The sequence below is a fragment of the Klebsiella sp. D-Nf1 genome, assembly GCF_002810515.1.
GTDB classification, from domain to species: Bacteria; Pseudomonadota; Gammaproteobacteria; order Enterobacterales; family Enterobacteriaceae; genus Klebsiella; species Klebsiella variicola.
This window is the reverse complement of the sequence record NZ_PIOK01000012.1, coordinates 1-89,809: the sequence shown is the minus strand read 5'-3', so window position 1 is coordinate 89,809 and position 89,809 is coordinate 1. Positions and strand designations below refer to the sequence as shown.

Annotated in this window: 84 protein-coding genes, 3 pseudogenes and 1 other annotated feature; of the genes and pseudogenes, 56 read left to right on the top strand and 31 right to left on the bottom strand. The window is 55.9% G+C overall.

The window, feature by feature from the left end; genetic code table 11:
* Positions 1–293: 293 nt before the first annotated feature.
* Both CWM54_RS26490 and mdtD read left to right on the top strand, forming a co-directional pair.
* On the top strand, positions 294–995 hold the full coding sequence (locus tag CWM54_RS26490; protein ID WP_100682097.1) for a FadR/GntR family transcriptional regulator: 702 nt from the start codon (positions 294–296) through the stop codon (positions 993–995).
* Between the two features lie 12 nt (positions 996–1,007).
* Complete coding sequence (mdtD, locus tag CWM54_RS26485; RefSeq protein ID WP_100682098.1) at positions 1,008–2,405, top strand: multidrug transporter subunit MdtD; 1,398 nt, start codon at positions 1,008–1,010, stop codon at positions 2,403–2,405.
* Here the strand turns inward: mdtD and rbsR are convergent.
* From rbsR to kup, 7 genes are all read right to left on the bottom strand, one after another.
* Positions 2,402–3,394 (bottom strand): ribose operon transcriptional repressor RbsR, encoded by a 993-nt coding sequence (rbsR, locus tag CWM54_RS26480; RefSeq protein WP_077274715.1) that lies wholly within the window; start codon positions 3,392–3,394, stop codon positions 2,402–2,404. The two genes, mdtD and rbsR, sit on opposite strands and share 4 nt — an antisense overlap.
* Before the next feature lie 3 nt (positions 3,395–3,397).
* A complete protein-coding gene (gene rbsK / locus CWM54_RS26475; protein ID WP_162678220.1) occupies positions 3,398–4,330 on the bottom strand; it encodes a ribokinase in 933 nt (310 codons plus the stop codon).
* Between the two features lie 100 nt (positions 4,331–4,430).
* Entirely contained in the window at positions 4,431–5,321 is an 891-nt protein-coding gene (gene rbsB / locus CWM54_RS26470; protein ID WP_100699092.1) for a ribose ABC transporter substrate-binding protein RbsB, read from the bottom strand.
* A 27-nt stretch (positions 5,322–5,348) separates the two neighbouring features.
* On the bottom strand, positions 5,349–6,314 hold the full coding sequence (rbsC, locus tag CWM54_RS26465) for a ribose ABC transporter permease (RefSeq protein ID WP_008806709.1): 966 nt from the start codon (positions 6,312–6,314) through the stop codon (positions 5,349–5,351).
* Between the two features lie 5 nt (positions 6,315–6,319).
* Positions 6,320–7,825 carry a ribose ABC transporter ATP-binding protein RbsA gene (gene rbsA / locus CWM54_RS26460; protein WP_100682099.1) on the bottom strand — a complete coding sequence of 502 codons (1,506 nt, stop codon included), beginning with the start codon at positions 7,823–7,825 and terminating at the stop codon, positions 6,320–6,322.
* A 10-nt stretch (positions 7,826–7,835) separates the two neighbouring features.
* A complete protein-coding gene (gene rbsD, locus CWM54_RS26455) occupies positions 7,836–8,255 on the bottom strand; it encodes a D-ribose pyranase (protein WP_002882527.1) in 420 nt (139 codons plus the stop codon).
* Between the two features lie 185 nt (positions 8,256–8,440).
* Positions 8,441–10,309 (bottom strand): low affinity potassium transporter Kup, encoded by a 1,869-nt coding sequence (kup, locus tag CWM54_RS26450; RefSeq protein ID WP_061156284.1) that lies wholly within the window; start codon positions 10,307–10,309, stop codon positions 8,441–8,443.
* Positions 10,310–10,526: 217 nt separating this feature from the next.
* On the opposite strand from kup, the gene ravA reads away from it, so the two are divergent.
* Both ravA and viaA read left to right on the top strand, forming a co-directional pair.
* The gene (ravA, locus tag CWM54_RS26445) at positions 10,527–12,026 is read left to right on the top strand and encodes an ATPase RavA (RefSeq protein WP_100699090.1); all 1,500 of its coding nucleotides are present in this window, start codon (positions 10,527–10,529) and stop codon (positions 12,024–12,026) included.
* Complete coding sequence (viaA, locus tag CWM54_RS26440) at positions 12,023–13,471, top strand: ATPase RavA stimulator ViaA (RefSeq protein ID WP_100699088.1); 1,449 nt, start codon at positions 12,023–12,025, stop codon at positions 13,469–13,471. Before ravA ends, viaA begins: the two co-directional genes overlap by 4 nt.
* 4 nt (positions 13,472–13,475) lie before the next feature.
* Here the strand turns inward: viaA and asnA are convergent, their stop codons facing one another.
* The gene (gene asnA / locus CWM54_RS26435; RefSeq protein WP_032733977.1) at positions 13,476–14,468 is read right to left on the bottom strand and encodes an aspartate--ammonia ligase; all 993 of its coding nucleotides are present in this window, start codon (positions 14,466–14,468) and stop codon (positions 13,476–13,478) included.
* Between the two features lie 152 nt (positions 14,469–14,620).
* Between asnA and asnC the strand changes: the two genes are divergently transcribed.
* The 23 genes from asnC to CWM54_RS26305 all read left to right on the top strand — a co-directional run bounded on the left by asnC (position 14,621) and on the right by CWM54_RS26305 (position 39,244).
* Positions 14,621–15,079, top strand: coding sequence for a transcriptional regulator AsnC (gene asnC / locus CWM54_RS26430; RefSeq protein ID WP_002882510.1), 459 nt, complete (start codon positions 14,621–14,623; stop codon positions 15,077–15,079).
* A 98-nt stretch (positions 15,080–15,177) separates the two neighbouring features.
* A complete protein-coding gene (gene mioC, locus CWM54_RS26425) occupies positions 15,178–15,618 on the top strand; it encodes an FMN-binding protein MioC (protein WP_008806716.1) in 441 nt (146 codons plus the stop codon).
* Positions 15,619–15,999: 381 nt separating this feature from the next.
* Complete coding sequence (mnmG, locus tag CWM54_RS26420; RefSeq protein ID WP_061156287.1) at positions 16,000–17,889, top strand: tRNA uridine-5-carboxymethylaminomethyl(34) synthesis enzyme MnmG; 1,890 nt, start codon at positions 16,000–16,002, stop codon at positions 17,887–17,889.
* A 116-nt stretch (positions 17,890–18,005) separates the two neighbouring features.
* Positions 18,006–18,629, top strand: coding sequence for a 16S rRNA (guanine(527)-N(7))-methyltransferase RsmG (rsmG, locus tag CWM54_RS26415; RefSeq protein WP_100682100.1), 624 nt, complete (start codon positions 18,006–18,008; stop codon positions 18,627–18,629).
* A gap of 616 nt (positions 18,630–19,245) precedes the next feature.
* On the top strand, positions 19,246–19,626 hold the full coding sequence (atpI, locus tag CWM54_RS26410) for a F0F1 ATP synthase subunit I (RefSeq protein ID WP_100699086.1): 381 nt from the start codon (positions 19,246–19,248) through the stop codon (positions 19,624–19,626).
* A gap of 7 nt (positions 19,627–19,633) precedes the next feature.
* Positions 19,634–20,449, top strand: a complete 816-nt coding sequence (gene atpB / locus CWM54_RS26405; RefSeq protein WP_016162026.1) for a F0F1 ATP synthase subunit A — start codon at positions 19,634–19,636, stop codon at positions 20,447–20,449.
* A gap of 48 nt (positions 20,450–20,497) precedes the next feature.
* Entirely contained in the window at positions 20,498–20,737 is a 240-nt protein-coding gene (atpE, locus tag CWM54_RS26400) for a F0F1 ATP synthase subunit C (RefSeq protein WP_000429386.1), read from the top strand.
* A gap of 50 nt (positions 20,738–20,787) precedes the next feature.
* A complete protein-coding gene (atpF, locus tag CWM54_RS26395; protein ID WP_004107293.1) occupies positions 20,788–21,258 on the top strand; it encodes a F0F1 ATP synthase subunit B in 471 nt (156 codons plus the stop codon).
* Positions 21,259–21,272: 14 nt separating this feature from the next.
* The gene (atpH, locus tag CWM54_RS26390; protein ID WP_004202307.1) at positions 21,273–21,806 is read left to right on the top strand and encodes a F0F1 ATP synthase subunit delta; all 534 of its coding nucleotides are present in this window, start codon (positions 21,273–21,275) and stop codon (positions 21,804–21,806) included.
* Between the two features lie 12 nt (positions 21,807–21,818).
* Positions 21,819–23,360, top strand: a complete 1,542-nt coding sequence (gene atpA / locus CWM54_RS26385; protein ID WP_012543303.1) for a F0F1 ATP synthase subunit alpha — start codon at positions 21,819–21,821, stop codon at positions 23,358–23,360.
* Between the two features lie 50 nt (positions 23,361–23,410).
* The gene (gene atpG / locus CWM54_RS26380) at positions 23,411–24,274 is read left to right on the top strand and encodes a F0F1 ATP synthase subunit gamma (RefSeq protein WP_008806722.1); all 864 of its coding nucleotides are present in this window, start codon (positions 23,411–23,413) and stop codon (positions 24,272–24,274) included.
* Between the two features lie 26 nt (positions 24,275–24,300).
* Complete coding sequence (gene atpD, locus CWM54_RS26375; protein WP_008806723.1) at positions 24,301–25,683, top strand: F0F1 ATP synthase subunit beta; 1,383 nt, start codon at positions 24,301–24,303, stop codon at positions 25,681–25,683.
* Positions 25,684–25,703: 20 nt separating this feature from the next.
* Positions 25,704–26,123: a F0F1 ATP synthase subunit epsilon gene (locus CWM54_RS26370; protein WP_008806724.1), complete on the top strand. Its 420-nt coding sequence runs from the start codon at positions 25,704–25,706 to the stop codon at positions 26,121–26,123.
* A 694-nt stretch (positions 26,124–26,817) separates the two neighbouring features.
* Positions 26,818–28,188 (top strand): bifunctional UDP-N-acetylglucosamine diphosphorylase/glucosamine-1-phosphate N-acetyltransferase GlmU, encoded by a 1,371-nt coding sequence (gene glmU, locus CWM54_RS26355; protein ID WP_100682102.1) that lies wholly within the window; start codon positions 26,818–26,820, stop codon positions 28,186–28,188.
* A gap of 183 nt (positions 28,189–28,371) precedes the next feature.
* Positions 28,372–30,201, top strand: coding sequence for a glutamine--fructose-6-phosphate transaminase (isomerizing) (gene glmS / locus CWM54_RS26350; protein WP_100682103.1), 1,830 nt, complete (start codon positions 28,372–28,374; stop codon positions 30,199–30,201).
* Between the two features lie 336 nt (positions 30,202–30,537).
* The gene (gene pstS, locus CWM54_RS26345) at positions 30,538–31,578 is read left to right on the top strand and encodes a phosphate ABC transporter substrate-binding protein PstS (RefSeq protein WP_061156292.1); all 1,041 of its coding nucleotides are present in this window, start codon (positions 30,538–30,540) and stop codon (positions 31,576–31,578) included.
* A gap of 128 nt (positions 31,579–31,706) precedes the next feature.
* A complete protein-coding gene (gene pstC, locus CWM54_RS26340) occupies positions 31,707–32,666 on the top strand; it encodes a phosphate ABC transporter permease PstC (protein ID WP_061156293.1) in 960 nt (319 codons plus the stop codon).
* A complete protein-coding gene (gene pstA / locus CWM54_RS26335; protein ID WP_061156294.1) occupies positions 32,666–33,556 on the top strand; it encodes a phosphate ABC transporter permease PstA in 891 nt (296 codons plus the stop codon). Before pstC ends, pstA begins: the two co-directional genes overlap by 1 nt.
* Positions 33,557–33,603: 47 nt before the next feature.
* Complete coding sequence (gene pstB / locus CWM54_RS26330) at positions 33,604–34,377, top strand: phosphate ABC transporter ATP-binding protein PstB (protein WP_004145006.1); 774 nt, start codon at positions 33,604–33,606, stop codon at positions 34,375–34,377.
* A gap of 50 nt (positions 34,378–34,427) precedes the next feature.
* Positions 34,428–35,153, top strand: coding sequence for a phosphate signaling complex protein PhoU (gene phoU, locus CWM54_RS26325; RefSeq protein ID WP_004145007.1), 726 nt, complete (start codon positions 34,428–34,430; stop codon positions 35,151–35,153).
* Between the two features lie 482 nt (positions 35,154–35,635).
* Positions 35,636–37,270, top strand: a complete 1,635-nt coding sequence (locus CWM54_RS26315) for a carbohydrate porin (RefSeq protein WP_100699084.1) — start codon at positions 35,636–35,638, stop codon at positions 37,268–37,270.
* Positions 37,271–37,308: 38 nt separating this feature from the next.
* The gene (locus tag CWM54_RS26310; protein ID WP_100699082.1) at positions 37,309–38,475 is read left to right on the top strand and encodes an alpha/beta hydrolase-fold protein; all 1,167 of its coding nucleotides are present in this window, start codon (positions 37,309–37,311) and stop codon (positions 38,473–38,475) included.
* Positions 38,476–38,524: 49 nt separating this feature from the next.
* A complete protein-coding gene (locus tag CWM54_RS26305) occupies positions 38,525–39,244 on the top strand; it encodes a glucosamine-6-phosphate deaminase (RefSeq protein WP_100699080.1) in 720 nt (239 codons plus the stop codon).
* Positions 39,245–39,324: 80 nt separating this feature from the next.
* On the opposite strand, the gene yieH is transcribed toward CWM54_RS26305, so the two are convergent.
* The gene (gene yieH, locus CWM54_RS26300) at positions 39,325–39,990 is read right to left on the bottom strand and encodes a 6-phosphogluconate phosphatase (RefSeq protein ID WP_008806734.1); all 666 of its coding nucleotides are present in this window, start codon (positions 39,988–39,990) and stop codon (positions 39,325–39,327) included.
* Positions 39,991–40,160: 170 nt separating this feature from the next.
* On the opposite strand from yieH, the gene CWM54_RS26290 reads away from it, so the two are divergent.
* Positions 40,161–41,498: an NCS2 family permease gene (locus CWM54_RS26290; RefSeq protein WP_074385295.1), complete on the top strand. Its 1,338-nt coding sequence runs from the start codon at positions 40,161–40,163 to the stop codon at positions 41,496–41,498.
* 45 nt (positions 41,499–41,543) lie between these two features.
* Here the strand turns inward: CWM54_RS26290 and CWM54_RS26285 are convergent, their stop codons facing one another.
* The 10 genes from CWM54_RS26285 to rpmH all read right to left on the bottom strand — a co-directional run bounded on the left by CWM54_RS26285 (position 41,544) and on the right by rpmH (position 49,726).
* Positions 41,544–42,110, bottom strand: coding sequence for an NADPH-dependent FMN reductase (locus CWM54_RS26285; RefSeq protein WP_100699078.1), 567 nt, complete (start codon positions 42,108–42,110; stop codon positions 41,544–41,546).
* Positions 42,111–42,146: 36 nt separating this feature from the next.
* Positions 42,147–42,722: a 4'-phosphopantetheinyl transferase family protein gene (locus CWM54_RS26280; RefSeq protein ID WP_162678357.1), complete on the bottom strand. Its 576-nt coding sequence runs from the start codon at positions 42,720–42,722 to the stop codon at positions 42,147–42,149.
* A gap of 308 nt (positions 42,723–43,030) precedes the next feature.
* On the bottom strand, positions 43,031–43,990 hold the full coding sequence (yidZ, locus tag CWM54_RS26275) for an HTH-type transcriptional regulator YidZ (protein WP_100699076.1): 960 nt from the start codon (positions 43,988–43,990) through the stop codon (positions 43,031–43,033).
* Positions 43,965–45,143, bottom strand: a complete 1,179-nt coding sequence (locus tag CWM54_RS26270) for an MFS transporter (protein ID WP_100699074.1) — start codon at positions 45,141–45,143, stop codon at positions 43,965–43,967. Before CWM54_RS26270 ends, yidZ begins: the two co-directional genes overlap by 26 nt.
* Positions 45,144–45,242: 99 nt before the next feature.
* Positions 45,243–45,662 (bottom strand): GNAT family N-acetyltransferase, encoded by a 420-nt coding sequence (locus CWM54_RS26265; protein ID WP_100682108.1) that lies wholly within the window; start codon positions 45,660–45,662, stop codon positions 45,243–45,245.
* A gap of 119 nt (positions 45,663–45,781) precedes the next feature.
* On the bottom strand, positions 45,782–47,146 hold the full coding sequence (gene mnmE, locus CWM54_RS26260; protein WP_044614064.1) for a tRNA uridine-5-carboxymethylaminomethyl(34) synthesis GTPase MnmE: 1,365 nt from the start codon (positions 47,144–47,146) through the stop codon (positions 45,782–45,784).
* Positions 47,147–47,340: 194 nt separating this feature from the next.
* Positions 47,341–48,987: a membrane protein insertase YidC gene (yidC, locus tag CWM54_RS26250; RefSeq protein WP_061156305.1), complete on the bottom strand. Its 1,647-nt coding sequence runs from the start codon at positions 48,985–48,987 to the stop codon at positions 47,341–47,343.
* Between the two features lie 2 nt (positions 48,988–48,989).
* The gene (gene yidD, locus CWM54_RS26245; RefSeq protein WP_004151536.1) at positions 48,990–49,247 is read right to left on the bottom strand and encodes a membrane protein insertion efficiency factor YidD; all 258 of its coding nucleotides are present in this window, start codon (positions 49,245–49,247) and stop codon (positions 48,990–48,992) included.
* A complete protein-coding gene (gene rnpA / locus CWM54_RS26240; RefSeq protein ID WP_004151535.1) occupies positions 49,211–49,570 on the bottom strand; it encodes a ribonuclease P protein component in 360 nt (119 codons plus the stop codon). Before rnpA ends, yidD begins: the two co-directional genes overlap by 37 nt.
* Before the next feature lie 15 nt (positions 49,571–49,585).
* The gene (rpmH, locus tag CWM54_RS26235; protein WP_000831330.1) at positions 49,586–49,726 is read right to left on the bottom strand and encodes a 50S ribosomal protein L34; all 141 of its coding nucleotides are present in this window, start codon (positions 49,724–49,726) and stop codon (positions 49,586–49,588) included.
* Between the two features lie 621 nt (positions 49,727–50,347).
* On the opposite strand from rpmH, the gene dnaA reads away from it, so the two are divergent.
* The 8 genes from dnaA (at position 50,348) to CWM54_RS26195 (ending at position 61,198) form a co-directional block, all read left to right on the top strand.
* On the top strand, positions 50,348–51,751 hold the full coding sequence (gene dnaA, locus CWM54_RS26230; RefSeq protein ID WP_012540254.1) for a chromosomal replication initiator protein DnaA: 1,404 nt from the start codon (positions 50,348–50,350) through the stop codon (positions 51,749–51,751).
* 4 nt (positions 51,752–51,755) lie between these two features.
* The gene (dnaN, locus tag CWM54_RS26225; protein ID WP_008806743.1) at positions 51,756–52,856 is read left to right on the top strand and encodes a DNA polymerase III subunit beta; all 1,101 of its coding nucleotides are present in this window, start codon (positions 51,756–51,758) and stop codon (positions 52,854–52,856) included.
* A 146-nt stretch (positions 52,857–53,002) separates the two neighbouring features.
* Positions 53,003–54,076, top strand: a complete 1,074-nt coding sequence (gene recF / locus CWM54_RS26220; protein WP_061152881.1) for a DNA replication/repair protein RecF — start codon at positions 53,003–53,005, stop codon at positions 54,074–54,076.
* A gap of 28 nt (positions 54,077–54,104) precedes the next feature.
* Positions 54,105–56,519 carry a DNA topoisomerase (ATP-hydrolyzing) subunit B gene (gene gyrB / locus CWM54_RS26215; RefSeq protein ID WP_100699072.1) on the top strand — a complete coding sequence of 805 codons (2,415 nt, stop codon included), beginning with the start codon at positions 54,105–54,107 and terminating at the stop codon, positions 56,517–56,519.
* 200 nt (positions 56,520–56,719) lie between these two features.
* On the top strand, positions 56,720–57,532 hold the full coding sequence (gene yidA, locus CWM54_RS26210) for a sugar-phosphatase (RefSeq protein ID WP_008806746.1): 813 nt from the start codon (positions 56,720–56,722) through the stop codon (positions 57,530–57,532).
* 149 nt (positions 57,533–57,681) lie between these two features.
* Entirely contained in the window at positions 57,682–58,764 is a 1,083-nt protein-coding gene (locus CWM54_RS26205) for a hypothetical protein (protein ID WP_100699070.1), read from the top strand.
* The gene (locus tag CWM54_RS26200; protein ID WP_100699068.1) at positions 58,761–59,894 is read left to right on the top strand and encodes a BamA/TamA family outer membrane protein; all 1,134 of its coding nucleotides are present in this window, start codon (positions 58,761–58,763) and stop codon (positions 59,892–59,894) included. Before CWM54_RS26205 ends, CWM54_RS26200 begins: the two co-directional genes overlap by 4 nt.
* Positions 59,895–59,971: 77 nt before the next feature.
* Complete coding sequence (locus CWM54_RS26195) at positions 59,972–61,198, top strand: DUF3748 domain-containing protein (RefSeq protein WP_100699066.1); 1,227 nt, start codon at positions 59,972–59,974, stop codon at positions 61,196–61,198.
* Between the two features lies 1 nt (position 61,199).
* Here CWM54_RS26195 and CWM54_RS26190 read toward each other — a convergent pair whose 3' ends face one another.
* Positions 61,200–61,532, bottom strand: coding sequence for a YceK/YidQ family lipoprotein (locus CWM54_RS26190; RefSeq protein ID WP_061152886.1), 333 nt, complete (start codon positions 61,530–61,532; stop codon positions 61,200–61,202).
* Between the two features lie 245 nt (positions 61,533–61,777).
* Positions 61,778–61,853 (top strand) — a sequence feature (ROSE (Repression Of Heat Shock gene Expression) occurs in the 5'-region of heat shock genes and acts as an RNA thermometer to modulate expression.).
* Here CWM54_RS26190 and ibpA point away from each other — a divergent pair.
* The 4 genes from ibpA to CWM54_RS26170 all read left to right on the top strand — a co-directional run bounded on the left by ibpA (position 61,847) and on the right by CWM54_RS26170 (position 65,529).
* Positions 61,847–62,260: a small heat shock chaperone IbpA gene (gene ibpA / locus CWM54_RS26185; RefSeq protein ID WP_004151523.1), complete on the top strand. Its 414-nt coding sequence runs from the start codon at positions 61,847–61,849 to the stop codon at positions 62,258–62,260. (Overlaps the previous feature by 7 nt.)
* Positions 62,261–62,376: 116 nt before the next feature.
* On the top strand, positions 62,377–62,805 hold the full coding sequence (gene ibpB / locus CWM54_RS26180) for a small heat shock chaperone IbpB (protein WP_100699064.1): 429 nt from the start codon (positions 62,377–62,379) through the stop codon (positions 62,803–62,805).
* Positions 62,806–62,941: 136 nt separating this feature from the next.
* On the top strand, positions 62,942–63,766 hold the full coding sequence (dinD, locus tag CWM54_RS26175) for a DNA damage-inducible protein D (RefSeq protein ID WP_100699062.1): 825 nt from the start codon (positions 62,942–62,944) through the stop codon (positions 63,764–63,766).
* A 101-nt stretch (positions 63,767–63,867) separates the two neighbouring features.
* On the top strand, positions 63,868–65,529 hold the full coding sequence (locus CWM54_RS26170; RefSeq protein WP_100699060.1) for a putative transporter: 1,662 nt from the start codon (positions 63,868–63,870) through the stop codon (positions 65,527–65,529).
* Here CWM54_RS26170 and CWM54_RS26165 read toward each other — a convergent pair.
* Complete coding sequence (locus tag CWM54_RS26165; RefSeq protein WP_008806752.1) at positions 65,497–66,243, bottom strand: GntR family transcriptional regulator; 747 nt, start codon at positions 66,241–66,243, stop codon at positions 65,497–65,499. The two genes, CWM54_RS26170 and CWM54_RS26165, sit on opposite strands and share 33 nt — an antisense overlap.
* Before the next feature lie 298 nt (positions 66,244–66,541).
* Between CWM54_RS26165 and CWM54_RS26160 the strand changes: the two genes are divergently transcribed.
* From CWM54_RS26160 to CWM54_RS26140, 5 genes are all read left to right on the top strand, one after another.
* Entirely contained in the window at positions 66,542–68,164 is a 1,623-nt protein-coding gene (locus tag CWM54_RS26160) for an alpha-glucoside-specific PTS transporter subunit IIBC (RefSeq protein WP_008806753.1), read from the top strand.
* Positions 68,161–69,483, top strand: a complete 1,323-nt coding sequence (locus tag CWM54_RS26155) for a 6-phospho-alpha-glucosidase (protein WP_025711345.1) — start codon at positions 68,161–68,163, stop codon at positions 69,481–69,483. Before CWM54_RS26160 ends, CWM54_RS26155 begins: the two co-directional genes overlap by 4 nt.
* Before the next feature lie 101 nt (positions 69,484–69,584).
* On the top strand, positions 69,585–69,932 hold the full coding sequence (locus CWM54_RS26150) for a YidH family protein (protein ID WP_002923305.1): 348 nt from the start codon (positions 69,585–69,587) through the stop codon (positions 69,930–69,932).
* Positions 69,922–70,284 (top strand): DUF202 domain-containing protein, encoded by a 363-nt coding sequence (locus CWM54_RS26145; RefSeq protein WP_012967012.1) that lies wholly within the window; start codon positions 69,922–69,924, stop codon positions 70,282–70,284. The genes CWM54_RS26150 and CWM54_RS26145 overlap by 11 nt, the downstream gene beginning before the upstream one ends.
* A 74-nt stretch (positions 70,285–70,358) precedes the next feature.
* Entirely contained in the window at positions 70,359–70,781 is a 423-nt protein-coding gene (locus tag CWM54_RS26140) for a hypothetical protein (RefSeq protein ID WP_061152891.1), read from the top strand.
* Positions 70,782–70,784: 3 nt separating this feature from the next.
* On the opposite strand, the gene dsdA is transcribed toward CWM54_RS26140, so the two are convergent.
* Positions 70,785–72,113 (bottom strand): D-serine ammonia-lyase, encoded by a 1,329-nt coding sequence (gene dsdA, locus CWM54_RS26135; protein WP_100699058.1) that lies wholly within the window; start codon positions 72,111–72,113, stop codon positions 70,785–70,787.
* A 16-nt stretch (positions 72,114–72,129) separates the two neighbouring features.
* Positions 72,130–73,467 carry a D-serine transporter DsdX gene (gene dsdX, locus CWM54_RS26130; RefSeq protein ID WP_061152893.1) on the bottom strand — a complete coding sequence of 446 codons (1,338 nt, stop codon included), beginning with the start codon at positions 73,465–73,467 and terminating at the stop codon, positions 72,130–72,132.
* Positions 73,468–73,558: 91 nt separating this feature from the next.
* Here dsdX and CWM54_RS29010 point away from each other — a divergent pair.
* Positions 73,559–73,675, top strand: a pseudogene (locus CWM54_RS29010) (hypothetical protein); the annotation flags it as partial.
* A 16-nt stretch (positions 73,676–73,691) separates the two neighbouring features.
* A complete protein-coding gene (dsdC, locus tag CWM54_RS26120) occupies positions 73,692–74,615 on the top strand; it encodes a DNA-binding transcriptional regulator DsdC (RefSeq protein WP_100699055.1) in 924 nt (307 codons plus the stop codon).
* A gap of 115 nt (positions 74,616–74,730) precedes the next feature.
* On the opposite strand, the gene emrD is transcribed toward dsdC, so the two are convergent.
* The 5 genes and pseudogenes from emrD to CWM54_RS29005 all read right to left on the bottom strand — a co-directional run bounded on the left by emrD (position 74,731) and on the right by CWM54_RS29005 (position 78,270).
* Positions 74,731–75,915: a multidrug efflux MFS transporter EmrD gene (gene emrD, locus CWM54_RS26115; protein ID WP_074385316.1), complete on the bottom strand. Its 1,185-nt coding sequence runs from the start codon at positions 75,913–75,915 to the stop codon at positions 74,731–74,733.
* 175 nt (positions 75,916–76,090) lie between these two features.
* The gene (locus CWM54_RS26110) at positions 76,091–76,924 is read right to left on the bottom strand and encodes a DMT family transporter (protein WP_100699053.1); all 834 of its coding nucleotides are present in this window, start codon (positions 76,922–76,924) and stop codon (positions 76,091–76,093) included.
* Positions 76,925–76,991: 67 nt separating this feature from the next.
* Positions 76,992–77,438: a GNAT family N-acetyltransferase gene (locus tag CWM54_RS26105; RefSeq protein ID WP_061152896.1), complete on the bottom strand. Its 447-nt coding sequence runs from the start codon at positions 77,436–77,438 to the stop codon at positions 76,992–76,994.
* A 90-nt stretch (positions 77,439–77,528) separates the two neighbouring features.
* Entirely contained in the window at positions 77,529–77,648 is a 120-nt protein-coding gene (gene tisB, locus CWM54_RS26100) for a type I toxin-antitoxin system toxin TisB (protein WP_004145059.1), read from the bottom strand.
* Between the two features lie 453 nt (positions 77,649–78,101).
* A pseudogene (locus tag CWM54_RS29005) lies at positions 78,102–78,270 on the bottom strand (hypothetical protein).
* 12 nt (positions 78,271–78,282) lie between these two features.
* Between CWM54_RS29005 and ivbL the strand changes: the two are divergent.
* The 7 genes from ivbL to uhpT all read left to right on the top strand — a co-directional run bounded on the left by ivbL (position 78,283) and on the right by uhpT (position 85,551).
* Entirely contained in the window at positions 78,283–78,378 is a 96-nt protein-coding gene (ivbL, locus tag CWM54_RS26095) for an ilvB operon leader peptide IvbL (RefSeq protein ID WP_002923286.1), read from the top strand.
* 104 nt (positions 78,379–78,482) lie between these two features.
* Positions 78,483–80,171, top strand: coding sequence for an acetolactate synthase large subunit (ilvB, locus tag CWM54_RS26090; RefSeq protein ID WP_074385318.1), 1,689 nt, complete (start codon positions 78,483–78,485; stop codon positions 80,169–80,171).
* Between the two features lie 3 nt (positions 80,172–80,174).
* Positions 80,175–80,462, top strand: a complete 288-nt coding sequence (gene ilvN / locus CWM54_RS26085; RefSeq protein WP_061152898.1) for an acetolactate synthase small subunit — start codon at positions 80,175–80,177, stop codon at positions 80,460–80,462.
* Positions 80,463–80,583: 121 nt separating this feature from the next.
* Complete coding sequence (gene uhpA / locus CWM54_RS26080; RefSeq protein ID WP_100699051.1) at positions 80,584–81,177, top strand: transcriptional regulator UhpA; 594 nt, start codon at positions 80,584–80,586, stop codon at positions 81,175–81,177.
* A gap of 17 nt (positions 81,178–81,194) precedes the next feature.
* Entirely contained in the window at positions 81,195–82,676 is a 1,482-nt protein-coding gene (gene uhpB / locus CWM54_RS26075) for a signal transduction histidine-protein kinase/phosphatase UhpB (RefSeq protein WP_165785976.1), read from the top strand.
* An 11-nt stretch (positions 82,677–82,687) separates the two neighbouring features.
* Positions 82,688–84,016, top strand: coding sequence for an MFS transporter (locus CWM54_RS26070; RefSeq protein ID WP_061152900.1), 1,329 nt, complete (start codon positions 82,688–82,690; stop codon positions 84,014–84,016).
* Between the two features lie 143 nt (positions 84,017–84,159).
* On the top strand, positions 84,160–85,551 hold the full coding sequence (uhpT, locus tag CWM54_RS26065; RefSeq protein ID WP_100682121.1) for a hexose-6-phosphate:phosphate antiporter: 1,392 nt from the start codon (positions 84,160–84,162) through the stop codon (positions 85,549–85,551).
* Positions 85,552–85,631: 80 nt separating this feature from the next.
* Here uhpT and CWM54_RS28215 read toward each other — a convergent pair whose 3' ends face one another.
* Together CWM54_RS28215 and CWM54_RS26055 are read right to left on the bottom strand one after the other, a co-directional pair.
* Positions 85,632–86,498 (bottom strand): DUF6708 domain-containing protein, encoded by an 867-nt coding sequence (locus tag CWM54_RS28215; protein ID WP_133123777.1) that lies wholly within the window; start codon positions 86,496–86,498, stop codon positions 85,632–85,634.
* 21 nt (positions 86,499–86,519) lie between these two features.
* On the bottom strand, positions 86,520–87,377 hold the full coding sequence (locus CWM54_RS26055; RefSeq protein WP_100699047.1) for a DUF6708 domain-containing protein: 858 nt from the start codon (positions 87,375–87,377) through the stop codon (positions 86,520–86,522).
* A 270-nt stretch (positions 87,378–87,647) separates the two neighbouring features.
* On the opposite strand from CWM54_RS26055, the gene CWM54_RS26050 reads away from it, so the two are divergent.
* Together CWM54_RS26050 and nepI are read left to right on the top strand one after the other, a co-directional pair.
* Positions 87,648–88,100: a DUF1198 family protein gene (locus tag CWM54_RS26050; RefSeq protein WP_100699045.1), complete on the top strand. Its 453-nt coding sequence runs from the start codon at positions 87,648–87,650 to the stop codon at positions 88,098–88,100.
* A 211-nt stretch (positions 88,101–88,311) separates the two neighbouring features.
* Positions 88,312–89,505, top strand: coding sequence for a purine ribonucleoside efflux pump NepI (gene nepI / locus CWM54_RS26045; protein ID WP_100699044.1), 1,194 nt, complete (start codon positions 88,312–88,314; stop codon positions 89,503–89,505).
* Between the two features lie 186 nt (positions 89,506–89,691).
* On the opposite strand, the pseudogene CWM54_RS29375 reads toward nepI, so the two are convergent.
* A pseudogene (locus CWM54_RS29375) lies at positions 89,692–89,809 on the bottom strand (hypothetical protein); the annotation flags it as partial.

Genomic DNA, 89,809 nt, shown 5'->3' with positions numbered 1-89,809 from the left:
GCAGAGTCAAGCGCTTATTTTGCTTTTCTCTGTCGGTTTTCAGCGTTGAACTTCACCGCCGAAACCCTGCTGACCCGGCGGCTTGCTTGCCGTTGTTCCGTGTCAGTGGAGGCGCATTATAGGGAGTAATTCTGAGGTGACAAGAGGAAATTCAAAAAAACTTTTCAACCGTCTCTTTTTTCAACAAAGCGGCGAGGAATGTCGCAAAAAACCGCCGTTTTGCTGTTTTAACCGACGAAACGGGGCGCCTGGTGGCATACTGTTAGAGTAAAGAAAAGAAAGGAACGGCATTTATGTCTTTAAGCGCACAGCAACTGGCGGCACAAAAGAACATCTCCTGGGTACTGGCCGAGAAGCTCGCCCAAAAAATACTGACTGGCGAATATCAGCCGGAAAGCATTCTTCCCGGCGAGATGGAGTTGGGGGAGCAGTTCGGTGTGAGCCGTACCGCCGTCCGTGAAGCGGTGAAGACGCTAACGGCAAAAGGCATGTTGCTGCCTCGCCCTCGCATTGGCACCCGGGTGATGCCGCGCAGCAGCTGGAACTTCCTGGATAAGGAACTGCTGTCCTGGTGGCTAACAGAAGATAACTTCGAAGAAGTGGTGAGCCACTTTCTCGTCATGCGCAGCAGCCTGGAGCCCCAGGCCTGTTTTCTCGCTGCCGCTAACGGCACCGCAGAGCAAAAAGCGCAGCTCAATACCTTAATGGAAGAGATGATTGCCTTGAAACGTCATTTTCAGCGCGATCGCTGGATAGATGTCGATATGGCCTGGCATGAACACATCTATGAAATGAGCGGTAATCCTTTCCTCAGCTCATTCGCTTCTTTATTTCATTCGGTCTACCACACCTACTTCACGTCGATTACGCAAAATGAAGTGGTGAAGCTCGATCTCCACCAGGCGATTGTCGATGCCATTCTCAACAGTGATGCGCCAGGTGCCTTGCTCGCCTGTCAGGCGTTGTTGAACGCCCCTCACCACGTAAATCAATAACAAGGAATTGGCATGAGCAGAAAAAAAGGGCGCAGCATGGCCGGCCTGCCGTGGATCGCGGCGATGGCCTTCTTTATGCAGGCACTGGATGCCACCATTCTTAACACTGCCCTCCCGGCTATTGCCCACAGTCTTAATCGTTCCCCCTTAGCAATGCAGTCGGCCATTATCAGCTATACGCTGACGGTGGCGATGCTGATCCCGGTCAGCGGCTGGCTGGCCGATCGCTTCGGCACGCGCCGGGTCTTTATCATCGCTGTTAGCTTGTTCACTTTGGGGTCCCTCGCCTGCGCGCTCTCCAGCTCATTAATGGAGCTGGTCATTTTTCGGGTGATTCAGGGGATCGGCGGGGCGATGATGATGCCGGTGGCGAGACTGGCGCTGCTGCGCGCCTATCCCCGCAGCGAGCTGCTTCCGGTACTCAACTTTGTGACCATGCCAGGTCTGGTGGGGCCGATACTGGGCCCCGTGCTCGGCGGGGTGTTTGTCACCTGGGCCAGCTGGCATTGGATTTTCCTGATAAACATTCCCATCGGCATCATCGGTATTCTCTATGCCCGCAAATTCATGCCAAATTTCACGACGCCGCGCAGGCGCTTCGATATAACCGGTTTTCTGTTATTTGGCTTAAGCCTGGTACTGTTTTCCAGCGGTATTGAACTGTTTGGAGAAAAAATCGTGGCGACATGGCTGGCGCTGGCCGTGATTGCCGTCAGTCTGTTACTGCTCGTGGCCTATGTTCGCCACGCGCGCCGCCATCCTGCGCCGCTTATCTCGCTCTCTTTATTTAAGACGCATACTTTCTCAGTCGGCATTGCTGGCAACCTTGCCACGCGTTTAGGTACCGGCTGTGTGCCGTTTCTGATGCCGCTGATGCTGCAGGTTGGCTTCGGCTATCCGGCCATTATCGCCGGCTGTATGATTGCCCCTACCGCTATCGGCTCCATTATTGCGAAATCTACCGTTACCCAGGTGCTGCGCTGGTTTGGCTATCGTAAGACCCTGGTGGGGATCACGGTATTTATTGGCCTCATGATTGCCCAGTTCTCGCTGCAGTCGCCAGAGATGCCGCTGTGGATGCTTCTTCTGCCACTGTTTGTGCTGGGGATGGCGATGTCCACGCAGTTCACCTCGATGAATACCATTACGCTGGCCGACCTGACGGATGACAATGCCAGCAGCGGTAACAGCCTGCTGGCGGTGACCCAGCAGCTTTCAATCAGTCTCGGGGTGGCCATCAGCGCTGCGGTGCTGCGCTTCTATGAAGGTTTTGACAATGCCAGCACGGTACAGCAGTTTCACTATACCTTTATAACCATGGGCGTGATCACCATCGTGTCGGCGTTGATGTTTATGCTGTTAAGAGCGAAGGATGGCCGTAATCTGATTAGCGAGCGGCACAAACGCTAAGCGGAGCCGCGAACCACCAGCTCCGGCGTTAACTGAACGCGCTGCTGTTTTTGCTGCGGATCGGCCATTCGATGGATCAGCACATCGATGGCCAGTTCTCCCAGCTCATCTTTTGGCTGGTGAATGGTGGTCAACGGCGGCGTCATATAGCGTGCCAGCTCAATATCATCGTAGCCCACCAGCGCCATGTCCTGCGGGATCTGCAAACCGGCCTGGTACAAGGCCTGATAAGCGCCAACCGCCATGGCATCGTTGCCGACAAATACCGCCTGCGGCCGCTGCGGCAAAACCAGCAGCTGCTGCATCGCGCTAAACCCGCCGCCAAACTCAAAATCACTGGTCACCACGTATCCGTCGGCAACCGGCAGGCCGCAGCGCGCCATCGCAGCATGGTAACCTTCAAGACGCAGACGCGCCGGGGTTTTATCCAGCGGGCCGGCAATACAGGCAATGCGCGAATGCCCCTGGTCAATCAGATACTGGGTCGCCATATCGCCGCCAAGCAGCGAGTTATCCTGAATCAGATCGCTATCGCCATCAAAGGGAGCCCAGTCCATCATGACCGTCGGTACCGACGGATAGCGCTGCATAATTTCCGGAGAAGGCTGATGGGTCTCCGTGCACAGCAGCAGTAGTCCATCGACGCGTTTTTGCATTAGCGTCTCCAGATTACGATTCATTCGCTGCTCATCACCTTCCGTATTACAGAGTACGAGGCTATAACCCCGCTCAAAACAGCTGCGCTCCACGCCCCTCACCAGCTCCGAATAAAACGGATTGGTACTGGCGGTGATGAGCATGCCGATGGTGCGGGTTTGATTAAGCTTGAGGCTACGCGCCAGCGCAGAGGGCGCGTAGTTGAGGCTTTTGATCGCAGCGTCTACTTTGGCGGTAATCGCCTCGCTGACAAAACGGTCCTTATTGATGACGTGTGACACCGTCGATGTGGAAACGCCCGCGATGCGGGCCACATCTTTCATCGTAGCCAAGCATTACCCCTGTTGCGCTAAAAATTCATCAATCTCTGTGCGCCACGGCACGGACGGCTGTGCGCCTTTGCGGGTCACGGCGATCGCCGCCGCGGCATGCGCAAAGCGGATCGCTTCTGGCAGGGAAGTCCCTTCCAGCAACGCGGTTACCAGCGCACCGTTAAAGGTATCACCGGCCGCGATAGTATCAATGGCCTGCACACGAAAGCCCGGGATCCGACGACTTTCGCCTTCGGCACTGAGCCAGACGCCGCGGCTGCCGAGGGTGATCATCACCGTACCAATGCCTTTGGCATGCAGCACGTCGGCGGCTTTTGCCGCATCCTCGTCGCTCTCAACGCGAATACCCGTCAGCTTTTCCGCTTCGGTTTCGTTGGGGGTAATGATATCCACCAGCGCCAGCAACTCATCTGAGAGCTCACGCGCTGGCGCGGGGTTCAGCACCACGGTAGTCTGATGGTGATGAGCGATTCTCGCCGCCGCCAGCACGCTCTCCAGCGGCGTCTCCAGCTGCATTAACAGTGCCTGTGCGCTGGCGATACGTTCTTTTTCGGCCTCAACCTGGGAGACGGAAAGCGCCGCATTGGCGCCGGCATGAATACCGATGACATTCTCACCTTCGGCGTTAACGAAGATTAACGCCACGCCGGTCGCTTCCCCGGCGACCGCGCGCACGGGCGCCACGTCGATTTTGTCGCTCGCCAACTGACGACGGATGCGTTCACCGATATCGTCATCGCCGGTGCAGGCGATAAACGCTATATCCGCTCCGCTGCGCCCGGCGGCCACCGCCTGGTTAGCCCCTTTACCACCGAACGCCACCTGATAGTGGTTGCCGGTGACGGTCTCACCCGGCGTCGGGAAAGTGTCAAGGTTAAGAATGTGATCGGCATTGATGCTGCCAAGGACGACAAGTTTGCCTGCAGTTTTCATCATTTCTGTTCCCGGGAAAGCGCGCCACCGGGATCCGGTGGCGCATGCCCTGCTTTTCTTTTTTTATATTGTCCCTCGGACCGTTGCCAGTCCGAATCGCATATTACTGCTTAACGACCAGCTTCAGCTCAACCGGGTAGTTAGCTTCCACTTTTTCGCCCTTCAGTACCTTATCAGCCGTCTCAACGCCTTTCGCGCCGATCTGCTCCGGCAACTGTGCGACGGTCGCCGCCAGTTTGCCACTGTTTACTGCTTTTTCGCCATCCGGAGTGCCGTCAAATCCAACCACCATCACATCGGATTTGCCTGCAGTCTGCAGCGCACGCAGAGCGCCGAGCGCCATTTCATCATTTTGCGCGAACACCGCCTGAACGTCAGGGTGTGCGGTCAGCAGGTTCTGCATCACGTTCAGCCCTTTGGTACGGTCAAAATCAGCCGGCTGGCTGGCCAGGACATTGAACTTGTGCGCCACCACGGCTTGTTTAAAGCCTTCGCCGCGCTCGCGCGCCGCAGAAGTCCCGGCAATGCCCTGCAGCTCAATGACTTTCGCACTTTCACCCACTTTTTTCGCGATGTAATCGCCAGCCATTTTTCCGCCCTGCACGTTGTCAGACGCAATGTGGCTCACGACATCACCTTTTGTGGCCTGACGGTCAAGGGTGATGACCGGGATTTTCGCCTGGTTTGCCATCTTCACGGCGTTGCCGACGGCATCAGAGTCGGTGGGGTTGATCAGCAGCAGCTTGGCGCCGCGCACCGTCAAATCCTGGACGTTCGCCAGCTCTTTCGCCGGGTTGTTCTGGGAGTCCAGCACCACCAGGTTGTAGCCCAGCTTGTCAGCTTCTTTTTGCGCGCCGTCTTTCAGCGACACGAAGAACGGGTTATTCAGGGTAGAGATAACCAGAGCGATGGTGTCTTTGGCCATCGCGTTCGCGCTGACGGTCGCACTTAGCGCAACAGCAGAGACCAGGGTCGCCAGTTTTTTCATATTCATAGTTAAGATGTCCTGTAGAGTTCTCAGTTACTGCTTTTTGTTATCTACCAGTACCGCCAGCAAAATCACCACCGCTTTAACGATCATCTGGTAATAGGAAGAAACGCCTAAAAGATTAAGACCATTATTCAGGAAGCCAAGGATCAGCGCGCCAATCAGCGTGCCGACAATGCGTCCTTTACCGCCCGCGAGGCTGGTGCCGCCGAGCACCACCGCCGCAATGGCGTCCAGCTCATAGCCCGTCCCCGCCGTCGGCTGCGCGGAGGAGAGACGCGCCACTTCGATGATCCCAGCCAGCGACGCCAACATCCCGCACAAGGCGTAGACGATAATTTTGACTTTATTGACGCTAATCCCGGACAAACGCGTCGCCGCTTCATTACCGCCCAGAGCGTAAATATAACGGCCCAGGCGAGTATGGTGCAGCATGTACCAGGCCGCCAGGAAGACAATCGCCATGATCCATACCGGCGTCGGGATCCCCAGCGGACGCCCGATGCCAAACCAGCCGAACAGATCGGCGTTATCGCTAAAGCCGGTATTGATCGGGCTGCCGTTGGTATACACCATGGTCACACCGCGCAGCAGCAGCATCATCACCAGGGTGGCGATGAAGGCCTGCACGCGGCCTTTCGCCACAATCACCCCGGTGACTGCGCCGATCGCGGCACCTAATGCGAGGGCGGCAGCGACCGCCACCAGCGCATTAACCTCAATGCCAACAATCGACGCCGCCACCGCACCGGTGAGCGCCAGAAGGGAGCCGACGGACAGGTCGATCCCCGAGGTCAGTATGACCAGCGTCATCCCTACCGCCATGATGGCGTTAACGGAGGTCTGTTGCAGGATATTGAACAGGTTATTGACGGTAAAAAAGTTGGGGCTCATGGTCGATACCACCGCGATCAGCACCAGCAGGGCAATCAGCGATTTTTGCTCCATCAGCCACGCTTTCGTGAAATAACGGCGACCAGTAACAGCCTGGGTTGTCATCTTTCTTACTCCTGATTCACACGGTTAAGCTTGCCCACAGCGGCAGCCATCAATACTTCCTGGGTGGCCTGCTCGCGTGTGAATTCACCGCCGAGATGCCCTTCATGCATCACAATGATGCGATCGCTCATGCCCAACACCTCCGGCATCTCAGAGGAGACCAGAATGATGCTCAGACCATCGGCTTTGAACTGATTGATTAGCTGGTAGATCTCTTTCTTCGCTCCGACGTCGACGCCGCGGGTCGGTTCATCAAGGATCAGCACCTTCGGCCGGGTCATCAGCCCGCGGGCAATGGCGACCTTTTGCTGGTTGCCGCCGGAAAGCAGGCCGATTGCCTGCTCCATGGACGGCGTTTTTACGTTAAACAGCCGAATGAAATCACTGACCGCCTGCTGTTCATCTTTATGTTTGAGGCTGCCACCCGCCCGGCTGAAGTAGCGCAACGCAGTCAGGGACATGTTTTCTTTTACCGACATCCCGAGAACCAGGCCATCGCGCTTACGATCTTCGGAGATATAGACAATGCCGTTCGCCAGACCGTCCTGCGGCGAACGAGTCACCACTTCATGGCCATCCAGCGTCACGGAGCCGCTGCTGCGCGGCAGCGCGCCGTACAGCACTTTCATCAGTTCGGTCCGTCCGGCGCCCATCAGCCCGGCAACACCCAGGATTTCTCCCTGGCGCAGGGTAAAGGTCACATTTTCCACGCCCGGGCCGCAGAGATTGTCGACTTTCAAGCGTACCGCACCCGGCGTTTTATCAAGATGCGGGTACTGTTCCTCCAGCTTGCGGCCAACCATCATCTCGATCAGACGGTCTTCATCCAGAGAAGCCACTTCGCGCTCGGCGATAAACTGCCCGTCGCGAAAGACGGTGACATCGTCGCAAATCTCGAAGATCTCTTTCATACGGTGGGAGATATAGACAATGCCGCGCCCCTGTGACTTCAGTTCGCGGATGACGCGGAACAGCGATTCGGTTTCGGTATCGGTCAGCGCATCGGTCGGTTCATCCATAATGATGACCTTTGACTCGAAGCTCAGCACTTTGGCGATCTCCACCATTTGCTGATCGCCAATCGACAGATCGCCCACCAGCTTCTGGCTGTTAAAGCGGAGATTCAGCTTTGCCAGCAGCTTGTCGGCTTCGGTATACATCTGCTTCCAGTCGATTTTGCCGAAGCGGTTAACGAACTCGCGGCCAAGGAAGATGTTCTCGGCAATCGTTAATTGCGGGATCAGGTTCAGTTCCTGGTGGATGATGCCGATCCCGGCTTCCTGGGAGGATTTTGGGCCGTTAAAGGTCGTCTCTTTGCCTAACCACAGCAAAGAGCCGGCATCACGGGTGTAGATCCCGGTCAGCACCTTCATCATAGTGGACTTGCCGGCGCCATTTTCCCCTACCAGCGCCATCACCCGACCGGCATAGACATTCAGCGCCGCGCCGGAGAGCGCCTTGACGCCAGGGAACGCTTTATCGATCCCTTTCAGTTGCAATAAGGCTTCCATGACGGCGACCTCAGAACGTGACGCCGGCACAGAGAATGATATTCGCAAACGGGGAACACTCCCCGCTGCGAATTACCGCCTGACTGTCTGCGGTTTGTTTTTTGAACTGCTCATGACTGGTGTAACGAATTTCAATGGTATTTCCCTGGTGCTGCTGCAGCTGCTCAAGGTGAGTGAGCAACGTCGCGTGGAGCTGCGGATTATGGGTTTTAATCTCTTCCGCGATAACAGCCGCTTCAACCTGCATTTCCGTCGTCACCACTTCCAGCACCTGCATAAATGAAGGTACGCCCTGCGTCAGCGCCATATCAATGCGCGTGCTGCTGCGGGGAACCGGTAATCCGGCATCGCAGACCACCAGCGTATCGGTGTGGCCCAGGCGGGAAATGACCGCGGAAATATCAGCGTTAAGTACGGTGCCTTTTTTCATTTTTTCTCTTTTGCTCCACTAGCGAAACGTTTCGCTAAAATAATTATTATCAATGTGTGAGCAGAAAACCATCATCAGAGAAGAGAAATGTGATCGCCATCGAAACGTTTCGCGAAGCATAGACAGGACGTTACAGCCGGAGTGAGAAACAAAAAGCCCTTCGCAATGGAAGGGCTTTTTTTACATCATATTTCGACCTGGGTACCGAGCTCGATAACCCGGTTTGGCGGGATTTCAAACTGATCCGGCGCGCGCAGGGCGTTACGCTGCAGCAGCAGATAAAGCTTGCCGCGCAGACGCAGATACCACGGTCGTTTGCCGATAATCAGCGACTCATGCGACATAAAGAACGAGGTCTCCATCATCCGGCAGCTGAGTCCTTCCAGGCCACAGCGATGGAATACTTCTTCAACGTTTGGCGTTTCCCGCCAGCCGTAGCTGGCCACCACCCGCCAGAACGACGGCGACAGCTGCTCGATCTGCACCCGGCGAACGTTATGCACGTAAGGCGCGTCTTCGGTGCGCAAGGTCAGAAGGATCACTCGCTCATGCAGCACCTTGTTGTGCTTCAGGTTATGCAGCAGGGCAAACGGGATCACGTTCAGGGCGCGGGACATATACACCGCGGTACCCGGCACACGCACCGGCGGTGACTTCTCCAGCGAAGAGATCATCGCTTCCAGCGAGTTACCGTGCTCGTGCATCCGGCGCAGCAGGCGGAAACGCTCGCTCTTCCAGGTGGTCATCACCGTAAACATCACCAGCCCCAGAGACAACGGTAGCCAGCCACCGGAGACAATCTTATCGAGGTTCGCCGAGAACAGCGGAATATCGATACACAGGAAGGCCACCAGCATCAGGCCGACAAACAGCTTATTCCAGTGCCAGTTTTTGCGCGCCACCGTTGCCGACAGAATGGAGGTCAGCACCATGGTGCCCGTTACCGCGATACCGTACGCCGCCGCCAGATTAGAAGAGTGCTCAAAGCTGACAATGACGATGACCACAGAAACGTACAGCAGCCAGTTAATGAACGGAATGTAAATCTGCCCGGACTCCATTTCCGAGGTGTGGATAATGCGCATCGGCGACAGATAGCCCAGACGCACTGCCTGACGGGTCAGGGAGAAGACCCCGGAGATCACCGCCTGCGAGGCGATAACCGTCGCCAGAGTGGAGATAATCAACATCGGGATCAGCGCCCACTCCGGCGCCAGCAGGAAGAACGGGTTTTTAATCGCTTCCGGGTGCTTCAGCAGCAGCGCGCCCTGGCCAAAGTAGTTCAGCACCAGCGAGGGCAGCACGACGGAGAACCAGGCCACGCGGATCGGCAGTTTGCCAAAGTGCCCCATATCGGCGTACAGCGCTTCCACCCCGGTAATCGACAGCACCACCGCACCGAGCGCAATAAAGGAAACCGTTTTGTACTGCAGGAAAAAGTGCACCGCCCAGTAGGGGTTTAGCGCCTGCAGAACTTCCGGGTTATCGAGGATGCTGCGCGCGCCAAGCACTGCCAGCAACAGGAACCAAATCAGCATAATCGGCGCAAACAGCTTGCCGACCATTCCGGTCCCGTGCTTCTGGATCACAAACAGCAGGGTCAGCACGATAATGGAAATAGGGACAATCCAGGTATCAAGCTGCGGAGCGATAATTTCTAGCCCCTCTATCGCCGACATAACGGAAATCGCCGGCGTAATCACCACTTCGCCATAGAAGAAGCTACCGCCGATCAGGCCGAGGATCACCAGTACGGAGGTCATTCGGGCCGAGGTATTACGTCCGGCCAGCGACATCAGCGTTAAGATCCCCCCTTCCCCGGCGTTATCCGCCCGCATTACGAAGGTGATGTATTTAATCGATACGGTAAAGATTAACAGCCAGAAAATCAGCGACAAAAAGCCAAACACGGCATCGCGCTCAACGCCAAAGCCGAACTGACCTGACAGGCATTCGCGCAAGGTATACAGTGGACTGGTACCGATATCGCCGTACACCACGCCGATGGCCGCCAACGTTAATGCCGGCAACGATTGTTTATTATCAGTGCTCATAGACTAGTCTTTTCGTTTATAAAACAAATGTGTGCCTAGTCCCTTGGCCCACAAAAAGCGCACAGTATGCACGATTATTTGCGAAATCGTACCCCTAACAGACACCATATTAACCTGGCTCAAAAAAAATAAATCGATTCTTCAGGCTATTACCGCCCCTGCTCTAACATCTATACTCGACCCAATAACGATACATGACAAAGCACGCAACTCAATTATGGCTCAAACACATTTACTGGCTGAAAGAATTTCCCGGCTCAGCGCGGCACTCGAAAAAGGACTCTTTGAACGCAGCCACGCAATACGCCTCTGCCTGCTGGCGGCGCTCAGCGGTGAGAGCGTTTTTTTGCTCGGCCCACCGGGGATCGCCAAAAGCCTGATTGCCCGCCGCCTCAAGTTCGCCTTCCAGCAGGCGCGCGCTTTTGAATACCTGATGACCCGCTTCTCCACCCCGGAAGAGGTTTTTGGGCCACTGTCCATTCAGGCGCTGAAAGATGAAGGCCGTTACGAACGTTTAACCGCCGGCTACCTGCCGGAAGCAGAAATCGTGTTTCTCGATGAAATATGGAAAGCGGGTCCGGCCATCCTCAACACCCTGCTGACGGCGATTAACGAACGTCACTTCCGCAATGGCGCGCACGAAGAGAAAATCCCGATGCGCCTGCTGGTGGCCGCGTCGAACGAACTCCCCGAAGCCGACAGCAGTCTGGAAGCGCTGTATGACCGAATGCTGATCCGTCTGTGGCTTGATAAAGTGCAGGATAAAGGTAATTTCCGTTCAATGCTGCTCAGCCAGCAGGATGAAAACATCAATCCAGTGCCCAGCGCGCTGCAGGTTAGCGACGAAGAGTTTACCCAATGGCAGCAGCAGATCGGCAATATCAAACTGCCAGACGCGGTGTTTGAGCTGATATTCCAGCTCCGCCAGCAGCTGGATGCCCTGCCAAATGCGCCGTACGTCTCGGATCGTCGCTGGAAAAAGGCCATTCGCCTGCTGCAGGCCAGCGCCTTCTTCAGCGGGCGCGACAGCATCGCGCCGATAGATCTGATCCTGCTGAAAGATTGTCTGTGGCACAACGTCGAGAGCATGAACCTGATGTCGCAGCAGCTGGAAACGCTCATGACCTGTCACGCCTGGCAACAGCAGGCGATGCTGACGCGGCTGGGGGCCATTGTCCAAAGACGCATTCAGATCCAACAGCAGCAAAGCGACAAAACGGCGTTGAAGGTCACCCGCCTTGGCGGGATGTTTAGCCGCAAACCGCATTATGAATTGCCGGCGGAGATCCAGGGGACCACCCTGACGCTGCTGCTGCAGCAGCCGCTCAAACTTCACGATATGGAAGTGATCCACATTACTTTTGAACGCGAGGCGTTAGCCAACTGGCTGGAAAAAGGCGGTGAGATCCGCGGTAAGCTCAACGGGATCGGCTTTGCCCAACTGCTCAATATGGATGTCGACACCAGCCAGCACCTGGTCGTCCGCGACGTCAGCCTGCAGGGCTCACGCCTCGCGCTGCCCGGTAGCGCATCGCAGGAGAACATGCCGGCAGAAATTCGCCAACAGCTGGAGGCGCTCGATGATGAGTGGCACCAGCAACACAACCGCTTCAGCGAGCAGCAAAAGTGTCTGTTTATCCCGGTCGAGTGGCTGGGAAGAATCGAAGCCAGCCTGCAGGACGTCGGCGCGCAGATTAAACAGGCGAAGCAGCCATGACGCTCGATATGCTGAATGTCATGCTGGCAGTCAGCGAAGAGGGAATGATCGAGGAGATGCTGCTGGCGCTGCTGGCCTCTCCTCAGCTGGCAGTGTTCTTTGAAAAATTTCCCCGCCTGAAAAACATCATCGCGGCGGATATTCCGCGCTGGCGTGAAGCCGTTCGCGCCCGTTTAAAAGAGGTAAACGTCCCGCCGGATCTGGACGCCGAAGTGCAAACCTATCAGCAGGCTCAGGTACTCTCTACCTCGCAGTTTATCGTCCAGCTCCCGCAGATCCTCGGCAAACTGCACCAGCTACAGTCTCCTTTTGCCGCTCAGGCGCAGAAGCTGGTGGATGACAATGCCACCTTTACTCCGGCGCTGCATACGCTGTTTTTACAGCGCTGGCGCCTGAGCCTGGTGGTGCAAGCCACCAGCCTTAACCAGCAGCTGCTGGATGAAGAACGCGATCAGTTACTCAGTGAGGTTCAGGAACGAATGACGCTCAGCGGTCAGCTCGATCCGGTACTGGCGGAAAATGACACTGCCGCCGGGCGTCTATGGGATATGAGCGCTGGCGAACTCAAACGCGGCGACTATCAGCTGATCGTGCGCTATGGCGATTTTCTCAACCAGCAGCCAGAACTGCTGCAGCTGGCGGAACAGCTCGGACGTTCGCGGGAAGCGAAATCCGTGCCGAAGAAAGACGCCCCGATGGAAACCTTTCGCAGCCTGGTGCGCGAGCCAGCGACAGTGCCGGAGCAAGTCGACGGCCTCCAGCAGAGTGACGACATTCTTCGCCTGCTGCCGCCGGAGCTGGCGACGCTCGGCATCACGGAGCTGGAGTTTGAATTTTATCGCAAGCTGGTGGAGAAGCAGCTGCTCACCTACCGACTGCATGGCGACGCCTGGCGTGAGAAAATCACCGAACGCCCGGTAACACGACAGGATTTTGATGAACAGCCGCGCGGGCCCTTTATTGTCTGCGTCGATACGTCAGGGTCGATGGGCGGTTTTAACGAGCAGTGCGCTAAGGCCTTTTGTCTGGCCCTGATGCGCGTCGCGCTGGCCGATAACCGTCGCTGCTTTATTATGCTGTTCTCCAGCGAAGTGGTGCATTACGAACTGACCAGCGAGCGCGGGCTGGAGCAGGCGATCCGCTTTTTAAGCCAGCGCTTTCGCGGCGGTACCGATCTGGCCAGCTGTTTTCGCGCCATCATTGAACGTCTGCAAAACCCACAGTGGGTGGATGCGGATGCCGTCGTGATCTCTGACTTTATTGCCCAGCGGTTGCCGGATGAGGTGATTGCTCAGGTGGGGGAACTACAGCGTAAGCATCAGCACCGTTTTCATGCGGTGGCGATGTCAGTACACGGCAAACCCGGCATCATGCGCATCTTCGATCATATCTGGCGCTTTGATACCGGGCTGCGTAGCCGCCTGCTCCGACGCTGGCGGCGCTAATTCATTACAGCAGCGCGGAAACGCTTTCGCGAACCTGGGCCGGCCATACGCCGCACTGCACCTGGCCGATATGGTCAAGCTGCAGCAGCAGCATCGTCAGACGAGACTGGCCGATGCCGCCGCCGATAGTCTGCGGCATCTCGCCGCGCAGCAGCGCCTGGTGCCATTCAAGCTGTAGGCGATCTTCATCGCCGGTCACGGCCAGCTGGCGCTTCAGCGCTTCGGCGTCAACGCGGATCCCCATTGAGGAGATCTCGAAGGCATCTTCCAGCACCGGGTTCCACACCAGGATATCGCCGTTCAGACCGGCAAAGCCTTCAGAAACCTCTGTGCTCCAGTCATCGTAATCCGGCGCACGCACGTCGTGGCGCTTACCATCAGACAGTTTGCCGCCGATACCAATTAAGAAAACGGCCCCCAACTCTTTGGCAATGGCTCGCTCACGGCCCTTGGCATCAAGATCGGGATAGCGGCTCAGCAGCTCCTGGCTGTGAACAAAATGGATCTGTTCCGGCAGAAACGGCTTCAGGCCAAATTCCTGGCTGACCGCCAGCTCGGTAGCTTTGATCCCGGCGTAGATCGCCTCGACGGTTGCCTTCAGGGTGCCGACGTGACGCTCTTCATCCCCCATCACGCGCTCCCAGTCCCACTGATCGACATAGACAGAATGGATAGGCGTCAGACGGTCTTCATCGGGGCGAAGGGCCTTCATGTGCGTGTACAGCCCTTCGCCCGCGCTGAAGTCGTGTTGTCCCAGGGTTTGACGCTTCCACTTCGCCAGCGAATGAACCACTTCGAACTGGGCGTCGGGCAGTGTTTTCACTTTTACCTGAACCGCTTTCTCGCAGCCGGACAAGTTGTCCTGTGTCCCATCTCCTACGCGGCTTAAGATTGGCGCCTGGACTTCAATCAGGCCAAGCTTCTCTTCCAGCTGACGGGAAAAATGGGATTTAACGAAACTAATCTGGCGTTGTTTTGCGATGTATGCGGTTTTCATTTTTTATGACTCCTGCGTCCTGTTGCCATTGATTAAGCAACAAAACAGGCCAGTAATACAATAATCAATCAATAAAAAGCCTCATCAACTTTTAATTCATCAAAATATGACGCTAAAATAGTAAGAACCCTCAAACTTCATAAGAAAAAGATATGGAAAATTATCAGATCGACAATCTGGACCGCGGCATTCTCGATGCACTGATGGCCAACGCTCGTACCGCCTACGCCGAACTGGCCAAACAGTTCAGCGTCAGCCCAGGCACCATTCACGTACGTGTTGAGAAGATGAAGCAGGCGGGCATCATTACCGGCGCGCGCATTGACGTTAGCCCCAAGCAGCTGGGCTATGATGTCGGCTGCTTTATCGGCATTATTCTCAAGAGCGCCAAGGACTACCCTTCCGCCCTTGCTCGCCTGGAAAGCCTGGAGGAGGTCACCGAGGCTTATTACACCACCGGCCACTACAGCATCTTTATTAAGGTGATGTGTAAATCCATCGATGCCCTGCAGCAGGTACTTATCAACAAGATCCAAACAATTGATGAAATTCAGTCCACCGAGACTCTGATCGTGCTGCAGAACCCGATCATGCGTACCATCAAGCCCTGATCGCTTTTTTTAATCCCACATTTTTCCACAGGTAGATCCCAGCTCGCTCACAGCGTACAATACGCCACTCTGAACAGTTGAGCGGGCGATCGGCGATCATGGCAGACATTACACTTATCAGCGGCAGCACCCTGGGCAGTGCGGAATATGTAGCAGAGCATCTGGCGGAAAAGCTGGAAGAAGCTGGCTACAGCACTGAAATCCAGCACGGTCCGCTGGTTGACGATCTGCAGGCGGAAGGGATCTGGTTAGTTATCTCTTCAACGCATGGCGCCGGCGATATTCCCGACAACCTGGTTCCCTTCTATGACGCATTGCTGGAGCAGAAGGCCGATCTTTCCGCCGTGCGCTTTGGCGCCATCGGGATCGGCAGCCGCGAATACGACACCTTCTGCGGGGCGATCGATAAATTAGAAGCAGCCTTGAAGGCCAGCGGCGCAAAACAGATCGGCGAAACGCTGAAAATTAACGTACTGGAACATGAAATTCCGGAGGATCCAGCGGAAATCTGGCTGGGATCCTGGAAAAATTTGCTCTGAGAATTGTAAAGATCGTCGGATCTTCTGTGGATAACCATGCTTAAAAGCTTGGATCAACCGGTAGTTATCCAAAGAATAACCGTCGTATGGTTTTTGCGCTGTGTATAACCCTTCATTTTGATCCCAGCTTATACGGACCAGGATCACCGATCATTCACAGATAGTGATCCTTCTTAAGCATTTGATCTTACTTCACGGATCCGACTTATCCACAAAGAGAGTCGATCCTAATAAGAGATCACAATAGAACAGATCTCTATATAAAGATCTTCTTTTTAATACTCAGGATCCCGGAGTCTTTCTCAAAAGAGCAAAGCCGAGTAGAATCCACGGCCCGGGCTTCAATCCATTTTCAAACCGCGTTATGCGAGGCAGATCACCATGTTTTATCAGGATCCTTTTGACGTCATTATCATTGGCGGGGGTCATGCAGGCACTGAGGCCGCGATGGCCGCAGCGCGAATGGGCCAACAAACCCTGCTTTTGACACACAATATCGACACGCTGGGGCAGATGAGCTGCAACCCGGCGATTGGCGGCATTGGGAAAGGACACCTGGTAAAAGAAGTGGACGCACTTGGCGGGTTGATGGCAACCGCGATCGATCAGGCGGGTATTCAGTTTAGGATACTAAACGCCAGCAAAGGGCCCGCGGTACGTGCCACTCGTGCCCAGGCAGACCGCGTGCTGTATCGTCAGGCGGTACGCACCGCGCTGGAGAACCAGCCGAACCTGATGATCTTCCAGCAGGCGGTGGAAGATCTGATTGTGGAAAACGATCGTGTCGTGGGCGCCGTCACTCAGATGGGCCTCAAATTCCGTGCCAAAGCGGTGGTGCTGACCGTCGGGACCTTCCTCGATGGCAAAATCCATATTGGTCTGGACAACTACAGCGGCGGGCGTGCCGGCGATCCGCCGTCAATTCCACTGTCTCGTCGTCTGCGTGAGCTGCCGCTGCGTGTAAGCCGCCTGAAAACCGGAACCCCACCGCGTATTGACGCCCGCACCATCGATTTCAGCGTGCTGGCGCAACAGCACGGCGATAACCCAATGCCGGTCTTCTCGTTCATGGGATCCGCGGATCAGCACCCGCGCCAGGTGCCGTGCTATATCACCCACACCAACGAGAAAACCCATGACGTGATCCGCAATAACCTCGATCGCAGCCCAATGTACGCTGGGGTGATCGAAGGGATCGGGCCACGCTATTGTCCGTCGATCGAAGACAAAGTCATGCGCTTTGCCGATCGCAATCAGCATCAGATCTTCCTTGAACCGGAAGGCCTGACCTCAAACGAAATTTATCCGAACGGTATCTCCACCAGCCTGCCGTTTGATGTGCAAATGCAAATCGTCCGCTCAATGCAGGGGATGGAGAACGCGCGGATCGTCCGTCCCGGCTACGCCATTGAGTACGATTTCTTCGACCCACGCGATCTGAAGCCAACGCTTGAGAGCAAATTCATTCAGGGTCTGTTCTTTGCCGGACAGATCAACGGTACTACCGGTTATGAAGAAGCCGCTGCTCAGGGTCTGCTGGCCGGTCTTAACGCCGCCCGCTTCTCTGCGGAAAAAGAGGGCTGGGCGCCGCGTCGCGATCAGGCTTATCTCGGCGTGCTGGTGGATGACCTGTGCACCCTGGGTACCAAAGAACCGTACCGCATGTTTACCTCCCGTGCCGAATATCGTCTGATGCTGCGCGAAGATAACGCCGACCTGCGCCTGACCGAACAGGGGCGCGAACTGGGTCTGGTGGACGATGAACGCTGGGCGCGGTACAACGAGAAGCTGGAAAGCATTGAACGTGAACGCCAGCGTCTGAAATCGACCTGGGTGAACCCGCAGGCGGAGAGCGCCGCCGAAGTGAACGCTCACCTGACCGCGCCGTTGTCACGTGAAGCGAGTGGTGAAGATCTGCTGCGTCGTCCGGAAATGACCTATGAACAGCTGGTACAGCTTTCTCCGTTTGCGCCAGGCCTGCAGGATCAACAAGCGGCCGAGCAGGTAGAGATCCAGGTGAAGTATGAAGGCTACATCGCTCGCCAGCAGGATGAGATTGAGAAACAGCAGCGCAATGAGAATACTGTGCTGCCGGCAACGCTCGATTACCGCCAGGTCACCGGGCTGTCTAACGAAGTGATCGCCAAACTGAACGACCATAAGCCGTCGTCGATAGGGCAGGCGTCACGCATTTCCGGGATCACGCCGGCGGCGATCTCTATTTTGCTGGTCTGGCTGAAAAAGCAGGGGATGCTGCGCCGCAGCGCCTGATTGCGGCCACCTGCCAGCGCTGATTTCGCAGTTGCATAATCAGCGTTCGCCTTTATCATTCATAGCCCGGTAAGCGTTAGCGCCTCCGGGCTCATTATTTTTTGAAGGTACTGACCGTGCTCAACAAACTTTCTCGTCTGCTGGATGAAGCGGGTATTTCGCTCACCGATCACCAGAAAAACCAGCTGGTGGCTTATGTCGGGCTGCTCGATAAGTGGAACAAAGCCTATAATCTGACTTCCGTTCGCGATCCGAATGAGATGCTGGTGCGTCATATCCTCGACAGCATCATCGTGGCGCCTTATCTGCAGGGTTCGCGCTTTATCGATGTCGGGACCGGACCGGGGCTCCCTGGTGTTCCATTGGCCATCGTGCGTCCGGAGTCGCATTTCACCCTGCTGGACAGTCTCGGCAAGCGCGTGCGCTTCCTGCGTCAGGTGCAGCATGAACTGAATCTGGAGAACATTACTCCGGTGCAAAGTCGCGTGGAAGCCTTCCCTGCCGAACCGCCGTTTGATGGGGTCATTAGTCGCGCCTTCGCGTCGCTCAATGATATGGTGAGCTGGTGCCATCATCTGCCGGCGGCGAACGGTCACTTCTATGCGCTCAAAGGGTTAGCGCAAAAAGAAGAAATGGAAAATCTGCCGGAAGGATATGCCATTGCCGAGGTGATTGAGCTGCATGTTCCTCAGCTGGAAGGGGAGCGGCACCTGGTGGTGATCACGCCAAAATCGCGTTAGTTTTTATCAAAAAATGTGGAAAAAATGTGGCCTGCGGATGTTACAAAAATAAAGGTCACCTTCCGATATTATCGGGCTGCATTTAACCATGTTTTTACTATGGCTTTTCTTGCAGTTAACTTAGCGTAAGTGATTCACTGACAAAATAGTCAACTTTGAAAATATCAGTGTGCTAAAAATCGACACGGATAAACAGCATAGTGATGTTAAATTTTTATTATAAATGTCAATAAAAGGTTTTTATTGTATGTGGGGTTGTTTTAGATAATGTCCTCACTTTTTATCTTGAATATCAAAAGCATGAAAAATAGTGTTTTATGTCCTTGATTCATTAAAGGGCACGTGAAATGTTTATTATGTGATCTAATGCACGCTTTAATTGCCGTGTTTACTCACTATTTGCAGTTTTGTATGACCGCTCACAGAACGCTGAAATGCACGGGAAGTTGTCCGTTGGAAAATAATTAAACATTTATTCACTATTTTGCTACTTATTGTTTGAATTCACGGGGCGTCACCGTATAATTTGTCCGCTTTTTGATGCTTGACTCTTCGTCTTAAAGGACGTTTTATACGACACGCGACATACCTCAAAGGGAGCAGGAGTAAAAACGTGATGTCAGTGTCGCTCTTGAGTCGAAACGTTGCTCGCAAGCTTCTGTTTATTCAGTTACTGGTAGTAATAGCAAGTGGACTGCTGTTCAGCCTCAAAGACCCCTTCTGGGGCATTTCCGCAGTATGCGGCGGTTTGGCAGTGGTTTTGCCAAACCTGATGTTTATGATTTTTGCCTGGCGTCATCAGGCGCATACACCAGCAAAAGGCCGTGTGGCCTGGACCTTCGCCTTCGGTGAAGCCTTCAAGGTGTTGCTGACCTTCGCCCTTCTGGCGATGGCGCTGGCTGTTTTAAAAGTGGTATTTATGCCGCTGATCGTGACGTGGGTTTTGGTGCTGGTGGTACAAGTTCTGGCGCCAGCTGTAATTAACAACAAAGGGTAAAGGCATCATGGCTTCAGAAAATATGACGCCGCAGGATTACATAGGACACCATCTGAACAACCTTCAGCTGGACCTACGTACATTCTCGCTGGTGGATCCGCACAACCACACAGCCACCTTCTGGACGCTCAACATTGACTCCATGTTCTTCTCGGTGGTTCTCGGTCTGCTGTTCCTTGCCATGTTCCGTAGCGTTGCTAAGAAAGCGACCAGCGGCGTACCAGGGAAATTCCAAACCTTCATCGAAATGATCATCGGCTTCGTCCATGGCAGCGTCAAAGACATGTACCATGGCAAGAGCAAGGTTATCGCGCCGCTGGCGCTGACCGTGTTCGTCTGGGTCTTCCTGATGAACCTGATGGACCTCTTGCCTATCGATTTCTTACCTTGGATCGGTGAGCACATACTCGGCCTGCCTGCACTGCGCGTGGTTCCGTCTGCCGACGTGAACATCACCCTGTCGATGGCGCTTGGCGTGTTCATCCTGATCATTTTCTACAGCATCAAAATGAAAGGCGTAGGTGGGTTCGTTAAAGAACTGACCATGCAGCCGTTCAATCACTGGGCGTTCATTCCTGTCAACTTAATCCTTGAAGGGGTAAGCCTGCTGTCCAAACCGGTTTCTCTTGGTCTGCGACTGTTCGGCAACATGTATGCCGGTGAGCTGATTTTCATTCTGATTGCTGGTCTGTTGCCGTGGTGGTCACAGTGGATCCTGAATGTGCCTTGGGCCATTTTCCACATCCTGATTATTACGCTGCAAGCCTTCATCTTCATGGTTCTGACGATTGTCTATCTGTCGATGGCGTCCGAAGAGCATTGATTTTTACCAACACTACTACGTTTTAACTGAAACAAACTGGAGACTGTCATGGAAAACCTGAATATGGATCTGCTGTACATGGCTGCCGCTGTGATGATGGGTCTGGCGGCAATCGGTGCTGCGATCGGTATCGGCATCCTCGGAGGTAAATTCCTGGAAGGCGCAGCGCGTCAACCGGATCTGATTCCTCTGCTGCGTACTCAGTTCTTTATCGTTATGGGTCTGGTGGATGCTATCCCGATGATCGCTGTAGGTCTGGGTCTGTACGTGATGTTCGCCGTCGCGTAGTAAGTTGTTAGAAACCTAAGCCACAGAGTTAATTAAAGAGGTATTGTGCTGTGAACATGAACGCAACAATCCTCGGCCAGGCCATCGCGTTTGTTATCTTCGTATGGTTCTGCATGAAGTACGTATGGCCGCCTTTAATGGCTGCCATCGAAAAACGCCAGAAAGAGATTTCTGACGGTTTAGCTTCTGCAGAACGCGCTAAGAAAGATTTGGACCTTGCACAGGCCAACGCGACCGACCAGCTGAAAAAAGCGAAAGCGGAAGCCCAGGTAATCATTGAGCAGGCGAACAAGCGTCGCTCTCAGATTCTGGACGAAGCTAAAGCTGAAGCAGAACAGGAACGCACCAAAATCGTTGCACAAGCGCAGGCTGAAATTGATGCTGAGCGTAAACGTGCACGTGAGGAGCTGCGTAAGCAGGTCGCTATCCTGGCTGTTGCTGGCGCCGAGAAGATCATCGAACGTTCCGTGGATGAAGCTGCTAACAGCGACATCGTGGATAAACTTGTCGCTGAACTGTAAGGAGGGAGGGGCTGATGTCTGAATTTGTAACGGTAGCTCGCCCCTACGCCAAAGCAGCTTTTGACTTTGCCGTCGAACACAACAGTGTTGAACGCTGGCAGGATATGCTGGCGTTTGCCGCCGAAGTGACCAAAAACGACCAAATGGCAGAGCTTCTCTCCGGTGCTTTGGCGCCGGAAACGCTCTCAGAAGCGTTTATCGCTATCTGCGGTGAGCAACTCGACGAAAACGGCCAGAACCTGATTAAGGTGATGGCGGAAAACAATCGTCTGAAAGTGCTCCCGGACGTTCTTGAGCAATTCATTCACCTGCGCGCGGCCAGTGAGGCCATCGCAGAGGTAGAAGTAATATCTGCCAACCAACTGAGTGATGAACAGCTTGCCAGGATCGTCAGCGCGATGGAAAAACGTCTGTCACGCAAAGTTAAGCTGAATTGCAAAATCGATAAGTCTGTTATGGCAGGTATTATCATCCGTGCGGGTGATATGGTCATTGATGGCAGCGTACGCGGCCGTCTTGATCGCCTTGCAGACGTCTTGCAGTCTTAAGGGGACTGGAGCATGCAACTGAATTCCACCGAAATCAGCGAACTGATCAAGCAGCGCATTGCTCAGTTCAATGTTGTGAGTGAAGCTCATAACGAAGGTACTATTGTTTCTGTAAGTGACGGTGTTATCCGCATCCACGGCCTTGCCGAATGTATGCAGGGTGAGATGATCTCCCTGCCGGGTAACCGTTACGCTATCGCATTGAACCTGGAGCGCGACTCCGTTGGTGCCGTGGTGATGGGTCCGTATGCTGACCTCGCCGAAGGCATGAAGGTTAAATGTACTGGCCGTATCCTGGAAGTTCCGGTTGGCCGCGGCCTGCTGGGCCGTGTGGTTAACACCCTGGGCGCGCCAATTGATGGTAAAGGTCCGCTGGAAAACGACGGTTTCTCCGCCGTAGAAGCGATCGCACCGGGCGTAATCGAACGTCAGTCCGTCGATCAGCCGGTACAGACCGGTTATAAATCCGTTGACGCCATGATCCCAATCGGTCGTGGTCAGCGTGAACTGATCATCGGCGACCGTCAGACCGGTAAAACTGCGCTGGCTATCGATGCCATCATCAACCAGCGTGATTCCGGTATCAAGTGCGTCTATGTTGCTATCGGCCAGAAAGCGTCCACCATCTCTAACGTGGTGCGTAAACTGGAAGAGCACGGCGCGCTGGCTAACACCATCGTGGTGGTAGCGACTGCATCCGAATCTGCTGCACTGCAATACCTGGCGCCATACGCTGGTTGCGCAATGGGCGAATACTTCCGCGACCGCGGCGAAGATGCGCTGATCATTTACGATGACCTGTCTAAACAGGCTGTTGCTTATCGTCAGATCTCCCTGCTGCTCCGTCGTCCGCCAGGACGTGAAGCCTTCCCGGGCGACGTATTCTACCTCCACTCTCGTCTGCTGGAGCGTGCTGCGCGTGTTAACGCCGAATACGTTGAAGCTTTCACCAAAGGTGAAGTGAAAGGGAAAACCGGTTCTCTGACCGCGCTGCCGATTATCGAAACGCAGGCGGGTGACGTTTCCGCATTCGTTCCGACCAACGTAATCTCCATTACCGATGGTCAGATCTTCCTGGAAACCAACCTGTTTAACGCCGGTATTCGTCCTGCGGTTAACCCGGGTATCTCCGTATCCCGTGTTGGTGGTGCAGCGCAGACCAAGATCATGAAGAAACTGTCCGGTGGTATCCGTACCGCACTGGCGCAGTATCGTGAACTGGCAGCGTTCTCCCAGTTTGCATCCGACCTTGACGATGCAACGCGCAAACAGCTGGACCACGGTCAGAAAGTGACCGAACTGCTGAAACAGAAACAGTATGCGCCGATGTCCGTTGCGCAGCAGTCTCTGGTTCTGTTCGCAGCAGAACGTGGTTACCTGGCTGATGTAGAACTGGCGAAAATCGGTAGCTTCGAAGCCGCTCTGCTGGCTTACGTCGACCGTGATCACGCTCCGCTGATGCAAGAGATTAACCAGTCCGGTGGCTATAACGACGAAATCGAAGGCAAGCTGAAAGGCATCCTCGATTCCTTCAAAGCAACCCAGTCCTGGTAACGTCTGGCGGTCTGTCTTAGGGCAGGCCGCAAGGCATTGAGGAGAAGCTCATGGCCGGCGCAAAAGAGATACGTAGTAAGATCGCAAGCGTCCAGAACACGCAAAAGATCACTAAAGCGATGGAGATGGTCGCCGCTTCCAAAATGCGTAAATCGCAGGAGCGCATGGCGGCCAGCCGTCCTTACGCAGATACTATGCGCAAAGTGATTGGTCACCTTGCGAACGGTAATCTGGAATATAAGCACCCTTACCTGGAAGAACGCGACGTTAAGCGCGTGGGCTACCTGGTGGTGTCGACCGACCGTGGTCTGTGCGGCGGCTTGAACATTAACCTGTTCAAGAAACTGCTGGCGGAAATGAAAGCATGGTCCGATAAAGGCGTTCAGTGCGACCTCGCAATGATCGGCTCTAAAGGCGTCTCTTTCTTTAACGCCGTTGGCGGTAACGTGGTTGCACAGGTGACTGGTATGGGGGATAACCCCTCCCTGTCCGAACTGATCGGCCCGGTAAAAGTGATGTTGCAGGCCTATGATGAAGGCCGTCTGGACAAGCTGTACGTTGTCAGCAACAAATTTATTAACACCATGTCTCAGGTTCCGACGATCACTCAGCTGCTGCCGTTACCGGCATCAGAAGACGCTGATCTGAAACGTAAATCCTGGGATTACCTGTACGAACCCGATCCGAAAGCGCTGCTGGATACCCTCCTGCGTCGTTATGTCGAATCTCAGGTCTATCAGGGCGTGGTAGAAAACCTGGCCAGCGAGCAGGCCGCACGTATGGTGGCGATGAAAGCCGCGACCGACAATGGCGGCAGCCTGATTAAAGAGCTGCAGTTGGTATACAACAAAGCTCGACAGGCCAGCATTACTCAGGAACTCACCGAGATCGTCGGTGGTGCATCCGCGGTATAACCAGGTTAATTCGTAGAGGATTCAAGATGGCTACTGGAAAAATTGTCCAGGTAATCGGCGCCGTAGTTGACGTCGAATTCCCTCAGGATGCCGTACCGCGCGTGTACGAAGCTCTTGAGGTGCAGAATGGTAAAGAAGTTCTGGTGCTGGAAGTTCAGCAGCAGCTCGGCGGCGGTATCGTTCGTACCATCGCCATGGGTTCTTCCGATGGTCTTCGCCGCGGTCTGGAAGTAAAAGACCTCGAGCACCCAATCGAAGTCCCGGTAGGTAAAGCAACACTGGGTCGTATCATGAACGTACTGGGTCAGCCGGTCGACATGAAAGGCGACATCGGTGAAGAAGAGCGTTGGGCTATCCACCGCGCAGCACCTTCCTATGAAGAGCTGTCCAGCTCTCAGGAACTGCTGGAAACCGGTATCAAAGTTATCGACCTGATGTGTCCGTTCGCGAAGGGCGGTAAAGTTGGTCTGTTCGGTGGTGCGGGTGTAGGTAAAACCGTAAACATGATGGAGCTGATCCGTAACATCGCGATCGAGCACTCCGGTTACTCTGTGTTTGCGGGCGTCGGTGAGCGTACTCGTGAGGGTAACGACTTCTACCACGAAATGACCGACTCCAACGTTATCGATAAAGTATCCCTGGTGTACGGCCAGATGAACGAGCCGCCGGGAAACCGTCTGCGCGTTGCGCTGACCGGCCTGACCATGGCTGAGAAATTCCGTGACGAAGGTCGTGACGTTCTGCTGTTCGTCGATAACATCTATCGTTACACCCTGGCCGGTACTGAAGTATCCGCACTGCTGGGTCGTATGCCTTCAGCGGTAGGTTATCAGCCGACTCTGGCGGAAGAGATGGGCGTTCTGCAGGAACGTATCACCTCCACCAAAACCGGTTCCATCACCTCCGTACAGGCGGTATACGTACCGGCGGATGACTTAACTGACCCATCCCCAGCCACTACCTTTGCTCACTTAGATGCAACCGTAGTACTGAGCCGTCAGATCGCTTCCCTGGGTATTTACCCGGCCGTTGACCCGCTGGACTCCACCAGCCGTCAGCTGGATCCGCTGGTTGTTGGTCAGGAACACTACGACACCGCGCGTGGCGTTCAGTCCATCCTGCAGCGTTATCAGGAACTGAAAGATATCATCGCCATCCTCGGTATGGACGAACTGTCTGAAGAAGACAAACTGGTGGTAGCTCGCGCACGTAAGATCCAGCGCTTCCTGTCCCAGCCGTTCTTCGTAGCAGAAGTCTTTACCGGTTCTCCGGGCAAATACGTGGCGCTGAAAGACACTATCCGTGGCTTTAAAGGCATCATGGAAGGCGAATACGATCACCTGCCAGAGCAGGCGTTCTACATGGTCGGTTCCATCGACGAAGCCGTGGAAAAAGCCAAAAAACTTTAACGCCTTAATCGGAGGGTGATATGGCAATGACTTACCACCTGGACGTCGTCAGCGCAGAGTTACAAATGTTCTCTGGTCTGGTCGAAAAAATCCAGGTAACGGGTAGCGAAGGTGAACTGGGTATTTACCCGGGACACGCGCCGCTGCTCACCGCCATTAAGCCTGGTATGATTCGCATCGTTAAACAGCACGGTCATGAAGAGTTTATCTATCTGTCTGGCGGCATTCTTGAAGTGCAGCCTGGCAGCGTGACCGTTCTGGCGGATACCGCAATTCGCGGTCAGGACCTCGACGAAGCGCGAGCGCTGGAAGCGAAACGCAAAGCCGAAGAGCACATTAAGAGCTCCCATGGCGATGTGGATTACGCTCAGGCGTCTGCGGAACTGGCCAAAGCGATCGCTAAACTGCGCGTTATCGAGTTGACCAAAAAAGCGATGTAACACCGGCTTGAACGTAAAAAGCCAGTCTGGTTTCCAGGCTGGCTTTTTTTATGGCCAGCGGCTGGCGAGCGGATAAAGTGAAAACAGGATCCACCCTTAATTGTTATTGATTAGTTAAATGATGAGGCGTAGACTCTATTTTTGTGATGTATGTCACATAAAAGAGCGTTATCAAACTGCACCTGCGTCAGGAAATCATCATGAAACTGTTCCATAAAATCATCGCCAAATTCAGCGTACTGAGCTTCTAAGCCACGCGCTATTCCCCGGCTTGCACGACGTATCGCCCATCAAAACGACAACACTGGCGATGTGCAACCGGTAAATGAAGGTCACCTGACGGTGGCCTTTTGTATTTTATTGATGCCACCAATCACTTCAGCTCTCCCCTGCCTGCGGCTGATTTACTCTCAGTCGGCTCATCTCCTGTTAATCTCCGCCAATAGGGCCGCGCTCTGCCGCTTTATTCAGGTGGCGAAAAAACAGCAAAAGCAGTGAGATAGTCAATAATTACCCTCCCCACCCCCCTTTTTCAGCGTTAAACTGATTTGCAGTGGTTAAAAATAGCGTCATAAAATGGTGTATAACCGCGAGCCTGGGCGTTTTCTCCACGTCTCGTTTTATGATGAAAAATATGTAGAAATTTCAACGTGAAAGGCTTTTACTTTCCGTTCTAACTACCGTCAGGATGAGTATGTCAAATAGTGCGATGAGCGTGGTTATCCTTGCCGCAGGCAAAGGGACCCGCATGTATTCCGATCTTCCTAAGGTGCTGCATACTCTGGCCGGGAAGCCAATGGTGCAGCATGTCATTGATGCCGCTAACGATTTAGGCGCATGTGCGGTGCATCTGGTGTACGGTCACGGTGGCGATCTGCTACGTCAGACCCTCCATGAAGACAACCTGAACTGGGTGCTGCAGGCTGAGCAGCTCGGAACCGGACACGCTATGCAGCAGGCGGCACCCTTCTTCAATGATGATGAAGACATTCTGATGCTCTATGGCGACGTGCCGCTGATCTCGGTTGAGACGCTACAGCGCCTGCGCGCCGCGAAACCACTGGGTGGCATTGGTCTGCTGACGGTGAAGCTGGATGACCCAACGGGCTACGGCCGCATTACCCGTGAAAATGACCAGGTGACGGGCATCGTTGAGCACAAAGATGCCAGCGAGGCCCAGCGCCAGATCCAGGAAATCAACACCGGGATCCTGATCGCCGGCGGAGCAGACCTCAAGCGCTGGCTGGCGAAGCTCACCAATAACAACGCTCAGGGCGAATACTACATCACCGATATCATCGCCATGGCGTATCAGGAAGGACACGAGATCGTCGCGGTGCATCCGCAGCGCCTGAGCGAAGTCGAAGGCGTCAACAATCGCCTGCAGCTTGCGCGCCTGGAGCGCGTTTACCAGGCTGAGCAGGCAGAAAAATTACTGCTGGCAGGCGTGATGCTGCGCGATCCGGCGCGTTTCGATCTGCGCGGTACGCTGCAGCACGGGCGCGATGTGGAGATCGATACTAACGTTATTCTGGAAGGCAATGTGGTGCTGGGCGATCGTGTGAAAATCGGCGCCGGCTGCGTGATTAAAAACAGCACCATCGGCGATGACTGCGAAATCAGCCCCTATAGCGTGGTGGAAGATGCCCTGCTGCAGGCTGCCTGCACCATCGGCCCATTTGCCCGTCTGCGCCCGGGCGCCGAATTGCTGGAAGGCGCCCACGTTGGCAACTTCGTGGAAATGAAAAAAGCGCGTCTCGGGAAAGGCTCCAAGGCGGGTCATCTGACCTATCTGGGCGATGCGGAGATCGGTGATAACGTCAATATCGGCGCCGGCACCATCACCTGCAACTACGATGGCGCGAATAAACACAAAACGATTATTGGCGATGATGTCTTTGTCGGCTCGGATACCCAGCTGGTGGCGCCCGTCACGGTAGGCAACGGTGTTACTATCGCCGCTGGGACCACCGTCACGCGCAATATCGCCGATAACGAACTGGTGTTGAGCCGCGTACCGCAGGTCCACAAGCAGGGCTGGCAGCGTCCGGTGAAGAAGAAATAATTTGGATTGTCGCCGGGGAAATATGCCCGGCGAACCAGGATGAGAGGGTCAATATAGACCCCCGTCCGCAGGCAGTACCATAACAATAACCCCACTCTCTACAAGGCTCGGGGCGCCCGGAAAACGGGCAAATACAGGTCAGCGACAACGCATGGCATATCGCCATTATCAGGAAATTTAACTATGTGTGGAATTGTTGGCGCAGTCGCGCAGCGTGATATTGCTGAAATCCTTCTCGAAGGTTTACGTCGTCTGGAATACCGTGGGTATGACTCTGCCGGTCTGGCGGTGGTCGACAGCGAAGGTCATATGACCCGCGTGCGTCGCCTGGGTAAAGTTCAGATGCTGGCTCAGGCGGTAGAAGAGCAACCGTTACATGGTGGTACCGGGATCGCCCATACTCGCTGGGCGACGCACGGTGAACCGTCTGAGAGCAATGCGCATCCGCATGTTTCTGAACACATTGTGGTGGTCCATAACGGGATCATCGAGAACCATGAGCCGCTGCGTGCCCTGCTGCAGTCTCGCGGCTATGTCTTCGTCACCGAGACCGATACCGAAGTTATCGCCCATCTGGTGCACTGGGAACTGGAACAAGGCGGTACCTTGCGTGAAGCCGTCCTGCGCGCTATTCCGCAGCTGCGCGGCGCCTACGGTACGGTGATCATGGATACCCGTGACCCGGGAACCCTGCTGGCGGCCCGCTCCGGTAGCCCGCTGGTGATTGGCCTGGGAATGGGCGAAAACTTTATCGCTTCCGACCAGCTGGCATTGCTGCCAGTGACCCGCCGCTTTATCTTCCTCGAAGAGGGCGATATTGCCGAAGTCACTCGCCGCTCGGTGGTGATTTTCGATAAATCCGGCGCGGAAGTGAAACGCCAGGAGATCGAATCCAATCTGCAGTATGACGCTGGCGATAAAGGTATCTACCGCCACTATATGCAGAAAGAGATTTACGAACAGCCAAATGCGATTAAAAACACCCTGACCGGGCGCATCAGCCACGGCGAAGTGGATCTCAGCGAGCTGGGGCCGAACGCCAATGAAATGCTGGCTCAGGTTGAACATATTCAGATAGTTGCTTGTGGGACTTCCTATAACTCCGGAATGGTCTCCCGCTACTGGTTCGAAGCATTAGCTGGCGTCCCGTGCGATGTGGAAATCGCCTCGGAATTCCGCTATCGCAAGTCCGCGGTGCGTCGCAACAGTCTGATGATCACCCTCTCTCAGTCTGGTGAAACCGCCGATACCCTGGCGGCGCTACGTCTGTCGAAAGAGCTTGGCTATCTTGGTTCATTGGCTATCTGTAACGTGGCGGGCTCGTCACTGGTGCGTGAGTCCGATCTGGCGCTGATGACCAAAGCCGGTACTGAAATCGGCGTGGCCTCGACCAAAGCCTTTACCACTCAGCTGACCGTGCTGTTGATGCTGGTGGCGAAACTGGCGCGTCTGAAAGGTCAGGATGCGGCGATTGAGCACGATATCGTGCACGGTCTGCAGGCGCTGCCGAACCGTATCGAGCAGATGCTCTCCCAGGACAAGCGTATTGAACAGCTGGCAGAGCGTTTCTCTGATAAGCACCATGCGCTGTTCCTCGGCCGCGGCGATCAGTACCCGATCGCCATGGAAGGAGCGCTGAAGCTGAAAGAGATCTCCTACATTCACGCGGAAGCCTATGCGGCAGGTGAACTGAAACATGGCCCGCTGGCGCTGATTGATGCGGAAATGCCGGTGATTGTGGTGGCGCCGAACAACGAGCTGCTGGAAAAACTGAAATCCAACATCGAAGAGGTTCGTGCCCGCGGCGGCGAGCTGTACGTCTTCGCCGACGGTGACGCCGGCTTCAACGGTAGCGATAACATGCACATCATTGAGATGCCGCATGTCGAAGAGATGATCGCCCCTATCTTCTATACGGTACCGCTGCAGTTACTGGCTTATCATGTCGCGCTGATTAAAGGCACAGACGTTGACCAGCCGCGTAACCTGGCGAAATCGGTGACTGTGGAGTAAAGCATCATATCTTGCAAAGGGCTGCCGGCGGCAGCCCTTTTTATTTTCACCTGCTGTTCATCACCGAACTTGCGCGAAATATTTTGGCTGGCGGTAGATGACAAACGATCGTTTTGCGGTTCGATTTTACTGTCATAAAAAGAAAATTATTCTGTCATTGCACGGTCATGATTACAGATAACCATCTGAGTTATATGACTATTATTTGCTGTAAAATCCCTTCTTTCGACCTGTCATAAAACTGTCATAATTCGTACATTTTACTGTCACCTCTTTGACCTATTTTGCTCACCATAGCCTCGAAACAATGATTTACGAATCCCAGCAGGAGACATTATGAACGTTATGCGTACCACCGTCGCAACAGTTGTCGCCGCGACCTTATCGATGAGCGCTTTCTCTGCCTTCGCAGCAGCAAGCCTGACTGGCGCAGGCGCAACTTTCCCTGCGCCGGTGTATGCCAAATGGGCTGACACCTATCAGAAAGAAACGGGCAATAAAGTGAACTACCAGGGCATTGGTTCCTCTGGTGGCGTTAAGCAGATTATTGCTAACACCGTTGATTTCGGTGCTTCTGATGCTCCGCTGGCTGATGACAAACTGACTCAGGAAGGGCTGTTCCAGTTCCCCACCGTAATTGGCGGCGTGGTGCTGGCGGTTAACCTGCCTGGCGTGAAATCCGGCGAACTGGTGCTGGATGGCAAAACCCTCGGTGATATCTACCTGGGTAAAATTAAAAAATGGGATGACGAAGCGATCGCTAAACTCAACCCGGGCCTGAAGCTGCCTTCACAGAACATTGCCGTGGTTCGCCGCGCTGATGGTTCCGGTACCTCCTTCGTCTTCACCAGCTACCTGTCCAAAGTGAATGAAGAGTGGAAATCGAAAATCGGTGCAGGTTCTACCGTAAACTGGCCAACCGGACTGGGCGGCAAAGGTAACGACGGTATCGCCGCCTTTGTTCAGCGTCTGCCGGGCTCTATTGGTTACGTCGAATACGCTTACGCCAAACAAAACAACCTCGCGTATACCAAGCTGGTGTCCGCTGGTGGCAAGCCGGTTAGCCCGACTGAAGATAACTTCGCTAACGCCGCGAAAGGCGTTGACTGGAGCAAGTCCTTCGCACAGGACCTGACCAACCAGAAAGGCGAAAATGCATGGCCGATCACCTCAACCACCTTCATCCTGGTGCATAAGGCGACCAACAAGCCGGAACAGACCGCTGAAGTGTTGAAGTTCTTCGACTGGGCGTATAAAAACGGCGCGAAAGAAGCAAATGCACTGGATTATGCGACGCTGCCGGAAAGCGTGGTAGAGCAGGTTCGTGCAGCATGGAAAACCAACGTCAAAGACAGCAGCGGTAAAGCGCTGTACTAACAGTAGATTTTTGACGAAGATGGCGGGGGCGTTCAGGCGCTGCCCGCCCTACGGTTCAGACTGTAGGCCCGGGAGCGAACGCCACCGGGCATTTATTCGAACAAGTTTTAATACGTAAAGAGTAATCTATGGCTGCAACCAAGCCTGCATTTACCCCTCCGGGGAAAAAGGGTGACATGATTTTCAGTGCGCTGGTAAAACTGGCTGCGCTGATTGTGCTATTGATGCTGGGCGGCATCATCGTTTCCCTGATCATCTCTTCCTGGCCGAGCATTCAAAAGTTTGGCTTTGCTTTTTTGTGGACCAAAGAGTGGGATGCGCCCAACGAAATCTTCGGCGCGCTGGTACCGATTTACGGAACCCTGGTGACCTCCTTTATCGCGCTGCTGATCGCCGTCCCGGTGAGCTTTGGCATCGCGCTGTTTCTGACCGAACTGTCCCCCGCCTGGCTCAAGCGTCCGCTGGGCATTGCGATTGAGCTGCTGGCGGCAATCCCGAGTATCGTATACGGCATGTGGGGCCTGTTTATTTTCGCCCCGCTGTTTGCGACTTACTTCCAGGAGCCGGTCGGCAACGTCCTGTCAACGATCCCGTTCGTCGGTGCGCTGTTTGCCGGTCCGGCGTTTGGTATCGGCATCCTGGCCGCTGGCATCATTCTGGCCATCATGATCATCCCTTATATCGCCGCGGTCATGCGCGATGTCTTCGAACAGACGCCGGTGATGATGAAAGAGTCGGCCTATGGCATCGGCTGCACCACCTGGGAAGTTATCTGGCGCATTGTCTTACCGTTCACCAAGAATGGGGTGATCGGCGGGGTGATGCTCGGTCTGGGCCGCGCGCTGGGTGAAACCATGGCGGTCACTTTTATCATCGGCAACACCTACCAGCTCGACAGCATCTCGTTGTATATGCCAGGGAACAGCATTACCTCCGCGCTGGCTAATGAGTTCGCCGAAGCGGAAACCGGACTGCACGTGGCGGCGCTGATGGAGCTGGGCCTGATCCTGTTCGTTATCACCTTTATCGTTCTGGCCGCGTCTAAGTTCATGATTATGCGCCTCGCGAAGAATGAGGGGGCACGCTAATGGCGACCATTGAATTGCAAACCACTACCGAGCTGGCCGAGTCCCGTCGCAAGATGCAGGCCAAACGCCGCATGAAGAACCGTATCGCTCTGGCGCTGTCCATAGCGACCATGGCGTTTGGTTTGTTCTGGCTTATCTGGATCCTGATGGCGACGATAACCCGCGGTTTCGATGGCATGAGTCTGGCGCTGTTCACCGAAATGACGCCGCCGCCGAACACGGCAGGCGGTGGCCTGGCCAACGCCCTCGCCGGCAGCGGCCTGCTGATCCTGTGGGCGACCGTCTTTGGTACGCCGCTGGGGATCATGGCGGGTATCTATCTGGCGGAGTACGGCCGCAAGTCGGTACTGGCGGAAATCATCCGTTTTATCAACGATATTCTGCTTTCCGCGCCGTCTATCGTGGTCGGCCTGTTCGTCTACACCATCGTGGTGGCGCAGATGCAACACTTCTCGGGCTGGGCGGGCGTTATCGCACTGGCGCTGCTGCAGGTGCCTATCGTTATTCGTACCACCGAAAATATGCTGAAGCTGGTGCCGGATAGCCTGCGTGAAGCGGCCTATGCGCTGGGGACGCCGAAGTGGAAGATGATCTCGGCGATTACCCTGAAAGCGTCCGTCTCGGGGATTATGACCGGGATCCTGCTGGCAATCGCTCGTATTGCCGGGGAAACGGCTCCCCTGCTGTTCACCGCGCTGTCCAACCAGTTCTGGAGCACCGACATGATGCAGCCGATTGCCAACCTGCCGGTGACCATTTTCAAATTTGCCATGAGTCCGTTTGCGGAGTGGCAGCAACTGGCATGGGCCGGGGTATTGATTATCACCCTGTGCGTCTTGCTGCTGAACATCCTGGCGCGCGTTATCTTCGCCAAGAAGAAACACGGTTAATTTTTTGCGGCGCAGCGGCTGCTGCGCTGAATGAGGAAGAGATTGAGATGAGTATGGTGAATACAGCTCCGGGTAAGATTTCAGTTCGTAACCTGAACTTCTACTACGGCAAATTCCATGCCCTGAAGAACATCAACCTGGATATCACCAAAAACCAGGTGACGGCGTTTATCGGTCCGTCAGGCTGCGGTAAATCCACCCTGCTGCGCACGTTCAACAAAATGTTTGAACTGTATCCGGAGCAGCGCGCGGAAGGCGAGATCCTGCTGGATGGCGATAATATTCTGACCAACACCCAGGATATCGCCCTGCTGCGCGCCAAGGTTGGCATGGTATTCCAGAAACCAACGCCGTTCCCGATGTCCATTTACGACAATATCGCCTTCGGCGTGCGCCTGTTTGAAAAGCTGTCCCGTGCCGATATGGACGAGCGCGTGCAGTGGGCGCTGACCAAAGCCGCATTATGGAACGAAACCAAAGATAAACTGCACCAGAGTGGGTATTCTCTCTCCGGCGGCCAGCAACAGCGCCTGTGCATCGCGCGCGGTATCGCGATCCGTCCGGAAGTCCTGCTGCTTGATGAGCCGTGCTCCGCGCTGGACCCGATCTCCACCGGGCGTATCGAAGAGCTGATCACCGAGCTGAAACAGGACTACACCGTCGTTATCGTGACTCACAACATGCAGCAGGCTGCGCGTTGCTCCGACCATACGGCATTTATGTATCTTGGCGAGCTGATTGAGTTCAGCAACACGGACGACCTGTTCACCAAGCCCGCGAAGAAACAAACTGAAGATTATATTACTGGCCGCTACGGTTGATTTGCCCTTGTGCTTTCAGGCTCTCACCAGTTGGGCAATCAGGAGACACCATGGACAACCTAAATCTTAACAAACATATATCCGGCCAGTTCAACGCTGAACTGGAGTACATCCGCACCCAGGTGATGACCATGGGTGGGCTGGTGGAGCAGCAGCTTTCTGATGCGATCACCGCAATGCATAACCAGGACAGCGATCTGGCGAAACGCGTCATCGACGGCGACAAGCAGGTCAACATGATGGAAGTGGCGATCGACGAGGCCTGCGTGCGCATCATCGCCAAGCGCCAGCCGACCGCCAGCGACCTGCGTCTGGTGATGGCGATCATCAAGACTATCGCTGAGCTGGAACGCATCGGCGACGTGGCGGATAAAATCTGCCGCACCGCGCTGGAGAAGTTTTCCCAGCAGCATCAGCCGCTGCTGGTGAGCCTCGAATCGCTGGGCCGTCACACGGTGCAGATGCTGCATGACGTGCTGGATGCGTTCGCGCGTATGGATCTCGACGAAGCGGTACGTATTTATCGCGAAGATAAGAAAGTCGACCAGGAGTATGAAGGCATCGTGCGCCAGCTGATGACCTACATGATGGAAGACTCGCGCACTATCCCGAGCGTCCTGACCGCGCTGTTCTGCGCGCGTTCGATCGAGCGTATCGGCGACCGCTGCCAGAATATCTGCGAATATATTTTCTACTTCGTCAAAGGTCAGGATTTCCGTCACGTTGGCGGCGATGAGCTGGATAAACTGCTCGCCGGCAAAGATCCGAAAGAGTAATAATCATTCTGTCTAATTCTGGTAAATGGATTTATCAGGATTAGATATAATTTTTCCCGCGGCAGCGAGATTGCTGAGATTATCGTCACAATTAACAGGCTGCCCGTTTGAGTTCTTCATTTTATCGCGTAACAATCAGCGTTCACTCCTGAGCTTTAACGCTCAGGGTGGTTTAACCGGATTGTCACTGCGACAGCAGGCAAAACCTGATATTGCCCCTACGGCGGCGGTATCAGGTTTTTTTGTTTTATGCGGGCCAATAATGGCTGAATGAGGGTTGCTACCGCGATGCGCGGGCAAAACCTGAAGAGGATTATCTGTTAAGGCAGATCGTCTTCTTCAGGTTTTTTTTTGCTTTTGTCTAACCGCAAAAATAACAGCCGCCGCGACCTCAAACGGTATGGATACGGCTATTCGAACCTGCGCGGGATGCTTGTTGCTGTCGTGTTTTATTTACGCCAATACTTATATAAGGGAATATTATGATGAGAAAAACCAGGATCGCTCCGGCGATGGTATTGCTGGCACCGCTTTGTTATTCCACCACTCTGATAGCGAGCCCGTTGACGGTGGAGCAACGGCTTGAGCTGCTGGAAAAAGCGCTCAAAGACACGCAAAAAGAACTCAAAAAATATCAGGACCAGGAGAGAAAAAGAGACCAGATTTGGGCCTCATGGTCTCCGCCTGCGGAAGGTCAGAAGCGCAAGACCGGGGTGGCGGCCGCCGGGCCGAAGACGGCGGTGAAACCGGATGCGGTGCTGGTCAAAAATCAACAACCAGCCACGGACGGCGCGCCAGCCTACAGCGCGATGACGCTGAAAGATTTTAGCACGTTCGTGAAAGATGAAATTGGCTTTAGCTATAACGGCTACTTCCGTTCCGGATGGGGTACCGCCTCGCACGGCTCGCCAAAATCGTGGGCGATTGGCTCGCTTGGCCGCCTGGGCAATGAATATTCCGGCTGGTTCGATCTGCAGCTGAAGCAGCGGGTATTTCAGGAAGGCGATAAACGCGTTGATGCCATCGTGATGCTCGACGGTAACGTCGGCCAGCAGTATTCCGCCGGCTGGTTTGGTGACAACGCTGGCGGCGAAAACTACATCCAGTTCTCGGATATGTACGTTAACACCAAAGGGTTCCTGCCGTTTGCCCCGGAAGCCGATTTCTGGGTCGGCAAACACGGGGCGCCAAAAATCGAAATCCAGATGCTGGACTGGAAAACGCAGAGAACCGATGCGGCGGCCGGCGTGGGGCTGGAAAACTGGCAGGTGGGCGCCGGGAAATTCGATATCGCATTGATCCGCGAAGATGTCGATGATTACGACCGTTCTTTGAGCAATAAGCAGCAAATCAACACCAACACCCTGGACGTTCGCTACAAAGAGATTCCGCTGTGGGATAAAGCCAGCCTGATGGTCAGCGGGCGCTATGTCGCTGCCAACCAAAGTTCCTCGGAGAAATATAAAGAGGGCAATGAAGGTTATTATCCGTGGAAAGATACCTGGATGGCAGGCACCTCGTTAACGCAGAAATGGGCTAGCGGCGGCTTTAACGAATTCTCTTTCTTACTGGCGAATAATTCTATTGCCAGCAGCTTCTCGCGCTATGCCGGTTCCAGCCCCTATACCACTTTTAACGGCCGCTATTATGGCGATCATACCAATGGCACCGCGGTGCGCTTAACCTCGCAGGGAGAAACCTATTTACGCGATGACATTATTATGGCGAATGCCATCGTCTACTCCTTTGGTAACGACGTCTATAGCTACGAAACCGGGGCCCACTCCGATTTTGAATCCATTCGCACGGTCCTGCGACCGGCTTATATCTGGGATAAATACAACCAGACCGGCGTCGAGCTGGGATACTTCAAACAGCAAAACAAAGATGTTACCGGCAAGAAATATAACGAGTCCGGTTACAAGACCACGCTGTTCCATACCTTCAAAGTCAATACCAGTATGCTGACCTCGCGCCCGGAAATTCGCTTCTATGCCACCTATATTAAAGCGAAGGATATCGACCTGGATAAGGCAGCGAATAATACCACCAGCATTTTTGAAGACGGTAAAAACGATCAGTTTGCCGTGGGGGCGCAGGCGGAAATCTGGTGGTAAGACGATAACAGAACGGACACTACGGAAGAGGAATAACGATGAAACGACATGCAATTTATTTCGCACTGGCGCTGGCGGGCGCGGCGTTTACCCTCCAGGCGGCGCCATTACCCGCGATGCCGGATCCCACCCTGCCGGTGAGCCACTTTATTACCCAGGTTAACGCGGATAAGAGTATCACTTATCGCCTGTTTGCTCCCGATGCCCGGCGGGTCTCGGTAGTGACCGGCGCCACGCCGGACTCCTTTGTCTCACACGACATGACCAAAGAGGCTCAGGGGGTGTGGACATGGAAAAGTGAGCCGATGAAACCCAATCTCTATGAATACTATTTCGATGTGGATGGCTTCCGCTCGGTGGATACCGGCAGTCGCTATCAGAAGCCGCAGCGCCAGGTGAATACCAGTTTGATTCTGGTACCTGGTAGTATTCTCGACGATCGGGCGGTCGCGCATGGCGATCTGCGCACCCTCACCTATCACTCGAAGGCTCTGAACGCCGAACGTCGTCTCTATGTCTGGACGCCGCCGGGCTATAGCGGAACCGGCGATCCGCTGCCAGTGCTCTATTTCTATCATGGCTTTGGCGACAGCGGTCTGTCGGCCATCGATCAGGGGCGTATCCCGCAGATCATGGATAACCTGCTGGCGGAGGGCAAAATCAAGCCGATGCTGGTGGTGGTCCCGGATACCGAAACCGATACCCCGGAAGCGGTCGCGGAAAACTTCCCGCCGCAGGAGCGGCGCAAAAACTTCTATCCGCTCAATGCGCAGGCGGCGGATAACGAGTTGATGCAGGATATCATTCCGCTGATCGATACCCGGTTTAACGCGCGTAAAGATGCCGATGGCCGGGCGCTGGCTGGCCTGTCACAGGGCGGTTATCAGGCGCTGGTTTCCGGAATGAACCATCTGGATAGTTTTGGCTGGCTCGCCACCTTTAGCGGCGTCACGACTACCACGGTGCCGAATGCCGGCGTGGAAGCGCAGCTGAAGCATCCTGACGCGATCAATAAGCAACTGCGTAACTTTACCGTGGTGGTTGGGGAAAAAGATTCCGTAACCGGTAAAGACATCGCTGGTCTGAAAAGCGAGCTGGAAAAACAGAAGGTCAACTTCGACTATCACTCGTATCCCGGCCTGAACCATGAAATGGACGTCTGGCGCCCGGCCTACGCCGAGTTTGTGCAGAAACTGTTTAAATAACCGTTAGGGGGCGTTCAGCCCCCGTTTTGTGCTTGTGAAGGACGACAAGATGAAAATGATTGTGACCGAAGATTATGAAGAGATGAGCCTGGTCGCCAGCCATCATGTTCTGGGCTATATCACGGCGCCGCGGCGGGTGAATCTCGCCGTGACGGCCGGCAGCACGCCAAAGCGGATGTATGAGCATCTAACCGCCGCCGTGAAAGGCAAAGCATTCTATGATCGGGTGCACTATTACAACTTCGATGAGATCCCCTTTCGCGGCCAGTCGCGAGAAGGCGTCACGATATCTAATCTGCGCCAGCTGTTTTTTACCCCGGCGCAGATCAAAGAAGAGAACATTCATAAGCTGACGCTGGACAACGCCGCTCAGCACGATCGCCAGCTGGAAGAGGCTGGTGGCCTTGATCTGATGGTGCTGGGGCTGGGGGCTGACGGCCATTTTTGCGGCAACCTGCCGAATACTACCCGCTTTCATGATCAGACGGTCGAAGTGCCGATTCATGGGGAAATGATTGATATTGTCGCTAACGGCGAGATGGGTGGGGATTTTTCCGTCGTGCCCGATAGCTATGTCACCATGGGGCCGAGAAGCGTGATGGCGGCAAAAAATCTGCTGTTGATCGTGAGCGGCGCGGCGAAGGCGCAAGCTCTTAAGCAGGTGGTTGAAGGCCCGGTCAGCGAGCAGGTGCCGGCGTCGGTGCTCAAATTACACCCTTCACTGGTGATTATTGCCGATAAGGCGGCAGTCACTGAATTGCAGCCATAACCAGTCGCTGGTTCTATTCCCCCGCTTGCGCAGACGCTTAGCGGGGCTACATCGATGCCAACGTGCCGCTCACCAGGCCCTTAACGCGTGATATCCCAGCCGCGCGCTTGCCACAATGCCGGCAGCTCTGCCAGATCGGTAAAGGTGGTCACTTTGGGATGATCGATCGGCTGGTTGTGCGGATCGGCGCAGAAATAAAACACCTCCATACCGGCGGCAATCCCCGACTGAGCACCGGCGCTGGAGTCATCCACCAGGATACAGTTTTCGGCTTTTACCTGCATGGCCTCTGCCGCATGAAACATCAGCGCCGGATCAGGCTTCCAGCGCTGAATATCGTAGCCGCTGTACAAGCGGTCAGCGAAATGGTGCAGCAGGCCGGTGCGGCCAAGAGAGTGCTGCATTTTACTGACCGGGCCATTGGAAACCACGCACATCGGGACGCTTACCGCATCCAGCAGCGCCTGGGCTCCGGCAATCACCTCCAGTTCGCTATCAAACAGGCGAGCGACCTCCGCACGGTAAATGGGCTCCAGCGTCGCTTTTTGCAGGTTAACGCCATGCTCAGCGTTGATAGTGTCGATAATTTCGTACAGCTTCACCCCTTTGAAGCGCTTAAAAATCTCGGCAAGGTCCAGCGTAATGCCGAATTCCTGGAACATGTGAACGTAGGCGCGGGAGCAAATCACCTCACTGTCGACCAGTGTGCCGTCACAGTCAAAAAATACTGCTTCTGGTTGAGTCATAGTCTTTCCGTATTAACAAGTTTAACGTTTTCGTCATGCCCAATGCCGCGACGCAATCGTTGCCGTATAAGCAAAATAAATGAAAAAAATTACCATACAACTGCGCCGGGTGCCTTGTTTTGGTATAGGATAGCCTCGAATTTTCCCTCCTTTACGTTCGGAAACCGATAATGAGTCAACAACAAACCAGCCAGTCTTCTGGCCAGGGTCTGCTGGAGCGCGTATTTAAACTGCGCGAGCACGGCACCACAGTGCGTACGGAAGCGATCGCCGGTTTCACCACGTTCCTGACGATGGTGTATATCGTTTTTGTTAACCCACAAATTCTTGGCGTAGCGGGCATGGATACCAGCGCCGTGTTTGTGACCACCTGTCTGATTGCTGCGTTCGGCAGTATCCTGATGGGTCTGTTCGCGAACCTGCCGGTGGCTCTTGCGCCGGCGATGGGGCTGAACGCCTTCTTCGCCTTTGTGGTGGTACAGGCGATGGGCCTGCCGTGGCAGGTAGGCATGGGCGCGATTTTCTGGGGCGCCGTCGGTCTGCTGCTGCTGACGATTTTCCGTGTACGCTACTGGATGATCGCCAATATTCCGGTGAGCCTGCGCGTCGGTATCACCAGCGGTATCGGCCTGTTTATCGGCATGATGGGTCTGAAAAATGCCGGGGTTATCGTCGCTAATCCGGAAACGCTGGTCAGCATTGGTCATCTGACCTCCCACAGTGTGCTGCTGGGCATACTGGGCTTCTTTATCATCGCGATTCTGGCATCACGTAACATTCATGCCGCGGTCCTGGTGTCTATTGTGGTCACCACCCTGCTGGGCTGGATGCTGGGCGATGTGCACTACACCGGCATCGTCTCCGCGCCGCCGAGCGTGACGTCGGTGATTGGTCATGTCGATCTGGCGGGCTCCCTGAACCTGGGCCTGGCCGGCGTGATCTTCTCGTTTATGCTGGTCAACCTGTTTGACTCCTCTGGGACGCTGATTGGCGTCACCGATAAAGCGGGTCTGGCTGATGCACAGGGTAAATTCCCGCGCATGAAGCAAGCGCTGTTTGTCGACAGCGTCTCGTCGGTGGCGGGTTCCTTCATCGGTACTTCGTCGGTGACGGCCTATATCGAATCCTCCTCCGGCGTTTCCGTGGGCGGGCGCACCGGCCTGACCGCCGTTGTCGTTGGGATCCTGTTCCTGCTGGTTATCTTCCTGTCTCCGCTGGCGGGGATGGTTCCGGCCTATGCGGCCGCCGGCGCGCTGATTTACGTTGGCGTGCTGATGACCTCAAGCCTGGCGCGCGTGAAGTGGGATGACCTGACGGAAGCGGTACCGGCGTTTATCACCGCGGTGATGATGCCATTTAGCTTCTCAATTACCGAAGGTATCGCCTTAGGCTTTATCTCTTACTGCGTGATGAAGATCGGTACCGGCCGCCTGCGCGAGCTCAGCCCGTGCGTGGTGATCGTCTCGCTGCTGTTTGTGCTGAAGATTGTCTTTATCGATGCACATTAATCCGCACGCATGATGAAAAAGCCCGGCATCGCTGCCGGGCTTTTTTTATGCTTTAACCCGCTGAATATAGTCGCCAAAGGCGGTCAACTGGCCGCGCAGATGGTCGAGAGTGCTCTGATCGACTACTTCACCTGACTGCGGATCCACTTTGTTCTGGATCACACCGCCCATAAATTCCGGTTTATTCATCACCATCGCATCGAGGAAGACCAGAATCTGGCGCAGATGATACTGGCAGCGTGCGCCGCCGATGGCACCCATTGAGCTGGTCTGAATCAGTACTGGTTTGCCGGACAGCGGCTGCTCGGGCAGGCGTGACAGCCAGTCGATAGCGTTTTTCAGGCCGCCAGGCACGGAATAGTTATACTCGGGAGTGACAATCACCACGCCATCCGCCTCGCGGATCTGTTGCGCAATATCCTGCACGTTCTGTGGGAACCCCTCTTCCTCCTGAATATCAGCATCGTACAGCGGGATATCACCGATCGACGGCAGCGCGGAGATGTTCATGCCCGCGGGCGCGATGCCGGGCAGTGTGCGCGCGACCATTCCATTAAACGACCCTTTGCGCAGGCTGCCGAGTAACGTAACCACTTTTAAGGTATCTGACATGATTGCTCCTTTGTATCATGATGCCGGCAAAACCGGTCAATTGAGGGATAAGGTTTTTTCCATTGGTAAGCTGGTAAAGCGCATCAGGCGGGCCGACGGTTCGCGTGCGCGCCGCTGAGCATCCGGCAGACTATGCCATTCGCCCCCTTTAGCGTCATATTCCCAGACCTTCAGCGAGCCGATATTTGGGCTGGCGGCAATCGACCACACCAGCAGCGATTCGGCGTCACAGACGGCTTCGATTGGCTGGCTACCGGCGGTACGCAGGCGGCCAGAGCCCGGCAGCAGCTGCAGACGCGCCGGTGTTTCACCGGTCAGTTTCAACACGCTTCGCCGCAGCGCCACCAGCTGGCTACGCGCTTCATCCGGGTCATGCTGAATGTTAATCCACAGATTTTCATTGTTACTGAAATTGTGCCGGTCAGCGTCGTGTCCACGCACCGTGCGCTGCAGTTCCATGTCGAGGCCACAATCCCCCTCGGTGGTCAGCGCGACGCCAACAATATTGCCAGTATAAGAGATAGAAAAGTGGGGAAGATGACGATCGCTAAAAACCGGTCTGCCATTGGCGGCGTTGACGATTTCAGGCAGCTCGCTGATGCCGTATAGCATAAACAGCAGTTCGGCGAGCAGCGAACGCGAAGCACGAAAGCGAGCCTGGCGGTATTCAGGGAGTAGACGTGCGGATTGATGACAGGCCGCCGACAAACGTGTCGATAGCGGCTCCCCGGTACTGAGTATCCCTCGTGCAAAATGCGTTGCCATACGTCGCTCCGTGAGTAATGGTCTGGTAAAAATTGCGCGCGTTATTATCGCCTGGTATTAACAGGTTTTAATGCCGAAATGCCCCGTTGAAAAGAGAATTTGTTTGAATTTTACAAATTCTTGCGCAATAAGGTGCGATGGACACGAAACAAGGCTTACAGCGTACCGGAATAGAGTTCTTTTAACGTATCTCTAAGCCAGACGAGCTTGGGGTTGTAGCTGTTGCGCTTATGCCATAGCAAGGTGAAGGGGACGCGGAGCTTTTCCAGAAGCTGAGGTTCCAGCGGCAGCGGGCGAGAGACCAGCGGTAGCTGGTGCTGCTGATTATAGTGCTGGCAGTAGCGCGGCGCGGTGGCCAGCATGGTGTGCTGCGGCTGAGCGGCCATAAAGAGCGATTGTTCAAACCCCGGCACGGTCAGCGCCACGTTACGCTTATACCCCAGCTCCTGCAGCACATCGTCCAGTGCCCAGGTATCGCTCTGTTCCCAGCAGATGGTGATATGCGGATAGCGCAAGAATGCCGCCAGATCCCATTCCTCTCTGAGCGCCGGATGATCGGCGCGCAGCCAGACCTGCGGCAGGTCGGTGAACAGGACATCAAAATCGATATACCACGGCAGCAGGCTCAGCTGCTCCCGCGACTGCGGATGACTTTCGCGCCCGCAGAAGCCGATATCCACCTCGCCGCGAATGATGGAGTCCAGGGAGTCGTAGTCCCAGTTGCGCAAACGAATCAATGCCTGCGGATAGCGCTGATAGATGCGTTGGGAGAGGGTGTTAAACAGGATCATCAGCAGCGGCGTTTCCGCCGCCAGCTCGAATTTGAGGCCGCTGGGCATGGTGTGGTGCGGTTTATCGAGGATCTGGTTGCCCATCTGCATCCAGTCCGCCAGATCCTGCTCCATGCTGCTGACCAGCGGCGTAGGCGCCAGACCCAGCGGGGTTTTCACAAACAGCGGGTCGTCAAACCAGGAGCGCAGTTTGGCCAGCGACTTGCTCACCGCTGACGGCGAAACGTTCATCCGCTTCGCCGTACGGGTAACGCTGAGCTCCTGGGTCAGGAGCTGCAGGCAGAGGAGTAAATTAAGATCAAGACTCGACAGCGGCTTCTTCATCGTATTGCGCAACCCGCGGTGGGGTGACGACCAGTAACAAAACAAGGCTCACTATGCTACAGGCAATGAGTATCCCGATCAGCATATTCATCGCGCTGAGTCCGATGATGGCGGCGAGCCAAATCCACAGCGATGAACCGCACACCTGCGCGATGCCGAGAACCGAGCTGGCGACGCCCGCGCGCAGCGTGAAGGGCCCCAGCGCCTGGCTCATCGCGACGCCGAATCCAACGGAGAAGCCGGCGCAAATCATGCCCAGCCCGATCAGGGTGACGGCCTGGCGGGTGGCGAGGCTCAGCGCCAGGCCTGCCGCCAGAAACAGCACCTGCGAGGTCAGCATTAAGGTGCGGGGGTTAAACAGCGACAGGGCGAACGGCGTCGAGAAGGAGACTGCCATGCTGATCATCGCCATCAGGGCCATTGCCATTGAGTAAGTTCCCCGGTCGAACCCCATCTCTTCCATCATCAGTACCGGAGAGACGTTCACGTAGGTCAGGATCGCCGTCACGCTGAGGGTGGTGATAAGAATGCGGCTGAGAAAAAAGCGGTTCAGCAGCGACTCACTGCCGCCATGCTGCGGTGTCGCAGTCTGCGGGTGTGCCGTCGGGCGCGTCTCGCGCAGGATAAAGACCGACAGCAAACCGACCATGACGCCCATGCCGGTCATGGTGTAGAACAGGCTCTGCCACGGATATTTCAGCATAATCAGGTGGCCAAGCACCGGCGCCAGGACGGGGATAATGCAGGTAATGCCGTTGAGCAACGACAGCACCTTGGCGCGGCGGCGATCGTCCAGCGTATCGCGCAGGATAGCGAAAGCCACCACGTAGCAGCTGCCGGCGCCGATCCCCTGGATAAAGCGTCCGACGAGGAAGTGGCTGCTGGCGTGCGCCTGGGCGCAGAGCAGGGAGGCGACAACAAAGATCACCGCGCCCACAATGGCGACAGGCTTACGTCCTGACCGGTCGGCGATGCGACCAGCAAAGAGCATTGCGGAGGCCATACCGGCCAGATAGACTGAAAAGGCGATATGTAATTGTGCCTCGCTGGCCCCCAGGTCCTGAGCAATACGCGGCAGGCCGACCAGATACATATCGATGCCAGAGGGATAGAGCAGAACCAGGGCGAAACTGCAGAGAAGAAAGCGTGTCATGGGATCCTCGCGATGTGAATGGCGTTCAGCATAGTGAGGAACGTGCCGCAAGACGAGTTGCCATTTGGACAACGCTCTTTTCCTGGCAGGAAATGCGAGCTAACGACCCCGGGTTCGCCAGACGCGGGCCATCCCTTCGCTCTCCGGTCTGACGCTTTCGAAGCCGAACTTCGCATACAGCTCCGGCACATCCGCCACCAGCGTGACATAGGCCCCGTCAAAGGCGTTAGCGTCCAGCCAGGCGACCAGCTTCTCCATCACCAGCCGGCCCAGGCCTTTTCCCTGATGAGCCGGATCGACGGCGACGTCGACAATATCGAAATTAATCGCGCCGTCGCCGATGATGCGTCCCATAGCGATCGGCGTCTCCTGCCAAAGGATATGTACGCCGTAACAGCTATGCGGCAGTCCGGCCCTGGCGCCTTCCAGGGGGCGCGGCGACATGCCCGCCGCCACCCGCAGGTGGCAAAACGCTTCGGCGGAGGGCACCTTCTCGATCACGGTATATTCAACGGTCATGCTTTAGTCTCGTGGTAAAAGGGGAGATAAAAGTAGAGAACGTTGCGCCGTAAAGGGCAAGAAAAAACCCGCATTAACGCGGCGTTAATGCGGGTGAGTGAACGTTTACGGACTAAACGTTATTTGCCGATGCAGAAGCTGGAGAAGATACGGCCCAGCAGATCGTCGGAGGTGAACTCCCCGGTGATCTCGCTCAGCGCCTGCTGCGCGAGGCGCAGCTCTTCCGCCAGCAGCTCCCCGGCCCAGGCGCCCAGCAGCTGGGCTTTGCCCTGCTGCAGATGGTTCGCCGCCTCTTCCAGCGCCTGCAGGTGACGGCGGCGGGCGAGGAAGCCGCCTTCCATGCTGGTATCGAAGCCCATGCTCTGCTTGAGGTGGTTACGCAGCACCTCCACGCCTTCGCCGGTACGTGCCGACAGGCGGATCAGTGAGTGGCCATTGACTTCGCTGAGCCCCAGCGCCTCGCCAGTGACATCGGCTTTATTGCGCACCACGGTAATCGGCAGTTTAGCGGGCAGGCGCTCGATAAAGTCCGGCCAGATCTCCGCTGGGTCAACGGCGCTGGTGGTGGTGCCGTCGACCATAAACAGCACCCGATCCGCCTGCTCAATCTCCTGCCAGGCGCGCTCGATGCCGATACGCTCCACCTCGTCACTGGCGTCGCGCAGGCCCGCGGTATCGATGATATGCAGCGGCATGCCGTCGATATGGATATGTTCGCGCAGTACGTCGCGGGTGGTGCCCGCAATGTCGGTGACGATCGCCGCTTCGCGGCCCGCCAGGGCGTTCAGCAGGCTCGATTTACCGGCATTTGGTCGCCCGGCGATCACCACTTTCATCCCTTCGCGCAGCAGACTGCCCTGACGAGCTTCCGCGCGGACGGCGTCGAGGTCGGCCATCACGCCGTTCAGCTGGGCTTCAATTTTGCCGTCGGAGAGGAAATCAATTTCTTCATCCGGGAAATCGATCGCCGCTTCCACGTAGATGCGCAGGTGAGTGAGCGCTTCCACAAGGTGGTTAACCCGCGCGGAGAAGGCTCCTTGCAAGGAGTTCAACGCCGAGCGCGCCGCCTGTTCTGAACTGGCGTCGATGAGGTCGGCGATGGCTTCGGCCTGCGCCAGGTCGAGCTTGTCGTTGAGGAACGCGCGTTCGGAAAACTCGCCCGGCCTGGCGATGCGTACGCCGGGCAACGTCAGAATACGTTTGAGCAGCAGATCGAGAATGACCGGGCCGCCGTGACCCTGCAGCTCAAGCACATCCTCCCCGGTAAAGGAGTTCGGCCCGGGGAACCACAGCGCAATCCCCTGATCCAGCGGCGTACCGTCAACGTCGTTGAACGGCAGGTAGTCGGCATAACGCGGCTTCGGCAGCTTGCCCAGTACCGCCTGCGCGACGTCGCGCGCGTTGAGGCCGGAGATACGCAGGATACCCACCCCACCGCGTCCCGGAGGGGTGGCCTGGGCGACGATAGTGTCGTTATGGCTCATGGTGACTCTCTATGTAGATGTAAAAAAGGCGGTCCTTTGACCGCCTTCTCTGGCATTAACGCTACCGTAGATACTCGAAATAATTCAAGTTGCAGAAAGGCGGCAAGTTAGTGAGGCCCCAGGAGCTTACTGTAGTCAGTGACTGGGGCGAACTAATGAAGCCAACGCATCTGCGGCTTGAAGAATGAAGAGTATCAGGATTTCTTCTTCTCGCGGCTATGAAGGCCACGCTTCTCCAGACCACGGTAAATCAGCTGCTGCTGAATAATGGTGACCAGGTTGCTGACGATGTAGTACACCACCAGGCCAGACGGGAACCACAGGAAGAACACCGTGAAGATGACCGGCATAAAGGTCATGATCTTCTGTTGCATCGGGTCGGTCACGGTGGTCGGCGACATCTTCTGGATGAAGAACATGGTCGCGCCCATGATGATCGGCAGGATGTAGTACGGGTCTTGTGCAGACAGGTCGTGGATCCACAGGATAAACGGCGCATGACGCAGTTCAACCGAGGCGCTCAGCATGTAGTACAGCGCAAGGAAGATCGGCATCTGAATAATCAGCGGGAAGCAGCCACCCAGTGGGTTCACTTTTTCCGCTTTATACAGCGCCATCATCTCCTGGCTTTGACGTTGTTTATCGTCGCCCAGACGCTCACGCATGGCCTGAATCTTCGGCTGCAGCATACGCATCTTCGCCATGGAGGTGTACTGCGCTTTGGTCAGCGGGTACATGATGCCACGAACGATAAAGGTGATAACGATGATCGAGAAGCCCCAGTTGCCGAGGAAGCTGTGGATGAATTTCAGCAGCTTGAACAGCGGTTGGGAGATGAACCACAGCCAGCCGTAGTCGACGGTCAGATCCAGGTGCGGCGCAACGGCAGCCATTTTGTCCTGAATAGCCGGACCGACCCACAGCACGCTCTGCAGCTTGTCGGTTTGACCAGGCTGCACCAGTACCGGCTGCGATTTGTAGCCAATAGCCACAATGCCGTTGCCGAGGTTGGCGGTGTAGAAGTTATTCGTCCCGTTATTCTGCGGCACCCACGCGGTGGTGAAGTACTGCTGCAGCATGGCAACCCAACCGTTTTTGGTGCTGACGTTCAGGTTTTCGTTGTCCAGAATGGTATCGAATTTGTATTTTTCGTATTTCGAATCCGCGGTGGAGAACGCTGCGCCACGGAAAGTATGCATCGTGGACAGGCCGCCGGTCTGCGTATCGCGACTGGTCGGCAGCGCCGCGGTCTGCTTCAACTGACCGAAGGTCGAGACTTCCAGAGGCTTCTCGCTGGCGTTCTGCACGCTATAACCGACGTTCACCGCATAGCCACCACGTTTCAGGGTGAAGGTTTTGGTGAAGACGTTGCCGGCTTTATCGGTGTAGGTCAGCGGAATGACGATTTCATCCTGGCCATCAGCCAGCACAAACGCCTCTTTATCGACGTTGTACAGCGGACGCGGGCCATTCGCCGGGTTATCCGGACCATCACGGCCGGTTAAGCCGCTCTGCGCCTGGTAGACAAACTGCGGCGTGGTTTCCAGTAACTGGAACGGTTCGGTCGACTTCAGCGTTTTTGGATACGCCAGAAGCAGCGCCTGCTCAATATCACCACCGTTGGTGTTGATAGTCAGCTCAAGCACGTCGGTTTTAACCGTAATCAGTTTCCCCTGGCCACTGGCCGGTACGCCCTGGTCGGCGGCGCTACCCGCTGCTGTGGTCGTAGTCTGCGTGGTCTGCTGCTGGGGCTGCGGATTTTTGTCCTGCTCCCAGGCTTGCCAGATCATGAAAGACACGAACAACAAAGCGATGATAAGAAGATTGCGTTGCGAATCCATCGTTAGTGTTCTCTGGTATCAAATGGTCCGGGCGGGACGGGATCGTCACCACCAGGGTGTAAAGGGTGGCATTTTAATACGCGTTTCATTGTCAACCAACTGCCTTTTATCACACCAAACCTGCGTAAGGCCTCAATTCCGTATTGAGAACAGGTTGGGGTGAAACGACAATGCGGCCCGAGTAGCGGACTAATCAGGCGCTGATAAACTCTAATCAGGCCGATCAGGACCCGCGAGCCAGGCGACAATGGCGGCGCCATAATTTTTCCAACGCTTCCGAGAGAGCACGGTTATCGAGGTCGGCAACCCCTCTTTTCGCCACCACCACGAAATCCATTGGCGGGAGTTCATGTTGACGCAAACGAAAACTTTCACGCGTCAGACGTTTAATCCGATTGCGTTCATGTGCGCGTTTTACGTTTTTCTTGGCGACCGTAAGACCGATGCGGGGATGCCCCAGCGAATTCAGGCGGCCGAGGATGGTGATTTGCGGCGTGCCAGCCCGTTGTGGCTGCTGGAAGACGAAAGTGAAATGACTGGGAGTTAACAAACGTAACTCCCTGGGAAATGCGAGCTTAACCACGCAGGGTTAGCTTTATTACTTGGAAACGGTCAGACGAGCGCGGCCTTTAGCACGACGACGTGCCAGAACCTGACGACCATTTTTAGTAGCCATACGAGCACGGAAGCCGTGAGAACGGTTGCGCTTCAGTACAGACGGTTGAAAAGTGCGTTTCATGGCGATTTCTACCTAAACTTGAATAAATTCACTGACTTTTGCGTAGACCCGAACGAACTTCGAACGACTTACGCCTCAGCGTGGGTGATTAAAGAGGCCGGATTGTAATAATTGTACACTCCGGAGTCAATTCTCTTTCCTTATTTCTCGCACCTTGTCGCACAAAAAATAAGCTGAGACGAGTGACGAAAACGGGCATTACGCGCCGGGTGGGGGATTATACGGCCTGGCCAGTAAAGCGCAAGGATCCGGAAGGATCTTTGTTAGATCGTTTCCGCCCAAAACCAGCATAGCTCATTAATTTTTCCAATATGCGGCGGAAATCGTGCTTCACTCTCCCCAGGATCGATTACACTTACCCGGTTTCGATCCTTCCTGTGGATAAATCGGGAAGAATCTGTTGAGAAACACAAGATCTCTTTCTCAGTTTAGGCTATGATCCCCGGTCCCGATCGCGATCCCCGGATCCGCAACGGGTAATAACCGCAGATAGCGGTTCGCACGTCACCCCTTTAGTGCAGGGGCTTTTCGGCTAATGCAGGGTCTTGTCGACGTGTGCCAACAATCACGATTGTTTCTGTTTTTCTTTGATATCGATTTTATGTTCGAGTGGAGTCCGCCGTGTCACTTTCGCTTTGGCAGCAGTGTCTTGCCCGATTGCAGGATGAGTTACCAGCCACAGAATTCAGCATGTGGATCCGCCCATTGCAGGCGGAACTGAGCGATAACACGCTGGCACTGTATGCGCCAAACCGTTTTGTGCTCGACTGGGTAAGGGACAAATACCTCAATAATATCAATGGACTCCTCAATGATTTTTGCGGTGCTGATGCCCCGCAGCTGCGTTTTGAGGTGGGCGCTAAGCCAGCCAGCTCGCTGCAGAAAGGAGCGGTAAGCCCGGCTGCGGCGGCCATCCCGGCAGCGCAGGTGCAGACCGCGCGCGTGGCGCCGACGATCGTGCGCCCTGGCTGGGATAATGTTCCGGCACCGGCGGAGCCGACCTACCGCTCTAACGTTAACGTGAAACACACGTTTGATAACTTCGTCGAAGGTAAATCTAACCAGTTGGCCCGCGCGGCGGCGCGTCAGGTGGCGGATAACCCGGGCGGGGCCTACAACCCGCTGTTCCTTTATGGCGGCACCGGTCTGGGGAAAACCCACCTGTTGCACGCGGTGGGTAACGGCATTGTGGCGCGTAAGCCGAACGCGAAAGTGGTCTATATGCACTCCGAGCGTTTCGTCCAGGACATGGTCAAAGCGCTGCAAAACAACGCCATCGAAGAGTTTAAACGCTACTACCGATCCGTTGACGCCCTGCTGATCGATGACATTCAGTTCTTTGCTAATAAAGAGCGATCCCAGGAAGAGTTTTTCCACACCTTCAATGCCCTGCTGGAAGGTAATCAGCAGATCATCCTGACCTCGGATCGTTATCCAAAAGAGATCAATGGCGTTGAAGATCGTCTGAAATCCCGCTTCGGCTGGGGCCTGACGGTGGCGATCGAGCCGCCGGAGCTGGAAACCCGCGTCGCGATCCTGATGAAAAAAGCCGATGAAAACGACATTCGCCTGCCGGGCGAAGTGGCGTTCTTTATTGCCAAGCGCCTGCGCTCAAACGTGCGTGAGCTGGAGGGGGCGCTGAACCGCGTTATCGCCAATGCCAACTTCACCGGCCGGGCGATCACCATCGATTTCGTGCGCGAAGCGCTGCGCGATCTGCTGGCGCTGCAGGAAAAACTGGTCACCATCGACAATATTCAAAAGACGGTGGCGGAGTACTACAAGATTAAGGTAGCGGATCTGCTGTCCAAGCGCCGCTCCCGTTCGGTGGCGCGTCCTCGCCAGATGGCGATGGCGCTGGCCAAAGAGCTGACCAACCACAGCCTGCCGGAAATCGGCGATGCGTTTGGCGGCCGAGACCATACCACCGTGCTGCACGCCTGCCGCAAGATTGAGCAGCTGCGTGAAGAAAGCCACGACATTAAAGAAGATTTTTCCAATTTAATCAGAACATTATCCTCGTGACGCTATGAAATTTACCGTAGAACGTGAACATTTATTAAAACCGCTGCAACAGGTGAGCGGTCCGTTAGGTGGTCGTCCGACGCTGCCCATTCTCGGTAACCTGCTGCTTCAGGTCGCGGACGGCGCGCTGTCGCTGACCGGTACCGATCTTGAAATGGAGATGGTGGCGCGCGTGGCGCTGGTTCAGCCGCACGAAGCGGGCGCAACGACCGTTCCGGCGCGTAAATTCTTTGATATCTGCCGCGGCCTGCCGGAAGGCGCGGAGATCGCGGTTCAGCTGGAAGGCGATCGGATGCTGGTGCGTTCCGGCCGCAGTCGCTTCTCGCTGTCGACGCTGCCTGCTGCCGATTTCCCGAATCTGGATGACTGGCAGAGCGAAGTGGAATTTACCCTGCCGCAGGCGACCATGAAGCGTCTGATCGAAGCCACTCAGTTCTCGATGGCGCACCAGGATGTTCGTTACTACTTAAACGGTATGCTGTTTGAAACCGAAGGTAGCGAACTGCGCACGGTGGCCACCGATGGTCACCGCCTGGCGGTCTGTTCGATGCCGCTGGAAGCGTCGCTGCCGAACCATTCGGTGATCGTGCCGCGTAAAGGGGTGATTGAGTTGATGCGGATGCTCGACGGCGGCGATACCCCGCTGCGCGTGCAGATTGGCAGCAACAATATCCGCGCTCACGTGGGCGATTTTATCTTTACGTCGAAGCTGGTTGATGGCCGTTTCCCGGATTATCGCCGCGTATTGCCGAAAAATCCGGATAAACATCTCGATGCTGGCTGTGACATTCTCAAGCAGGCCTTCGCCCGCGCGGCAATCCTCTCGAACGAGAAATTCCGCGGCGTGCGGCTGTACGTCAGTGAAAACCAGCTGAAAATCACCGCCAATAACCCGGAGCAGGAAGAGGCGGAAGAGATTCTGGATGTGACCTACGCCGGAACGGAGATGGAGATTGGCTTCAACGTTAGCTACGTGCTGGATGTGCTCAATGCGCTGAAGTGCGAGAATGTGCGCATTCTGCTGACGGATTCGGTGTCGAGCGTGCAGATTGAGGATGCGGCTTCACAATCCGCAGCCTATGTCGTCATGCCTATGAGATTGTAGTGGAAAATATCGGGCTATCTTACTTGCCATTTTCAACCTGGGCTGTGCTCGCCCCTGTCACGTACTTCGTGTACGCTCCAGGGTCTGCGCGCAGTCCGCGTTGAAACTGGCTGCGCCGATAACGCCCTGGCCCAAAGAACGCTGATATGTCACTGACGCGCTTGCTCATCAAAGACTTCCGCAATATTGAAAATGCGGATCTCGCTTTATCTCCTGGCTTTAACTTCCTGGTTGGCGCGAACGGCAGCGGCAAAACCAGCGTGCTGGAAGCTATCTATACGCTCGGTCATGGCCGGGCGTTTCGTAGTTTGCAAATTGGCCGGGTGATCCGCCACGAGCAGGAGGCTTTTGTCCTGCACGGCCGCCTGCAGGGCGAAGAGCGGGAAACCGCCATCGGCCTGACCAAAGACAAACAGGGTGACAGCAAGGTGCGCATCGACGGCACCGACGGCCACAAGGTGGCGGAGCTGGCGCACCTGATGCCGATGCAGCTGATTACGCCGGAGGGGTTTACTTTACTCAACGGCGGCCCCAAATACAGAAGAGCATTCCTCGATTGGGGATGTTTTCATAACGAAGCCGGATTCTTCACCGCCTGGAGCAACCTGAAGCGCCTGGTCAAGCAGCGCAACGCCGCGCTGCGTCAGGTCAGCCGCTATGCCCAGCTGCGACCGTGGGATCTGGAACTCATCCCGCTGGCGGAACAAATCAGCCGCTGGCGTGCCGAATACAGCGCCGCTATCGTCGAAGACATGGCGGATACTTGTCAGCAATTTTTACCGGAATTCACGCTCTCTTTCTCTTTCCAGCGCGGCTGGGAAAAAGAGGCCGACTACGCGGAGGTGCTGGAGCGGAATTTCGAGCGTGACAGAATGTTAACCTACACCGCCCACGGCCCGCATAAAGCGGATTTCCGCATTCGCGCCGACGGGGCGCCGGTGGAAGACACCTTGTCGCGCGGGCAGCTTAAGCTGCTGATGTGCGCCCTGCGTCTGGCGCAAGGTGAGTTCCTCACCCGCGTCAGCGGGCGGCGCTGCCTGTACCTGATAGATGATTTTGCCTCGGAACTTGATGATGCCCGCCGCGGTTTGTTATCCAGCCGCCTGAAAGCGACGCAGTCGCAGGTTTTCGTCAGCGCCATCAGCGCTGAACACGTTATGGACATGTCGGACAAAAATTCGAAGATGTTCCGCGTGGAAAAAGGTAAAATAACGGATTAACCCAAGATTAAATGAGCGAGAAACGTTGATGTCGAATTCTTATGACTCCTCCAGTATCAAAGTCCTGAAAGGGCTGGATGCGGTGCGTAAGCGCCCGGGTATGTATATCGGCGACACGGATGACGGCACCGGTCTGCACCACATGGTATTCGAGGTTGTGGATAACGCTATCGACGAAGCGCTCGCGGGTTACTGCAAAGATATCGTTGTGACCATCCACAGCGATAACTCCGTCTCCGTACAGGATGACGGTCGCGGCATCCCAACCGGCATTCACCCGGAAGAGGGCGTCTCCGCAGCGGAAGTTATCATGACCGTCCTGCACGCCGGCGGTAAGTTCGATGATAACTCCTATAAAGTTTCCGGCGGTCTGCACGGCGTAGGCGTCTCGGTGGTTAACGCCCTGTCGCAGAAGCTGGAGCTGGTTATCCAGCGCGATAACAAAGTCCACAAACAGATTTATGTGCACGGTGTACCGCAGGCGCCGCTGGCGGTGACTGGCGAGACCGATAAAACCGGCACCATGGTGCGTTTCTGGCCGAGCCATGAAACCTTCACCAACGTCACTGAATTCGAATATGAGATCCTGGCGAAACGTCTGCGCGAGCTGTCGTTCCTGAACTCCGGGGTTTCAATCCGCCTGCGCGATAAGCGCGACGGCAAAGAAGACCATTTCCACTACGAAGGCGGCATTAAGGCGTTTGTTGAGTATCTCAACAAGAACAAAACGCCGATCCACCCGAATATCTTCTATTTCTCCACCGAAAAAGACGGTATTGGCGTGGAAGTGGCGCTGCAGTGGAACGACGGTTTCCAGGAAAACATCTACTGCTTTACCAACAACATTCCGCAGCGCGACGGCGGTACTCACCTGGCGGGCTTCCGCGCGGCGATGACCCGTACCCTCAATGCCTACATGGATAAAGAGGGCTACAGCAAAAAAGCGAAAGTCAGCGCCACCGGCGACGACGCGCGTGAAGGCCTGATCGCTGTGGTATCCGTGAAAGTGCCGGATCCGAAATTCTCCTCGCAGACCAAAGACAAGCTGGTCTCTTCCGAGGTGAAATCGGCGGTAGAACAGCAGATGAACGAACTGCTGAGCGAATACCTGCTGGAAAACCCGTCCGATGCCAAAATCGTGGTCGGCAAAATTATCGACGCCGCGCGCGCCCGCGAAGCTGCGCGTCGCGCCCGTGAGATGACCCGTCGTAAAGGCGCACTGGATCTGGCAGGCCTGCCGGGCAAACTGGCGGATTGCCAGGAACGCGACCCGGCGCTGTCTGAACTGTACCTGGTGGAAGGGGACTCCGCGGGCGGCTCTGCGAAACAGGGTCGTAACCGTAAGAACCAGGCGATCCTGCCGTTGAAGGGTAAAATCCTCAACGTTGAGAAAGCCCGCTTCGATAAAATGCTCTCTTCCCAGGAAGTGGCGACGCTGATCACCGCCCTCGGCTGCGGCATCGGTCGCGATGAGTACAACCCGGATAAACTGCGCTATCACAGCATCATCATCATGACCGATGCGGATGTCGACGGCTCGCACATTCGTACCCTGCTGTTGACCTTCTTCTACCGTCAGATGCCAGAGATCGTCGAGCGCGGCCATGTCTACATTGCCCAGCCGCCGCTGTACAAAGTGAAGAAAGGCAAGCAGGAACAGTACATTAAAGACGACGAAGCGATGGATCAGTATCAGATCGCTATCGCTCTCGACGGTGCGACCCTGCATACCAACGCCAATGCGCCGGCGCTGTCGGGCGAGTCGCTGGAAAAACTGGTTGCCGAGTTTAACGCCACCCAGAAAATGATTGGTCGTATGGAGCGCCGTTTCCCGAAATCGATGCTGAAAGAGCTTATCTATCAGCCGACCCTGACTGAGGCCGATCTGGCTGACGAGCAGAAGGTGACCCGCTGGGTGAACACCCTGGTCTCCGAGCTGAATGAGAAAGAGCAGCACGGCAGCCAGTGGAAATTTGATGTCCGTGAGAACACCGAGTTGCAGCAGTTTGAACCGATTATCCGCGTCCGTACCCACGGGGTGGATACCGACTATCCGCTGGATAACGAGTTCGTCATGGGGCCGGAATATCGCCGTATCTGTACCCTGGGTGAGAAACTGCGTGGCCTGATGGAAGAAGATGCGTTCATCGAGCGCGGCGAACGCCGTCAGCCGGTAGCCAGCTTCGAGCAGGCCCTCGACTGGCTGGTGAAAGAGTCCCGTCGCGGTCTCTCTATCCAGCGCTATAAAGGTCTGGGCGAGATGAACCCGGATCAGCTGTGGGAAACCACCATGGATCCGGACAGCCGCCGCATGCTGCGCGTAACCGTTAAGGATGCGATCGCCGCCGACCAGCTGTTCACCACCCTGATGGGCGATGCCGTTGAGCCGCGTCGCGCCTTTATCGAAGAGAACGCCCTGAAAGCGGCGAATATCGATATTTAAGTCGCGTGTTTCCCGGTAACGAGTTTTTCCGGGGCAACAGGATGTGTAAGCCCGGTCGCATTGCGTGACCGGGCTTTTTTTTGCTGCTAAAAGGGGATTCTTAGTCCCCGCTTCCATCCCCCTTTCTGCCCGACACTTTTACTGTTTTTTGAGCGGAATCGCGTTAGCATGAGGGAAGACTCATCTTACCCGGGGATCCTATGGCTATTAAACTGATTGCAATCGATATGGACGGCACTCTGCTGCTGCCAGACCATACCATCTCTCCTGCGGTGAAAGCCGCCATCGCCGCGGCGCGCGAGCGGGGTGTCAACGTGGTGCTGACTACCGGCCGCCCTTACGCCGGTGTCCACAGCTATCTGAAAGAGCTGCATATGGAACAGCCGGGTGATTACTGCATTACTTACAATGGCGCGCTGGTACAGAAGGCCGGTGACGGCAGTACCGTCGCACAAACCGCGCTGAGCTATGACGACTATCGCTTCCTCGAGCAACTCTCCCGCGAGGTCGGCTCTCACTTCCACGCGCTCGATCGCAACACGCTCTACACTGCGAACCGCGATATCAGCTACTACACCGTCCACGAATCCTACGTGGCGACCATCCCGCTGGTGTTCTGTGAAGCGGAAAAGATGGACCCTGAGATCCAGCTGCTGAAGGTGATGATGATCGATGAGCCGGCGATCCTGGATAAGGCCATCGCCCGTATCCCGGCGGAAGTGAAAGAGAAGTACACCGTGCTGAAAAGTGCGCCGTACTTCCTCGAAATTCTGGATAAACGCGTCAATAAAGGCACCGGCGTGAAGTCCCTGGCCGATGCGCTGGGCATCAAGCCGGAAGAGATTATGGCGATTGGCGATCAGGAAAATGATATCGCAATGATTGAGTTTGCCGGCGTCGGCGTGGCGATGGATAACGCCATTCCCGCGGTCAAAGAAGCGGCGAACTTCATCACCAAATCTAACCTCGAAGATGGCGTCGCCTTCGCCATTGAAAAATACGTTTTAGCGTAAGCGTTCTTCAGGCCCGGCGTTGTCCGGGCCGGTCTTCTCTTTTTTCATGAACAGATGTTAATCCGCATTTAAATCCCTTATTCCGCGCAGGGGATTCTATAAGCTACCCGCCCTCTTTTTCGCAATTCATCACTAACATCATAGTTTTCATGAATATATACCACCGTTTGATGTTGGTTGCGCTGCCATTCGCCTCTGTTCAGATTTGCGTGGCCGCGGAACCAACGGCGCCGCTCGAGCCGGTATACGCCTATCACGGCGCAGAACCGGCGGATCTGCCTGCGCCGGTCAAAACCGAGACTGCAGTAGCGGAACCAACCGCGATATTGCCTTTTTTAGGCGACGAGGCCAGAAAACGCGGCTACGTCCTGCCGCTGTCGTTCGGCGTCAGCATTAACTATATGGATATGCGGCAGAATATTAATGTCGACAGCATTAACTTCACCGGTCTGTCGCTGGATGGCCGCAATATCGATTGCGGTAAGGATCCTGTCTGCAAACACGCCGTGAATAACATTTTCGCTAATGGGCCGGTCTCGCTGGATGACGCCTTCCAGATTGGCGTCGGTAATACGCGGGAAAGCAGCAAAACCGAGACGCTTAAGCTGGATGCCTGGCTGCTGCCATTTATGAACGTTTATGGCCTCGTCGGACACACCGAAGGGCATTCGATTTCGCAAATTGCCGTCGGCCTGAAGGGGCCAAACGGTAAAGTGGTGCCCATGCCGGGGATGCAGGATCTCGACTTTCGTCTCGATTTTAAAGGCACCACCTACGGGATGGGCACCACGCTGGTGGGCGGCGTTGGCAACTGGTTTACCGTGCTGGACGCCAACTACACGCAAACGCGCTTTGATATCCTCGACGGCAGTATCGACGCATTTACCTTTTCGCCGCGCGTAGGCTATCGTTTTAATACGCCATCAGTCGAGGCGCTGCATCTCCCCGCCGGAAAGCTGAACCTGTGGGTCGGCAGCATGTATCAGGACGTACAGCAGGAGTTTAAGGGCAGCCTCAACGATCTCGCGATGCCGTCGCCGATGCTGCAAAATATGGTCAATCTGGCCAATCAGGACAATAACGGCCGCTTCGATGTGAAACAGCATCTTCAGTCGCCGTGGAACGTGCTGGTGGGCGCGCAGTATGAGCTGACGAAAAACGTTAATATCACCACGGAGTTTGGCTTTGCCGAACGTAACAGTTTCTTTATTTCCGGCGAGTACCGCTTTTGAGCCGACTGTTTATCACTTTTCTGCTGCTGATGACCTGCCCGATTGGCAGCCAGGCGGAGATGCTCAGCCGCGAGAAAATCGACGACTGGCTGCAGCATCTCGGCGCCAGCGATAAGTTCGACGCCAGTAAAGGGATCGATTGGGGCGTGATGCCCGGTCCGTTCTATACGCCGGAACTGGGGCTGGGCATCGGCACCGCCGTCGTCGGCATGTATCGTCCCGATCCGCAGGATACCACCAGCCAGAATTCCACCCTGACGCTCAGCGGCTACGCCAGCTCCACCGGCGCCTTTGGCCTCAGCGTGAAAAACTACGCCTTTTTCGACAACGATCTGTGGCGCGTATTTGTTGAAGGGTCGATGGCCAATACCCCGACTTACTACTGGGGGCAGGGTTTTCACGCCGGAGATAAAGACAACGAGAAGGAAAAATATACCGCCCAGGTGCTGACCCTGCGCCCGACAATCTACCGGCAACTGATCGACAATGTCTATCTCGGTACCGGGTGGTCGCTGGCGGCGCAGAATGCCGATGAGATGGACCACGACGATTTACCGAAAATAGAAAGTACCCCACAGGGACCGTCGGTATTCAGCTCTGGCGCCAGCATCGATATCAACTGGGACGATCGCGACTTTGTCCCCAACCCGCGCCGGGGCCAGTATGCCAACTTCCGCTACACCCATTACGCCCCCGGGTTAGGCAGCGATACCCGCTTTGATGAATTTCAGCTGCACTATAGCCATTATCATGCCCTGAGCGAGAAAAGCGTGCTCGCCTGGGAGGCCGATGGTGCCTTCACCCAGGGCGATGTTCCGTGGAGCATGATGCCCCTGCTGGGCAGCGACGAGCGGATGCGAGGCTACTATCAGGGGCGCTACCGGGATAACAACGTCGTCAGCAGCCAACTGGAATACCGTCGGCAGCTCACCTGGCGGCACGGGATTGTCGCCTGGGTCGGGGCGGGAACCATGGGTCCGTCGCTGTCATCGCTGAACAATGGCCGCTGGCTGCCCACCGGCGGCGTTGGCTATCGTTTCGAGTTCAAGCCGCGGGTCAATATCCGTCTTGATTATGGCATCGGCAAAGGCAGCAGCGGGTTCTATTTACAGGTTGGGGAAGCGTTTTAAGCAGGTTGCCGGGCATTCAACCCCGTGCGGATTGCGGTATGCTAACGCCACTCTTATATCGGCCCGGTCAGCACGCCATGAAACAAGTTACCTTTGCCCCTCGCAACCACCAGCTTACCAACACCCGCACCTGGACCCCCGACAGCCAGTGGCTGGTGTTCGACGTCCGCCCGTCCGGCGCGTCGTTCACCGGCGAGACCATTGAGCGAGTGAACGTAAATAGCGGTACTGTGGAGACCATTTATCGTGCCACGCAAGGCGCGCACGTCGGCGTGGTGACTGTGCATCCCACCCAGGAGCGCTATGTGTTTATTCACGGCCCCGAGCGGCCGGATGCGCGGTGGCAGTATGATTTTCATCATCGCCGCGGAGTGGTGGCCTTTCAGGGGGCTGTCGAGAATCTGGACGCCATGGACATTACCGCCCCTTACACGCCCGGCGCGCTGCGCGGCGGCAGCCACGTCCATGTCTATAGCCCCAACGGTCAGTTCGTTAGTTTTACCTACAACGACCACGTGCTGCACGAACGCGACCCGGCGCTGGACTTACGCAATGTCGGCGTAGCGGCGCCGTATGGGCCGGTGACGCCGCAGGGGCAGCATCTGCGCGAATATAGCGGCAGCCACTGGTGCGTGCTGGTAAGCCGTACGACACCGACTCCGGTGCCAGGCAGCGATGAGATTAATCGCGCCTATGAAGAGGGGTGGGTTGGGAACCAGGCGCTGGCGTTTATTGGCGATACCCTGGCGGAAAATGGCGATAAAGTGCCTGAGCTGTTTATTGTCGATCTGCCACAGGAAGAAGCCGGCTGGAAGCAGCCTGGCGGGGCGCCGCTGGCCGGTACCGCAACCACGATGCCGGCGCCGCCGGCGGGCGTCAGTCAGCGTCGTTTGACCTTTACCCAGCATCGCCGCTATCCGGGGCTGGTGAACGTTCCGCGTCACTGGGTGCGCGCCAATCCACAGGCGACGGCGATAGCCTTTCTGATGCGCGATGACGCCGGCGTGGTGCAGCTGTGGCTTATTTCACCGCAGGGGGGCGAGCCGCGACAGTTGACGTATCACGTATCGGGTATCCAGTCGGCGTTTAACTGGCATCCAACAGGAGAATGGCTGGGCTTTGTGCTGGAGGATCGGATTGCCTGCTGCCATGCCGGCACGGGGGAGATTACCTTTTTAACCGATGTGCACGGTCATCCGCCCTCAGCAGACGCGATCGTCTTTTCGCCAGACGGGACACAGATTGCCTGGATGGAGGAGGTGGACAGTTATCGCCAGCTGTGGGTCACGCAGACCGGGCGATAACTTACTGGGCAGGCATCGACGCTGGCGGGATAACCGAGTTGGTCGCCAGCGTGGCCTTCTCACTCTTTTCAACCCGCGATTTGATTGAGCTGTCGGTACGGAACATATCCCACGGCAGCAGCAGGGTATCCATGACGGCGGTGAAGGGCATATCCAGCGCCACCAGCGATTTCACACCCCAGTTGGTGTCGCTGTCCCCCAGCGTTTGCGCACTGGATCGTGTGCCCGGATAGGTTCCCTCTTTGCCACCGGTATGTGACATTACGCTGGAGCAACCGCTCAGGCTTATTATCCCGCTGAACAGGACCAGCTTTAACAGTCGTCTGCTTTTCATTGTTCTTCCATCGTCGTTTCGGGCGTTGAGATAACCTTTCAGCGGTTATATCGGGCCAACCCGTGAATGCATAGCGTTATTGCGCCGCACTGTGGCGGGCATCGCACTTTGCTTTTTGTGCTCCTCCCCCCAGTCTAAGCAATCATTGGTAAACTGCAAAAAAATTCGCCTTCAATCCCTTGAAAAGCACGGGGAGAAACCCATTTTATAGGTGTAACCCACTGAGAATACGCCTGAGGGGTATTCCGGATTACCGCGGCCTGTCCACGATGGAAGGTCATTTGATTCTCGCTGATTTTCAGGAGCTATTTACTATGCGTAACTTCGATCTCTCCCCGCTCTATCGTTCAGCCATTGGTTTCGACCGCCTGTTCAACCTGCTGGAAAACAATCAAAGCCAGAGCAACGGCGGCTATCCTCCGTATAACGTCGAGCTGGTAGACGAAAACCACTATCGTATCGCTATCGCGGTGGCAGGCTTTGCCGAAAGCGAGCTGGAGATCACGGCCCAGGACAATCTGCTGATCGTCAAAGGCGCCCACGCCGCCGAGCAGAAGGAGCGGACCTACCTGTATCAGGGGATCGCCGAGCGTAACTTCGAGCGCAAATTCCAGCTGGCGGAAAACATTCACGTCCGCGGCGCCAACCTGGTGAACGGCCTGCTGTATATCGATCTGGAACGCGTGATCCCGGAAGCGAACAAGCCGCGCCGCATCGAAATCAACTAATTGTCCGTTTCAGGCCGCGTGGCGGCCTGATGTAACAACCTGCTCGCCGTCAGGGAGCAGATGCGAATTTACAGAATTCGCAGGTATTCACTCGCTTCATAGAAGGAGAAAACACTATGCGTAACTACGATTTATCCCCCCTGCTGCGTCAATGGATCGGTTTTGACAAACTGGCCAACGCCCTGCAAACCGCCGGTGAAAGCCAGAGCTTCCCGCCCTATAACATCGAAAAAAGCGACGATAACCACTATCGCATTACCCTTGCGCTGGCCGGTTTCCGTCAGGAAGATCTGGATATTCAACTGGAAGGCACCCGTCTGTTGGTGAAAGGCACCCCGCAGCAGCCGGAAAAAGAGACCACATGGCTGCACCAGGGGCTGGTGAGCCAGGCCTTCAGCCTGAGCTTCACCCTCGCCGACAACATGGAGGTCTCTGGCGCGACCTTCACCAATGGCCTGCTGCATATCGATCTGACCCGCAATGAGCCTGAGCAGATTGCCCCGCAGCGTATCGCCATCAGCGAACGACCAGCGCTAAATAGTTAATTAAGCGAATAACTTATAAGGCCCCGATTTTCGGGGCTTTTTTGTGTGCGAGAGCGCAATAAACTTCCTTGCTGCAACGGGTGTTTCAGTTTAAAAAATAATCATACTTTGGGACTCACTCAAACAAGGATACGTTATGAACGAACAGCAGCCATTTGAAGCGATTAGAAAGAGCGATGAGGCGGGGCGGGAGTATTGGTCTGCCCGCAACCTTGGTCCCCTGCTTGACTATAAAGAGTGGCGGAATTTTTATAAGGTCATTGCAAAAGCGATAATTTCATGTGAGGCGAGTGGTCATCCCTCGGCAGACCATTTTGTTGAAACCAACAAAATGGTCGAATTAGGTTCTGGCGCCAGCAGGAATCTTGAAGATTTCCACCTCTCACGCTACGCCTGCTATCTGGTAGTGCAAAATGGCGATCCGTCGAAACCGGTGATTGCTGCGGGGCAAACGTACTTTGCCTTGCAAACCCGGCGCCAGGAATTGCAAGATGATCAAATATTTAAGTCTCTACGAGAGGATGAAAAGCGACTGTTCCTGCGCAATGAGCTCAAAGAGCATAATAAACATCTGGTTGAAACGGCCCAACGTGCCGGTGTTGAGACGACTCTTGATTTTGCTGTCTTTCAAAACCATGGCTATAAAGGTCTCTATGGTGGTCTTGACCAAAAAGCAATCCACGAGCGTAAGGGCCTAAAGAAAAGCCAAAAAATACTCGACTATATGGGATCGACTGAGCTCGCGGCCAACCTGTTTCGTGCTACCCAAACGGAAGAAAAACTACGTCGGGATGCGGTTGCTTCGAAGCAACTCGCCAACAAAACGCATTATGACGTAGGGCAAAAAGTACGCCAGACTATTAAAGACCTGGGTGGCACTATGCCTGAAGCGCTTCCTTCCCCGGAGAAAAGTATTCAGCAACTCACTATCGCAGCGAAAAATAAGAACGCGCCTGAGTAGCGTATCTTACTCCATGATTATTGTGCGCCAGGCGGCATACAACCCATCTGGTAGTGGTCATAATCCCTGTAGTTAATGATGTTATTCACAGGGACGATACCATGAGTGAGATAGCATTGACGGTCAGCGTGCTGGCGCTGGTGGCGGTAGTGGGGTTGTGGATCGGCAATGTCAAAATCCGCGGCGTCGGCTTTGGCATTGGCGGCGTCCTGTTTGGCGGGATTATTGTCGGCCACTTTGTCGATCAGGCGGGTGTCGCCCTCAGCAGCCCGATGCTGCATTTTATTCAGGAATTCGGCTTGATCCTGTTTGTCTACACCATCGGTATTCAGGTGGGGCCGGGCTTTTTCGCCTCGCTGCGGGTCTCAGGCCTGCGGCTCAATCTGTTCGCTATCCTTATCGTTATCCTCGGCGGCCTGGTGACCGCGGTGCTGCATAAACTGTTCAATATTCCTCTCCCGGTAGTGCTCGGTATCTTCTCCGGTGCGGTGACCAACACGCCAGCGCTGGGGGCCGGGCAGCAAATCCTGCGCGATCTTGGGGTGCCGTTCGAGGTGGTCGATCAGATGGGGATGAGTTACGCGATGGCGTATCCGTTCGGCATCTGCGGCATTCTGCTGACCATGTGGCTGGTGCGCCTGTTCTTCCGCATCAATGCGGAGAAAGAGGCCCAGCGGTTTGAAGAGAGCAGCGGCAACGGCCACGCTCATTTGCACACCATTAACGTGCGGGTGGAGAACCCCAACCTCAACCAGATGGCGATTCAGGATGTGCCGATGCTCAATAGCGACAACATCGTCTGTTCGCGGCTGAAGCGCGGTGAGCTGTTGATGGTGCCTGCGCCGGGCACCCTTATCCAGGCGGGCGACCTGTTGCACCTGGTGGGGCGACCGGAGGATCTGCACAATGCGCAGCTGGTGATTGGCCAGGAGGTGGCCACCTCGCTGTCGACGCGCGGCACCGATCTGAAAGTCGAGCGGGTGGTGGTCACTAACGAAAAAGTGCTGGGGAAGAAGATACGCGATCTGCACGTTAAACAGCGCTATGACGTGGTGATCTCCCGGCTTAACCGGGCAGGCGTCGAGCTGGTGGCCAGCAGCAGCGCCAGCCTGCAGTTTGGTGACATCCTCAACCTGGTTGGTCGCCAGGAGGCGATTGACGCCGTGGCCGCCGAGCTGGGTAACGCTCAGCAGAAGCTGCAGCAGGTCCAGATGCTGCCGGTGTTTATCGGTATCGGCCTCGGGGTACTGCTGGGATCTATCCCGTTGTTTATTCCCGGTTTCCCTGTCGCGCTGAAGCTGGGGCTGGCCGGTGGGCCGCTGATTATGGCGTTGATCCTCGGGCGTATCGGCAGCATCGGCAAGCTGTATTGGTTTATGCCGCCGAGCGCCAACCTGGCGCTGCGCGAGCTGGGGATCGTGCTGTTTCTGGCGGTGGTCGGGCTAAAATCGGGGGGCGACTTTGTCGCGACCCTGACCCAGGGCGAGGGTCTGAGCTGGATCGCTTACGGCATTTTCATCACCGCCATCCCGCTGCTGACGGTGGGGATCCTCGCGCGCATGCTGGCGAAAATGAACTATCTGACGCTGTGCGGCATGCTGGCCGGCTCCATGACTGACCCGCCGGCGCTGGCCTTCGCCAACAATCTGCACGCCACCAGCGGCGCGGCGGCGCTCTCTTACGCCACCGTCTATCCGCTGGTGATGTTCCTGCGGATTATCACTCCGCAGCTACTCGCCGTGCTGTTCTGGGGGCTGAGCTAGCGGGCTTTGCGCCTGGACGCGGCGCAGGTGGTAATCCACCTGATACTCGCTGGCGTTGCGGAACATGACGGAATAGTTAAGAAACTCGCCGCTGTCGCTGTAGGAAAGGGAGGTAATACGCAGCAGCGGCGTCTGCTCCGGGACGTTCATTGAGCGCGCCAGCTGCTTGTCCGCCAGCACTGGCGTCAGCGTTTCATAATTCCCGCTGATGATGATCCCGCACTCCTTCTCAATATAATCAAATTTCGAACCCTCCAGATGGCTCAGCGACAGGTTGCGGAACAGCTTCACTGGCATATAGCTATCCTCCAGCATCAGCGGCTTACCATCGACGTAGCGCACCCGCCGTGAGAAGTAGATCCGTTCATCAATTTTAATCCGCAGCAGGCTGGCGATGGCCGGCGGGGCAGGCATCACCTCGAAGGCCAGCACCTGGCTTACTACCTCTTTGCCCTGCTTGCGCAGCACTTCCGCCAGGCCGGTGAGATTGCTGGTTTCATGATGGACGTCCTTACGCGCCACGAACGTTCCCGAGCCGTGGCGACGCACAACCAATCCCCAGTCCACCAGCAGGTCGATGGCTTTGCGGATAGTCATGCGCGCCACCCCGAACTCCTCGGCCAGTTTTTTCTCTCCCGGTAGCGGGCTACCGATGGCGAAGTCGGCGGAATTCAGCCGCAGCCGCAGGCGGTCAGCAATGGATTTGTAGATCACCAGTAGTCCTCTTGTGCAGGAAAGTGGAATGTCGCTTTCTTCTCTTTTCGTTAAAAAAATAGATTTATTACAAGTGATTAGTACACATTCATTTCGTTAATTCCACTGCCTGACTTATCGATGCCTAACTTTTGTTATCGAAGTAGACAACTTTGGCCAAATTAAAACCATGAATGGGATCACGAATCGCAACGGCGCGGCATGTTGTCGGACGGGCAAATTTCTATTCTCGAGTGAGGCCGGTAATCAAGAAAAAGAAGGCCACTCACCCTACGAGTTGTTACATGAGGATTTTCAAATGCTCAGTCAAATACAACGCTTTGGCGGCGCCATGTTTACCCCGGTTTTGTTGTTTCCTTTTGCCGGGATCGTGGTCGGTATCGCCATCATGCTGCGCAACCCGATGTTCGTCGGCGAAGCGCTGACCGCACCCGACAGCCTGTTTGCCCAGATCGTTCACATCATTGAAGAGGGCGGCTGGACCGTCTTTCGTAATATGCCGCTGATTTTCGCCGTCGGTCTGCCGATCGGCCTGGCGAAACAGGCCCAGGGCCGGGCCTGTCTGGCGGTGCTGGTGAGTTTTCTCACCTGGAACTACTTTATCAACGCCATGGGGATGACCTGGGGCCACTTCTTTGGTGTCGACTTTTCCGTTGAACCCACGGCAGGCAGCGGCCTGACGATGATTGCCGGGATCAAAACCCTCGACACCAGCATTATCGGCGCCATCGTCATCTCCGGTCTGGTGACGGCTCTGCACAATCGCTATTTCGATAAACCCCTGCCGGTGTTCCTCGGCATCTTTCAGGGCTCATCGTTTGTGGTCATTGTCGCCTTCCTCGCGATGATCCCCTGCGCCTGGCTGACCCTGCTCGGCTGGCCAAAGGTTCAGCTGGGCATTGAATCGCTGCAGGCCTTCCTGCGCTCAGCCGGGGCGCTTGGGGTGTGGGTCTACATCTTCCTTGAGCGCATTCTGATCCCCACCGGTCTGCACCACTTCGTCTATGGCCCGTTCATCTTTGGTCCGGCGGTGGTGGAGGGCGGTCTGCAGGTCTACTGGGCGGAGCATCTGCAGGCGTTCAGTCAGAGTACGGAACCGCTGAAGACGCTGTTCCCGGAGGGCGGCTTTGCCCTGCACGGTAACTCGAAAGTGTTTGGTTCGGTGGGGATTGCGCTGGCGCTCTACTTTACCGCCGCGCCGGAAAACCGCGTCAAGGTCGCTGGCTTGCTGATCCCTGCCACCCTGACCGCGATGCTGGTCGGGATCACCGAACCACTGGAGTTCACCTTCCTGTTCATCTCGCCGCTGCTGTTTGCCGTTCACGCGGTGCTGGCGGCGACCATGGCGACGGTGATGTACATCTGCGGGGTGGTAGGCAATTTCGGCGGCGGCCTGCTTGATCAATTCTTGCCGCAAAACTGGATCCCGATGTTCCATCACCACGCCTCGATGATGTTCATTCAGATAGGCATCGGCCTCTGTTTCACCGCCCTGTACTTCGTGGTCTTCCGCACCCTGATCCTGCGTCTGAACCTGAAGACGCCAGGCCGGGAAGAGAGCGAAATCAAGCTCTACAGCAAGGCCGATTACCAGGCGGCACGAGGTAAAACCACGGCCGCCGCCGCGCCAGAGACCCGGCTGGGTCAGGCCGCTGGCTTCCTGCAGGCCCTCGGCGGCGCCGACAACATTGAAAGCATCAACAACTGCGCCACCCGACTGCGCATCGCGCTGGTCGATATGGCGAAAACGCAAAGTGACGACGTCTTTAAAGCGCTGGGCGCCCACGGGGTAGTACGCCGCGGCAACGGGATTCAGGTTATCGTCGGCCTGCATGTTCCCCAGGTGCGCGACCAGCTGGAAAACCTGATGAAAGATTCTCTTTCGACCGAACATACCACCATGACGGAGGCAGTATCATGAAAAAATTCTCAGTTGTTATCGCAGGCGGCGGCAGCACCTTCACCCCGGGCATTGTTCTGATGCTGCTGGCAAACCAGGATCGTTTTCCGCTGCGGTCGCTGAAATTTTACGACAACGACGGCGCGCGGCAGGAGACCATCGCCGAGGCGTGCAAAGTGATCCTCAAAGAGCAGGCGCCGGATATTCAATTCAGCTATACCACCGATCCGCAGGCGGCGTTTACCGATGTTGATTTCGTCATGGCGCATATCCGCGTCGGTAAATATCCGATGCGTGAACAGGATGAGAAAATCCCGCTGCGCCACGGCGTGCTGGGCCAGGAGACCTGCGGACCGGGGGGGATCGCCTACGGTATGCGCTCTATCGGTGGCGTGCTGGAGCTGGTGGATTATATGGAAAAATACTCGCCGAACGCCTGGATGCTCAACTACTCCAACCCGGCGGCGATTGTGGCGGAAGCCACCCGGCGTCTGCGGCCAAACGCCAAAATCCTCAACATCTGCGATATGCCGATCGGCATTGAAGGGCGGATGGCGCAGATTGTCGGCCTCAAAGATCGCAAACAGATGCGCGTGCGCTACTACGGCCTCAATCACTTTGGCTGGTGGACGTCGATTGAGGACCTCGACGGCAACGATTTGATGCCGAAGCTGCGCGAGTATGTGGCGAAATATGGTTATGTGCCGCCCTCTAACGATCCGCACACCGAGGCCAGCTGGAACGATACCTTTGCTAAAGCGAAAGACGTGCAGGCGCTGGATCCGCAGACCATGCCGAACACCTACCTGAAATATTACTTGTTCCCGGACTACGTGGTGGCTCACTCCAACCCGGAACGCACCCGCGCCAACGAGGTGATGGATCATCGGGAGAAAAACGTCTTCAGTGCCTGCCGGGCGATCATTGCCGCCGGGAAATCCACTGCCGGCGATCTGGAGATTGACGAGCATGCGTCGTATATCGTCGATCTGGCGACGGCCATCGCCTTTAACACGCAGGAAAGGATGCTGCTGATTGTGCCAAACAACGGCGCGATCCATAACTTTGACGCTGACGCGATGGTGGAGATCCCGTGCCTGGTGGGTCACAACGGACCGGAACCGCTGACGGTCGGCGACATCCCGCACTTCCAGAAAGGGATGATGAGCCAGCAGGTGGCAGTGGAAAAACTGGTGGTCGATGCCTGGGAACAACGCTCTTACCACAAGCTGTGGCAGGCGATTACCCTGTCGAAAACCGTACCGAGCGCCTCGGTGGCGAAAGCGATCCTCGACGACCTGATTGCGGCCAACAAAGATTACTGGCCTGAGCTGCATTAATCCCCGCTGTTTGACCGGCGCCCGCGGGGCGCCGGTTCTTCTCCCCGGTTCCTGATTTACGCTATGCTGAAGCCTGCCTGCGCGATGAACAAGGAACTGTAATGAAAATCTCCCGCCTCGGCGAAGCGCCAGATTACCGCTTTTCGCTGGCTAACGAACGCACCTTTCTGGCGTGGATCCGCACGGCGCTCGGTTTTCTGGCTGCCGGCGTCGGCCTTGACCAGTTAGCGCCAGACTTTGCCACGCCGCTGATCCGTGAAATTCTTGCCCTGCTGCTGTGTCTCTTTGCCGGCGGCATGGCTATCTATGGCTATCTGCGCTGGCTGAATAACGAGAAGGCGATGCGTCTGAAGCAGGACCTTCCCTATACCCGCACGCTGCTGGTGATTAGCATCCTGCTGTTGGCGGTGGTGGCCGCGGTGATGCTGCTGGTGGTGTATGGCGGATAAACGCCGGGCGCGGCGGGAAGGCGATCCGGGACTACAACCAGAGCGCACCTCGCTGGCCTGGTTTCGCACTCTGTTGGGCTATGGCGCGCTGATGGCGCTGGCGATTAAACACAGCTGGCACCGCGCCGGCCTACCGTTCTGGCTGTCGATCGGCGTGCTGGCGATAGTGGCGGTGATCCTCTGGGGCTATACCCGCCGTCGTCATCTGATGGACGTCGATGACAGCGATTTTTTTCAGCCGCGGGCGGTTCGTGACAAATTTTTGATCGCTCTCGCAGTACTTTCTCTGGCATTCCTGTTTGCTGTTACTCACCTTCAACCGATCGTTTTATTCATTAGGGATATGTCATGACAGGATGTCCGGCGAATTTGCCTCTCACTCATGCCCCCGGCCAGCAACATGACACTCCCTTTCAGGCTGTCGTGGTGGAGGCGCATCATTGCCACCAGCCGCAGGCGTTCTATGCACAACTGCGTCAACAGGGTCTCACCGCTATCCATTTTATTCCGCAGCTGGCGGCCGGCGACGCCGCGCTCTGGGGTGAGTTTCTCTGTGCTGTCTTTCACCGCTGGGTGCGGGAAGATATTGGGCGAATCAATATTTTGCTGTTTAGTGAGACGCTGAGCGCCTGGTGCGGCGAGACGCTGACCCAGCCAGGCGCGCCGGCGGCCAACAGCACCTGCTACGGCTGCCCGTGGCTGCGCCTGTGCCGCTGCGGTGAACAGGAAGACCCGCTGTGCGCGGGTTACCGGCAGTTCTACGATCTTAGCGGGCCTTATATGCGAGTGATGCGAGATTTACGCCGACAGCAGCGGCCGCCAGAGGCGCTGATGTCGCTGCTGCGCTGAAGGTTAGCGCCCCTTCGCCAGATATTGCGCCATCTCCTCTTCCGGCACCATACCGCCGCCGGTCGCCCACACCAGGTGGGTGGCCTGCTGCAGCTGTTGCTCACTCAGCCCCTGCAGCTGATGGTACGCCTGGCTGGAGCAGATCCGCTGCGGCCCGGCCATTCCGGCCAGCGCGGACGGTTCAAGGCGAATGTTTTCCGCTGTCGCCAGCCAGCCCAGCATGTCGTACATCGTCTGATCATCAAGGGTATACAGGCCATCGAGCAGGCGCTCCATCGCCCGGCCAACGAACCCGGAAGCGCGGCCGACCGCCAGACCGTCGGCGGCGGTCAGGTTATCAATCCCTAAATCCTGCACCGCAATCTGGTCGTGGAGCCCGGTATAGATGCCGAGCAGCATGCATGGCGAGTGGGTCGGTTCGGCGAACAGGCAGTGAACGTGGTCGCCGAAGGCCAGCTTCAGGCCGAATGCCACTCCGCCGGGGCCGCCGCCAACGCCGCATGGCAGGTAGACGAACAGCGGGTGATCGGCATCGACCACGCGCCCTGCTTTGGCAAACTGCGCCTTCAGGCGCTCGCCGGCTACGGCATAGCCGAGGAACAGCGTGCGCGAGTTTTCATCATCGATGAAAAAGCAGTTCGGGTCGGATTCCGCTGCCTTGCGTCCCTGTTCGACCGCCACGCCGTAGTCCTCTTCATATTCAACGACCGTCACGCCGTGGCTGCGCAGTTTGGCCTTTTTCCATGCTCTGGCATCGGCAGACATATGTACCGTAACCTTAAAGCCGATGCGCGCGCTCATGATGCCGATCGACATCCCGAGGTTGCCGGTGGAGCCGACGGCGATGCTGTACTGGCTGAAGAACTGTTTAAATTCCGGCGTCAGCAATTTGCGATAATCATCTGCGGTACTGAGCAGCCCGGCTTCCAGCGCCAGCTTTTCTGCATGGGTTAGCACTTCATAAATCCCGCCACGCGCCTTAATGGAACCCGAAATCGGCAGGTGGCTGTCTTTTTTTAGCAGCAGATCGCCGCTAATCGGCTGGCCGAACTTTTGCTCAAGGCTGCGTTTCATTGCCGGAATGGCGACCACTTCCGATTCGATAATCCCGCCGGTGGCGGCCGTTTCCGGGAAAGCTTCCGCCAGATAGGGCGCGAAGCGCTGAAGGCGTTCGTGAGCGTCTTTTACATCTGCGGCGGTCAGGCCGACATAGGGCAAACCTTGCGCCAGCGTTGTCGTTGCCGGGTTAAACCAGGTGGTTTCTTTCAGGGCGATCAGATCCTGCACAAGCGGGAAGGTCGCGGTTAATTGGGTCAGGTCAGCGTTTTTCATATTACGTCTCGTTCGCTTAGATGATGAAAGAAAGCAGGAAGGTGGCGGCGAGTGCAAGTAAAGAAGCGATAAATGTCGCCGTCGTGTAGTACTTGAACGTTTCACTGAGGCTTGCGCCGCAGTACTGTTTTACCAGCCAGAACAGGGAATCGGTGACGATCGTGCAGCCAATGGCGCCGGAACCGATGGCAATGGCGATGATCTCCGGGCTTACGCCAGGATAAAGCGGCAGCATCGGCGCAACGATGGCGGTAGCGCCCATCATCGCCACGGTAGCGGAGCCGACGGCGGCGTGCAGGATAAGCGCCACCAGCCAGGCCAGCAGAATCGGATGCATATGCAGATTTGAGAGGATCACCGCCAGGCTATCGGCCAGGCCGCTGGATTTCAAAATCGCGTTGAACGCGCCACCGGCGCCAATAATCAGCAGAATGTTGGCGATCGATCCGAAGCCGTTTTCAGTATGAGTCAGCAGGACACCCATCCCCATCTGGCGACGAATGCCGAGAATGTAATAGGCGACAAAGACGGCGATAAACATCGCGGTGATTGGGTTGCCGATAAATTCCAGCAACATATACAGCGTGCCACCTTTCGCCATGTTCAGTTCGGCGACGGTTTTCACCAGCATCAGGCCAATCGGCAGCAGTACGGTAAACAGCGTGGCGCCGAGCGACGGCAGCGTCGATTCATCGCGCACTTCGAGGTTGGAAAATTCGGCCGGCACCGATTTAAACGGCAGACGGTTGCCGAGCAGCTTGAGGAACAGCGGGCCGCCGACCAGCGAGGCCATCAGGCCGACCAGCAGACCATAGACGATAACCGTCCCGATATCGGCGCCCAGTTTGTTGGCAACGAACAGCGCGGCCGGATGCGGCGGCACCACGCAATGCACCGCCATCAGGGCCGTACACAGCGGAATGGCCAGCTTCAGCAGTGAGGTATTGGTTTTTTTAGCGATGGAGAACGCCAGCGGGATCAGCAGCACCACGCCGACTTCGACAAACAGCGTAATGCCGCAGATCAGGCCGACCAGCACCATAATCACGTCCGCCGACAGCCAACGGCAGCGCTGCAGCGTCAGGCCGATACGCTCCGCCGCGCCGGAAACCTCCATCATCTTACCGAGAATGGTACCGAGACCGATCACCGCCGCCAGGAAGCCCAGCGTGCCGCCGATGCCACTCTCAATGGCGTTGACCATCTCCAGCGGGCCCATCCCCATCATCGCCCCGACGAAAAAGCTCGCCAGCAGCAGCGCCAGAAACGGATGAAACTTCAGTTTGACGATCGTTAAGACGATTAACACGATGCTTATCAGCAGCGTGCTCACAACCCAGATTTGCGATTCCATACCCCACCTCGCCGTAAATAACGTGTGGTTATTGAACAGAAAACCGGCATGGGCTGACAAACGATATAAATGGCCTTTCAGATGAGCCAAATTGAATCAAGAAGGTGATTTAGCTCTAAAAGTGACCTTTAAATTTGCAGTGAGTCAAATTAATTCATCCTTTAGCGGAAGTTCTGGCGTTATTTTTTTATTATCCAGACTCCTCTTCTCGCCAGGATCGCGTTATGGATGCACTAAAAACCTTAGGTACCCGGTTGCTCAACGGCTGGCAGCTCTCCAGGCTGTCGACGTTTGAAGTGGCGGCGCGGCATGAGTCGTTCGCCCTGGCCGCAGACGAGCTGGCGCTCACCCCAAGCGCCGTCAGTCACCGGATTAATCAGCTGGAAGAAGAGCTGGGGATCCAGCTCTTTGTCCGCTCGCACCGCAAAGTGGAGCTGACGCGTGAAGGGAAGCGCGTTTACTGGGCGCTGAAGTCGTCGCTGGATGGCCTCAATCAGGAGATTCTGGACATCAAAAACCAGGAACTCTCCGGCAGCCTGACGGTTTATTCCCGCCCGTCGATAGCCCAGTGCTGGCTGGTGCCCGCGCTGGGAGATTTTAGCCGCCGCTATCCGGCCATCTCGCTGACCGTGCTGACCGGCAACGATAACGTCAACCTGCGGCGGGCGGGTATCGATCTGGCAATCTATTTTGATGACGCGCCATCGTCGCAACTCAGCCACCATTTTCTGATGGATGAGGCGATCGTGCCGGTATGTACGCCGAATTATGCCCGCCAGCACCAGTTAACGCAGCATCCTGACAATCTGCGCCACTGCACATTGCTCCACGATCGCCAGGCATGGAGCAACGACTCGGGGACCGATGAGTGGTATAGCTGGGCGCAGAAATTTGCGGTGGAGCTGCCGCCATCGTCGGGCATTGGCTTCGATCGTTCTGATTTAGCGGTGATTGCGGCGATGAATCATGTGGGGGTAGCGATGGGGCGTAAACGGCTGGTGCAGAAGCGGTTAGAGAGCGGCGAGCTGATTGCGCCTTTTGGCGACATGACGCTGAAATGCCATCAGCATTATTACGTGACGACCCTGCCGGGCCGTCAGTGGCCGAAAATCGACGCTTTTATCGAATGGCTGCACAGCCTGACCTGAAAAGAGCTGAGCAACGGCTCAGTGCCTGATAATCGCCCGGCGGCGCTGCGCTTGCGCGGGCCTACAGACGACCCGTCCGGTAGCCCGGATAAGGCGTCAGCCGCCATCCGGGGGCTTATACCGGCTGCTGATGGCGAGTAAAGCGCGAGGCCAGCGGCAGCCAGCACAGCAGAATCAACAGGCCCATCAGCATCATCAGCAGGCCAAGGCTGCCCTGACCGGTTTGCGGCATCATCGCCGACAGCCAGGCCAGCACGCCGGAGCCGATATTCTGCAAACCGCCCACCAGCGCCCCGGCGGTACCGGCGAGGAACGGGAACGGCTCCATTGCGCCGCTGGTGGCCAGCGGGAACAACATCCCGGCGCCGAAGAAGAACAGCGCCGCAGGCACCAACAGGGTCCAGACGGTCATGATGCCCAGCAGCCCAGGGATCCACATCATCAAACCTGCCAGCAGGCAGCAGATAACCGACTGCCACATCAGCGTCGGGAAACGCTTGTTCGGCCGGCCGGCAAACCATGCGCCGAAGAATGCCGCCGGGATCGGCAGAATAAACAGAATACTCACCGCCATGCTGCTCAGACCGAGCACCGCGCCCATCAGCACGCCGGAGCAGGCTTCGAATACCGCTATCCCCGCCAGGCCGCCGATCAGCATCAGCAGATAGCAGTTAAATGCCCCGGTACCGAACAGCGTTTTGTAGCTGGTCAGGAGTTTGGTGCGCGGCGCGCCTTCCGGGCGCGTTTCCGGCATCCACTTCGCCATGCTAAAGGTCACCCCGGCGCACAGGACCAGCAGGAAAGCGTAGCAGGCGCGCCAGCTCCACAGGGTGTCGAGGATGCCGCCGAGCAGCGGCGCAATCAGCGGGCTGACCAGAATACCCATATTTAACAGGCTATTGGCATGACGCAGCTGAGCGCCTTCGTACAGGTCGCGGGGCAGGGTGCGCGCCATCACGCCGCCGACCCCGGTGCCCATCCCCTGCATGGCGCTGGCGGCGATCAGCACCGGCAGGCTATGGGTGGTAATGGCTACCAGCGTCGCCAGCATAAAAATCGACATCCCGACGAGGATCACCGGACGGCGGCCCACGCGGTCGGAGAGCGGGCCGTAGAACAGCTGTGAAATACCGTAGGTCAGCAGATAGGCCGCCATCACGCTTTGTACCGCCCCTTCGCGGACGTTCAGCGCGACCGCCATGTCGGCGATGGCCGGAATATAAATGGTCTGCGCCATCTGGCCGACGGCCACCAGCAGTACCAGCATCAACAACAAATTGAAGTTCTTATGCCGTTTCATGTCGATGAATACTTTGTGAGTAATTAAAAGTGAAGAATATGTGACTGGCACACCCCGTAAACGATGGAGGAATCTACCATATAAAAATGACAGAACAACTGCAAAGTACCGATTGTTGGGGGGAGTCGAGGCAGATTTTGTAAACAGGTTCGGCAACTAATGTTGCCATTTCAGGCTATGACAGCCGCAGGAGGATCGCCCCGGCGGCAATCCCGCAGGCAGCCACGATGCGCAGCGGTATCAGTTGCTCTTTCAGGACGATAAAGGCGATCAGCGCACCGAAGAGAATGGAGGTTTCACGTAGCGCGGCGACCACCGCCAGCGGCGCTTGCGTCATCGCCCATAGCGCCAGACCGTAGGAGCCCATGGTGCCGACACCGCCGAGGATGCCCTTTTTCCAGTGCTGACGTAAATAACGACTGGCCTCTCGCCGTCGCGCCACCATGGCCCAGCACAGCAGGCAGAAACCGTTCATAAAAAAGGTCCACAGGGTATAACCCAGTGCAGAGCCCGCCAGCCGGACGCCGGTGCCGTCCACCAGCGTGTAGCCGGCGATAAAGCAGGCGTTGATCAGCGCCTGCACGATGCCTTTGCGGGAGCTAACGCGGCCGTGAAAGGCCATCGCCAGAATCGCCAGGCAGATAACGCCAATACCCAGCCAGGCCAGCGGCGATAAGCGATCGCCAAGAAAAATGACGCTAATGGCTGCCACCAGCAGCGGCGCGGTGCCGCGCATCAGCGGATAGGTCTGGCTCATATCCGACACCTGGTAGGTCTTCGCTACCAGCACCGTATACACCACCTGCAATGCGCACGACGCCGCCAGATAAGGCGCGCTGGCCAGCGTCGGCTGCGGCGCGAAGGGCAGCATCACCAGGGCGAGCAGCGCGGCCGAGCCGCTGACGCCGATCGCCGCGTACATTTTATCGCCGCTGGCTTTGACGATAGCGTTCCAGCTGGCGTGCAGCAGGGCGGCGAACAGCAAAATGCAGAATACGGTGAGGGTCATCGCAAAACGATTCAGAAGTTAAGGTCTTCGGACTGTAACATGCGCCCGCGCAGCCAACCAGCTGCGGCTAAAGCGAGCAGAACAGACGATGCGTGACCCGGGGTTCATCGTATACCGGGCGAAAACCAAGCTTTTCATAAAAGGGCCAGGCCTGCGCCGGGGCATGGGTGTTAAGAAAATCGAACCAGGCGCTGGAGTGGGTAATGACCGAGACCAGCAGCTGCTGGCCGATCCCCCGGCGACGATAGCGTTCGCTGATGTAGAGGTGGCGAATGCGCCCGGCCCGCGGCTGCGGACTGAAGGGATCGCTATTGATGCCGCATACCCCTACCAGCTGGTGGTTCACGAAGGCGCCCAGCAGCGTTTCGCCCGGCGCGTTAAAGCGGTTTTTGCCGCTCTGCCAGTTTTCCGCCAGGCGGCGCAGCATATTGAAATGCTGTTCAAGGCTTTCGATTCGTAGCGCCGCGAACCCCGGGACATCCGGCGTCGTGGCGGCAATTAACAGGGGTGGCATAGCTTCCTCCATCAAGTCATCCCGGGACGCCCGGCGGGCGCCTGCAGGGGGGCGGTTTCCCGCCCCCCTCAGGTGCGACTTGAACCTGAATCAGCGGAACTGTTTCAGGACTGCATCAAGTAGTTGCAACACAGCAACCATGAGTTTCAGGATCAAAATAATAATATCCATTCCGCCCATACGCGCGTCTCCTGTGGTTAAGGAGCACAATAAGCTGACGTACCTTTCCGCTGCCCGTTGCCAGCTTATCCCTGCCTGTCGCCGGCGGCGTCTGCCCTGGCCGATAGTTCGTCCTTTCCGTAGACGGCTTCCCGGCCCGCCGCCTGCAACGGCAGGGGTGCGCAGCGTTGACCCACGCGTTGCCGCGCGGTTCAGATACTGCACGTTGTTGACGTAACACAGTGTGCTCTCTCGGGGTTAAGGCACTGACGGCACCACCCGTTTCAGCCAGGACTTCGTTGCGCCGGTCAAACTTGCGGCCCCCGAATGGCACAAAGTGAACACACCCAGTATAGATAAGTACTGTATGGATGAACAGTATTTTTTTGGACAAATTCGCCCCCCTCGTCCATACTCTATGACAGAGAAATATCGTCCTTAAATTGCGCGAACTGCAGCGATCGCGTATACTTTTGGCGTTGACGTAATACAGTGTGCTTGCGGCTACCACCCGTAACAATGCTGATAAAAACCTCGCTCCGGCGGGGTTTTTTGTTTTCTGCCGCTTATGTCGCAAATTGTGATCTTTCGCGCAAATTTTCCTGGATGAAAATAAATCCATTGTGCAAATGGAAAACCTGTGTTTGTATGAATTCAGCTTATTTATTGACACAACAGGTCCCTAATGAACGCAACCCTGATCGCTTCGACCCTACTAAAAACCGCGCCTGCCGCGGTGGTCGTCGTGTCTGTGGTGGTCGTCGTCGGCAACGCGCCGTAGGGTCCGGAACAACACGAATTCCAAACCCCGCCGGCGCAAACCGAGCGGGGTTTTTTGTTGGCGAGCCCCCCGGTAAAGTCGGCCCAGAATAAAAGGACTGGAGCATGGCAAGTTCGGGCACCACATCAAACACAATGCGCTTTACCGGCGCGCAGCTGGTTGTTCATTTACTGGAACGCCAGGGCATCACTATGGTCAGCGGCATCCCGGGCGGTTCTATCCTGCCCATCTACGATGCCTTAAGCCAAAGCACGCAGATCCGCCACATCCTGGCGCGCCACGAGCAGGGCGCGGGTTTTATCGCTCAGGGGATGGCACGAACCGAAGGCAAACCCGCCGTCTGTATGGCCTGTAGCGGCCCTGGCGCCACCAACCTGATTACGGCGATCGCCGATGCTCGCCTCGATTCAATTCCGCTGGTGTGCATCACCGGCCAGGTGCCGGCCTCCATGATCGGCACCGACGCTTTCCAGGAAGTCGACACCTACGGCATCTCTATCCCCATCACCAAGCATAACTATCTGGTGCGCGACATCGCCGAGCTGCCGCAGGTGATGAGCGATGCCTTCCGTATTGCCCAGTCCGGGCGTCCCGGACCGGTGTGGATAGACATTCCTAAGGACGTACAGTCGGCCACTATTGAACTGGAGACCCTGCCAGAACCGGGCGAGCGCGCCCCGGCACCGGCATTCGCCCCTGAAAGCGTGCGTGAAGCAGCGGCGATGATCAACGCGGCGAAGCGCCCGGTGCTCTATCTGGGCGGCGGGGTGATTAACGCGCCGCAGCCTATTCGTCAGCTGGCGGAAAAAGCCAACCTGCCGACCACCATGACCTTGATGGCGCTGGGGATGCTGCCGAAGGCGCATCCGTTGTCGCTGGGGATGCTGGGCATGCACGGCGCGCGCAGCACCAACTTCATTTTGCAGGAAGCGGATTTACTGATTGTTTTAGGCGCGCGTTTTGATGACCGGGCGATTGGCAAGACCGAGCAGTTCTGCCCGAACGCGAAGATTATTCACGTCGATATCGACCGCTCTGAGCTTGGCAAAATTAAGCAACCGCACGTCGCGATTCAGGGCGATGTGGCGGAAGTCTTAGCCCAGCTGATCCCGCAGATTGAGGCGCAGCCGCGCGATGAGTGGCGCCAGCTGGTGGCCGATTTGCAGCGTGAATTCCCTTGCGCCATCCCGCAGGAAAGCGACCCGCTCTCCCATTACGGCCTGATTAACGCCGTGGCCGCCTGCGTTGACGATGAGGCGATCATCACCACCGATGTGGGTCAGCATCAGATGTGGACGGCGCAGGCCTACCCGCTCAACCGTCCGCGCCAGTGGCTGACTTCCGGCGGCCTCGGCACCATGGGCTTCGGCCTGCCGGCGGCCATCGGCGCGGCGCTGGCGAATCCGCAGCGCAAGGTTATCTGCTTCTCCGGCGACGGCAGCCTGATGATGAATATTCAGGAGATGGCCACCGCCGCCGAAAATCGGTTGGATGTCAAAATTATCCTGCTGAACAACGAAGCGCTGGGGCTGGTGCACCAGCAGCAGAGCCTGTTTTATCAGCAGGGCGTGTTCGCCGCCACCTATCCGGGGATGATTAACTTTATGCAAATCGCCGCCGGTTTTGGTCTGCAAACCTGTGATTTAAATAACGAAGCCGATCCGCAGGCGGCGCTGCAGGCGATCATCGACCGTCCGGGGCCGGCGCTGATCCACGTGCGCATCGACGCGCAGCAGAAAGTGTATCCGATGGTACCGCCGGGTGCGGCCAATACTGAAATGGTGGGGGAATAAGCCATGCAAAAACAATGTGATAACGTCATTCTGGAGCTCACCGTCCGCAACCACCCTGGCGTGATGACCCACGTCTGCGGGCTATTTGCCCGCCGGGCGTTTAACGTTGAAGGCATTCTCTGCTTGCCGATCCAGGGCAGCGAGCACAGCCGCATCTGGCTGCTGGTGAACGACGATCAGCGTCTTGGCCAGATGATTAGCCAGATAGAAAAGCTGGAAGACGTCACCAACGTGGTGCGCAACCAGTCCGATCCCACCATGTTTAACAAAATTGCGGTGTTCTTCGAGTAAATCGCGCAAGGCTTGAACGGTAAGGTGCTTATGGTTAAGGTAAGTGCCTTTGCCGGATGGCGCTGCGCTTATCCGGCCTACGGACACAGCGCTTTTTCGTCTCAGGCACCAGGACCCTATCATGACCACCATCGCCCTTATTGACGATCATTTGATTGTCCGCTCCGGCTTTGCTCAGCTGCTGGGGCTGGAAGCTGATTTTCAGGTTGTCGCCGAATTTGGTAGCGGCCGCGAGGCGCTGGCGGGGCTACCGGGGTGCGGTGTACAGGTCTGTATCTGCGATATCTCCATGCCGGATATTTCCGGGCTGGAGCTGCTAAGCCAGTTGCCGAAGGGGATGGCGACGATCATGCTGTCGGTGCACGATAGCCCGGCGCTGATCGAGCAGGCGCTGAACGCCGGCGCGCGCGGCTTCCTGTCGAAACGCTGCAGCCCGGATGAACTTATCGCTGCGGTGCGCACGGTGGCGGCGGGCGGTTGCTATCTCACGCCGGATATCGCCATGAAGCTGGCCGCCGGGCGCCGGGATCCGCTCACCAAACGCGAACGCCAGGTGGCGGAAAAACTGGCGCAGGGGATGGCGGTGAAAGAGATTGCCGCCGAGCTCGGCCTGTCGCCGAAAACTGTCCACGTTCACCGCGCCAACCTGCTGGAAAAACTGGGCGTCAGTAACGACGTTGAGCTGGTGCGCCGCATGTTCGATAGCTGGCAATGAAGGCTGTCGTCTCACGATTGCTGTCGGTGATCGGCTGCGCCTTTATCTTCTCCGCAGCCTGGTTTTGCCTGTGGAGTATCAGTCTGCATCTGGTGGAACGTGCGGATCTAGCGGTGCTGCTGTTTCCCTTTGGCCTGCGTTTAGGGCTGATGCTGCAATGCCCGCGTGGCTACTGGCCGGTGCTGCTGGGCTCCGAGTGGCTGCTTATCTTCTGGCTGGCGCAGGAGGTGGCGCTGGCGCACCCGATAATATTGATGACCGGAAGTCTGTTGACCCTGCTGCCGGTGGCATTGATTTCACGCTATCGCCATCAGCGCGACTGGCTGACGCTGCTGCGCCAGGGCGGAGCGCTGATCGCCGCCTCGCTGCTGCAATCACTGCCGTGGCTGGCGCAAGGGAGCGAAGGATTGACCGCCCTGCTGTTAACGCTGACCGGTGGTCTGACGCTGGCGCCGACCTGCCTGGTTATCTGGCACTATCTTACCAGTACCGTCTGGCGGCCACTGGGGCCAGCGCTGGTCTCGCAGCCGGTTAACTGGCGCGGCCGGCATCTGATCTGGTACCTGCTGTTATTCACCATTAGCCTGTGGCTGCAGCTTGGGCTGCCCGCCGAGCTCTCCCGCTTTACCCCGTTTTGCCTCGCGCTGCCGATTATCGCCCTCGCCTGGCACTACGGCTGGCAGGGGGCGCTGATTGCCACCCTGATGAACGCCATTGCGCTGATTGCCAGCCAGACCTGGCACGATCACCCGGTCGATTTATTGCTTTCGCTGCTGGCGCAGAGCCTCACCGGGCTGCTGCTGGGGGCAGGGATCCAGCGGCTGCGCGAGCTTAACCAGTCGCTACAGAACGAGCTGGCGCGAAATCGGCGGCTGGCGGAACGTCTGCTGGAAACGGAAGAGAGCGTGCGGCGTGACGTGGCGCGCGAGCTCCATGATGATATCGGCCAGACGATCACGGCAATTCGCACCCAGGCGGGGATCGTGCAACGGCTGGCGCCGAATAACGGCAGCGTGCGCCAGAGCGGCCAGCTGATTGAACAGCTCTCGCTGGGGGTGTACGACTCAGTGCGTCGCCTGCTCGGCCGCCTGCGTCCGCGCCAGCTTGACGATCTGCCGCTTGAACAGGCGATACGTTCGTTGATGCGCGAAATGGAACTGGAAGACCGCGGCATCGTCAGCCACCTCGACTGGCGGATTAACGAGGCGGGGCTGAGCGAAAACCAGCGCGTGACGCTGTTTCGCGTCTGCCAGGAGGGACTGAATAATATCGTCAAGCACGCCAGCGCCAGCGCCGTCACCCTCCAGGGCTGGCAGCAGGATGGGCGTCTGATGCTGGTGCTGGAAGATGACGGTTGCGGCCTGCCGCCGGGCTCGAATCTGCAGGGGTTCGGCCTGACCGGCATGCGCGAACGTGTGACCGCGCTGGGCGGTACGTTAACGATCTCTTGCACACATGGTACCCGCGTGTGCGTCAATTTACCGCTGCGTTACGCCTGAGAGGAGCGCCGATGTTTGCCTTTTTAAAAGCGCCGCCGGACGCCGCGCCAGTTAGCGATAAACGCGAGCTGGACGAGCGTTATCGTTACTGGCGTCGACATATTCTGCTCACTATCTGGCTTGGTTACGCGCTGTTTTATTTCACCCGCAAAAGCTTTAACGCCGCGGTCCCGGAAATTCTTGCCAGCAACGTCCTGACCCGCAGCGATATTGGCCTGCTGGCCACGTTGTTTTACATCACTTACGGGCTGTCGAAATTTTTCTCCGGTATCGTCAGCGACCGCTCCGACGCCCGCTATTTTATGGGGCTGGGGCTGATTGCCACCGGGGTGGTGAATATTCTATTCGGTTTTTCCACTTCGCTATGGGCTTTCGCGCTGCTGTGGGCGCTGAATGCCTTCTTCCAGGGCTGGGGCTCGCCGGTGTGCGCCCGGCTGCTGACGGCCTGGTATTCGCGAACCGAACGCGGCGGCTGGTGGGCGCTATGGAATACCGCGCATAACGTCGGCGGCGCGCTGATCCCGATGGTGGTGGGGGCGGCGGCGCTGCACTACGGCTGGCGTGCAGGGATGAGCATTGCCGGCTGTCTGGCGATCCTCGCCGGACTGTATCTGTGCTGGCGGCTGCGCGATCGCCCGCAGGCGGTAGGGTTACCCGCCGTAGGCGACTGGCGTCACGATGCGCTGGAAATCGCCCAGCAGCAGGAAGGCGCCGGGCTGACGCGTAAAGCGATCCTGACCCGCTACGTGCTGGCCAATCCCTATATCTGGCTGCTGTCGCTGTGCTATGTGCTGGTGTACGTGGTGCGGGCGGCGATTAACGACTGGGGTAATCTGTATATGTCGGAGACGCTCGGCGTCGATCTGGTGACCGCTAACTCGGCGGTGACCATGTTTGAGCTGGGCGGTTTTATCGGCGCGCTGGTGGCGGGCTGGGGCTCGGATAAACTATTTAACGGCAACCGTGGGCCGATGAACCTGATCTTCGCCGCTGGAATTTTGCTGTCGGTTGGCGGCCTGTGGCTGATGCCGTTCGCCAGCTATGTCATGCAGGCGGCCTGCTTCTTCACCACCGGCTTCTTCGTGTTTGGCCCGCAGATGCTGATCGGCATGGCGGCGGCGGAGTGTTCACATAAAGAAGCCGCCGGGGCGGCGACCGGGTTTGTCGGCCTGTTCGCTTATCTTGGCGCCTCGCTTTCCGGCTGGCCGCTGGCGCAGGTGATGGATATCTGGCACTGGACCGGATTCTTCGTGGTGATTGCGATTGCCGCCGGCATTTCCGCGCTGCTGCTGCTGCCGTTTTTAAACGCGCAGGCGCCGCGTACCGCCAGCGAAGCGTGATGTAGCTCACCCTTTCGCCGCGAAAGGGGCAAAACTAAGAAATTTTCCCGGTTTCACCTGGACGCCGTCTCAGGCCAGACGGCGCGCTGGTTTTTACAATGCCTGGTTATTACGCAGGCAAAAAATCAGCTCAGGAGATACCCATGCTGGCCTTTCTGAATCAGGTGCGCAAGCCGACCCTGGATCTGCCGCTCGATGTGCGGCGCAAAATGTGGTTCAAACCTTTCATGCAGTCCTATCTGGTGGTCTTCATCGGCTACCTGACCATGTACCTGATCCGCAAGAACTTTAACATCGCGCAGAACGACATGATCTCCACCTACGGGTTGAGCATGACGCAGCTGGGGATGATTGGCCTGGGCTTCTCTATCACCTACGGCGTGGGCAAGACGCTCGTGTCTTATTATGCCGACGGTAAAAATACCAAGCAGTTCCTGCCATTTATGCTGATCCTCTCCGCCATCTGTATGCTGGGCTTTAGCGCCAGCATGGGGGCGGGTTCAACCAGCCTGTTTCTGATGATCGCCTTCTATGCGCTGAGCGGTTTCTTCCAGAGCACCGGCGGCTCGTGCAGCTATTCCACCATCACCAAGTGGACGCCCAGACGCAAACGCGGCACCTTCCTTGGCTTCTGGAATATCTCCCACAACCTCGGCGGCGCGGGCGCGGCGGGCGTGGCGCTGTTTGGCGCCAACTATCTGTTCGACGGCCACGTGATCGGCATGTTTGTCTTCCCGTCGATTATTGCGCTGATCGTTGGCTTTATTGGCCTGCGCTACGGTAGCGACTCTCCGGAATCCTACGGCCTCGGCACGGCGGAAGAACTGTTTGGCGAAGCGATCAGCGAAGAGGACAAAGAGACCGAAGAAAATGCGATGACCAAATGGCAGATCTTTGTTGAGTATGTGCTGAAAAACAAAGTGATCTGGCTGCTGTGCTTCTCCAACATCTTCCTCTACGTGGTGCGTATCGGTATCGATCAGTGGTCCACCGTGTATGCCTTCCAGGAGCTGAAGCTGTCTAAAGAGGTGGCGATTCAGGGCTTTACCCTGTTTGAGGTTGGCGCGTTGGTCGGCACGCTGCTGTGGGGCTGGCTGTCGGATCTGGCCAACGGCCGCCGCGCGCTGGTGGCCTGCGTCGCACTGGCGCTGATTATCGCCACCCTTGGCGTGTATCAACATGCCAGCAACCAGTACGTCTATCTGGCCTCGCTGTTTGCGCTGGGCTTCCTGGTGTTTGGTCCGCAGCTGTTGATCGGCGTCGCCGCCGTCGGCTTCGTGCCGAAAAAAGCGATCGGCGCCGCCGATGGAATCAAGGGCACCTTCGCCTATCTGATCGGCGATAGCTTCGCCAAACTGGGTCTCGGGATGATCGCTGACGGCACGCCGGTATTCGGCCTGACCGGCTGGGCCGGCACCTTTGCGGCGCTGGACGCCGCCGCCATCGGCTGTATCTGCCTGATGGCCATCGTGGCTATCTTCGAAGAGCGTAAAATTCGCCGCGAGAAAAAGAATCGAGTTTTGCAGACTGCCTGATTCACCAGGTATTTGGTAACCTTGCCCGGCCATTGCGCCGGGCTTTTTTATAGGGTTTTCTGGGCGGCAAACGCATTAAATTAGCCGGTGATTTTTTCATATTCTTCTAACGATGACGCGGTAGATTTTTTAAGCATCACATCAGGCCATTCGACTTTGCGCCCGTAAATGCCCACGTTAGGATTGACGGTCATATCTAACATCTCGTCTTTGAAATCCATATAGCGGTTAATCCAGGTCCAGAGTTTATAGTTATTTAAATATTTAGACTCAATGATAGTTTTTTCTGAAATAAGCGTAAATATATCAGTAATACTTTCATTTTCATAAGCATGTAAGCAAATAAACGATCTCTGATTATAAAAATCATAATAGCCTTTTATAGAACTCCAGGGGAATTCTTTGTATTCTGGTCGGGTCCGTTTATAGAATGGAAAGCGGGTTCTGGCTTTATAGTTGCGGTTTGGTCTTTGAAGTATCTTCATAAAAACATATTCGCAGATATAAACCTTTCCTGTTTTTCGATTAAAACGAATTGGGTAATGTCGTGGAGAAAAGAAGCAGTAATTTACTGCAAAAGACGAGAAATAAGCTATGGCAAATATTGCAATGATGCTAAAATGAATGGTGAGTGTTAGCAGTAATTCACTTTTTTCTTGCCAAAAAAACGCCGCGTAACTTTCAAAATCGAAAATCATATAGTATAAAAATATAATGATTACCAAACATGATAAAATAGTTAAGGGTAATAACATAATGATATAGAAAATGTTCATCCAATAAAATGTTGAATGATTACGCGTGATTTCACAATAATCATCATTAACATAGAATAACTTTCCCGAATGTGTTAGCTTATCTGTATCGCCTGGAGTCTCAGTGATAAGGTTTTTAAGATCCGTATCGGGAATTTGCTTTGCTAAATAGTGGTTTTGGATCGGGAGCATATGCATTCCTTTGCTTATTGACTATGATACCGTTTCGGCGATTTTTTCATATTCTTCTAACGATGACGCGGTAGATTTTTTAAGTATCACCTCAGGCCATTCGACTTTGCGCCCGTAAATGCCCACGTTAGGATTGACGGTCATATCTAGCATCTCGTCTTTGAAATTCATATAGCTACTGATCCACAGCCATAGTTTATAGTTATTCATCAACATCGTTTCAGTTCCTGTATCATTCGAGGTGAGGATGAAGGAGTCAACGATGCTGTGGTTTTCATATACGTGACAGTTTATTATTGCGTTATAATTTAGAGAATAGCTCCCTTTTATATCACTCCAGTCAAATTCCTTGCATTCTGGTTTTGGTTTTTTATAAAAAGGGCTGTGAAGGAAAAATGTATAGGGTTGCCTCTTAATTAAACCAGACAGAATATACTCGTAAACATAGATTTTTCCTGTTTTACGGTTAAAGCGAATTGGATAATGGCGAGGTGCGAAAAAAGCGTAATTTACGATGGCCGAGAAAATAAAGGATAAGGCTATTGAAAGTAAAATTGCAAAATGAAAAAGGAGTGTGCTATTTAATTCCTGCTCATTTCCCCAATATGCGTTAATATACCATTCAAAATCAAAAATTATTTCATATAAAAAAACAATGACTCCGATAACTATCACAAGAATAATGGGAGAGAATAACGCAACTAATAAAATGTTAGCGCCATAAGATGATGAGTAGTTACGGGTTATTTCGCAATAATCATCATTTACATAAACAAGTTTACCCGCGTGCGTGAGTTTATCTGTATTACTTCTCGTCTCAGCATTAATTCTGGCAAGACCATCGTTATCGATATGCTTTGCTAAATAGTCGAATTGCATAATATACATTCCATTGCTTGATAAGGGTAGCAAATCCATTAAAGCATAACATGCTTAATTATTACTGTGCAAAAATAGCAATTCATAGATTAAGCTAATTACCTTAGTATGAATATTAGTTTTTAATATATTGTTTCTTTATGCCAGTGTGATTGATTAATTCGTTAAAAGTATAAAGTAACGCGATAAGTCACATTATGGTTCGTCCGACAGTCGACAGCAGGCAAATTCCCATTATGATAGTGAGGCCGCGATTGGATGAGAGGATGCATGATCTGGATAGGACTGGCCACCCTGGTAGTGGTATTTGTTGTGGGATTTCGGGTGCTTACCTCTGATTCACGCCGCGCGATTCGCCGCCTGAGCGAACGCCTTGGCATTACGCCTGTTCCGTTGGAATCGATGATCGATCAGCTGGGAAAAACCGCCGGTAATGAGTATTTGCGTTACCTGGAGCGGCCCAATGAAGCACATCTGCAGAACGCCGCGCAGGTGCTGCTTATCTGGCAGGTCGCGATTGTCGACGCCAGCGAGAAAAACCTGCACTACTGGTATCGCCTGATGCAAAAAGCGCGATTAGCGGCGCCGATTACCGACGCACAGATCCGCCTGGCGCAAGGTTTTCTGCGCGAACTGGACCCGGATGTGAACGATTTACATAACCTACAGCAGCGCTATAACGATCTGTTTCTCCCGGAAGACGGCGTGCACTGGTTGCACTGATCTCATTGTTATCCGGCCTGTGGTTTACGCACTCGTCACTTGTAGGCCGGATAAGCGTAAGCGCCATCCGGCAGAATGACGAGGTCTGTATTCTCAGGCTACGCTTTTGTATTACGTTATGAAAAGCGAGAAGAGTTGCGAAAACGTTAAGTACGTCACATACAAAATGTTACACTGCGCAGCTTTCCGCCACTTTCTTCGCAGGTAACTCATGAGTCATTCAAATGAAGCCAAACCCCATGCAAGCGATCTCGCGCGGCCAAACTGGTCGGCGGTCTTCGCGGTTGCTTTCTGCGTCGCCTGCCTGATTACCGTCGAGTTTTTGCCGGTTAGTCTGCTGACGCCGATGGCGCTGGATTTAGGCATCTCCGAAGGGATGGCCGGGCAATCGGTGACGACGACGGCATTCGTCGCGATGTTTTCCAGCCTGTTTATCACCACGGTTATCGGCAAAACCGATCGCCGCTACGTGGTTATCCTGTTTTCGCTGCTGCTGACCCTTTCTTGCCTGCTGGTATCGTTTGCCGATAGTTTCACCCTGCTGCTGCTGGGACGCGCATGTTTGGGTCTGGCGCTCGGCGGTTTCTGGGCGATGTCGGCATCGCTGACCATGCGTCTGGTGCCGATGCGCGTGGTACCGAAAGCGCTATCGATTATCTTCGGCGCGGTATCAATCGCGCTGGTGATCGCCGCCCCATTGGGCAGTTTCCTTGGCGGGCTTATCGGCTGGCGCAACGTCTTTAACGGCGCGGCGGTGATGGGCGTGCTGTGTACGCTCTGGGTGCTGAAAGCGCTGCCGTCGCTGCCGGGTGAATCGGCGGCTCAGCAGCAAAATATGTTTGGTCTGCTGAAGCGTCCGGGGGTGATGGCCGGGATGTGCGCCATTTTCATGGCCTTTGCCGGACAGTTCGCCTTCTTTACCTATATTCGCCCGGTTTACATGACTCTCGCCGGTTTTGACGTCGACGGCCTGACGCTGGTGCTGCTGAGCTTTGGTATCGCCAGCTTTATCGGCACCTCGCTCTCCTCGGTGGTGCTGAAGCGCTCGGTCAAAGCGGCGCTGGCGATTTCGCCGCTGGTGCTGACCGCCTGCGCGGCGGCGCTGGTACTGTGGGGAGAAAGCAAAATTGTCGCCTCGACGGTGGCGATTATCTGGGGCTTCGCGTTTGCGCTAATCCCGGTGGGGTGGTCAACGTGGATCACCCGTTCGCTCTCCGATCAGGCGGAAAAAGCCGGGTCGATTCAGGTGGCGGTGATCCAGCTGGCCAACACCTGCGGCGCCGCGGTCGGCGGCGTGGCGCTCGACCACTTAGGCCTGCTGTCGCCGCTGGTGTTGTCAGGAATATTAATGCTGTTTACCGGGTTGCTGGTGGCGACCAAAGTGAAGGTGAATCCACCCGCTTAAGGCCGCTCGCCTTTTGCCATCCGGCACAACTGAGGTTACGGCGCCTGACCGCCCGGCGGCGCTGCGCTTGCCGGACCTACGGGTGGTATCCCGCAGGCCTCCTAAGCATACATGCGGGCACAGGCTAGTCGTAGCCCGGCTAAGCGTAGCGCCAGCCGGGAACGCTCCTTCGACAGCGCTATCGCATCAGAACCACGCCTCAAACATCCCGCCGACGTTCAGCGAATCCAGCTGCTGGTCCTGGGTGCCGTTAACCTTCGCGGTGTGCTCGTTGTCCACCTGACCGCCGGTCACATAGAAGCGC

Coding starts and splice junctions, on each gene's coding strand:
- CWM54_RS26490 (WP_100682097.1), top strand. CDS start 294: ATGTCTTTAAGCGCACAGCAACTGGCGGCACAAAAGAACATCTCCTGG.
- mdtD (WP_100682098.1), top strand. CDS start 1,008: ATGAGCAGAAAAAAAGGGCGCAGCATGGCCGGCCTGCCGTGGATCGCG.
- rbsK (WP_162678220.1), bottom strand. CDS start 4,330: ATGATGAAAACTGCAGGCAAACTTGTCGTCCTTGGCAGCATCAATGCC.
- rbsB (WP_100699092.1), bottom strand. CDS start 5,321: ATGAATATGAAAAAACTGGCGACCCTGGTCTCTGCTGTTGCGCTAAGT.
- rbsC (WP_008806709.1), bottom strand. CDS start 6,314: ATGACAACCCAGGCTGTTACTGGTCGCCGTTATTTCACGAAAGCGTGG.
- rbsA (WP_100682099.1), bottom strand. CDS start 7,825: ATGGAAGCCTTATTGCAACTGAAAGGGATCGATAAAGCGTTCCCTGGC.
- rbsD (WP_002882527.1), bottom strand. CDS start 8,255: ATGAAAAAAGGCACCGTACTTAACGCTGATATTTCCGCGGTCATTTCC.
- kup (WP_061156284.1), bottom strand. CDS start 10,309: ATGAGCACTGATAATAAACAATCGTTGCCGGCATTAACGTTGGCGGCC.
- ravA (WP_100699090.1), top strand. CDS start 10,527: ATGGCTCAAACACATTTACTGGCTGAAAGAATTTCCCGGCTCAGCGCG.
- viaA (WP_100699088.1), top strand. CDS start 12,023: ATGACGCTCGATATGCTGAATGTCATGCTGGCAGTCAGCGAAGAGGGA.
- asnA (WP_032733977.1), bottom strand. CDS start 14,468: ATGAAAACCGCATACATCGCAAAACAACGCCAGATTAGTTTCGTTAAA.
- asnC (WP_002882510.1), top strand. CDS start 14,621: ATGGAAAATTATCAGATCGACAATCTGGACCGCGGCATTCTCGATGCA.
- mioC (WP_008806716.1), top strand. CDS start 15,178: ATGGCAGACATTACACTTATCAGCGGCAGCACCCTGGGCAGTGCGGAA.
- mnmG (WP_061156287.1), top strand. CDS start 16,000: ATGTTTTATCAGGATCCTTTTGACGTCATTATCATTGGCGGGGGTCAT.
- atpI (WP_100699086.1), top strand. CDS start 19,246: ATGTCAGTGTCGCTCTTGAGTCGAAACGTTGCTCGCAAGCTTCTGTTT.
- atpB (WP_016162026.1), top strand. CDS start 19,634: ATGGCTTCAGAAAATATGACGCCGCAGGATTACATAGGACACCATCTG.
- atpE (WP_000429386.1), top strand. CDS start 20,498: ATGGAAAACCTGAATATGGATCTGCTGTACATGGCTGCCGCTGTGATG.
- atpH (WP_004202307.1), top strand. CDS start 21,273: ATGTCTGAATTTGTAACGGTAGCTCGCCCCTACGCCAAAGCAGCTTTT.
- atpA (WP_012543303.1), top strand. CDS start 21,819: ATGCAACTGAATTCCACCGAAATCAGCGAACTGATCAAGCAGCGCATT.
- atpG (WP_008806722.1), top strand. CDS start 23,411: ATGGCCGGCGCAAAAGAGATACGTAGTAAGATCGCAAGCGTCCAGAAC.
- atpD (WP_008806723.1), top strand. CDS start 24,301: ATGGCTACTGGAAAAATTGTCCAGGTAATCGGCGCCGTAGTTGACGTC.
- CWM54_RS26370 (WP_008806724.1), top strand. CDS start 25,704: ATGGCAATGACTTACCACCTGGACGTCGTCAGCGCAGAGTTACAAATG.
- glmU (WP_100682102.1), top strand. CDS start 26,818: ATGTCAAATAGTGCGATGAGCGTGGTTATCCTTGCCGCAGGCAAAGGG.
- glmS (WP_100682103.1), top strand. CDS start 28,372: ATGTGTGGAATTGTTGGCGCAGTCGCGCAGCGTGATATTGCTGAAATC.
- pstS (WP_061156292.1), top strand. CDS start 30,538: ATGAACGTTATGCGTACCACCGTCGCAACAGTTGTCGCCGCGACCTTA.
- pstC (WP_061156293.1), top strand. CDS start 31,707: ATGGCTGCAACCAAGCCTGCATTTACCCCTCCGGGGAAAAAGGGTGAC.
- pstA (WP_061156294.1), top strand. CDS start 32,666: ATGGCGACCATTGAATTGCAAACCACTACCGAGCTGGCCGAGTCCCGT.
- pstB (WP_004145006.1), top strand. CDS start 33,604: ATGAGTATGGTGAATACAGCTCCGGGTAAGATTTCAGTTCGTAACCTG.
- phoU (WP_004145007.1), top strand. CDS start 34,428: ATGGACAACCTAAATCTTAACAAACATATATCCGGCCAGTTCAACGCT.
- CWM54_RS26315 (WP_100699084.1), top strand. CDS start 35,636: ATGATGAGAAAAACCAGGATCGCTCCGGCGATGGTATTGCTGGCACCG.
- CWM54_RS26310 (WP_100699082.1), top strand. CDS start 37,309: ATGAAACGACATGCAATTTATTTCGCACTGGCGCTGGCGGGCGCGGCG.
- CWM54_RS26305 (WP_100699080.1), top strand. CDS start 38,525: ATGAAAATGATTGTGACCGAAGATTATGAAGAGATGAGCCTGGTCGCC.
- yieH (WP_008806734.1), bottom strand. CDS start 39,990: ATGACTCAACCAGAAGCAGTATTTTTTGACTGTGACGGCACACTGGTC.
- CWM54_RS26290 (WP_074385295.1), top strand. CDS start 40,161: ATGAGTCAACAACAAACCAGCCAGTCTTCTGGCCAGGGTCTGCTGGAG.
- CWM54_RS26285 (WP_100699078.1), bottom strand. CDS start 42,110: ATGTCAGATACCTTAAAAGTGGTTACGTTACTCGGCAGCCTGCGCAAA.
- CWM54_RS26280 (WP_162678357.1), bottom strand. CDS start 42,722: ATGCTATACGGCATCAGCGAGCTGCCTGAAATCGTCAACGCCGCCAAT.
- yidZ (WP_100699076.1), bottom strand. CDS start 43,990: ATGAAGAAGCCGCTGTCGAGTCTTGATCTTAATTTACTCCTCTGCCTG.
- CWM54_RS26270 (WP_100699074.1), bottom strand. CDS start 45,143: ATGACACGCTTTCTTCTCTGCAGTTTCGCCCTGGTTCTGCTCTATCCC.
- CWM54_RS26265 (WP_100682108.1), bottom strand. CDS start 45,662: ATGACCGTTGAATATACCGTGATCGAGAAGGTGCCCTCCGCCGAAGCG.
- mnmE (WP_044614064.1), bottom strand. CDS start 47,146: ATGAGCCATAACGACACTATCGTCGCCCAGGCCACCCCTCCGGGACGC.
- yidC (WP_061156305.1), bottom strand. CDS start 48,987: ATGGATTCGCAACGCAATCTTCTTATCATCGCTTTGTTGTTCGTGTCT.
- yidD (WP_004151536.1), bottom strand. CDS start 49,247: ATGGCGCCGCCATTGTCGCCTGGCTCGCGGGTCCTGATCGGCCTGATT.
- rpmH (WP_000831330.1), bottom strand. CDS start 49,726: ATGAAACGCACTTTTCAACCGTCTGTACTGAAGCGCAACCGTTCTCAC.
- dnaN (WP_008806743.1), top strand. CDS start 51,756: ATGAAATTTACCGTAGAACGTGAACATTTATTAAAACCGCTGCAACAG.
- recF (WP_061152881.1), top strand. CDS start 53,003: ATGTCACTGACGCGCTTGCTCATCAAAGACTTCCGCAATATTGAAAAT.
- gyrB (WP_100699072.1), top strand. CDS start 54,105: ATGTCGAATTCTTATGACTCCTCCAGTATCAAAGTCCTGAAAGGGCTG.
- yidA (WP_008806746.1), top strand. CDS start 56,720: ATGGCTATTAAACTGATTGCAATCGATATGGACGGCACTCTGCTGCTG.
- CWM54_RS26205 (WP_100699070.1), top strand. CDS start 57,682: ATGAATATATACCACCGTTTGATGTTGGTTGCGCTGCCATTCGCCTCT.
- CWM54_RS26195 (WP_100699066.1), top strand. CDS start 59,972: ATGAAACAAGTTACCTTTGCCCCTCGCAACCACCAGCTTACCAACACC.
- CWM54_RS26190 (WP_061152886.1), bottom strand. CDS start 61,532: ATGAAAAGCAGACGACTGTTAAAGCTGGTCCTGTTCAGCGGGATAATA.
- ibpA (WP_004151523.1), top strand. CDS start 61,847: ATGCGTAACTTCGATCTCTCCCCGCTCTATCGTTCAGCCATTGGTTTC.
- ibpB (WP_100699064.1), top strand. CDS start 62,377: ATGCGTAACTACGATTTATCCCCCCTGCTGCGTCAATGGATCGGTTTT.
- dinD (WP_100699062.1), top strand. CDS start 62,942: ATGAACGAACAGCAGCCATTTGAAGCGATTAGAAAGAGCGATGAGGCG.
- CWM54_RS26170 (WP_100699060.1), top strand. CDS start 63,868: ATGAGTGAGATAGCATTGACGGTCAGCGTGCTGGCGCTGGTGGCGGTA.
- CWM54_RS26160 (WP_008806753.1), top strand. CDS start 66,542: ATGCTCAGTCAAATACAACGCTTTGGCGGCGCCATGTTTACCCCGGTT.
- CWM54_RS26155 (WP_025711345.1), top strand. CDS start 68,161: ATGAAAAAATTCTCAGTTGTTATCGCAGGCGGCGGCAGCACCTTCACC.
- CWM54_RS26150 (WP_002923305.1), top strand. CDS start 69,585: ATGAAAATCTCCCGCCTCGGCGAAGCGCCAGATTACCGCTTTTCGCTG.
- CWM54_RS26145 (WP_012967012.1), top strand. CDS start 69,922: ATGGCGGATAAACGCCGGGCGCGGCGGGAAGGCGATCCGGGACTACAA.
- dsdA (WP_100699058.1), bottom strand. CDS start 72,113: ATGAAAAACGCTGACCTGACCCAATTAACCGCGACCTTCCCGCTTGTG.
- dsdX (WP_061152893.1), bottom strand. CDS start 73,467: ATGGAATCGCAAATCTGGGTTGTGAGCACGCTGCTGATAAGCATCGTG.
- dsdC (WP_100699055.1), top strand. CDS start 73,692: ATGGATGCACTAAAAACCTTAGGTACCCGGTTGCTCAACGGCTGGCAG.
- emrD (WP_074385316.1), bottom strand. CDS start 75,915: ATGAAACGGCATAAGAACTTCAATTTGTTGTTGATGCTGGTACTGCTG.
- CWM54_RS26110 (WP_100699053.1), bottom strand. CDS start 76,924: ATGACCCTCACCGTATTCTGCATTTTGCTGTTCGCCGCCCTGCTGCAC.
- CWM54_RS26105 (WP_061152896.1), bottom strand. CDS start 77,438: ATGCCACCCCTGTTAATTGCCGCCACGACGCCGGATGTCCCGGGGTTC.
- ivbL (WP_002923286.1), top strand. CDS start 78,283: ATGAACGCAACCCTGATCGCTTCGACCCTACTAAAAACCGCGCCTGCC.
- ilvB (WP_074385318.1), top strand. CDS start 78,483: ATGGCAAGTTCGGGCACCACATCAAACACAATGCGCTTTACCGGCGCG.
- ilvN (WP_061152898.1), top strand. CDS start 80,175: ATGCAAAAACAATGTGATAACGTCATTCTGGAGCTCACCGTCCGCAAC.
- uhpA (WP_100699051.1), top strand. CDS start 80,584: ATGACCACCATCGCCCTTATTGACGATCATTTGATTGTCCGCTCCGGC.
- CWM54_RS26070 (WP_061152900.1), top strand. CDS start 82,688: ATGTTTGCCTTTTTAAAAGCGCCGCCGGACGCCGCGCCAGTTAGCGAT.
- uhpT (WP_100682121.1), top strand. CDS start 84,160: ATGCTGGCCTTTCTGAATCAGGTGCGCAAGCCGACCCTGGATCTGCCG.
- CWM54_RS28215 (WP_133123777.1), bottom strand. CDS start 86,498: ATGCTCCCGATCCAAAACCACTATTTAGCAAAGCAAATTCCCGATACG.
- CWM54_RS26055 (WP_100699047.1), bottom strand. CDS start 87,377: ATGCAATTCGACTATTTAGCAAAGCATATCGATAACGATGGTCTTGCC.
- CWM54_RS26050 (WP_100699045.1), top strand. CDS start 87,648: ATGATCTGGATAGGACTGGCCACCCTGGTAGTGGTATTTGTTGTGGGA.
- nepI (WP_100699044.1), top strand. CDS start 88,312: ATGAGTCATTCAAATGAAGCCAAACCCCATGCAAGCGATCTCGCGCGG.